This window comes from Rhizobium sp. Root482 (assembly GCF_001426565.1).
Taxonomy (GTDB): domain Bacteria; phylum Pseudomonadota; class Alphaproteobacteria; order Rhizobiales; family Rhizobiaceae; genus Pararhizobium.
Window position 1 is genome coordinate 1 of sequence record NZ_LMFA01000002.1, and the last position, 114,227, is coordinate 114,227.

The following is a 114,227-nucleotide window of genomic DNA, read 5'->3' on the forward strand; positions in this document are numbered from 1 at the left end:
CGGCCCAATATGGGCATCGGCGGCATAACACCCGCACAGAAACTGAAAATGGCCGCGTGAATTCTACTGCGGAGCCCCGTTAAAAACGGGGGGATTACCATTTCACCGAACCGTTCGTCAATAAGCATGAACACGCCTTTGACGTTGTCGAAATCATTTGACGCGTGCGCATACACCGCCGACAGAGCCTCGGCAGCGGTTTTGGCCTTTATCGCATAGACCTCAAACTGGCTGAAAATTCCAGGATGACTTTTCCGAAGGTCTTTGGGAAAGATTTCCGTTCGTTTTAAGCCGACATATCGAGCAACATCGTCAGATGAAGTGACGGCGATGAACTGGACCGTCATTTCGTCTTGGCGAGCTTTGCGAGGACAATCGCCGGAATGACCACATCCTTGAGATCATCATCGTCCAGGGTCGACAACGCTTCGAGAAAATTGATGAGTGCGTACTTGGTTGACCGTGTCGGAGCGCGGGCCTTCCTCTCGCTGCTTTCAGCAACGGTGGGCGATAACTTCGCAGGTTGGTCGAATGAATAATTCTTCGATGCAGGAATTACGCCGACCATCGCTTTTTTAGACGAATGCTGCACCACCGTCACGCGGTCGCTGAGTGTCGAGATGTACTGCTTCAGAGTCTGAGGGGTGATGATATCTCGATAGTCGCCAAGGCTGGGTGCCAGCTGGGATAGCAAGTACGGTGACTCTTCGTCATTCCAATACCTTTCGACCGCCTCGACGATCTTGTTGGCCAACGCTTTTTCCGCGCCTTCCGTGCCAGTCATGCTGCATCACCTACTATTTTCGCTTCAGGCTCAGAAATTGTTTGCGCTCGAACGTTTTCCAGGTCGTCAACGAGCTTTGCAGCCAGTAGCGTTCTGGTTGCAACAGTCCTATCGCAGAAACATTTGTTTTTCTAGCTTTTTCAACTGTGCGGTCCGGCGTTCTGACGGGTGGTAGGTCGAGGGAGCGCGCTGCTAATCAGGGACTGTCTGGGCCGAGGTCACACTTGCGCATGCTACAATCACACACCCGGCAGTGAGTATCGTTTTCATGCTGGCTCCGAATTCGACGACTAAGAAATCCTTCCCGAGCGTACTTAGCCGCCCAGCATCGGGCCGATCATAGCTCCGATACCTGCCGCTACAAGATTGCCTGTTGCGCCTTCAGCGATCACCTTCATCGACGTCAGGTGAAGCTGTCGTGTTGGACGAACAGGTAGGTCAGATTTCAATCAGCTTCAAAAAGACATTGGAGGCTTCAGGCCGTCGCAGCGGAAACCAGGCCTCCCCTGCTATGCTATATGCATTCGATTTTCTCTACCTTGATGGCCACGAACTCAGGTCGATGGAATATACATCGAGGTGGCACCTGCTCGAAGACGCACTCGATGGTATTCACATGCGGAAGATAATGGACAAGCTCGCGTGGAAACGGAAGTCGCCGCACCAAACCACGCCGCTGTCTCTTCTTAAGCCAGACATGACCCCGGAAGAGGTTCACGACGTGCTGTCCAGGTTCTACACCACAGAGGTTGATCTGGTTGAGCAGCATTTCACCGATAGCGTTGATCGCTACAATCTTGATGAGCAGGTTTGGACCACCTTCCATGAAGCGCTAAAATGCCATCGTGCCGGATTCTACCGAGCAACCGTTCGCCTTCTATTTCCGGAGATTGAACGTGGTGCCAGCGTCCAGCTTTACGGAGGAAAGCGAAAGCGAATTGCCAGCCTGCCGGAATTTGCGGACAAGGTGGGCCGACTTCCATTGGGCACGTTTCCACACGTCCAAACACCTTTGAACCTGTTCAAGACGCTTGAAGGCCACATGTACATGAGTGTGTGGGATGACGCGCCTCTTCTACAGGCTGCGGCTGATTCGGTGCCCAACCTTCATGCTGCCATCCACGGCTTCGTTGAATATAAAACCATGCCGCACAGTATGAACGCACTGATCATGGCTGATTTCATTTTCCGCTTTTTGGGTCGCTGAAATCTCTCCAGCGCCAAGTTGGAGAGGCCGAGTGACCCAGCGACATGCCGAACGCGTTATTTCTTCTAAGTTAAGTCGCGAAGCGAGGTGAAGCCTATCTGCAACATTTAGCTTGTTTGTCGAAGCATTCTCGCCATGATTGCAGTTGGCGATGGATGGAGGATTCTAGTGTTTTATCCAAAGGGAATGCACCCGGGCACAATTTGGCGAAAAGCCGATCTGCAATGTCACACGCCCCGTGATCGCTCATGGACAGGCAACGAAGCGTTGCCTGGCGGGTCAGACGCTACGGAACTCGCCAGAAAAGCCTGGGCTGGAAATTTCCTGACTGCCGCGAAAGGTAAAGGTCTCTCCATCGTGGCGATTACGGACCACCACGACATATGTCTGTCTAATTATGTGCAGGGACTGGCTGAAGCAGATGACGATTTCATTTTCTTTCCGGGCTTGGAGGTGACATGCAGCGACAATTCACAATGCCTCGTCATATTTGACCCGTTAAGCAAACCAGCTGTTCATTCCAAAGCTCTCGGACTGCTAACGAATGTCCTTCCTGCCGACCCTGCTGACGAGAAAACGTGTATTATCAGTCCGATATCGCAGACGATCTCAACCTTTTATGGGAACGTCGTCGCGGAAGAGCACCTTCGCGAAGCATGCTTGGTGTTTCCGCATTTCAGCAATCCCGAAGGTTCTCATAAAAGTTTGAATGAGGTTGGACACGCTCTACGCTTCGCTGCTCTGGGATGCGATGGAGTCTACATCGAGCGCCCGGTTGCCGAATTAGACGTTGTAACGTTGCAGAAGATCAAAGGGGAAATTCCCGATTGGGGCAGACGTCGAAAAGCTCTTTTGCCGACAGGAGACAACCGAAGCGCCGGATGGGAACGACTTGGTGTTCACGACTGTTGGATCAAGATTGGCGAGCCGACAATAGAAGGATTGCGGCAAGCCCTCCTGGCAGACGAGGCACGGATCGCACATGCAGCGCCGCATGAGCCCAGGGATCGAATATCTTCGATAGAAATCAAATCCACCCTCTGTGGCTCTGACTCGCTCAAGATTCGATTCAACCCAGGCTTTAACGCGCTGATCGGCGGACGAGGCTCAGGGAAAAGTGCAATACTGGAATACCTTCGCTTTGGTTTGGGCCGCACATCCACCGATCTTCCATCAACTGAGACTGCAAAGCCTAGAGAGCGAAGTGCAAATCTGATCGAGGATACCTTATCGGATGGAGGTTACGTCGAAATCAGTCTTGAGCGCGAAGGTATTGCCGAGAAATGGCGTCGCGAACTTACGAGCAGAGGCACGATTACCGTTACGGATGTGACGGGTAGCACGTCGCAGCTGACACTGTCGGACGCCCAACAGAAATTTCCCGCTCGCGCCTTCGAGCAAAAGGGCTTGTCCTCCACAATGAATGATCTAGCAAGTGCGGCGGATCAGATCACTGGGATCGCTGCAGCCGAAGAGGTTGAGCAACGAAGAGAGATCGAGAGAGACATTAACACGGCCCGACGATCCGTCACCTTAGCGCTTCAACAAATCGCAGCTTATTGGCAATTACAGCTTGATGTTCAGCGTAAGACGGCACTTCTTCAGGAAACGCAACTTCGAGCGAACAACGTCGCGGACCGCCTGAAAACGGAAGGCGTGAGCCAGGAAGCTCTCGATGTAATCGATAAGTCACCTCAATATTCCAGTGGCGCAGCCCTTTTGCAGTCAGTCGAGACTGCGATTGCCTCTGGTAAATCCATTGTTACCGACTTGTCGCAGAAATTGCTAGGTGAACTCCCCGAAGTCACGCTCGATGCGGAGCTACCGATTGTCGTTGATCTTCGAAAAAGCGTCGCTGACACGAAAGAAGCGATCCAGAAGCGTCTTCAGGATTGCCTAGCGGACCTAGAAAAACTTGCTGCGACAAAAGATGTAGCCAAGACAGAATTCGGTGAGCTTCAACGCGTTTTCAAGGAGAAATTTGATAGCGCAGTCACTGAGCAGGAAAAGCACAAGGCAATCATCGACGAAAACTCCCGCTTGGTAATAGCATTGGAGGCAGCGAGAAAAAGTGTGGCCGCTGCGGAAAAAGCTATGCGAGATGCTGCGGGGGCAGTCGAGGCGTTAACGAAAGCAAGGCAAACACTTCTGGATAACCTTGCCAGACGCCGACAAATTCTTGTTGCAGCGGCTGACAAGGTTGCCGGGCACTCCAGCAACGTTCTTAAGGCGCGGGTTAAGACCGACTCCACTCCGGAGGAATACGTCGCATCAATTTCGGCGCTCCTGGCGGGTAGCCGAATATCTGATAGCGCAGAGAAGTGCGGAACGTGGATTTCCGAGGTACTGAAGTCGAACGCCGGGGGGTGGACTTCCATTGGCGATCAGCTTCTTGAAATCTATCGTGAAAAGATCATGGCTGGCTCCCCTCAGGAACCCGGCACCGCATTATCGAATAAAATCGGCGACCTCATTCTTGGCCAAGAAAGGCTGACGTCATTTGCAGCGAGTAAGGTATACAACGCATTCAACGATGCATCCCTCGGCGCGATCCTCTCGGCTTGCCCCCGTGATTTCATCGTTCTCACTTACGTTGACGCAAACGGTAAGAACATTCCATTCGAAAGGGCTTCAGAAGGTCAGCAAGCGTCGGCACTTCTGGAATTGCTGCTAAGCCAATCGGCCGGAACACTCATCATTGATCAGCCGGAAGATGATCTCGACAACAATGTCGTTATGCGGATTGTCGAACTAATCAGGTCGTCCAAGAGCAACCGACAGCTGATATTCGCAACGCACAATCCGAATATGGTCGTCAACGGCGACGCAGACAAGATTGTTGTGCTGGCGAGTACCCCGATTGATCCACGCCCCGGTTCTGAAAGACCCCGTGTCTCCATCGAAGCGGACGGTGCGATAGAAACAGATGTCGTGAAATCTTCTATCACCCAGGTAATGGAAGGTGGCGAAACAGCGTTTGATCTGCGTCGACGCAAGTACCGGTTCGGCTCAGCATCCAATTAAGCACTGTAAGCGATGTGCCACGAGCACCTGTGAAAGACTAGAGATTCGTGGCACTTCACGTCACACCTCAGGATTTTTGACCAGTACAGTCTGGTTCGGCCCTGGCGACCGATAATGAATGTTATTGGACACCAGGGACTTGGGATGGCGAATATAAGGCGTTGGAAGCTAAGCCGAGTTGCCTTCACTTACCGCGCTGAACCGCTGGATAACACAGCCTCGCCATGAATTGATCGCGGAGAAGCGTCTCAATTCCGCGTCGGTGCAGTCTCTGCGATGAAATCAATCGTTCTATCCCAGGAACCCAAATGGAAACCAAAGGATAATCGCGCACCCCAGATCAACGAAATCAAATCTAAAGCAGCTCCGAGCGGACCAGAAATGCCGTCGACCATTTCGGTGACAAGAAAGGCATCGGGATAATGGTTTCCGGACAAATGGGCGATGTATCTATTTCGGTGTTGAGTTTTCAGAGTGCCGATTATCTTCCGGTAATCTTTCACTCCGTCGGCCAACTTCTTCTTCATGACAGATTCGACTCCTGAGAGTTGCCCCAACACCTTGTTCGCGGCGTGGAAGCTGAATCGCGATTTATCGTCATCGAGGTTGCAAAGCCGCAATACCACCTCGTTTGCCAATGCTCGAAGCGAGGTCAGCTCCTCCAACAGGAATTCTCGCGTCTCGGTTGCAAGGCGATGAGACAGGTTTTCAATTTTTCTTTTGAAGCACCAAGCCGCAACGTACGCTTGGTAAAGCTCATTTTTCATAGGCTGAAAATGTTCTTTCTGAATTACATCTAACATCGCTCTTTCTCCCTCATACGCACACCATCGCCTTATGACGCTGCAATCGATATTTACATTTAAGGAGCGGTCCTTTCAATTAGGACGCGAATGTTACAAATCCCGCGTTGCAGAAAGGAGCTTGAATGGCCGATACCGCTGTCAATAAGGCGCTTTTGATAATCGGGAAATGCGCCGATGCAAAAAAACTCCGCCAGATTGCTGCCAATGCCCGAGAACGCGGCCAGATATCGGTGGCTCACGCCGCCGCCCTTCGCCTCTACGAGGTTCTGCCTTCAGAAAAACCTGGCACGCTGGAGCATGACGTATGGAAGAGTATCCACGCCCTGGGGGATACGCTTACGAAGGAACGGGGCACAACAACGCGCCTAGGCCGCACTCGCCCGAAGATCGCTCGCGTCGGGGAGCTGGACATTAAAGATTTGATCATGCGCAAGGAACCGTCGGAAGGCTTCTTTATGCTATTGGAACGACAGATGCCCGAACTGACGTTTGAAGCCGTAGCACTCAGGCATCCTAATCTGAAGCAGCGGTCGTCGAAGCTGCTGAGGAGAGGCTCCCGGCTGCCGGTATTTCGCTTTGAACAAACTAGGGCTGGACAAAGCTGGGGGTTGTAGTGAGTAATTTTCGACGCTCCGGCCACTATCGGACAAATTCGTCCGGCACGACATTCTGGGTGAGCAGTCATGATGTAAGTCGCGAAGAATGGTCCCACGGAGGAGCATCCGGTCGCCCCAGGGAAATCCTGCTGTCGTACAAAGGTACAAGCTACGGCGTAACCTATCCCAACGCGCGATGCCCTGTCTGCAAGGAACATGTCTTCTTCTTCGCGGCTCACAATGGCGGCCGCGTCTTTTTCGACCCACCACTTGGTCCGCCTTGGCCCAAGCACCCATGCACGATCTCTGAGGCCGCGACTGTCTCCAAAACAACCGTCGCGGAGGATACCTACTCAGCGCTCTCCGAGGCGGAGAGCCTTACATACGAAATCTACCCTCAACTGACCGGTTCTGTGATCGTCCTCGAAGTAGACGGGCAGGAGAAAGCCTACTCGACGACCTACGAGTTCGACCAACCTCACATAGATCGCGTCTGGCCGATCAGGAATTCCCGGGGTACCGTCACCGCGCTCTCGCTTTTGACCTTCGAATTCGAGCCCGTAGAATTGCCGGTGCGCGCAAGGCGACTTCCAACACCGATGACCCAGTCGATCCGCCGAAAGCTCGCGTTGAAGGCGCTGGACAGAATTCCTGCGTTGATGAGGAACATCAACTCTGGATCATCCAACACATCGGATGACCATTTCTTTGCAGTAGGGGCTTATATTACAGTGGCCGGGGATGACACGGCGATTTTCATCCCCATTCCGGTAGATCACAAGGTCGAGTGGACGGAGGAAGAGCGGGGGTCGATCCGGGAATACATGTATGAGAGCGCCAGCGAAGCGTTAGCAGCTCTGGCTCAGCGAAGAACCGCGAGACCTCGGTTAGCGCCTCGACCCATAGTCGTGTTTTGTTTGGATGACTGCATCGGGATGTTGAGAAATAATAACACGTACGAGCTTGGTCTCGAATACGGAGATGATCTGGCCCTCAATGAATCTTGGCGTCATCCGAAACCTTGGCTCGGCTCGTTACAGGCTAGGATCGCGTGGATCGACGCCTTTTCCACCGAGAACTTCGCAATGCCAGATGGCAGGATCACCATCGCAGAGGCTTTCGAGTTGGAGGCCGAATTCTGCACCAGCATCTGGCCTGCTAACGAGCATGGTAGGTGGCGGAAAATTCAGGAGGTGACAACAAAGCTTGGAATAGGTGAGCAGTTTCAGGCGCTAGTAGGCAGTTTGCGCGGACGAGGTTGGTTGCTCGCTTCGCGTGATGAATTTGATTTGCCGCTCACGCACGAACTTGCATTTGCCCGAAAGACAGGGGACGCATCGCCTCGCTTTCGCTTGCTGCTGTCACTGTGTTCCACCGCAGGGCTTGCTATTATCGCTGGGTGGGCTGAGGAGAGCCAAGCGGCAGAGGAGTTCCTGGTACACCTCAAAACGGACGAGAAGTTGACTGCGCTACTTAAAAAGCTCGGACAAGATTAGCTTCTGTATCGAATCTCCTCACACTTCATTCTCACAACGGCCAACAGACCGGTGTTTAAGTGCAGCGGTCCAAGCAAGCAGCCCTTCGTCGGTCAATCTGATCTCGTCATCAGAGATTTTTCTGCCCGGCGGTCTAGCGATGATATAGCCCCTGGCAGCGAGTTTTTTAACTGTCTCCGGATCGCACCATCTGATTAAAGAAGAATAGGCTATTTGATCGACACCTATTTCAGTCAAAGTTCTGAGCGTAAAGGCTTCCCGATAGTTCAGTGGCGGCCAGATCGGCTCGAACGGATCAAGAGTTACGTTTGTACCGCCTCGGCTTGGTTGGAAGCCGTTGTAAGCGGAAGCAGGCTGAACGCGCGTGATCGTTCCCGAGCACTCATGCTCGATTATCACGTCGTATTCATTTGCAACTTGCGCCATCGCGGCAAGATCGGCCGGACTTTTTTGCAGGCTCTTCAATGGTTTTCGACGTCCAAGGAATTCAGTTATAGAACACGTCACGCTACGCGAACCGATGCCATATGTAGCAGCCGCCCTCTCCTCCGCCTACCCCTCTTCAACCAAAGCAGCCTGATCCGGTCGATAGTGATAGCGAGAAATCGAGCCATCCCGAATCCGTTCGACAGCTTCATCAATCACGAACAACGGAACCAGAAACCACTCGCGTGGTACGACGGGCTTCCCGAAGCGGTCCTTGATCTCCATATCGAGTCGAGCCGCCCCAAACACTCGATGGATCAAGTTTTCGAGCTTAGTGCGGCTAATGTTGAAAAGCTCGTATGTCGCGACGATTTCGACGTCTGCCAGGAGGAAGGTTGCGTCAAATTTCGCATTGGCGATCCTGCGCTCGACACTGCCTCCGGTAACTCCGATCTTATGGATGAGATCACGGTTCTTGGCGACAAGAGGATTCTCGGACTTACTGCGCAGGACATAGATTTTTCCGCTGGCCAGATCGCCATCATCGGTTTCGTCGGCAAACAACGGACCAGCAGTCGCCTCCGTGATCCTTCTGCCAGTATCATCCTTGTAGAGGGCACGTTGAAGGGACCGGAGCAGGATATTGCTCTCAGTGCCATTGGAGTAGATGGCACGTAGTCTGGCATCAGTTTCGCCATTTGGCGCTTTGATCAGCTCACCTACCTCCGCCACATAAACTGTCTGGCCGCCCAAGACGAAGAACTGCCCAGCGGTGATTTCAGCTTTGAGAAAGCCCGCGTCTTTGACGAAGGGTCTCGTAGTCCGCGCACCAGATTTGAGGTCGGCCTGCACCTGGTCAAAAAGAGGCTTGAAAGTGTCAAAATCTTCACAGCGCTCCCTGTTGGCAATTTCCTCCGCCGCGCGTTTTTCCGAGATCGAGCGAACGTGCGTAAGCGTGGTTATCTCGGAAACGGCTGCTTCAACCCCCAATTCCGCGAGAAGTGCGTCATCATCCAATTCTTCGAGTTCGGCATCGGTCATCACTTGCTGCATCTCCAGCAAGCCTTGGTAATCAATCGGCTCAACGATTGAGCGGGAGCTTTCGAACTGACGTATCCGGTCCAGCCGCACAGCGTAAAGCCGCTCGAAAATATCAGCGCTTTCTCCGTGATGTGGGAGACGCTTATTAATTTCGAAGAACCGCTGGATTTCCTCGAACCCGGCTACGATACGCTCCTCCTTGGGCGTGCGACTGCTGGTCCGTTTCGCTTCCACCTCGACGCCGAGTTCGGCGAGCAACGCATCATCGTCGTCGCTAAAATCAGCCATTTGCGGCCTCCGCCTTCATCCGAGCGAGAAACGCGACCCCTTCCGCCATTCGCCGCTCCCATGGGTCGGCCGACGTCAACGATGGAAGCCTATTACGCTCTGACTTGAATTTTACGGCCCGACGAGCCAGGTCACGAGCTTCTTCCGGTGTCATCTGGACTTTCTTGCCGGTGATGATCGCTTGGACCTGCTTTAAGCGTTCCTCGTTCATCTCCTTCGCAAGGATTTTGTAGGCCTCGCCGAAAGGATTGATAGTGTCAATTAGGTCGATGTCGAGTTCGAGAACACTCAATGCAATTTTTCGAATTCCGTCGATCAGAGCGGTATTTCCGGACTGAGGTTGCTCTTCATTAGGATTGAGGACGGCTTTCGCTTGCTGCGTGAGGTTGAGGGCAGCGATAGCGTGCTGGCGGACCGCCTCCTGGTCGTCTTCCGTGAGTGAGGGATACTTTTCTTTGATGATTTTACCAAGCCGGACCTGAGTGAGTTCCTGCGGGACTAGCTCATCATCGAACAATCCGCGTTCAATTGAAGACCGGTCTTGGACAAAGGCCGCGATTACCTCGTTGAGGTCCTCATGGCAGATACGCTCGGCTTCCTTGCTTTGAGGCTGCGCCAAACCCTTGATCTCGACTTGAAATTTCCCAGTGTCGTGGTTGAAGCCGACGTTGCATTTATCTTCTTGATATCCGCCCTCGCCGTAATCGAACCCATCTTCCGGACCAGACGCTTTCGCTTTCGGCGTGAAATTGAACCGAGGAGCTAGGACCTGCTCCATCAGCAAGCTCGCTGCGATTGCCTTCAACATGTCGTTGACTGCTTCTGCAACACTAGCTTCTGACGCGTCCGGTTCCGCTATGAGGTTGGTGAAGCGAGCTTGGGATTTCCCAGGCGCGTCTCGGGTCGCTCGACCAATGATCTGAACAATTTCAGTCAGGCTCGAACGGTAGCCAACGGTCAGTGCATGTTCGCACCAAATCCAGTCGAAACCTTCCTTCGCCATCCCGAGCGCGATGATAATGTCCACGTGGTCGCGATTGTTCTTCTGGGTGGCGTCCTTCAACGCCGCTGACACGCGGTCGCGCTTCGTCGCATCGTCGTCCACCAGGTCCGCAACCTTTAGAATTCGGCCACTAGCGGTCTTCACGAGCTGGAAGCCAGTCACCGGGTCCGCTCCCTGCCACTCACCCAACTCTTCGATTATATGTTCTACTTCCCTGATTTTATCCTTGGTGCTTTCGCGCGAATTGACAGAAGGGATATGGATGATCGTCTTCTCGTCGGGGTCGAGCACCTTCAGGATGTCATCCGAATAGGCATTGGCGTAAAAATAATAGCCAATGTTCAGCGTCTTCAGGTATTTATATCCGTTCAACTGCTCATAGTAGGTGTAGGTGACGCTTTTGAACTTTTCCTCATCGGTCGGCATCAGTACGGGCTCAGCATCACCTCTGAAATAAGAGCCGGTCATAGCGACGACATGAACCTTGTCGCGTGCCAGTAGTTCAGCCAGTTGTGCGCCCAAACGGTTATCCGGATTTGCGGAGACGTGATGAAACTCATCGATTGCGATCAGGCAGTTGTCGAAGCGCTCGATACCGAATTTCTCGACCGCATTGCGGAAAGTCGCGTGAGGGCAGACGAGGATAGGGTCGTCACTATTAAGAAAGACACCAACCGATTCAGCCTTCCCGCCATCAGAGCCGGGCGCATTGCAGAGGTTCCACCGGGGCTCGACCGTCCAATCCGTCCAAAAGCCGAACTTCGACAGAGGTTCATCCGCGAAGCTAGAACCAATTGATTTTTCCGGCACAGTTATAATCGCCTTGCGGACGCCCTGGTTGTGCAGCTTGTCGAGCGCGATAAACATCAGGGCTCGACTCTTTCCCGAGGCAGGTGGCGATTTGATCAGGAGGTACTGCTCACCCCTCTTCTCGTATGCGCGCTCCTGCATGACGCGCATGCCTAACTCATTCGGTTTGGTTGAGTTGCCATTCTGGGCGTAAGTGACCGAGACGGACGGAACAGACTTCTCGAAGCTCATACTTATGCCTTCATTCTTATGTTGCTGGACTTTGCGGATTTTCCAGAGATCATCTTTGTGTAAAGCTCAAAGAGCTTTTCCAGTCTTTCGGTGTCATTCCTGAAACGACGGCCGATGTAGACGCCTTCCAGTACGTCGTCGTTTCGTTCATGCGCTGCCTTCAGGTCGGGCGGCATGTTGTCGGGATCATAAAGGTCAGCGATGGTAGCGGGAAAATGGGCCTCGCGTGCCAATAGGATGTCTTCAGCGCAGCGAGTAAGATCAGCTTTGTTCTTATCTGTCAGGGTGGGAACTGGAAAAGTGTTCCAGCCCAGTGTGTTGGAGTACGAGAAACGCATCTCCAAACGAACGCAGACGGCTCCAATCCACACCCAGTGCAATCGCGAGGCGATAAGCGCCATGTTCCATAGGGGAGCGTCAAACATAGCGTAACATTTGTTTGACATGATTGTCCCAGGCGGAAGTAGTCCACATGGGAGATAGTCTCGATTTTCTGAGCTTATCGCAGGAATTGCAATAATTACCTCGTCACCTGTTTGACGAACCTCTCCGAAACGGTATGGGACCTCTGATAGCATCTTCGTGGTAGGCCGATCTGACTTCAAACGCTGAGTGCGTACGGCCTCAAATCGGTCATGCAACCAAGCATTTTTGTTTGCCTTCTGGTAGTCGCTTTCGGTCACCCAAATGCAACGGCGCTCTTGGCCTCTTATGAATTCCTGAGAGCCCACGAATTGCCTTATGAACCGAGGGGCAACGCCTTCAGTTGCGACAGCATCCTCTGCATCGGCCAAAGACAAGAGTAGATGTCCACCTTCGTTTGGCATGTTCCCGAAGCTCATATCGTTGCCCGAGGCAAGAGGCTTGGATGACGGCTGGACCACGACGTTTGGCCCACTGATAAGGTACGGATTGATGTTCTCTGCTGTTTTGAGAACGGTCCCGCCCTGACTATCAACCGAGTAGAGATACCTGACCACAGATGGTTTATTAGTCAGCCCTACAATAACAACGGTAACGCCAGCGTTATGGCTTGCAAGATTCGCCCATTTGAAACTTGTGTAGGCGAATTGGATTTCGTGGTCCGTGCCCAATATCAGCTTCCAAAGCGTCTCAACCTGTCGGCCTTGGCATATCGAGTTTGTCGAAACCAGCGCCGTTGCAGCACGAGTGGCAACCCCGTAATCTGCGGCTTTCATGAACCAACCAGCGACGTAGTCGAGGGACTTCCAATTGTTCGTCCGCCCCTCGAAAATGCGGCGTAAGTCGTCCTTCTGTTCGGCAGTTTGCCATTGGCTGCCGAGATAGGGAGGATTCCCGCAAATGTAGGTCTCACCGCCTTCATTCTCGAAGTCGATTTCTGCCTGATTAAGCGGCGTCCCGAATAAATCGTCGCTTCGGATTCTGACGCCGGTGCCCGTCGGAGCGCATAGCAGCAGCCAATCCAAGCGTAGGGCATTGCCGCAGGTGATCCAATTATTGGAGTCCAGCGGAAGAAACTCTGCGAGAGCTTCTTTTTGTCCCCTGTAGAGCACGTCACACTGGTATTCGGCGATTATCAGCGCGAGCCGCGCGATCTCAGCCGGAAAATCGCGTATCTCGATGCCTCGGAAGTTCGTAAGCGGAATTTCTGTTCGACGCTCTGGCTCCCCTCGCCTACTGTTAATTTCGGCCTCGATTTCGCGCACCTGTTTGTAGGCGATGACCAGGAAATTACCGGAACCACATGCCGGGTCGAAAACGCGAATCTTGGACATTCTGCTACGGAGATTGAGCAGTTTGCGCGGATTGTCACCCGCCTCCTCAAGCTTCTCGCGAAGATCGTCGAGAAAGAGAGGGTTGAGGACCTTCAGAATGTTGGGCACGCTGGTGTAGTGCATCCCAAGGGAGCCACGCTCATCGTCGTCCGCGACGGCTTGGATCATCGACCCGAAGATGTCTGGATTGATCTTCCGCCAGTCCAGGCCGCCGATATGCAGGAGGTAGCTCCGGGCGATCTTGCTGAAAACCGGGACCTCAGTCGACCCCGAAAACAACCCGCCGTTTACATATGGAAACACGCTCGCCCAGCGCGGCACATTGGTATCCGCCCGATCCTCCGGCCGAGTATTCATTGCCTTGAACACGCCCTCGATCACAACGTGGGTCTCAGTCGGGGCCTTGCTTGTCATCTGCTCAACCGTCGAGGTGAACAGGGTCTCTTTTGTGAAGATGTCTGTATCTTCGGCAAAGAAGCAGAAAATGAGCCTTGCCATGAAGTGATTCATTTCGGGGCGACGCGCAGATGTACTCCACTCAGGATTGTCCTTTAGCAGCTCAATATACAGACGATTCAGGCGACCCGTAGCTTTGATGTCAAAGCTGCTTTCGCGGATTTGCTTGACTGTCGATATGCCTGCAAGGGGAAGGAAAAAGCCAAAAAACTCGGGAAAAGTGGAAAAATCACAGACGATGACTTCGCCGGAGTTCAAGTCCTCGGCTTGGAACTCTGCGCCATCAGTCGAGAGAATGAACTTAGCTTTGGCTCGCGTCGTAGCGGGGCTGGCCTTCAGCAGGTTAAGGGTCTCCGAAACCGTGCCCGGCGGCGCAACCTTTAGATGAATGTTGGTGGTCTGCAGGACGCCCCCGACGTCGGATTTATTGGTGTCGCCGCTCCTCAGGCGGCGGATCGTTGTATCTTTCGCTCCGAAGGCTTGCAGGAACGAGAACGGAAACTCTGCGGCGTCGAAGGGTTCCTGAGCAAGTGCCGAGATAGCTTCTTCGATTTCAAAAGCGTTCAACCCACTCTCCCTAGGTACGCGATGCAGGACCAACGACGATGAATAAAGACTGGCCGCCCTTTAGTCATCTACTTCTATTACCTGGGATATGGGTTCTCCAACACTGAATGCCGCGATGCGTCCCCTGAGCGACCAGAACAATAATTGGTGCCGTCGGAAAACTGGATGCAACCCAGAGGCAATGATATACCCGGTGTCGAAGCAGGGGGAAATGATGAGCAAGTCCGTCTTTGTCAGCCACGCCACCAAGGACGCTGCCATTGCTGCCGAAATTGTTGAGCTTATAGAAGATGGCATCGGTGTCCCAGAAGTCGAAATATTCTGCTCATCGCTGGATGGCTATGGAATTCCCACCGGAAAAAACTTCGTCACGTTCATGAAGGAACAGATGCTTGAACCGAAGGTCGTCATCCTTCTGCTAACCCCAGCATATTTCGAGAGTAAGTTTTGCCTTAGCGAACTCGGCGCAGCATGGGTGAAATCACACTACATTTTTCCAATATTGGTCCCCCCTCTCGGGTATGACGACGTCAGAGATGTTCTGTTGGGGACGCAAGTGTCGCGGATCACAGACGACATCAAGTTCAATGAGCTGCGCGATCACCTTATGAAGGAGGTCCTGCTCGACGCAAAGTCATCCACGAAATGGGACGTCAAGCGCAGAGCGTTTCTGGCGAGCATCGATCCGCTTGTCGCTAGGATGTCGGGGCCGACAATGGTGCCGACAGAGAAACTTCAGGTTATGGAGGCGAAACTTGCTGAAGCTCACAGTGAGCTTGATGCGAGCGAGCAGGAGATCGCGAACCTCAAGACGCAGTTGTTAGATATGGAACAGTTGAAGGATCGAAAGGCTGTTGCTGAGCTGAAGGCGTCCTACCGAGGAACCTCCAGTGCAGATGTCACGGGCCAATTCGATGAAAAGGTGGAAGCGGTACGCACGGCGCTTAATGCTTTACGTGTCTATCATGAGGTCAAGGTTTTCCTCATGAGCGATCACTATGAGAAGCCATACAGGGCAATAGGTCGCGACCGAGATGAATTCGACGAAGCTTCGCGACGCGGTTTCCTTGAAAACGGCGAATTTCCGCAGCCGAATTGGGAATCGCAAAAGATGCGAAAGCTAAAGGACGCCCTGCGGGAAATTGACGAGTTCGCGGTTCGTGAAGCTAACGCCCTTCAAGATGCTGCTGACGCACACCCTGACCTTTTGATCGAACCGTTCACCCAAGACTTTTGGGAAGCATATTATTTTTAGAACGTGCAGCCGAAGGACGACGCCAAGCTGCGCGACAGCCTTAGTAGTCTCGATGCGGTAGCAGCGCGTGCGTTCTGTCGCACTGATTTTCCTTCTCAAGGGACTTCGGTACATTGGCCTCGCAATGTCGAGAGGCTATTTGGACCTCGCTCCCGTTTACAACCACGTTCGACCGCTGGCCTTCGCAAACCCAAGCACTATCGAACCTAGCGGTAGCATACTTACCTTGGATGTTGATCGTCGCGTCGCCTAGATACGCTCCACTAAAGTCGAGCCGAGATGCATAAAGCTCCGATTGCTCTTCATCCGACGAAGAAGCGTCGCCGTCGGACGTGGAAATGACGGTTGCGCCTTCAAGGTCAGCCCGCGTGAAATCGACGTCGCCATCAAAGCTAACGTTTCTCAGACGAGCACCGCTCAAACGGGCGTCTTCAAAGGACGTGTTCCGAAAAGATGCTCCGTCAAATGATGACTGCTGTAGGCCTGCGTTCTTGAAGCTTGCCTCTTCAAATGAGCTTGCATCAAATGAGGCTTCTTGCCCTGCTATATTGTCGAAGTTGCCGTCTAGGAAGGAAGAGCCCTTTGCCTGCACGCCCAGAAACGTGCCGCAGTCGAAGCGTGTTTTTTGGTTGGACATATGGCGTAGGGAGGCATACGCAAAATTTGAGGAGCTGAGATTGACGTTATAAAGGTAGGTACCATCCAATACCGAGTCACCGAGGTTGGTAAAAGCAAGTTCCGCCGCCGAAATCCGGCCCCGAACAAAGCGTAGATAGGGTAATTGGACACCTACCTGCCCGGGATCATCGGCAAGTTTCAGGCCGCTAAGGCCGATCTGTTCACCGGTACTGTTGGTAAGAAGCCCATCGCCGTCCCACCCCAACCAGCATCTGGGGGTGTAGTCATCTTCTGCGGTCTGGAACAGGAGGTCCGATATGGGGCCTGCCCCGCCGCCGAAGCAGTCTTGAGTGTTCAGAAATTCGATGGCCTCTCGCCTGCCAAACCCCCCTGCCTGCTTCATGGCGAGGAGCTGCCAAGCGTTGAACGTCCGAGATTCTCGCTGGCTGCTCAGATCGGTCCAGTACGCAAGCAGACCGATCACCAGACCCAGCACGGTAAGTGCGTTGAGCAATCCAACAGCGGGCGGATTCGAAAGTGAATTCAGCGCCCGCTTTATGATCCCCGAGCTTTCCCGTGGCTCCCATTCTTTGTTTCTTATGGCAGCAAGAATCCGCCGTAACTCTCGCTTATGATCCATACTCGCCCCTAGCAATCACTTGGCCTGGCTGATATTTCCCGCCCCCTGGCTGGGCCCGACCGCGCTGCGAAGCTGACATTGGTCAGCCGATTCGGAAAGGGTGGGGCAGCATCTCGCGAATTATCGACCTGCTGGCTGCCAGACAACGGAGCCAAAGGTGATCACCCAGGTCCAGGTCCACTGGATCGAGGTACATAAGAGCCTGCTGACGTGGTCGGCCGAGACCGTCTACGGAACGACATCCGTGACCGTGAAGGACCTGATGAAATTTGCTGACCAGTTGGCCCGGGCCGGTGCCGATTGCCGCAGCAGGCTGGATGCGGTCAAAAGGATTGTCGAAGGGCATTAAGGAGCCCGGCTTTCCAGGCTCCGCATGCCTATCTCGACTCGATCTTACAAAGCCTAAGTGTTCTGACTGGTTCAGGCGTCGGCTGATGTTTGAGCAACCAGTTCTGCATCCACTCCATGGTGGACGGATAAACATTGCTCGGCAGCTCGTAGATATCGAATTCGACGACCTGGTTATGATCGGATGCGTCGGTATTGATCCGGCAATTGTAACGATCCTCGTGCCAATCGATATCGGTGTAAGAGAACTTCTGCAGTGAGTAGAAGCAGTGGTCGTTGTCGCTCAGACAATAGATGACATCGTCGTCCGTCTGGCCCCATGTCTCGATCTTCAATCGGCCAGGACGCGTTGCGATAAACCAGCTTTGGGGTCTCGTCATCGTGTAACCCTCAGCAATTTTGATACATTCGGACGACGTCGATCAGGTAGTCGAGTGGGTCTTTGTCGAGCCACCTTTCGATTTTCCCAGCATCCAGAGCCGCAATCTCATCAGGAATTCTGAAGAATGCGATATCGATGATATGTGGCCATCTGGTCGTCTCATACGTCGCGCCGATTCCGGACTCCGGCTCGGTGCGATAGCCACGGGTTTCCATCAGCTCTCGAATGACTTCATACTGCGAGGGTGCTTTGCCGAGATACCCTTTTGCAGCCGAATAGCCGACGAGCGTTCCTTCGACCTTCCGACTGTAGCCTAGTGACCAGTGATATGGCCGTTCCGTTTCTGGGATGTCGGAGATCGTCTCTGGATCGAGAATCGTGACCCGATGGAAATCTGATTTTCTAAGCCTAGCCATGGTGCACCCTTTCACGCGGTACTTGAGGTGCAGCCCAATTAGTGAACGGGCGAGTCCATTACGAATCAGAAATTGGTTTTTTTTGCGCAACAGGAAAAAGGCCCCGTTTCCGGAGCCTCTTTTTCATTTCAGCGCAGACGGCCGTTTGAATGCGGGTCGAGGCGGTGGCGCGCGTCGCGGTGCTGGAGCCGTGGCTACTCGTGCGGATGCCGGAACGGCTGCAGGCTCCGGCTGTGTCGGTGCCGTCGGGCGATCACCATAAGGTCGGACTTTGATTTTGCCGGACGCCAGCATCTTTTCCATGGCCCTGTTGAGCGATGAAAGGAAACGCTGATGCTCAATTGATATGCCGCTGGATTGGGTGTTGGCTATAAGAGGGATTGGCTTTTCATGCTGCAAACTCCTCTACAGCCTGGGCGCGGATGTATGTTTCGAGCAGGCTGATCTTGAAGCTGTCCGGCTGAACTCCAAAATTGTGTCGGCCCACCTCGCTGATCATGTCAATCAATCGATACTCGTCACAGCCCATCACCGAACAAATCTGCTTCCTCGCGAGCTTGCCAGAATGGATAATCTTTCGGAGTTGAGAGCGGACACGCTGTTGCTCCGAGATCACGATATCGGTTGCGAACCGGTCATATTTAATCGGACGCCGCTGGATATATCCGCCTTGCATGTCGGCCAGGAACAGGGCTTCAGGCACACGGTTGGTTGCGCCCAGGAATTCTCCGGCCTCGTCGTAGATGTCGACGATTTTGGAATAGTTTAGGACGGACAGATCACGGAAGGTTACCTCAGTGATCAGCTCCAGCAGTTTCTGCGACGGGATCACGCGGGGATCGGCAGGCCCGCACCATCCATCGACCGTGCGGCGAGATACCTCCAGGTCCTGCGCCGCGCTGTCGCGACAGTCACCGTGCTCACTCAGCCGACCGATGTAGTATAAGGTGCGATCTTCGATTTCCTTCTTCGTCAATGTCAACATTTTCGCCATGTTTATCTCCCGTCAGGCGTTGGACATAGAGAAGTCTTTGGCGGGAATTTTATGGGCGCAGGTAGGCTGTGTGAGCGTAATCGGGGTGACACTTAGCGAGTGCTGGTGTCGTCAACTGAATATATTTTTCATGATGTGTGATTGCCGCGCTGTCATTTGTGAAATGCGCCGCCGGAGCCAACGATTTCTTCAGTTCCTCGAAGAATTGGGAAATGACGAAAATGAGATTTCTGATGGCACTGATAATGGCAATGGCCAACCTCGCGAAGGGTAGTGTGGCCGGGCTGTGGAGTTTCGCGGACTGGTGCTGGCAGACCGCGTGGTCGTGGCTGCCAGGTGGCGGCGGTGGTGGAACCGCAATGCCGCCTAAGACACTCGACCTACCGGATATCGACGAAGCCCACGACGCTAAGGAGGCAGCAGCAAATCAGCAGAAGGCAGCAGACTATATGCTGTCGTCGCCTGAACGCGTCGTGCTGGCCTGGGCACGTGCAACCAAGGATGAAAGGGACTCGATCCCTTTGACCAGGCTTTCCACCGATCAAATCGATTGGCTAGAGGTCCGCCTTACCGACGATCAGATCAAAATCCTGGCCGACGAAAAGTCGGAGTTCCGGGTAGCCGCAGCTCTTGCCGGTCAGGAAGACTCCATTCCTGGGCTGCCTAGCGTGCCCCTTAAGAGGAAAAAATCCGGACCTGATTTAACGGACCGGATTTCGGATTTTCGAATGCGCGGAATCGAACGGCCACCCGCCTACGTTCACTGAAGTGACTTACGACGGCGAACTGCATCACGAAAAGGCTTCGACCTGGCAGCGTCATTCAGCTGCCAGGTCGCGATAATCACAGGCAAGAGACGCTCGATCTCATCCGCATACTCTGCAGGCGGCACCATCTCACGCAGATAGTCGCCATACCGCTCCCACAGTGCCTCGACGTCTTCCTCGCGTTGGCGCTCCTCAGGCGACATCAGCATATCCTGCATCGCAATCTCCTGGTTTTCCAGAGCTTCCGCATGATCGGCCGCAAGATCGGACCAGCGCACGTAGCCAGTCTGCGACAGCACCTGCGCCATCGACATCCCGTTCAACCTCCAATGGTGCAGTGCCACAGCAGGCGACATCATCTGCTGCTTGATCATGCCGCCACCTGACGCATACGCTCGATGACGCCACGACGCTGAGCTGCTACCTCTTTCAGGCGGGCGTTTTCCGCCTTGAGGCGCTCATTTTCTACGATCAGACGCTTGGCATAATCCGCCCACTCGTGCGCGGCTTCAACCGCATCAGAAAGCTGGTGCGACAATACCTGCGAAGCATACTCCTCGCGGCGGGCGGCTACTGCTGCGACGCCATTCATATGCGCTGAGACGGCACCCGCAGCCAGCATCGAAAAGATTGCACCAGTCTGAGTCGCGACTGCTGTAGCTGGGCAAGGAACTGAGCGATGCTGGGCCATGGAACTCTCCTGTTCAAAACTCGCGAGGACAACTTCCGGTACCAGCCCTTAACAAGACTCCCGTGTCAACATTAAAACTTTATCGACCTGCGAAAAAAAGCGGTACCGAATCAATGACTTGTAACTTAAGGGACAAAAAAAGGAGTTTGCTCGCGAATTGTTACGTTTTCATCTCAGCGGAATGGCTTGCCTAAAATCCAACCATTGCCACCCTTGCTTCCGCATTTGCGGCAACGCAACTTAGGGGCCAAGTCGACGATCACAACATTGGGATACCAAGCCTCCAGCCAGTCTCGATCAATCCATCCCTCGCGCTCACACCTCGCGCACCGCCCGCCAATCAACGCCCAACCTGACAGGTCGTGGAATTTTCTTGCGATATCATATAGGTCGGCAACTTCCTGCGGCCTCTCCACATGCGGAGGGTCCGGAGTGCGTGTTAGGTCGATGCTTCGGCGACGTCGCATCCGTTCATGTTTCGTTCACGGATGCAGCGGAATCAAGACTGCTCTCGTACGTGCATCAAGGTCAGCTGGTTAGCCTGCTCGACTGTCAGGACACCCTCGCGCAATAGGTCCGCGATCATTCGAAGGGTGTCGTCCCCTTCGAATTCACATAAAGCGCTGATGTGATCGGCCAGAAGGTCCGTCGGATCGGTCGAGATCGCAAGGCCTCGTTTGTGAGCGAGGGATGCGACGATATCTGCTGCGGTGATCTTTGTGACGGTTGCGCTCATCTATACCGCTCAGGAGATCGAGCGACCTTGGCCTCAGTGATCGAGCCATCACGTTTTTCGAGCGGGTTTTCATAGAGAGCGCGAGCAGTCTCCAGCGATATCAGAAATTCCACCTCGTCGTTGTGGGCGGTTTCCAACCTGTGCGACCGCTCACCATTCGGTAGAGACAAAAAAGCTTCAGCCTGTTCGATCATCTCAGGCGTCGGATTAAACGGGACGTACTTAAGCCGCAGCTTTTCCTTCACCAGCGCCGACCGAGCCTGCCAATCTTCGATCAGCGTCGTGATCATCGCAAGTTTTTTTTGTCCGACATGTCAACACTCACTCCGGCTTCGTTGCGCCTAGTCCAGTCAACGTTTTGGGAGTCTACGGCAACGTAAAATAAATTAAAATGGGTTGCGGGCACAACGAGTTAGGTTGCGTTAATTTATGTCTCAGGAGTCATATTTGTTGCTGAATATGTCTCTGAACGCATACTTAGAGGGATTTCCCTGAGCTTGGAACCCTGCTACCTCAGATAGGCATTCTAGGGAGACTAAGGGGTAATGGTGAATTCCAAGCCGACACGACAAAGTGCAGAGCCCCTTAAAACCCGCCACGTCTTCTTCGATACAGAGGTCTACCGGAGAGCTGGCTTCAACGTTCGGAACTCGCAGTTTACAGCGTTGAAAGATTACGTGGAGGCGGGTCGCATCTCCGTCCACATGACGGACATAACGTCTGCAGAAGTTCACCGCCAAATTGGTGAGGAGGTTGCCGACAAAGCAGGTCGGCTAGAGAAAGTCAGTCACTCACTCAGGAGATTTTCGCAACTAACCACCGACTGCCCCGAGCTACCAGAGATCGATAAAGAAGCTCTGACTCAAGCCATATGGCGAGGCTTTCTCGACGTCGTTGTCAGTGAACTTTCAGCTGACAACATCCTGGCGATGCAGATTTCTCCACGCAAAATCTTCGAAAAGTATTTTGCTGGCGCACCACCGTTCAGCAAGCGCGGTAGCAAAGAGTTTCCTGATGCCTTCGTTACGGAGGCGCTCGCTGACTATTGCGCGAAACACCAGCTCAAAATGTACGTGGTGAGCGGAGACATAGCATTCCGCGAGGCTGCGGCTGCACACCCATCCTTGATACCCCTTGTCACGATCAACGAACTCTTGGCTTCCTGCGTCGCAGAGGCAGACATTGAACTTGAGCCGATAGTGGACGCAATCTTCTCGCATCCCGCTTTCGATGACCAGTTGATCAACGCGCTAAACGAAGATGTCCCGTACTTAGACGGCGTCTATTTTGGGACCCTCGATGATGGCGAGGTGAGAGATATAACGCTGGATGAAGTTATGGCAGTCGACGGCTACAGCCTGGCGGCAATAGACACCGATACGATATCCCTCATCGTCGACGTGCCGTGTGTGTTGGGAGCTACCGTCGACTACATGTATTTCGAGCGAGATTACACCGATAAGGGACCGGACTATGCAACGACAGCCGCTGAGCATGTGACGCAGCGCAACACGTTGAAACTCTACCTCCGCATCGACACTGACACGGGACATTTCAAGGAGACGGAACTCCTTACTAAGCGAGCTTATTTTGAGTGAAGGCTCACGCTAGCCCGGACGTAGCATCGATAATCGAGACTGGACGATTTGATCCAAGGGATCGACTTAGCCATCTGGTCAGTGTCCCAGCTCAACTGGCCGCCGGGCCAAATCACCGTTTGGAAGTTTCCGCCGACGGACTGATCATTATGTCACCACGCGGGTTCGTACCGGCACCCGCCTGGTCAAGGTCAGGCGGTCGCTTGAAAGCGAGGCGCTGGCATGGTCGTCCGCACACGACGCCCGTCACGGCATGCAGCTGCGGTCGAGGTAAGCAGCTTTATCATGGCAAACGGTGGAGCCGTCATAAACTTGGGAGGGGACGATGCGCTGGTTTCCGACAATGTCCACAACAAGCTTCTCGTCGATCATCGCTGACAGCGATCAGGCGTCGAGCGGCAAATGGATCATCGAACATCCCGGCCCGCTATGGGAGGAGATTGAGGACGCAGCAATTGAGGGACAGCTGCTTGCGGTTAAGAAAGCCCGAGATCATTCAATGGTCTGCGTCTACTGCATCTCATCAGATCAGGAAACCGCTGCCGCGACGCTGGCAATCCTACGAGATATCGGCGTAGAGGGCGAGCTGCGCTATAAAAGCGACCGTGCGACTGAGCAGCGTCAGGATGAATATCTGTACGATTCGGGTGACTTCGAGCCGCGATTGACGCCCATATAGCGTTGACGACCACTTCGAAGATTTTCGCAAGATCGGTATAGGATCGGTATAGATTTATTCTAAAATTTATACCGATATTTTCAGCTTACGAACTCTCAATGTTTTCAGAGAGTTGAATGGTACGGTTGGGGGGTCTCGAACCTCCGACCTCAGGTGCCACAAACCTGCGCTCTAACCAACTGAGCTACAACCGCACAATCAAAAGCGAACAGGACGGAGCAAGTCGCGCTTTCCGGGGTCAAATACGGGCAGTCCGCATTTTTTGCAAGTCATAACTTGCCATTTTCAGTGAAAAAACCGGGTGGCATGCACCCGGTTCATCAAGGTCGGACGGCGGCACGGCCGTTGCCGTTGGGCTTTGGCCGCGACCGATGCCGGATATCAGTTGGCCTTGAAGCCGGACATTGCCTTTTCGGCAGCGTCCTTGCCGGGCTTGGTGACATTCTCGGCGACCTTGCGGGTTGCTTCCTGCATCGTCTTTGCCTGTTCCATGGCAAGCTCGGCCTGCCTGCGGATAAAGGCGGTCTGCACTTCGAAAAGCTCGGAAACGGATTTCACGCCGATCAGGGCTTCCATATGCGACAGCGAATTTTCGGCATTGGTCCGCAGCGCGTCGATGGCCTTGAGGCCGAGCTCGACGGAACCGGACTGTGCGCTTTCAAGCGTTGCCTCGACGGTCTTGGTTGCATCTTCGGCGGCGGTCTTCATCTTGGAATAGGCTTCCTTCGACTGGGCCGCACCCTTTTCCGCGAAATCGCGGAAGCTCTCGGTGACCTTTGCGGGGTCGAAAGAGGCAAGCGAAAAAGCGTCTTCTGTTTTCCTGGTAGCCATGATCAGCGCTCCTTGTTGAGGGCCCTCTTCGAGGCGCCCTTTGTGCGATGCGGCTCATATAGGATATTTTATTGTGCAATGCAACATATTTGTGCGACGCACAATCGATATCCGGCGGCGCGACATTAACCTTTCGAGGCGAAAGGCCTGTGCTGCACCCCTCGCAAGCTGGACCCCCGCCGTCTTGGCGTCTATTAATAGACTGTTAACAATCCCCGTCCCCGTGACGTTCCCGCAACCAGGTCAGCCGATGCCCGCAAAACTGTACCCCTTTATCGACATCGCCGTTCATGAGCGGGTCCGGGCGCATTTTGCCAGGGGCGATGCGGCCGTCCTGTTTTCACCGGACATGGGCCAGGTTCTGTGGGCGAACGGTGAAGGTGCCCTGCTGTTCGGTTTGCCGTCCATCTATGATTTCATCGATGGCGGCGCCAATCGCAGCGATGCCGCCTATCGCCAGCTGGACGCCGCCGCCCGCCAATTGGAGCGCACCGGCGACCGGCGGTCGTTCCTGATGCGCGTCGCTGCAGGCTTCCAGCGCGTTCCGGTCAATGCGTCGGTGGAGATGATCGCCGTCAGGCCCGGCGAAACGGCGATCCTGTTCGCCGCCCCCCGGCCCGGCAAGCCGCTTGCCGTTAAAGATATCGCGGCCAGGATGATTTCCGGCTTCGATGATCCGGACACCCATATGGCCGTGCTCGACGGCGAAGGCAGCGTTCTTGCCGCCTCGCCCGACTTTTCCCATCTTGCCATGACGCCGCAGACCTGCCGGGCGCTGGTGGCGGCCGCCGGTCGCGACAGCGACTGGCTGGTCAAGCGGCCGGTCCCCACCGGCAAGGGCCATCTGCCGGCAGCCATCGGCAAATTGTCGGATGATCCCGCCCTCTATCTTCTGTTTGCGGTGGAAACCATTTTGGGCAATCTCGATCCCGGCGAAGATTTCCACGACGAGACGGAAACAGATCCAGGGAAGAACAGTGTCGCTGCCGGCGCGGATATCGCCTCGCCCGCGTCGTCATCGGCGCTGCCCGGCGCGATGATCGACGAGATCGCGCGGATCGAGGATATTGCAGCGGATGGCGACGATTTCGTCGCGCCTTCGCACGAGGCAGAGATAAAGGATGGCGGTCCGCCGGTTGAAGACATCGGTCCCGGTGCCGAGGCGGATGTAACTGCCCCGGATGCGGCCATGTCAGGCGAGATTCCCACAGGTTCGGCGGCATTTGAAGAGCCCTCGATCGAAGAGACAAGCGTCGCACCGGCTGAGGCGGATGAGGACGAAACACCGCCGGCCGCGCTGGTCGAAACCATCGGCGATGCCGCAGACGGCAATGGAGCTGCTATCGCACCGGCAGGCGAACCGGCCCTTGAAATATCCGGGGACGCGACGGACATCCGTCCTGTTGATACTCCGGCCGAAACGTCGGAGATGCCGCAGACCTCGGCGGATGATGAAACCGCGCCGACCGAAGCGGCTCCGGGCGGTACGAATGACGCAAGCCCGAGCAACGAAACAGGTGACGAAGGCAGCGAGATCGCGGCGCGTCTCGACGACGAGGCATCGCTGGACGCATCCGCGCGGGCGGATGATGGCAATGACAGACAGGCCTTCGTTTTCGATCCCGATAGCCGCGCCGTGCGCTTCGTCTGGAAGATCGATGCCGATGGCCGGTTCAGCGAGATTTCCGATGAATTCGCAACCGCCGTCGGCCCGCGCTCCGCCGATGTTACCGGCCATGGATTTGCAGAACTTGCCAGGCGCTACCGCCTCGATCCCGACAATACGATCGGCGACCTCCTGCAACGCCGCGACACCTGGTCGGGAAAGACGATCCTGTGGCCTGTGGAAGGCACCAGCCTGCGGGTTCCCGTCGATCTTGCGGCCCTTCCGACCTATTCGCGCAACCGCGAATTCGATGGTTTTCGCGGCTTCGGCATCGTGCGGGTCGCGGATGCGGTCGAAGACGCGCAGGCAACCGGGCTGACACTCGGCACGACGGCGGATGCAACGACGATAGGCGAATCGACGCGCGAATATGCGGATGCCTCATCCGGGCCCGCGGAGCCGGACGCTTCCCCAAGCGAGATCGCGACGGCCTCCGACCCGACGGAACAGAGATCGCCGACGGCGGCGGCAGATGACGAAACGGCCGGCGATATCGACGCCGAGACGGTGGACGGTGCCCCTTCCGAGAACACGCTTGCTTCCGGGCAGGAAGACGCCCGAGGCGACGAGGCCGATCTTTTCGCGGACCTCGAAGACGGGTCGGTGCAAGAGGACACTGAAGACGGGCAGACTCTCGCCGGCGACGAACCGGAGGATCCCTTCCGGGGCGAACGACCGGCCTTGAAAATTGTGGAGACAAAGGGACGGCGCGCCTCCGACAAGGTCATCCAGCTCGATAATCACCGGCCGCAAGGCGGAGAGACGCTGACACGCAGCGAACAGGCGGCATTCCGCGAGATCGCCCGGCAGCTCGGAGACACGTTCGGCAAGCGCCCTAACGAGGATCTTGCCGCGCCGGACGAACCGCCGGAGACTATTGCGGAAGACGAAGCACAGGCATTCGAAGCGGCGGACAAGGATCATTTCGAAGGGCTGGAAGAGGTTCTCGAGCCCGCGTCTGATATCGCCGCAGAACAGGTGGCACCGCAGGCGCCAGCCGCCCTCGTGCCGGCGCGCACCAGCGGCAACAGCAGCCTGACGCCGGAATTTCTCGACAATCTGCCGGTTGCCCTTCTGGTGCACAGCGGCGATGACCTGTTCCACGCCAATTCCGAATTTCTGGCGCTCACCGGCTATGGCGACCTTGAGGCGCTGCGGCAGGAAGGCGGCATAGACGCGCTTTTCGCCGGCGACGAGGACGGGCTTCCCGACCTACCGGACGGCACGATGATGGTGATCCGCAGCGACGGCCATCTCGTGTCGGTGTCGGCGCGGCTGCAATCGATCCGCTGGGAGGACAAGAACGCCCTGATGATGGCACTTACCGCGCTGCACGCGCCGGCAGAGGCCGAGGACCAACCGACCGATCCGGTGGAGGAAGACGATACCGCGTCGGCGGTCGAGGCCCTGCGGATGGAGACGGAGGAGCTTCATTCCATCCTCGAAACGGCGACCGACGGTGTCGTCGTCGTTGGAGCGGAAGGCGAGATCCGTTCCGTCAACCGCTCGGCAAGCGCCCTGTTCAACTATGACGACGGAGAAATTCGCGGCCGGCCCTTTGCCATGCTGTTTGCCCACGAAAGCCAGAAGGCGGTGCTCGATTATCTCGCCGGTCTTTCCGGCCATGGCGTTGCCAGCGTGCTGAACGATGGCCGCGAAGTGATCGGTCGCGAGGCCTCCGGCGGCTTCATTCCTCTGTTCATGACCATGGGCCGGCTTTCCTCCTCGAACGGCTATTGCGCCGTCATCCGCGATGTCACCCAGTGGAAGCGCACGGAAGAGGAACTGCGCAATGCCAAGCGGGCGGCGGAAACGGCAAATGCCCACAAGAGCGATTTCCTTGCCCGGGTGAGCCATGAAATCCGCACCCCCCTGAATGCCATCATCGGCTTTTCCGACATGATGGCGAGCGAGCATTTCGGCCCGATCGGCAATCCCCGTTATGTCGAATATGCGGGCGATATCGGCCGCTCCGGCCGCCATGTCCTCGACATCGTCAACGATTTGCTCGACATATCGAAGATCGAAGCCGGCGAAATGGACCTGGAATTCACCGCCGTCGAGATCAACGATGCCGTATCCGAGGCCGTGTCGCTGATCCAGCCGCAGGCCAACAGCCAGCGCGTCATCATCCGCACCTCGCTTTCCACTGCCGTGCCGAGCGTGGTTGCCGACAACCGGTCGATCAAGCAGATCGCTCTCAATATCCTCTCGAATGCCATCCGGTTTACCCCTTCCGGTGGCCAGATCGTCGTCTCCACGGCCTATGAAGCTAATGGCAGCGTCATCCTGCGCATTCGCGACACCGGCGTCGGCATGACCCGGACCGAGCTTGAGCAGGCGATGAAACCCTTCCGACAGGTAACCACGGGTGCGCGCAAGCGCGGCGACGGTACCGGCCTCGGCCTGCCCCTGACCAAGGCGATGGCGGAGGCGAACAGGGCGCAGTTCTCGATCAATTCGGCCCCCAACGAAGGCACGCTGGTGGAAATTTCCTTCCCGTCACAGCGAGTGCTGGCCAATTGAGCCGACGCACCATCTGCGAAAAGCGGACAAAAAAAGAGGCAGCCAAGGCTGCCTCGATAATTGAATGCTAAACAGATGCTCGAGAAGTAGTGACATCATGTCGGCGAAACGGCATCTCTGCCGCAGAACCACCCTACACATCGGCTGGCCTCAAGTTGAGATCAACATGCGCTGCCATTCGTAAACGAAACCTTACCGCAGACCCCTCAAATTTTAGGCATTGACGGTAATGGCGTGAGCTTTGGTTAATCCGGGCGGCCGGAAATCCTTAACGCCGGCCGCATCAGCTTCGCAGTTCGGCAAGGTCGGCGTAAAGATCGAGCGCCTCGGGATTGGCGAGCGCCTCCTTGTTTTTAACCGGCCGTCCATGAACCACCTCGCGCACGGCAAGCTCGACGATCTTGCCGGATTTCGTACGCGGGATATCGCTGACGGCGATGATCTTGGCCGGCACGTGACGCGGGGAAGCACCGCTGCGGATTTTGGTCCTGATCGCCCTGGAGAGATCGTCAGTGAGATCCCTGCCCTTTGCCAGGCGCACGAACAGGACGACCCGGACATCGTCGTCCCAGTCTTGGCCGATGCAGATGGCCTCGGCGATATCGTCCATCTGCTCCACCTGGTTGTAGATTTCCGCCGTGCCGATCCGCACTCCGCCCGGATTGAGCGTCGCGTCGGAGCGGCCGTGGATGACGATGCCGCCATGCTCCGTCCATTCGGCGAAATCACCATGGCACCAGACATTGTCGAAACGCTCGAAATAGGCGGCCTTGTATTTTGCGCCGTCGGGATCGTTCCAGAACATGATCGGCATGGAGGGAAAGGCTTTGGTGCAGACCAGTTCGCCCTTTTCCTGGCACACCGGTTCGCCGTCGTCGTTCCAGACATCCATGGCAAGGCCGAGCCCCGGCCCCTGGATTTCGCCACGCCAGACCGGTTTCAGCGGATTTCCGAGCACGAAGCAGGAGACGATGTCGGTGCCGCCGGAAATCGAGGCCAGTTGCACATCCGGCTTGATGCCTTCGTAAACAAAGGAAAAGCCTTCCGGCGAAAGCGGCGAGCCGGTCGATGTCATCAGCCGCAGCGCCGACAGGTCATGGGTCGAAACCGGCGTGAACCCGCCCTTGCGCACCGCATCGATATATTTCGCCGATGTGCCGAAAATGGCGAATTGTTCGTCGCGGGCATAATCGAACAGGACATTGCCGTCCGGATGGAAGGGCGATCCGTCATAGAGGCAGAGCGTCGCTCCCAGCGCGAGGCCCGAGACCAGCCAGTTCCACATCATCCAGCCGCAGGTGGTGAAGTAGAAGAGCTTCTCGCCGTCCCTGAGGCCGCAATGGAAGCGATGCTCCTTCAGATGTTGCAGGAGCGCGCCGCCGGCCGAATGGACGATGCATTTGGGAATGCCCGTGGTGCCCGAGGAAAACAGGATATAGAGCGGGTGGGAGAACGGCAGCGGCAGGAATTCCAGCGGCTTGTCGGCAAAGGGCGCGATGAAGGCGGCAAGCGTTCTTCCGTCGTCGAGCGACGCTGCAAGCTCCTGCGCATCGCCGGCATAGGGGATGATCAGGGTTGGCACGCCGAGCGCCTTGACGACGGTCTGGACCTTGGCGCCGACATCCTGGCGCTTGCCGGCATACCAATAGCCGTCGCAGGCGATGAACAGCTTGGGCTCGATCTGGCCGAAGCGGTCGAGCACGCCCTGCTCGCCGAAATCGGGCGAACAGGAGGACCAGATCGCGCCGATCGATGCTGCCGCCAGCATCAAGGCGATGGTTTCCGGCATGTTCGGCATCATTGCGGCGATCCGGTCGCCCTTGCCGATGCCGGCGGCCGTCATGGCCTGCTGCAGGCGGGAGACCAGCGCGCGCAATTCGTCGCGCGAGAGGCGTGACTGCACCTTGTCCTCGCCACGGAAGACCAGCGCGTCAGCGCTTCCTGTGTGGCGCAGGAGATTTTCAGCGAAGTTCAGCGTTGCATCGGGAAAAAACCGGGCGTCCAGCATGGCATCGCCGTTCACCAATGCACGATCGCCTCGCTTGCCGATGACGCCGCAATGATCCCAGACCGCCGTCCAGAAATCGGAGCGCTGCGTGATCGACCAGTCGTGGAAGGCGTCATAATCGGCAAAGTCCTTCGAAAAGCGCTCTGCGCACCAATCGATGAACGCCTTCATCGGCGTCTGATCGATGAATTCCTGCGACGGTACCCAAAGAGGCCGATCTGTCTGCATGTTTATCCTCCGCTCCCAATTCCGCTTCTATATCATGCTGCGACGCGAGATAAACAGCGCGGATCAGCGATCCTGCCGCATTGCAATTCCCGGCCGGCCACCGCCATCGTCAGGCAGGCCTGCCGACGATGATCGGTGACGGGCTGTTGATCAGTGGGCGAAGGCCGCCTGCTCGTCTTTCACGCGCTGGAGTTCGCGCCGGCGCGAGACGACCGACGCAATCAGCACGCCGAGGGCGACGATGCCGATCAGGATGGTGCAGACGGCATTGATTTCCGGGGTGACGCCAAGGCGCACCTGGCTGTAGATCCGCATCGGCAGGGTCGTTGCACCAGGCCCCGAGGTGAAGTTCGAGATCACCAGGTCATCCAGCGACAGCGTGAAGGCAAGCACCCAGCCAGAGAAAACGGCGGGCGCGATGACCGGCAGCGTGACCTGCAGGAAGGTGGCGACCGGGGTCGCGCCCAGATCCATCGCCGCCTCCTCAATCGAGCGATCAAAGCTCAGAAGGCGGGACTGGACGACGACGGCGACGAAACACATGGTGAAGGTGATATGGGCAAGCGTCAGCGTCCAGAAACCGCGGTCGAAACCGATGGCGACGAACAGCAGGAGCAGCGAGAGGCCGGTGATCACCTCCGGCATGACCAAGGGCGCGTAGATCATGCCGGAAAACAGCATGCGGCCGCGAAAGCGCGTGTAACGCGTCATGGCGAGCGCCGCCAAGGTGCCGAGCACGGTGGCGATCGTCGCCGAGATCAGGCCGACGCGCACCGTCACCCAGGCGGCATCGAGAAGCGCCTGGTTATGGAAAAGCTGGACATACCATTTGGTCGAGAACCCGGCCCAGACGGTGACGAGCTTGGATTCGTTGAACGAAAAGATGACCAACAGCACGATCGGCAGATAGAGAAAGGCGAAGCCGAAGACGATCGAGGCGATGTTGAAGCGGGACCATCTGACCATGATTATCGCCCCTCGCCGTCGGCCTTGGCCTGCGCATGCTGAAAGAACATGATCGGCACGACCAGGATAAGGAGGAGAATGGTCGCCACCGCCGCCGAGACCGGCCAGTCGCGATTGGCGTTGAATTCGTTCCACAGCGTCTTGCCGATCATCAGCGTTTCCGATCCGCCGAGCAGATCCGGAATGACGAATTCGCCGACGGCCGGAATGAAGACCAGCATGCAGCCGGCGATCACGCCGGGCATGGACAGCGGAAAGGTGATGCGCCAGAAGGCCCGGATCGGCGTGCAGCCGAGATCCTGGGCCGCCTCGGTCAGGCTGAGATCCATCTTTTCGAGCGAGGAATAGATCGGCAGCACCATGAAGGGAAGATAGGAATAGACGATGCCGATATAGATCGCCCAATTGGTATTAAGGATGATCAGCGGCTCGTCGATCAGGCCCAGCGTCATCAGCAACTGATTGAGGAGCCCTTCCGGTTTCAGGATGGCGATCCAGGCGTAGACGCGGATCAGGAAGCTCGTCCAGAACGGCAGGATGACGAGCATCAAAAGCGTCGGACGGATGGTGCTCGGTGCCTTTGCCATGCCGTAGGCGACGGGATAGGCGATCAACAGGCAGACGACTGTCGAGATGACGGCGATCTTCAGACTGGAGATATAGGCATTCATATAGAGCGCATCGCCTGCCAGAAAAACATAGTTGGCGAAGGAGAACTGGCCGATCTTCTCCCCTATGCCGGAGATCCCGTCGGCAAAGTTGAAGGCCGGCAGATAGGGCGGCATCGCGATGGCGGTTTCCGATAGCGATATCCGCAGAACGATGAAAAAAGGTGCCAGGAAGAAGATCGTTAGCCAGGCATAGGGGATGATGATCACCAGCCGGTTGAACAGAGCCGATCCGAGTTTCGTCATGGGCCTCAATCCTTCAGCACGACGCCGGCATTTTCATCGAAGGAGATCCAGACTTCCTGATCGTAGCCGATCGGGTCCTCGACGGCGCGCACGGCGTTCAGCGAAGACGCTTTTACTACCTTGCCGCTCTTCAGCTTGACATGGAAAACCGTCATATCGCCGAGATAGCCGATATCCCAGATTTCGCCCTGCGCGGCATTCAGCGGCACGCCGGCCGGCTGGTCGCGGCTGACGCGGATCTTTTCCGGCCTGACGGCGAACCCGGCCTTTGCCCCCGGTGCCGGCTGCTCGGCCGAAACGACGCGCACCGCAAATCCGGCTTCGGTTTCGATCTGCACCCTGCCATTGTCGGCTGAAGAGACGGTCCCGTCGAATATATTCACGTCACCGATGAAATCGGCGACGAAGCGCGAATTAGGCGCCTCGTAGATTTCCGCCGGCGTCGCCACCTGCACGACCTTGCCATGCGCCATGACGGCGATGCGGTCGGCCATGGTCATCGCCTCTTCCTGGTCATGGGTGACGACCACGAATGTCAGGCCCAGTTGCTGCTGCAGGTCCATCAGTTCGAACTGGGTTTCCTCGCGCAGCTTCTTGTCGAGCGCGCCGAGCGGCTCATCGAGCAGAAGCACCTTCGGCCGCTTGGCAAGCGAGCGGGCGAGCGCGACGCGCTGGCGCTGGCCGCCGGACAGCTGGTGCGGCTTGCGCTTGGCGAATTTGTCGAGTTTCACCAGTTTCAGCATCTGCTCGACGCGCGCGGCAATATCGGCCTTGGGCATGCCGTCCTGCTTGAGCCCGAATGCGATGTTCTTCTCCACCGTCATATGCGGAAACAGCGCATAGGACTGGAACATCATGTTGACCGGCCGCCGGTAGGGCGGGATGCCGGCAAGGCTTTGCCCGTCGAGGATGATCTCGCCCGAGGTCGGCTGTTCGAAGCCCGCCAGCATGCGCAGAAGCGTGGACTTGCCGCAGCCCGAGGCGCCGAGCAGGGCGAAGAATTCACGCGGATAGATATTCAGCGAGAGATCATCGACGGCGACGAAATCACCGAATCTCTTGGTGACGTTGCGAAAGACGATGAACGGTACGGATGTGGGATCTGCCCAGGGGGCAAAGGAACGCCGGATACTGCCAAGTGACTTCATCGTCTCACCCCGAATGACACGCAAACCGCCGGTCCTTTCCAGTGCCGGTGGTCAAAAGAGAATTGCCCGGATTTTCTTGATCTCCGGGCAATTCCTTTCACTTACTGGCCGGTCACGACCTTGGTCCACATGCGCGTCAGCACCCGTTGCGATTTCGCGTCAAAGGGCGTCACCGTAAAGAGCTTGGCCATCACCTCCGCCGGCGGATAGATCGCGGTGTCATCCATGACCTCCTTACTGACGAACTGCTGGGACGCCTTGTTACCGTTGGCATAGAAGACGTAGTCGCTTGCCTTGGCGATGACTTCCGGCTTCATCATATAGTTGATGAAGGCGTGGGCTTCCTCAAGATGCGGCGCGTCGGCCGGAACGGCCATGACGTCGAACCACATCTGGGCTCCTGTCGGCGGAATGGAATAATCGACGGAGACGCCGGCCTTCGCCTCGGCTGCACGGTCGCGCGCCTGGAACACGTCACCGGAATACCCGATGGCCAGGCAAATATCGCCATTGGCAAGCGCGTTGATATATTCGGAGGAATGGAACTTGCGGATGAAGGGGCGAACCTTCATCAGCGCTTCTTCAGCCTTGGCGAGATCCTCCGGCGCATGGCTGTCGGGGTTGAGGCCGAGATAGGCCAACACGGACGGTACGACGTCGGTCGGGGAATCGAGAAGGTGAATGCCGCAGTCCTTGAATTTGGCCGCGACCTCCGGATTGAACAGCACGTCCCAGGTCGGCTTCTCGTCGGTACCGAGAATTTCCTTCATCTTCTCGACATTGTAGCCGATGCCGGTCGTGCCCCACATATAGTCGACCGCGTATTCGTTGCCGGGATCGTAGGTCGCCACCCGCGTGGTGATCTCGTCCCACATATGGGTGATGTTCGGCAGCTTCGACTTGTCGAGCTTCTGGAAGACGCCGGCTGCGATCTGGCGCTGCAGGAAGGTCGCAGTGGGAACGACCACGTCATAGCCGGTGCCGCCGGCAAGCAGCTTGGTTTCCAGAATCTCGTTGGAATCGAAGACGTCATAGACGACCTTGATGCCGGTCTCCTTGGTGAAATCCTCAAGGATGCTGGCATCGATATAATCGGACCAGTTGTAAACGTTAACGACTTTCTCCTGCGCAACGGCAATCGTTGCAGACCCGCTGAGGATCAGCGCTGCAAAGGCGGTGGCAATCTTTCGCGACATGAAATTCCCCTTTTTATCAGGACGGCCAGGGTGCACCATCGCTGCGCGCCCATCAGCCAAAACCCGTATGCGTTTGGGAAGTTAGGCATGTTTTCCGTCAACCACAAGCGCTTTTACGCGATGAAGCGCCAGTGAGCGGGCCAGCACAAATTTACCGATTGCTGCAAAAAGCTGAATCATTTCAGCGCGGCACCTGATCTGCGTTTTAGCCGCATGGAAAAAAGCCGGCGACGGCGCGGCTCGACGCGCTTCGGTGGCTTTCATTTTTGCTTAACCATGCCGGCGAGGTGTTTTGTCCGTGTAGAGCCCGCTTCAAGTCGCGGCATCCGGCGGCCGAAACAGCTACTGGAAGTCGAAGACGCTTAGCCCGGTTACCATCTCGTCAAGCCCGAGCGGCCGGGTGACGGGCGGCTCGGCCCTCGCGGGACAGCCGCGCCGTTCGCAGAGCCGGCAGGCCGGTCCGCCCGCGACCGTTGCCAGCGGGACATCGCCATAGATGGTTTCGGCTGCATGGGCGGCATCGCAGCCGAGCAGCAGGGCCGTGCGGCGGACGCGCTCGCCAAAGCCGCCGCGAAGCCCCTCCACCGTGCGCGCGATGACCAGGTAATCGCCACCGCCGAAAATATCGACCCTGTCCGCCAGCACCTGTCCGGCCTGCAGAAACGCGGCATGGATATTGAGCTTGGGACAATGGCCGCCGAAACGCGCCTGTGGAAAACCCTGCGCGCCGACCCTGCGCAACCGATGCCCGGCATGGTCCACCTCCAGCAGGAAGAAAGGCACGCCCGTCGCCCCCGGGCGCTGCAATGACACCAGCCGGGTGGCCGCCTGCTCGAAGGACACCTGGAAGCGGGCGGCGAGAACCTCGACATCATAACGGGCGCGCTGGGCGGCACCAAGAAACGCGCCATAGGGCATCATCACGGCATGGGCCGCATAGCGAGCCAGTTCGAACCGGGCGATCCGCCGCGCCTCGCCGGTCGTGAGTCCCAGTTGATCCAGTTCGGCAGCCATCGCGTCCGGGAAAGCGATCTGGGCGGCCTCCATGGCGATCTCGCGCAACTGGTCCTGCGCCGACAGCCGTTCGGAGAGGAACAGCCGCATCGAATGCCGGTCGAAGCGGCGGCGCAGATCCGGCATCACATGGACGGGCAAGGCCCGTACCGACAGGCCATGTTCCCTGCGCAGCCAGGCCTTCAATGCAGCGGAAAGATCATCGCCCGGCGAAAGGCTGCCGTGAAAGGCCTCGGCCGCCTCGTCGATCCGGGCAAAATGATAGGGACGCGTTTCGAGCGTCTCGCGCACCTCGTCCATCGGCAGGCGGGCATCGGAAAGGGCCGCCATATGCCCCTGGTCCGACAGGAGCGCGCTCAGATCCTTGAGCCGCGAGGACTGTTCGCGATAGGCGCGATAGAGCTTCAGGACGCCCGTGGCGGCATTGGGCGCTGCTTCGGCGACCTCGATCAGTTCCTGGTCTCCCGGCAATTCGCCGGCCAGCAGCGGATCGGCAAACATTTCGCGCAGTTGCGACACGCTGCCGGTGGCTTCTCCCTGCAGTTCATCGAGATCGACCCGGTAGACCGAGGCAAGCTTCAGAAGCAGTTGCACGGTCAACGGACGCTGGTTGCGCTCGATCAGGTTGAGATAGGAGGGCGAGATGCCCAGCGCCTCGGCCATGGCCGTCTGCGTCAGCGCCAGGCCGTTGCGGATGCGCCGGACGCGAGCGCCGGCAAAGATCTTGTTTTCCGCCATTTGTCACGCCTTTTACAGTTCCACAGAAGCAGAGATTTTACAATATTTACAGAATTACAATTTTGCCTTGTCAAACACAAGACATGATAACCCGTTTCCTGCCGCTGAATTGCCTTTTGTTCTGGCGACCTTCGGCAGTGCATTGTAACAACTGTCATAGAAATTTCCACACCCAGCCGCTCGCAATCAAAACGAACAGCGGCGCCAGAAAACTGCAGGAGAGCATGCCATGACAGATTTTTACAAACTGGTCCCGGGAGCACCGGCGGGCCGTTTCGACGGGATCGAGCGCCCCTATACGGCGCAGGATGTCGCGCGGCTGCGGGGCTCGGTACAGATCCGGCATACGCTTGCCGAAATGGGTGCAAACCGGCTGTGGCAGCTGATCCATGAGGAGGACTTCGTCAATGCGCTCGGCGCCCTTTCCGGCAATCAGGCGATGCAGATGGTCCGCGCTGGGCTGAAGGCGATCTATCTCTCCGGCTGGCAGGTCGCGGCGGACGCCAATACCGCATCCTCGATGTATCCCGACCAGTCGCTCTACCCGGCCAATGCGGCGCCGGAGCTGGCAAAACGCATCAACAGGACGCTGCAGCGCGCCGACCAGATCGAGACATCGGAAGGCAAGGGCCTGTCGGTCGACACCTGGTTCGCGCCGATCGTCGCCGATGCGGAGGCCGGCTTCGGCGGACCGCTGAATGCCTTCGAAATCATGAAGGCCTTCATCGAGGCGGGCGTCGCCGGCGTTCACTACGAGGACCAGCTGGCCTCCGAAAAGAAATGCGGCCATCTCGGCGGCAAGGTTCTGATCCCGACGGCGGCGCATATCCGCAACCTCAACGCCGCCCGGCTTGCCGCCGACGTCATGGGGACATCGACGCTGGTCATTGCCCGCACCGATGCGGAAGCCGCCAAGCTGCTGACCTCCGATATCGACGAGCGCGACCAGCCCTTCGTGGATTATGATGCCGGCCGCACGGTCGAAGGTTTCTACCAGGTGAAGAACGGCATCGAGCCCTGCATTGCCCGTGCCATCGCCTATGCACCACATTGCGATCTGATCTGGATGGAAACCGGCAAGCCCGACCTCGAGCAGGCCCGCAAGTTCGCCGAGGCCGTGCACAAAGTGCATCCGGGCAAGAAGCTCGCCTATAATTGCTCGCCCTCGTTCAACTGGAAGAAGAACCTCGACGACGCCACGATCGCCAAGTTCCAGCGCGAACTCGGCGCCATGGGCTACAAGTTCCAGTTCATCACGCTCGCCGGCTTCCACCAGCTCAATTTCGGCATGTTCGAGCTGGCGCGCGGCTACAAGGACCGGCAGATGGCCGCCTATTCGGAGCTGCAGGAGGCGGAATTCGCCGCAGAGATCAACGGCTATACCGCGACCAAGCACCAGCGCGAAGTCGGCACCGGCTATTTCGATGCCGTGTCGATGGCCATTACCGGCGGCAAGTCTTCGACGACCGCGATGCACGAATCGACCGAACACGAGCAGTTCCGCCCGGCGGCGGAGTGAGTGACGCCCAATTCAACCGAGGAGCACGACAATGACAGTACAGACACGCGTCAAGGAACGGGCCGAGGAACAATCGTCGGCCATGACCCCGGAACAGCAGGCGATGATCCGCATGGTGGCCAATGATCTGCACCGCCTCAACCATGCCGTCATGAAGGCGGTGGAGGCCGGCGTTTCGGTCGAACTCGTCCGCTCGGCCCGTCACCATGGCGGCGAGGGAAACTGGGGCGACCTGCTCATTCCGGTGATCGTCACGCAGGGACGCAACTGATCGACCGATACAACCTGACAAGGCCCGGCGGGACAACCTCGCCGGACCTTGTCGTTCATGGGTCGATATCCGCTCCGGCCTAGACGGAAACAGCGGGACGCCTGCCGGCAAACAGGTCGCCATGGCTTTTGAGCAGCCTTGTCATGCGGTCGGCGACCATGCGGATCTCGCGGCGGTGGCGGTCGTCATTGTTCATGACGATCCACTGGTCATGCCGCAGTTCGGCGATTTCACCGCCGATCCGCTGCAGGCGCATATCCACATCGCCGACGAAACAGGGAAGGACGCCCGCCCCCGCGCCGGCAAGGATGAGATCGCGCAGGGACCGCGGCCGGTTGACGGTCACGGCAATGTCGGCGCCGGCATAACGGTGCGGCCATTGCAGATAGGCGGAAATCGCCTCCTCCTCGGCGACCGCGATAAAAGCCTTGGCTGTTCCGGCGCGCGCCGTGCGCGCCCGGTAGACGGCATAGGCGACAGGGCCGATCTTTAGCGACGCAAGATTGGCCTCCTCCGGCACAAAGGCGCGGATACCGATGTCGGATTCCCGGTGCGCCAGGCTTGCACGCCGCTCGACAATGAAGAAATCGAGACGAAAATCATCGCGGTCCGTTCGCAGATCGGAAAAATTGCGACCTAGGAACCACGAAACCCAGGTGCCGGCGGCGATGCGGACCAGGGCCGGCGCGCTGACATGCGCCTTCCATGTCTCGATGGCCCGGCTGGCCGCCTCCATATCGAGAAGCTGATCGAACAGAGCCTGGCCATCCCTCGTCAGGACATAGCCGGTCTGGCTGCGGATAAAGAGCGGACGGGCCACCTCCCGTTCCAGCTCCAGCATCCGCCGGCCGATCGTCGCGGGGCTGAGGCCAGAGACCAGCGCCGCTCCCGTCAGCCCACCGTGGCGGGCGACAGCAAGGAAAATCTGATAGGCATCCCATCCGGTGTTTTTCATCAGTGAAAAACTTAGCTCATTTACGGCGGTTTATAAAGACGATCTGCACGCCTAATTGAAGCGATGCCTCTTGGAAAGGAGCATTGCCATGCTGGAGATGACGGGATTTGCCCTGCTGATGAATATCGCCGAAAAGAATGAGCGAAGAGGGCGGACTGAGGACGAGTTCTATGCGCGCTTCGGTCGCCGATGGTCGCCGGTCGGAAGGATGGCCTCGGCCATCGGCTTCCTTGGAAGGATGTCAACCCCGCCTTCGACGAAAATGCCCGGCACGGGGCCGGGCAATCACGATGCGGATATCGGGAAGGATCAGGCGGCTCTTTCCATGGGCAGGCCGCGGCCGGCCGGTGCCAACCTGAACTGCTCGACCAGCATCATCAGCGTATCGGCCTGATTGGCCAGTTCGCGGCTGGCATTGGTTGCCTGATCGACCATGGCGGCGTTCTGCTGGGTCATCTGGTCCATCTGGTTGACCGAGCCATTGACCTCGTTCAAGGCGGCGGCCTGGTCGCGGCTTGCCGTGGCGATCATTTCGACATGGCCGCTGACCGAGACGATCTGCTGGCTGATCGAGGCCAGCACCGCGCCGGTTTCCTGGACGAGCTGCGCGCCTGAATTCACCTCGCCCGTCGATTTGTTGATCAGTCCCTTGATCTCGCGCGCCGCCTCGGCGGAGCGCTGGGCCAACTCGCGAACCTCCTGCGCAACCACGGCGAAACCGCGCCCCGCATCCCCCGCCCGTGCCGCCTCGATGCCGGCGTTCAATGCCAGGAGGTTGGTCTGGAAGGCGATTTCGTCGATCACCTCGATGATCTGCTCGATCTGGCGCGAGGCATCCTCGATCCGGCCCATCGCGGCAATCGCGCTTGAGACGACCACGGCCGAATTGTCGGCGCTTTTCTTGGTGTGCGACACGGCGACATTCGCCTCATGGGCACGCTCGGCGGAGGAGCGGACGGTAGCGGTGATCTGGTCGACCGCCGCTGCCGTTTCCTCCAGCGATGCCGCCTGGGCCTCGGTGCGCTTGGATAGGGAGGCTGCGGATGCGTGCATGTCGTTGCCGTTGCGCTGGATCGACAGGGCATTGTTCCTGATCTCCAGCAAGGTATCCTGCAGGCGGACGAGCGAGCCGTTGAAATCGAGGCGCAACTGTTCGAGCCGGCCCGTGAACGGCGTTTCGATCTGTTCGGAAAGATCGCCACGGGCAAGACGCCCGAGACCTGCTGCAAGCTGGTCGACGGCAAAATCGATCTGGTTGTCGAGCGCCCGTTTTTCGGCATCGTTGCGGCTGCGTTCGGCCTCCGCCTCGGTGCGCTGTTCTTCGCTTTCGGCCTCGATGCGGACCTTGGAAAGCGCATTTTCCTTGAAGACGCCGAGCGCCCTTGCCATGTCGCCGATCTCGTCGCGCCGGGCATCGCCGTCGATCGTGGTATCGAGCGCCCCATCGGCGAGACGGCGCATCGCTGCCGTGATCTGGCCGATCGGGCCTTTCAGCGTCAGCACCAGCGCGCCGCCGGCCAGAAGCGCAATGACGATACCGGTGACGGTGGCGAACATGGACACCTGGTTGGCCTTGTCGCGCTCCACCGAGGCTGTCGTCTTCTGGCCTTCGGCAAAGGTCGTCAACTGACCCCAGATATTGTCGATCTCGGCGGCGGCGGCGGCGAATTCAGCCTGTCGCTTCTGGCTGATCTCCACCAGCGCGACGCTGTCTTCGCCCATCGTTGCGATAATCGGTTTCAGGCCGATCAGGGCGTCGAAGAAATCGAGATCACCGGCCGTTCCGGCCAGGCTCTCGATATCCTGCGCCATGATCGAAAATTCGCGGGCAAGGCGAGCACGGCCTTCCTCATCGGATTTCTCGAGGAAGCTCGCCGCTGCGATGCGGATCGAATAGACGGAATTGACCAGTTTACGCGTATCGGCCAGCACATTGCCGGCCTTGACGAGCGGTGCATCGAGCTTGCCGAAGGTCGCGGTCGCCTCGCGCATCTTGACCGTGGCAGCCGTTTGCAACTGGATGCTGTTCTGGCGGAAACGGCCGACAAGCCGGCCGATCGCGGTCGCATTTTCCGCGCTCAGATCGCCGCTATCGGCCAGCGACTTGATTTCCTCGATCGTCCTCTTGAACGTCTCGGCGACAGCCTTCTGGTTCTTCGGCAAGCCGGAGGTGATCTTGCGCAGGACCTTGATCATCATGCCATGGGAAGACTGGACCAGCTTGATCTTTTCGTCCGGCGTGGCGGCCTTTGCGAAGGCGGTCATGAACTCGGTCAGCGTATCGCTCGAAGAGGTCAGCCGCTCGGCTTCGCGCAGGATCGACTTTGCCGATTCCTCGTCCTTGCGCACGACGCGTTCCATCTTCGTCGCTTCCTCGAGGATTTTCATCTGCTCTCCGAGCAGGTTGCCGAGGCTGGACGAAATGGATTTGCGCAGCCTTACCTCATCCTCGTACAGGGCCCAGAGCTGGCCGACGCGATCGCTGATCTTGGTGCTGCCATCGACCGCCTCCTGCAACTGCCGCCGGCCTTCCGCGTCGCTGACCTGCGCCAGCGTATCCGCCAGAACGCCCTGCTGGGCCTCGAGCTTGGTCAGTACCGCCTGACGGCTCTCCTCGGAGGTGTTCTGAAGGAAGCCGTTCATGCCGGCATAGACATCCTTGAAGCCGCTCAGCGACTGGAGGACGCTGTTGGATATCTCCATCCGCCCCTGCAGGAGGCCGGACGCATAAAGCCCGGTGATGCCGACGGCGCAGATGCTGGCCACGAAGGGCAGGACGAACAGGAGCACCTTGGTCTGGATCTTGAAGCGGGCGAGAATTTTGTCAATGAACATGAACGCACCTCGGGTCGCAGCCCTATCCGCCCTCCAAGCCAAAGGCTTCCCCGGCGCGCCGACAGGCTGATGATCTGATCGAAAGCATGCGGCTTTGCGCCGCCAGCCTGCCCGGCACTCATTGCGCGACCGCCACAGGCGATCACGGCAGACACTGTTGGCCGATATTCTTCCGCTGGAAGAATTAATATTTGAATAAGTACGATTAAATGGCGCCGGCCGTTATCGGCGCTCCAAGGCGTGCGGCAAACCACAGGGCAATGCCGACGGAAACGGTGCTTTCAGGCACCGGACTGGAGACGGGCTCAGATGGACAAAAGGGCAGGCAGGGCGGCGAGCGCGGCCAGTGCACAGAGCGCGACCAGCGTGGCGCGAACCAGAAGGGCTCTCTGCGTGCGGACTTCCTCGCTTTTCGCGATGGCGATGGCTTTGGGGCGGCTGCGTGTCTGGTTCATGGCATCATGTCCTTCTGACCAAATGCAACAATAGACCCGGATGATCCGGACCGCCAGCCCATATGATGTGCAATAGCGAATGAATGCAAAAGCACTTTAGAAAGGCTTTCTTTCACATCGCAAGGCCATGTGCCGGCGCGGGAAACAGGTTCCGCCAGATGTCTTAAGAATGGCTGAAGACAGGGCGGCTTAAGGCCGGTCAGGCCGCCTGTCCGGCGGAGAAACCGGATGCCCAGGCCCATTGGAAATTATAGCCGCCGAGCCAGCCGGTGACATCGACGCATTCGCCGATGAGATAGAGACCCGGCACATCGCGGGCCTGCATGGTGCGGGAATCGAGCGCCTTCGTATCGATGCCGCCCAGCGTCACCTCGGCGGTGCGGTAGCCTTCCGAACCGGCCGGCGTGATCGTCCAGGCCTTGATCCCAAGGCAGAATGCGTCGATGGCCTTGTCGGAGAGATCGGCAAGCGATCGATTGTGCAGCCCGGCCGCATCAGCGAAAAACTGCGCCAGTCTTTTCGGCAGATGATCGGCGAGCGCCGTCTGCAGAGCCTGGCGGCCGTTTTCGCGGCGCGCCGCCTTAAGCAATGCGGCGATATCGACGCCCGGCAGCAATTCCAGCCGAATGTCGCCCCCCTCGCGCCAATAGGAGGAAATCTGTAGGATCGCCGGGCCGCTCAAGCCGCGATGGGTGATCAGCACCGCTTCCTCGAACCGCGCCTTGCCGACGCTTGCCCCGGCATCGACGGCAACGCCGGCAAGCGCGCTCAGGCTTTCAAGCTGGCCCGGGTCGAGTGTCAGCGGCACGAGGCCCGGACGGGTCTCGACCAGGGGCAGGCCGAACTGCTCGGCGACTTTATAGGCAAAGCCGGTCGCGCCCATTTTCGGGATCGACTTGCCGCCGGTGGCAATGACGAGCGAGGCGCAGTCGATGACACCCTCCCCCGATGCAACGCGAAATCCGGTGGCCGACTTTTCGACCGAGAGGATTTGCGCGCCGAGCCGCAGGACGGCGCCCACCTCCCGCATCTCGGTCAGAAGCATGCGGATAATGTCCTTGGCGCTGTCATCGCAAAACAGCTGACCGAGGGTCTTTTCGTGCCAGGCAATGTTGTGGCGATCGACCAGGGACACGAAATCCTGTGGCGTATAGCGGGCCAGCGCGGATTTGCAGAAATGCGGGTTTGCCGACAGGAAGTTCTTCGGCCCCGCATGGATATTGGTGAAATTGCAGCGTCCGCCACCGGATATGCGGATCTTTTCGCCCGGCGCGCGGGCATGATCGAGCACGAGGACGCGACGGCCACGCCGACCCGCCTCGATGGCAGCCATCATGCCGGCGGCGCCCGCCCCGATTATCACGACATCGAATTTCTCGGCCAAACCATCCATTCCCATTCGGGCTTTCTTTCAAGGGGACGGCGGCAAAGTCAATCACTCTGCTTGGCGAGCAGGCTGACAAATACGCGTCGCGGCGCCCGGAAACTGCGGCTCTGCCCCCTAGCCAATTGCCAAACTCCGGTTATGATGCCGCATCCGAACCCAAAACCGGTGATTTATGCCTGCCAAGAGAAGCATTGCCCAACAAACAGCAAAGATCAGTAAAACTTCAAAAATTCCCCCAGCCCTGCAATCCGCCCGAGGCGTCAAGACCTGGAAAGAAGCCGCCGACTGGCTGAAGATCCGTGGCATCGAAGACATCGAGTGCATCACGCCCGATATTGCCGGGGTGCCGCGCGGCAAGATGATGCCCTCTTCGAAATTCACCTCCAATACCTCGCTGGCGCTGCCCTCGGCGATCTATCGCCATACGATTTCCGGCGAATATCCCGAAGAGACCGGCAATTTCCGCTATGATTCCCGCGACAGCGACATCAAGCTGGTTCCCGACCTGTCGACGCTTTCGGTCGTTCCCTGGGAGACCGATCCGACGGCGCAGGTGATCTGCGATATTGCGGGTTCACAGGGCGAGAAGGTTCCCTATACGCCGCGCAACGTCCTGAAGCATGTGCTCGACCTCTATCGCCAGAAGGGCTGGAAGCCGGTGGTGGCGCCGGAGATCGAATTCTACCTGGTCGCCAAAAACGAAGATCCCGACTATCCGCTGCATCCGCCAAAGGGGCGCTCCGGTCGCGCCATCCAGGGCGGACAGGGCTATTCCATTGCCGGCGTCAACGAATTCGACGAACTGATCGACGATATCTATCATTTCTCGGAAAAGCAGGGCCTGGAGATCGACACGCTGATCCATGAGGAAGGCCCGGCGCAGCTTGAAATCAACCTTCGCCACGGCGATCCGATCGAGCTTGCCGACCAGGTGTTCCTGTTCAAGCGGACCATTCGCGAGGCGGCGCTGAAACACGGCATCTATGCCACCTTCATGGCCAAGCCGATGCAGGCGCAGGCGGGATCGGCCATGCATATCCACCAGTCGGTTGTCGAGATCAACACCGGCCGCAACCTGTTTTCCAATGCCGACGGCACCGCCTCCAAGGAATTCTTCGCCTTCATCGGTGGCATGCAGAAATATGTGCCGAAGGCGCTGTCGATGATGGCGCCCTATGTGAATTCCTATCGCCGCCTGACGCCGGACATGTCGGCGCCGGTCAACAATGCCTGGGGCTACGACAACCGGACGACCGCCTTTCGCGTTCCGGTTTCGGAGCCTGCTGCGCGGCGGGTGGAAAACCGGCTGCCGAGTTCGGATGCCAATCCCTATCTGGCGCTGGCCGCCTCGCTCGGCTGCGGCTATCTCGGCATCGTCCGAGGGCTGGAACCCACCGCACCCGCCGAGGCTTCGGCCGATCGCGGCACGATCGACCTGCCGCGCGGCCTGCTGGAAGCCGTTTCGCTGTTGGAGGGAGAGCCGGATTTCGCCGAGATCTTCAGCCCGGAATTCATCGCCATCTATGGCGGCGTCAAGCGCGGCGAGTTCGAAACCTTCATGCAGGTGATCAGTCCCTGGGAACGCGAATATCTGCTTCTCAACGTCTGACAGGAAGGTGCGACCATGGCCTGGCAAAGCCCGATCTCGCCGGGGATTTCCTGGTATGAGGCTAATATTCCAGAGCGGCCGGACTATCCGGCCCTTTCCGGCTCGACGGAGACCGACGTCGCCATTGTCGGCGGCGGCTTCACCGGCCTGCAGGCGGCCTATAATCTCGCCCTGAAAGGCGTGCGGGTCACGCTGATCGACGCCTGGCGCTTCGGCGACGGTGCCTCGGGACGCAATGGCGGGCAACTCGGCACCGGCCAGCGCTGGTCGCCGGAAGAGATGGAAGACACGCTCGGCCTGGAGCGGTCCAAGGCGCTTTTCGATCTCGCCGAGAATGCCAAGGCCTATCTTCTCGACTTTGCTTCCGGCAAGGGCATCGATATCGAATATGTCCCCGGCCAGCTCAATGTCTGCCACAAGAAGGGCCTCGAGAAAGAGTATCGCGACAGCGTAGAGATTGCCGCTTCGCGCTACGGCTATCACCACCAGAGCTTCATGGGGCGGGACGAAACCGTGGCCCGGCTCGGCTCCGAGCGCTACCTGTTCGGCATCCGCGACACCGGCACCGGCCATATCCAGCCGATGAAGCTGCTGGTCGGGCTGGCAAGGCAGGCGGCGCTCGCCGGTGCCGTCTTGCATGAAAAGACCAAGGCGGTGAAGATTGCGCAAGGCGGCGGTCGCATTCTTGTGGAGACCGACCAGGGCACGATCCGCTGCGAGCGGGCGCTGATTGCCTGCAACGGCTATATCGGCGATCTCGAACCGGTGACGGCGCGCCATGTCATGCCGATCCGCTCCTTCATCGGTGCGACCCGGGTGCTTGCCGACTTCCCGGATGTCCTGCCGGGCGGTGAGGCGGTCGCCGATTCGCGCTTCGTCGTGCGTTATTTCCGCAAGTCGCAGGACGGGCGGCTGCTGTTCGGCGGACGTGAAGCCTATACGGCCGACAATCCCCGCGACATTTCCGATCACATCCGCCGGCAGATCACCGAGATCTATCCTGCTCTGCAGGACATCGAGATGACCCATGCCTGGGGCGGCTCCGTCGGCATTACCTTGCCGCGCCAGCCCTTCGTGCGCGAGGTCATGCCCGGCGTCACTTCGATCGGCGGATATTCCGGCCACGGCGTCATGCTGTCCAATTATTGCGGCAAGCTCTATGCCGATCTGGTCACCGGCAACCGGTCCGATCTCGATCTCTTCAGAGACCTGAACATTCCGGCCTTCCCCGGCGGCACGCGCTTCCGTTCCGTGCTATTGTTCCTGGCCCTCAGTTGGTATGCGCTGCGCGACAAGTTCTGAAATCCAGGCGTAACGCATTTTGTTGCGGCGCGGTCTAGCGTTTTTAAATCGATTAGATTATACACGCCCCCATTGGAACGAGATCGAGATTCCCATGAGCAGCCAGATTATTCCCGTGGAACCCTTCGACTATGTGGTGTTCGGAGGGACCGGCGATCTTGCCGAGCGCAAATTGCTTCCCGCCCTCTACCACCGGCAGTTGGACGGGCAGATCAGCGATCCGACGCGCATCATCGGCGCGTCGCGCAGTGTCCTCACCCATGAGGAATACCGCCAGTTCGCCACCGACGCATTGAAGGAACATCTGAAGCCTGCCGAATATGACGAGGCGGAGGTCAAGATTTTCACCGAGCGGCTGTTCTATGTGCCGGTGGATGCCAAGTCCGATCTCGGCTGGGACAAGCTGAAAGCGCTCCTCGACGACGGCAAGGACCGGGTCCGGGCCTTCTATCTCGCCGTAGCGCCGGCGATTTTCGGTGATATCTCGGAAAAGATCCGCGACCACAAGTTGATCACCAAGACGACGCGGATCGTCGTCGAAAAGCCGATCGGCCGCGATCTTGCCTCGGCGCTCGAACTCAACGACACGATCGGCAAGGTCTTCAAGGAAGACCAGATTTTCCGCATAGACCATTATCTCGGCAAGGAGACCGTGCAGAACCTGATGGCGCTGCGCTTTGCCAATGCGCTGTACGAGCCGCTGTGGAATTCCGCCTATATCGACCATGTCCAGATCACCGTTGCCGAATCCGTCGGGCTCGAGAGCCGGGCCGGTTATTACGACAAGGCCGGCGCGCTGCGCGACATGGTGCAGAACCACATCCTGCAGCTTCTCTGCCTCGTTGCCATGGAAGTGCCGCCCTCGATGAATGCGGAGGCCGTGCGCGACGAGAAGCTGAAAGTGCTGCGTGCGCTGAGGCCTATCAATCCCGGCAATGTCGAAAAACTGACGGTGCGCGGCCAGTACAAGGCCGGCGCGTCGGCCGGCGGCGCGGTCAAGGGTTATCTGGAAGAACTCGAAGGCGGGGTCTCCAATACCGAGACCTTTGTCGCTATCAAGGCGGAAATCTGCAACTGGCGCTGGGCGGGCGTTCCCTTCTACATCCGCACCGGCAAGCGCATGGCGGGTCGCATGTCGGAGATCGTCATCACATTCAAACCGATCCCGCATTCGATCTTCGATGAAGCGGCTGGCCGCATTGCCGCCAACCAGTTGATCATCCGGCTGCAGCCGGACGAAGGCGTCAAGCAGTCGCTGATGATCAAGGACCCGGGGCCGGGCGGCATGCGGCTGCGCAATGTCTCTCTTGACATGACCTTCGCGGAAGCCTTCAAAGCCCGCAGTGCCGATGCCTACGAGCGACTGCTGCTCGACGTGGTGCGCAACAACCAGACCCTGTTCATGCGCCGCGACGAGGTCGAGGCGGCGTGGCAGTGGATCGACCCGATCCTGAAATCCTGGGAAGCGGTCGGCCAGCAGGTCCAAGCCTATACGGCCGGCACCTGGGGTCCGAGCCAGGCGATCGCGCTGATCGAGCGCGACGGCCGCACCTGGCACGAAGTGATCTGAGGACGGCGCGATGACGGCGGCGATGCATATATTCGACGATGGCGACGCACTGGCGCAAGGCCTGGCAGACGCCGTAGCCTCCGCGCTGTCGGCGGCCATTGCCGAGCGCGGCCAGGCCTCGCTTGCCGTCTCCGGCGGCTCGACGCCGAAAGGATTTTTCAAGGCGCTTTCCGGCAAGGCAATCGATTGGTCCAAGGTGACCGTTACGCTGGTCGATGAACGCTTCGTGGAGCCGGACAACGAGCGATCGAACGAGAAACTGGTCAAGGACAATCTATTGACCGATAAGGCCGCCGCCGCGCAGTTCGAGCCGCTCTATTATCCCACGGCATCGGCGGAAGAGGCCGCCGCCGCCGCATCGAAACAGACCGCGTCGATCGGCTGTCCTTTCGATGTCGTCGTTCTCGGCATGGGCGGTGACGGCCACACGGCCTCGTTCTTTCCCGGCGGCTCGCGGCTTTCCGAAGCGCTCGATGCCGCCACGCCGCGCGGCGTGATGACCATGCAGGCCGAAGGCGCCGGCGAGCCGCGCCTGACATTCACATTCTCCAGCCTTCAGGATGCCCGGCTTCTGGTGCTCCATATCGAAGGCGACGGCAAGAAAGAGGTTCTTGCCAAGGCAGAAGCGCCCGGCGACGAGGCGGAGATGCCGGTCCGGGCAATCCTGCGCCGGGCCGCCTCCCCGCTCCAGATCTACTGGGCACCTTGACGTAAAGGCTCGGCTCCCAAGACCCGGGTCATCCGAAACCATTAAGACCAGGGAGTGCCCGGCACTCCGGAACAGGATTGCCATGTCCGCCGCCGCCCGCATCGCCGCGATAACCGCCCGCATCGTCGAACGTTCCAAACCCTACCGCGAGCCCTATCTTGCACGCATCCGCGCGGCCTCCTCTCGCCGCGCCACCCGCTCGGTGCTCGGCTGCGGCAATCTCGCCCATGGTTTCGCGGCCTGTTCCCCCTCCGAGAAAACGGCGCTTTCGGGCGACGAGGTTCCCAATCTCGGTATCATCACCTCCTATAACGACATGCTGTCGGCGCATCAGCCGTTCGAGACCTATCCGGCGCTGATCCGTGAGGCCGCCCATCAGGCGGGCGGCATCGCCCAGGTTGCCGGCGGCGTGCCGGCCATGTGTGACGGTGTCACCCAGGGACAGCCGGGCATGGAATTGTCGCTCTTCTCGCGCGACCTGATCGCCATGGCGGCCGGTGTCGGCCTGTCGCACAACATGTTCGACTCGACCGTCTATCTCGGCGTCTGCGACAAGATCGTTCCCGGGCTGATGATCGCCGCCATGACCTTCGGCCACCTGCCGGCCGTGTTCATTCCGGCCGGTCCGATGACCACCGGCCTGCCGAACGACGAGAAGACGCGCGTGCGCCAGCTTTTCGCCGAAGGCAAGGTTGGCCGCGACGAGCTGCTGGAGGCGGAATCGAAATCCTATCACGGCCCCGGCACCTGCACCTTCTACGGCACCGCCAATTCCAACCAGATGCTGATGGAGATCATGGGCTTCCACCTGCCCGGCGCCTCCTTCATCAATCCCGGCACGCCGCTGCGCGACGCCCTGACCCGAGAAGCAACCAGGCGTGCCCTGGCGATCACCGCGCTCGGCAACGAATTCACGCCGGCCGGCGAGATGATCGACGAGCGTTCGATCGTCAATGGGGTGGTCGGCCTGCATGCGACGGGCGGCTCGACCAACCACACGATGCATCTGGTCGCCATGGCCCGTTCCGCCGGTATAGCCCTGACCTGGCGGGATATTTCCGAGCTTTCCGACATCATCCCGCTCTTGGCCCGCGTCTACCCGAACGGCCTTGCCGATGTGAACCATTTCCATGCGGCCGGCGGCATGGGTTATCTCATCAGCCAGCTTCTGAAGCACGGCCTGCTGCATGACGATGTTCGCACCGTCTTCGGGCAGGGGCTCGACGCCTATGCGATCGACGTCCGGCTCGGCCCCAATGGCACGGTCGAGCGCCTGCCGGCACCCGCGCAGAGCCATGACCCGAAGGTGCTTTCCACCGTCGAGCAGCCCTTCCAGCCATCGGGTGGGCTGAAGATGCTGTCGGGCAATCTCGGCAAGGCCGTCATCAAGATCTCTGCCGTCAAGCCGGAGCGCCATGTCATCGAGGCACCGGCGAAAATATTCCACGACCAGTCGGAACTGCAGGATGCTTTCAAGGCAGGCAAGCTCGAGGGCGATTTCATCGCCGTCGTCCGCTTCCAGGGCCCGAAGGCCAACGGCATGCCGGAACTGCACAAGCTGACCACCGTGCTCGGCATCCTGCAGGATCGCGGCCAGACCGTGGCATTGGTGACCGACGGCCGCATGTCTGGCGCCTCCGGCAAGGTGCCGTCGGCAATCCACATGACGCCGGAGGCCAAGGATGGCGGCCCGATTTCACGCCTGCGCGAAGGTGACATGATCCGTCTCGACGCCATCAGCGGTACGATCGAGGTGCTGGTCGCGCCGGCCGAATTTTCCGCTCGCCCGCCGGCCGAAGCCGATCTTTCCGGCAATGAATTCGGCATGGGCCGCGAACTCTTCGCACCGTTCCGGGCGGCGACGGGCTCGGCCGACAATGGTGCAAGCGTGTTCTTCCACTGAGACGGAATCCAATTACGGCAGCGGCCCGGGATGCATGTCGCTGCGGCCGTCATAGCGCTCGATCTTCAGTTCGAAAAGGTCGATGCCCTCGATGCAGCGGGCATTGACCGAGACGCGCTCGCCGGGATAGCCGGTTCGCATCATGGCGACGCCGCATCTGGGGCAGAAATGATGGCCCTCGGTAAGGCACCGCCAGACATAGGTGGACAGTTGGCGTTTTTCGCTCAGAAGCCTGATCCTGCTTGCCGGAACTTTCCAGTGCAGGAAGCCCGAGCGCCGGCAGGTCGAACAATTGCATTCGACCAGTTCGGCAATCTCCTCATCGACCTCGATGCAGATGTCGCCGCAGTGACAGGAAAGCCGATAGGGTCGTTCCATTGGTCATCGTCCCGCTGCTGCCAAATCCAGCACCATCAATCCGCCTCCCGGAAGCGAAGTCAAGTGCGCGGGCACCGGCAGGCTGACGGCAGACAGTTCCCAAAATCGGGCGTGCCGGCTCAGCTATAGATATCGAGCACACGGTTACGGTGGTTGGGATGGGTGCTGTAGACGAAGATGCGGTTGAGATCGCGCTCCGACATCAGCCGCAGGAAGCGCGCCTCGATGATATTGTTGGCATGCACGCGTTTGACCAGGCAGCCGATCATGCCGATCCGGGCAGAGGGGATGTCGAGGTAGAAATTCTGCGGGAGCTTGAACTGCGTGGCGATGCCGATGATCGCGCCGCTCTTGGAGATCTGCAGCAATTCGCAGCGGCGCGACGAAAGATTGAGCATGCCCTTTTCTGTGTATTCGATTCGCGCGTCGTTCCGCGTTTCCTCCATCGGGAAGCGCGCTTCCCGGTCGTACATGAAGGATTCTTCCTTACTCAGATAGGTTGGTTTATCGGATGCCTGTCCCCGCATCGTTTTGCTCCCTGCCGTTTCAGGAATTATAGGCCAGGAGATTTTAACAGAGCGTGAGCGGGCGAACGAACAAGCCGGAAAAATCCGCCCGGAACCTCAAAGGACTGCGGGAAATCCCCACCGTCAGAGGCGATAGCTCTTGCCGTTGGCATCGAACAGATGCAGCTTTGCCCTGTCGGCGGTGAGACGAACCTTTTCGCCGCGCCTGACCTTCAGAATGCCGGGTATCTTGGCGATGATCGGCTCATTGGCGACAAGGCCATCGATATAGAGAAGCGTGACCTCGCCCAGCGCCTCGACGATCGAGACGGTGCCTTCGAACAGAAAGTCGTCGCCGGCCGCGATGCCCAAATCCTCCGGCCGCACACCGAAGCTGGCGGTCTTGCCGTTTTCGGAGGCCGGGGTGGCGATATCAAGGACGGTACGCCTGCCGCCGGTCAGTTCCACCGTCGTTTCCGTGCCGGCGCCGGCGATCGTCGCCGGGATGATGTTCATTGCCGGCGAGCCGATGAAGCGGGCAACGAAGAGATTGGCGGGGCGCTCGTAAAGTTCGAGGGGTGGGCCGACCTGCTCGATATGACCGGCCGAAAGCACGACGATGCGGTCGGCAAGCGTCATCGCCTCGACCTGATCGTGGGTCACGTAGACCATCGTCGTGTCCGGCATGGATTCGTTCAGCTTGGCGATCTCGATGCGGGTGGCGACACGCAGTGCTGCGTCGAGATTGGACAGGGGCTCGTCGAACAGGAAGACCTTCGGATCCCGGCAGATCGCCCGGCCAATCGCGACGCGCTGGCGCTGGCCGCCCGAAAGCGCCTTGGGCAGCCGGTCAAGATAGGCCGTGAGTTGCAGGATATCGGCGGCGGCACGCACCCGCCGGTCAATCTCCTCCTTGCTTTCCTTGGCGATGCGCATGCCGAAGGCCATGTTGTCGTAGACCGTCATATGCGGATAGAGCGCATAGGACTGGAAGACCATGGCGATGCCACGCTGCGAGGGCGGTACATCGTTGACCTGGCGTCCGGCAATATACATTTCGCCGCCGGAAATCTCCTCCAGCCCGGCGATCATGCGCAGCAATGTCGACTTGCCGCATCCCGAGGGACCGACGAAGACGACGAACTCGCCCTGCCGGATATCCAGATCGATGCCATGGATGACATCCACCGCGCCGTAGGACTTGCGGATATTCTTCAGTTGCAGGCCTGCCATGTCATCCTCCCCTTCATTCTCCATTGAACCCGGCCGTCTTGCGGGCGGCCTGCCCTGTCTGTCATTCGATGCGCGCGAAAAAGCCGCTCCAGGCCGGCAGCATGATCTTCTCTTCGCCCAGATGCGAGGCGAAGCCGTGGCCGGCCAGCACTTCCAGCCGCTCGGGCGGGCGCTCAGCAGTCACCGCCTCCGCGCTCATGTTGAACAGGCAGAGGATCGTCTCATTGCCGAATGTGCGCTCGAAGCCGAGCAGCGGCGCCGGATAGGGGCGAAAGACGATCTCGCCCTTGGCAAAGGCCGGATGCTGCCTGCGAAAGGCCAGGAACCGCCGATAGTGGTTGAGAACCGAGCGCTGGTCCAGTTGCTGCACCGAGACGGCGCGCTCCAGATGGTCCGCCGGCACCGGCAGCCAGGGCAGGCCCTCGCTGAAGCCGCCATTCACCGCATCCCTGTCCCAGACCATCGGCGTACGGCATCCGTCGCGCCCCTTGAAATCCGGCCAGAACTGGATGCCGTAGGGGTCCTTCAGGTCCGAGAAGGCAAGCTCCGCTTCGGTCAGGCCGAGTTCCTCGCCCTGATAGATGCAGACCGAACCGCGCAGTGTCATCAACAGGCTTGCGAGGAACTTCGCATAGGCCTCCCTGTTGGCGATATCGGTTCCCCAGCGGCTGACATGGCGCACGACATCATGATTGGAAAAGGCCCAGCAGGCCCAGCCCTCGGGCGCTGCACGCTCGAAATCATGCTGCACGTTGGCGACGCTTGCCGGCGTCAGCGGATCGGGCGCCAGGAACTCGAAGGCGTAGCACATGTGCATCTTGTCGTCGCCCGACGTATATTGCCCGGCGATCTCCAGGCCGATCTGGCTGTCACCGACCTCGCCAACGGCGGCGATCGCCGGAAACTCGTCCATCACGGCGCGAAAGCGCTTGAGGAATTCCAGGTTTTCCGGACGGTTCTTGTCGTAGAGATGTTCCTGGTAGTTGTAGGGGTTCACCGCCGGCGCCGTATTGGCATTGCGCCGTTCCGGGGCGAGCGCCGGATTGTCCCGCAGTTCCAGGTCATGGAAATAGAAATTGATCGTATCCAGCCGAAAGCCATCGACGCCGCGTTCCAGCCAGAAGCGCTCGACGGAGAGAAGCGCATCCTGGACGTCCGGATTGTGGAGGTTCAGGTCCGGCTGCGAGGTCAGGAAATTGTGCATGTAATATTGCAGCCGCGTCGGATCCCAGGCCCAGGCCGATCCGCCGAAAATCGACATCCAGTTGTTGGGCGGCGTGCCGTCGGGTTTGGAATCCGACCAGACATACCAGTCGGCCCTCGGATTGAAGCGGCTGGAGCGGCTCTCGGCGAACCAGGGATGCTGGTCGGAGGTATGCGACAGGACGAGGTCGATCATCACGCGGATACCGAGACGATGGGCTTCGGCGATCAATGCATCGAAATCGGCAAGCCCGCCGAAGATCGGATCGACGCCCCTGTAGTCGGAGACGTCATAGCCGAAATCCTTCATCGGTGAGGTGAAGAAGGGCGAAATCCAGATCGCATCGACCCCGAGCGATGCCACATGCGGCAGCCGGGCGGTGATGCCCTTGAGATCGCCGATGCCGTCGCCGTTGGAATCCTGGTAGGAACGCGGATAGATCTGGTAGATCACCGCGCCCCGCCACCAGTCACGGTCGGCCTCAAGGATGGAACCACGCGCCGGGGTCATGCTCATATTCATTCCGATGGACGTCCTTGTCTCAAGAAAGCTCAGCCGCCCTTGACCGAGCCGGCCAGAAGACCGCGAACCAGGTAGCGCTGCAGGGTGAAGAAAACGATCAGCGGCACGATGATGGTCACGAAGGCCGAGGCGGTAAGAATTTCCCAATTGCCGCCGCGCGACCCAAGGAGATTGACCAGTCGCCCTGTCAGGACCAGTTCGTTCTTGCCGGTTCCGAGGAACACCATGGCCACCAGCAGGTCGTTCCAGGTCCACAGGAACTGGAAGATCGAGAAGGAGGCGAGCGCCGGGAATGACAAAGGCAGGATGATCTTGACGAAGATGTCGAAATCGCTCGCGCCATCGACCCGTGCCGATTCCATGATCTCGCGCGGCAGGCCGGCCATGTAGTTGCGCAGCAGATAGATGGCAAGCGGCAGGCCGAAGCCCATATGCGCCAGCCAGATGCCGACATAGGTCTTGGCGGGAACGCCGAAAAAGGCGCCGACGCCGTTATAGAGCTTCAACAGCGGGATCAGCGACATCTGCAGCGGCACGACGAGAAGGCCGACGACCACCGCAACCAGGATTGCCCGGCCTGGGAATTTCATCCAGGCAAGCGCATAGGCAGCGAAGGCCGCCACCAGGATCGGAATGATCGTCGCGGGAATGGCAACCGTCAGCGAGTTGATGAAGGAGGCGCCAATGCCTTCGGCGCGCATGACCTCGCGGTAATTGTCGAAGGTGAAACGCGGCGGCACGGCGGCGGTATAGAAGATGCGCTGGCCCCTGCTGCCTTCCATCGCCTTATCGGAGGTGATCTCGAAGGCGCCATCGGCCTGAACCGTCAGCCTTTCGCCGTCGTTCATCTCCGCTGTTTCCCCCGGCGTGTAGGCGGTGGGTTCGCGGCTGTTGAACCCGAAGGCGGAGACTTCCCCGGACTGGCCTTCCAGCAAATTGCCGGAAATGACGAATTTCCCGTCCTTTTCGACTTGCGCATCGGCGCCCGGCGCGCGGAAGACAAGGTTCTGCGTCGAGGTGGAGAGCGCCGTCCACCAACCGGAAACCGCCAGTTGATCCTTGTCGCGAAGCGAGGAAATCAGCAGGCCCGCGGTCGGCAGGGTCCATAGGAGGACGAGCAGGATGACGGAGAGATGAACGAACCAGATCAGCGGAGAGCGGGAGGAAGCGATCATCTCAATGGCTCTCCATTTCCTTGGCGGCGTTGCGGATGTTCCAGATCATGATCGGGATCACCAGAAGCATGATGACGACCGCGATCGCCGCACCGCGCCCGAAATCGCCGCCGCCCCTAAACATCCAGTCGAACATGAGATTGGCGAGGACCTGGCTTTGCCATTGGCCATTGGTCATGGCGAGCACGATATCGAAGACCTTGAGCACCAGAATGGTGATGGTGGTCCAGACCACGGCGATCGTGCCCCAGATCTGCGGGATCATGATCTTGAAGAAAATCTGGAAGCCGTTGGCGCCGTCGATGACCGCGGCCTCGACGGTTTCTTCCGGAATACCGCGCAGGGCCGCCGACAGAATGACCATGGCAAAGCCGGTCTGGATCCAGATCAGGATGACCATCAGGAAGAAATTGTTCCAGAAAGGCAGCGTCACCCAGGCTTCCGGCGTGCCACCGAACGCCACGACGATGGCGTTGAGCAGGCCGATCTGCTCCGTACCCTCGGCCCGGTAGTCATAGATGAATTTCCAGATGACGGAGGCACCGACGAAGGAAATCGCCATCGGCATGAAAATCAGGGTCTTGGCGATATTTCCCCACCAGATACGGTCGGTCAGCGCCGCGATGACCAGGCCGAAAAAGGTGGCGGCGGCGGGCACGACGAGTAGCCAGAGGAAATTATTGTAGATCGACTGGCGGAATTCGCCGTCGTTGAACATCCATATGAAATTGCCCAGCCCGACGAAATTCTCTCCGGACTTGTCATGAAGGCTGAGCCAGACGGATTCGATGACCGGGTAGATAAGGTAGATGGTCAGCGAAAACAGCGCCGGCCCGAGAAAGAGCCACGGCCTCACCGCATTGGTGATGCGCAGGTTGCGCGAGGTAACAGGGCCGGTCAGGCCCTTGGAAGGGAACAGCTTGTCGAGAACCCAGTTCGTCCCGAAAAAATAGGCCGCGCAGGCAAGAACCCCGGCGGCCATCGTGGCGATCGCGAACAACAACTGCTGCATGGCATGTCCCCTCCCCGAGATTCTTTATTGCAGGAGAGTTTTACCCCCCTCTGTCAGCTTTGCTGACATCTCCCCCACAAGGGGGGAGATCGTTCTTTTTCCTTATGCGCCCCAAAGCCGATAATAATCTCCCCCCTTGGGGGGGAGATGTCCCGATAGGGACAGAGGGGGGTAGCCGCCTCGACATCTTACTTGATGGAATCCCAGGCTTTCTGGATATCGCCGGCGACATCAGCCGCAGACTTGCCACCGACATAATCGACCATGCCCGTCCAGAAGGCGCCAGCGCCGATCTTGCCGGGCATGAGGTCGGAACCATCGAAGCGGAAGGTCGTGGCGTTCAAGAGGATTTCGCCCTGCTTCTTCATCGGACCGTTGGCATAGGCGTCCTTGTTGGCGCTTTTCAGCGGCGTCAGGAAGCTCGACTGCGCCATCCAGACTTCATGGGCGATGGGGGTTTCGAGAAATTCGATGAAGGCGCGTGCCGCCGGCGTGTCCTTGGTGATCATGGCCAGCGTACCGGCGCCGAGCACCGGATTGCCGAGATCCGGCTTGTCCGCATAGGGCGGCATGTAGAAGAAATCCGCATCCTCGCCGACGACGGTGCCTTCCGGGAAGAAGGACGGAATGAACGACGCCTGGTGATGCAGGTAGCATTTCGGCGGCGAGGCGAAGAGGCCCTTGGGGCTATCGCGGAAATCGGCGGACGCGACGGCTGCCGCGCCACCATCGACATTCTTGTCGTTCTTGGCAAACCAGCCGAATTCGTCGATCGCGCCGATAACCGCCGGATCGTTGAACGGGATTTCGTTGGTGACCCATTTGTCATAGGTTTCGGCAGGCTGCGTGCGCAGCATCATGTCTTCTACCCAGTCGGTCGCCGGCCAGCCGGTGGCGCCGCCGGAGCCAAGGCCGATGCACCAGGGCGTGCCGCCATCGGCAACGATCTGCTCGGTCAGGGCCTTGAGGTCTTCCATGGTCTTGGGAACTTCATAGCCGGAATCCTCAAAATTTTCCGGCACGTACCAGACCAGTGATTTCACGTCGATCTTGTAGGGGAAGGCATAGAGGTCCTTCTTGCCATCCTTGCCAGCATAGGTCGAAAGATCGACCCAGGACTGGCCGGCGGCGTAGTTTTCGAGAAGCCATTTCTTGGTCTCCTCGCCGAGCGGGGTCAGATGCCCCTTGGAAGCCAGATCGGCGATCAGGCCGGGCTGCGGCAGGATGGCGACATCCGGCGGGCTTCCTGCCTGGGTGTCGATGACGATCTGCTGCTCGTAGTTCTCGGAGGACGAATATTTCACATCGATGCCGGTCGCCTCGCGGAAATAGTCGAGCATGCTTTGCGCCAGGGCTTCATCCTCGCCGCGCCAGGGGCCGAAGATGGTCAGGGTCTGGCCCTTCAGGTCATGCCCCTTCTTGAACTCCTCGAAGCTCGCCCAGTTGAATTTGGAATCCTCGCCGGGCTTGAATTTCAGCTCCGCGGCATTGGCAGCACCGGCGATCAGCGCAAGTGTTGCAACTCCCAGCAAAAATGTTCTTTTCACGTCATTTCCTCCCAAGAAAGACCCGGCTCTTCACGTGGAGCCGACACAGCAGACAGCACCAAAATCCAAAGCGCTTTCATTGCGTCAACAAATCATCTCGCCGGGCAGGGAGTCAAGTGCTTTTGGACGAGCGGTGAAAACAGCGACCCCATGCAATGCAGCAAAGGTTTGCACTGCAATGGAGCCGAATTTTCTGGTTGCCGCTGGTAGCCGATGCTACAAAAATCTCCGCGCCTTGAGAATAAAGGGAAAAATCCGACAGGAAATCAAAGCGCTTTGGGAGATCGCGCCGATCATGAACATGAATCTGAAGCAGTTGGCAGCGATGCTTGGCCTGTCGCAAACGACGGTCAGCCGGGCGCTCAACGGCTATCCCGAAGTCAATGCCGAAACGCGCGAGCGCGTGCTGGCCGCCGTGAAGGCAACCGGATACAGGCCCAACCGGGCCGCGCAGAGACTGGCGACGGGCCGAGCCGGGTCGATCGGCCTCGTCATGCCGGTGGCACCCGGAATCGATTCCGACGTGCATTTCGGCGAGTTCCTGGCCGGACTGGGAGAGGAAGCCGTCCGTCACGATTTCCATTTCGTCATCAATCCGAGCGCCCCGGACGAGGAGGAGGCAACCTTCAAGCGGCTGGCGGCAAGCGGCAATGTGGATGCCCTGTTCCTTGCCTATGTGCGCGCCGGTGACCCACGGATCACCATGCTGAAATCCCTCTCGATTCCCTTTGTTGTCCATGGCCGGGCAGTCGACCAGCCGGAGGACTATCCCTTCCTCGATATCGACAACACCGCCGCCTTCCATGGCGCGACGCGGTTGCTCATTCAGCTTGGACACCGGCGGATCGCGTTCATCAACGGGCCGCCCGACCTGACATTCGCCATGCGGCGGCTGAAGGGAATGCGGCGCGCGATGGAGGAACACGGCCTGCCGGTTGACCAGGATCTTATCCAGCACGCATTTATGACCGACGAACACGGCCACCGCGCCATGCAGCGCTTTCTGGCGCGGGACCGACCGCCGACAGCCGTGCTCTGCTCCTCGACGGTGATCGCGCTCGGCGCCGTCCGGGCGATCAACATGGCGGGGCTGCGGCTGGGGGTCGATATTTCACTGATCGCCCATGACGACGTGCTGCCGATGCTGAAACCGGAGAATTTCAGCGTGCCGCTGACGACGACGCGCTCGTCGTTGAGGGCCGCCGGCTCAAGGATCGCCGCCCGGTTGATTTCGCGCATCCTGAAGAACGGCGAGCAGCCGGACCAGGAATTATGGCAAACCGAACTGATCGTCCGTGCCTCCACGGGGCCAGCGCCGAAACCTTGAGGTCGTCCTTACTGCGATCAGAAAGACGGCGCCTGCCTGCCGGCCTTGCGATAGGCGGCAATGACCGTATTGGCCATCAGCATGGCAATGGTCATCGGGCCGACGCCGCCGGGAACAGGGGTGATGACGCCCGCCACGGCGGCGCATTCCTTGAAGGCGACATCGCCGACCAGGCGGGACTTGCCCTCCCCTTTCTCCGGCGCATCGATGCGGTTGATGCCGACATCGATCACCGTCGCGCCCGGCTTGACCCAATCGGCGTTCACCATTTCGGGGCGGCCGACGGCAGCCACCAGGATATCGGCGCCGCGGCAGACTTCGGCGAGGTTCCTCGTGCGCGAATGCGCGACGGTCACCGTGGCATTGGCAGCCAGCAGCAGGGCGGCCATCGGCTTGCCGAACAGATTGGAACGGCCGATGACGACGGCGTTCAGCCCCGACAGGTCCGCGCCATGGGTCTGCCGGACGAAGACCATGGCACCGGCCGGGGTGCAGGAAACCAGGCCGCCGTCGAGATCGCCGGTCGCCAGCTTGCCGGCATTGACCACATGCAGTCCATCGACGTCCTTTTCCGGCAGGATGGACTGGATGATCGGCTCGGAACGGAGCGGCTTCGGCAGAGGCAGTTGCACGAGGATGCCATGCAGGCTTTCATCTTCGTTGAGCGATTGAACGAGTGCAGCAAGGTCTTCCTGCGTCGTCTGTTCGGGCAGCGTGTGCTGCACGGAGGTGAAGCCGCATTCCTTTGCCATCCTGCTTTTCGAGGAGACATAGGCATGGCTTGCGGGATCATCACCGACGATAACGACCGCAAGGCCGGGCTTGACCCCGGTCTCATCCTTCAAAACCTGCGACGCCGTCTTTACGGCATCGATCACCGAAGACGCCACCTGCTTGCCATCAATCACCGTCGCCACGACATTCTCCCAGATTCTCTTTGGTTCGCTTCAGTTTAGTTCTGGCGAAAAATCTCGTTGGCCTCAATGCGTCCTCTGCTGTTCCGATCGAATTAATTCACATTCGTGGGCGGACGCAGCCGCCGGCCGCCGGTCAAGCCGGTTCCACGGGGAAACACATATTGAGGGGGAGTGATAGACGCTGACCGATGGATTAGCGTGACCGGGGGCCCGACCGACGGCTGACGGTCAGTTGTTCGTTTCCGCGCCCGGCCAGCTTGTACCGGAGAATATTATAGATGAACAGCGGATTCCCGAGCAGGTAGCGACGCCATAGGCGACGGGGCTCGAGGATCAGCCGATGCAGCCATTCCAGCCGCAGGCGCCGGACGGCTGCCGATGCGCGCGGCACTTCCTCCGCCATGAAATCGAACAGGGCGCCGACGCTGATCACCAGCCGGGCATGGCCGGGACCGACATGCCGGTCGATCCATTTTTCCTGCTTCGGGCTGCCCATCGCAACCAGCAGGATATCGGGCTTCAACGCGCGGACACGCGCCATTACCTCATCGGACCGCTCCATGTCGAAATAACCGTCGGCGACCGGGATGAATTCGTGCCAGGGTGCATGTTTGCGAAAATTCTCCGCCGCCCGCTCCAGTATCTTTGGATGAGAGCCGATCATCGCCACGCGCCTTGGCGTCGTCATGTAGGTCATCAGGGCCGGCACGAAATCGGTCCCGTTCAGGTTGGCCGGAAAGGCCTTTCCATGAAAAAGCCAGGAGGCGATATCGATGCCATGGCCATCGGGAAGAACGAGATGGCGATTGAGGACGTCGCGATAGTCGTCATCCTTCATCATCAGGTTGGCATTATTGGCGTTGAGGAACGAGATGACGGTCTGCCCGATCGGCAGCGAGGCGACTTCGTCAGCAAAAATGAAGGCATCCGCCCAGCCGAAATCACAGACCGGCAGGCCGAGGATCATCCGTTGCGATGCGCTGATCGGATTTCCGGGAGCGAAATTCATTGCTGCGCGCCTCCCCGCCGGACAGGATATCCGGGAGAGCGGGAGAGCACGGCGCAAGCGTCACCGGCAGAAACATGACAAGCAAGGGCACGACCCGGCAACGGGCCTGCCATCGGCAAGAATTGGAGAAGCAGAAACATGCCGCCACACAAGGATCGAGAACAGTTGGGCGGACTGTAGCAACATGACGTGAAATGGAGCTTAAACCATTCATTCAAAAGCAAATTCGGAAATTAAGATTTCGTTCGTAATGACCGTTTTTCAGTGTGCTTTACGGGAGTTGGCGATGGCCCGGACCCGTGACTGGAGCCAGGGGGAAGCATGGCCCGTGTCGTTTCGGCACATATCGGGATCGGCCAAACGCCCTGTCGCGGGCCATTGCGGCAGCAGGCCAGCCGTTGCGACGCATCGGGCGCCCGCGTCACTGCGTGGATTCGGCAATCGCCCCCGCCGGAATCCTGTCCTTGGCCGAGACGCCGTTCTTGTCCACGATCGGCACAGGTCTGCGCGGCTTCTCGTTTGCCGAATTGGCGATGCGGGCAACGTCGGCCTTGGTGAGATATTCCAGCTGTTCGACGAGCACTTCATAGATCACTTCGTCGTGAAGCTGCTTGTTCAGGCCTTCGCGGATGACCGTCTTGAAATGGGTGAGGTCGAAATTGGTGGTATCGGCGATATTGATGAGCTTCTGGCCGACGAGAATATCGAACAGCGCATTCGTCACCGCTTCCTTGAGCGGCACTTCGATGTGCTTCACTTTGGCCTTATCGACGGAGAAAGACAATTTGGTCAGGAAATAACCCTGCACCGCGCCATCGGTGATCACCGGTACCGTGACCGGTTCGCCCTGAACATATTCCCGCGAAGCGCGGCGCTGCGCCTCCGCGTCCGTTTCCACCGGTGCCGATGCGTGCTGGATCGAAAAATAGACGGATCCGAGCGATACTGCGCAGATCCACACACCGGTGAGAACGAGCTTCAGCATCAGAAGTCGCCGTAGCGGAACTGCTGCTCGGAATAGATGCCGTCGGCATCGGCGTCCTGCACGGCTGTCTTGAGAAGATCGACGACCGAGCGGCAGGCTTCCATATGTGCATGCACCTTCTGGGAATTCGTCATCAGCTTGGATTTGATATGCTGGGTCTGGGAGACGAATGACGAAGAAATCTCGTTCGGCGCGGCATCGCGATGCAACATGGTCAGTTCGTAGAGGCAACGGCTCTTGCGGGCGTTCGAGGTTTTAAGGTCGAACGCCGGATCATTGCCGATCCGGGCATTCTCGTTGTCGAGGATCATTTCGAGACGGCCCAGCACGTTCTGGATACGCACGTCGCTCGATGCAGCAGCTTCCATCATTTCGCTCCCTTTGGCGCACGCGGCACGAAGGTTCTCCTTAACGTGAGCCGGTGCGCGGAATAGTGTCTGTAAGGCTCGGGCTGTTTGCAGCTACAGCCTAGGCCTGATCCCTGTCGTCGTCGGTTTTAAAGAAACTATCGATGGCCTTGCGCTCATATTCCTGCACCATGCTCAGGGCGACATTGTTGTCGTTGCCGTCGAGCGAGGCGTTGACCCGGTCTGGACCGTCCGAGCCGACGATGCGGTCGGTGACCATGCTTTCGGCGATGCCGACGCCATTGCCCTTGGCCATGACATTGCCGATCTGCTCGGCCATCATGCTTTTCCAGATGTCGCCGGACGTGCCCTTGCCGTAGACTTCCTCGCTTTCGGTGGGCAGCATCGATTTCACGAAATTCTGCAGCACCATCGCTTCGAACTTGCGGTAGGTTTCCGGAATCTGCTTGGCTTCGGCGCGGTTGTTGATGTCGCCGAGGCTGTTGGTCGGGCTATCCTGGTTGAGGACCGCGACCGTATTGGCAAAGCCGCTGCCATTCTCGGCAAGGCTCGTGGCCTGGAAAGCGGCGCGATTGGCCTTCAACCGTGCCTGCGCTTCCTGTACCTCGGCCGGATCGGCGGCGCGCACGACATCCAGCACCAGGTCGCTTGGAGGGGAAATGGCCATTGCTGTATCCTCTCGTCACGAAGCAAAAGCGTGAAACGCCATGGATAACTTCGTGTTTTCAGTGTCTTGACAGGGAGGAGCGGACGCAGATGGCGACCATTCCGAAGCCGCACTATGACCCGCCAACCTTACCGGAAGCTGGTGACTTGCCCACCACATGCTGATCGACAAGGTCGTAAATGGCGTCATCGGCCTCGGCCCGGTCCTCCAGGACACGGGCATCCTTCATGTTTTCCTCCAGCCGGTCGCCCTTTGCCCTTTCTTTCAGGACGCGAGTTTCATGGACCTGCTGGATGCCGTGCAGCATCTGGTCCTTCTGCGCGAGCCGGCCGAGCTGCGAGGCATAGTGACCGGAAAACATCGCATGCAGCGGGCTCGCGGACCCCATCGCATCGGCCACCACGTCGATGGTTTCGGCCAGGTCGCGGCGCTGGCGCGCGGTTTCGGCCAGTTCGCTTTCCGCCATCTGCTCGAGATGCCGCTGGACGGCGACGAGACGTTTGAGTTTTTCGGATCGGCTTTTCATGGCGGATCAGCCTCCCTGCATGACCGTGCCGAAGCCATCGGCAAACAGCTTGAGCATCGCGGCAATGCCGAGATAGAGAAGAAACATGCCGCCCATGATGAGATAGGGCAAGGAGATGAAGTATAGCGGCATTTGCGGCGCCAGCTTGTTGACCATGCCGATGGCGAGGTTGAACAGGAGGCCGTAGATGAGGAAGGGGCTGGCCAGCCGCAGCATGATGTAGAAGGTCGTTTCCAGCGAATTCGTCAGGGTGATCAGCACGCCCTGCGGATCGAAGCCGACGCCGAGCGGCATGACCTTGTAGGAATCGACGAGGCTCGACAGGATCACATGGTGGAAGTCGAGCATGAAAAGGACCATCAGCCCGGCAAAGCTGATCAGGTTGGTCAGCTGATTCTCGGCCGTATCTTCCAGCACGTCGGCGGTTGGCGGAGCGTTGAAGCCCATCATCATGGTGATGATCGTTCCGGCGAACTGCAGGCCGAGCACATAATAGCGCGCGATCAGCCCGATCACCCCGCCGATGACCGTTTCCGTGGCGACGATATAGATATAGGTGTGGCCCTTGCCGGATATCTGCGGATAGATCTCGTTCCACATGATCGGCAGGATGGCCATGGAGACCGCCACGGCGACGAAGAGACGGATCTGCACGGACACGCGCGCCGTCGAAAATCCCGGCATGACCATGATGCAGGCACCGATCCGGCAGAATGCGGCAAACAATGCCAGCACCGTGCCTTCCGGATCGGTGATCATGAAATCGCGCCGATGATCTTTATCTCGAGGCCCTTGGCAAGCTCGACATGGCTGAGAACCGGCAATGTGGCAAACAGGCGCTCGATGATCATGCGCACATAAGAGCGGGATTCGGGCGAACTTACCAGCACGAACGGCATGCCGCGGTCGAGATGTTCACGGATAACCTTGGTCGCCTGCTCGCTGAATTCCTCCAGATGACGGGGATCGATGTCGAACTCGACGACTTCGCCCTTGGCGTCGCGCTTCAGCGCCTGGTGGAAAACCATGTCCCACTTGTTGCCGAGGCGAAGCACCCGCAGCGTGCCGTTGTCGGCAAGATCGCCGCAAAGCTGCTGCGACATGCGTACGCGCACATGCTCGACGATCTGCTCGGTCTTGCGGACATGCGGCGCGAGCTCCGCCACGGCTTCGAGGATCAGGTGCAGGTTGCGGATCGAGACGCGCTCGGCAAGGAGCAGCTTCAGCACGGCCTGCAGGCCCGAATAGGACATATGCGAGGTGCAGATTTCGTCCGCCAGCTTGCGGTATTCGGGATCGAGACGCTCGATCAGGATCTTCACATCCTTGTAGGACAGAAGCTGCGGCAGGTTGTTGCGGATCACCTCGGAAAGATGCGTCAGCACCACCGAGACATTGTCGATCGGATGGAAGCCTTCGCGCTTCAGGTCTTCGGTGAAGGTTTCGAGGATCGAGACGGCCGGCATGCCGAAGGCGGGTTCGCGGATATCGTCGCCCGGAACGCTCGGCTTGCGGCCGCCGCCGGTGACCACGATGACCTCGCCGACCCGCACCGTGTTGGACGCGATCGTCGTGCCGTGGACGCGGATATGATAGGCCTTGTCCGGAATGCCGATATCGTCCGTCACCTTGATCTCTGGCACGATCAGGCCGTACTGGCCGGCAAACTTGCGGCGCATCTTGCCGACGCGGAAGGCCAGTTCCTGATGGGCGCCGAGAAGGCGGGTGGAGACCTGCTTGCCGAGCAGCAGCTCGATTTCGGCCGTCTTCAAAACGGACTTGACCGAATCCTTCTCGCTGTCGGTCTTCTGTTGCGCCACATGCTGGTCCTGCTCGCGCTTCATCTTGTTGGCCGCTTCGAGCTTGCGCGGGATCACCCAGCCGAGAAAGGCCATGCCGCCGCCGAGAACGGCGAAGGGGAAGAATGGCAGGCCCGGCATCAGCGCCAGCATGAGAATCAGGCCGGCAGCCACCAGAAGCGCGCGCGGATAGGCGCCCAACTGGCTGACGACCGCTTGGTCCGTCGAGCCGGAAGTGCCGCCGCGCGACACGAGCAGGCCGGCACCGAGCGAAACGATCAGGGCCGGGATCTGCGACACGAGCCCGTCGCCGACCGACAGCTTGACGAAGACATCCGCTGCCTCGCCGATCGACATGCCATGACGGACATAACCGATGATGATGCCGCCGAAGATGTTGATCGCGGTGATCAGCAGGCCGGCAATGGCATCGCCGCGCACGAATTTCGAGGCACCGTCCATCGAGCCGAAGAAGGAGCTTTCCTCCTCGAGCTCCCGACGCCGATGCTGCGCTTCCTTCTCGTCGATCATGCCGGCCGAAAGGTCGGCGTCGATCGACATCTGCTTGCCGGGGATCGCGTCCAGGGTGAAGCGGGCGCCGACCTCGGCGATACGCGTCGCGCCCTTGGTGATGACGATGAAATTGACGGTGATCAGGATGAGAAAGACGATCAGGCCGATAACGAAATCGCCGCCCATGACCAGTTCGGCAAATCCGGCGATCACCCCACCCGCCGCATCATGGCCCTGGTGGCCGTGCGAAAGGATGACGCGCGTCGTGGCGATATTGAGCGCCAGGCGCGTCATCGTCGAGATCAGAAGAATGACGGGGAAGGACGAGAAATCGAGCGGCCGCTGGATCCACAGCGCCACCATCAGGATCAGCACGGAGAATGCGATGGAAAAGGCAAGGCCGATATCGATCAGAAAGGGAGGGATCGGCAGAAAGAGGATCGACAGGATCATCACGACGCCGAGCGCGAAGCCAATATCGCGGCCCTTGGGCGAGACTTTCGGAATGATCAATGCAGCAGTCTGTGCCATCGGAATGTCCGTCTCTTCATGAGAGGCGGGCAGCATTCATACCTGCTGCCCAAACTAGGGGCAGGCCTAGCGCACCAAGCTTGCGCGAAGGTGGCATCCTGGCGGAGAAGGGATGGCAGGACTTTTTGATACGACAGCCGCCGGCGCCTCCATGACGCACGCAGCCGTCAGAAGCCGCTCTGGATGCGGGAAAAGACGATGTCGGTAAAAATCGAAATCTGCGCGCCGACGAAGGAGGCCGAAAGGGCGATCGTCACCAGCACGGCAAGGATCTTCGGCACGAAGGTCAGGGTCATTTCCTGAACCTGGGTCAGCGCCTGGATCAGCGCAATGAGCACGCCGACGACCATAGCGGCGATAACGGCAGGCCCCGACGCGACGACAACCGTCCAGATCGCCGCCTGCACGATATCCAGGGCATCCGCCTCATTCATAAGCGATCACTTTATGGTGACACCCGGTCCCACGACAAGCTCCTTGCCGCTATCAAGCACCGCGATGATTCCATCCGAATATAGCTTCACTTCCTTGACCACGCCAGTCGTCTTGCCATCGGCGCTCGTTACGGTCTTGCCGATGACGGCATTGGCTTCGCTGAGCGACGTGCGCTGCAGGAGGCTTTCCAGGTTGGTGTTGGTCTTGATCGTCTGCTCGACCTGCGAGAAGGTCGCGAGCTGGGCGATCTGCTGGGTCGAATCCATCGGCTCGGTCGGATCCTGGTTCTTCATCTGAGCGACCAGCAGCTTCAGGAAGCTGTCATAGTTGAGATCGGCCGAAGCCTTGTCCGTGCCCGACTGGGCAGCGTTGGTCGTTGGAATGTATCCCGTCGAATTGACGCCACTTACCGCCATGGTGCGATCTCCTTGCGAATCTGCTCGATCGTTGCCGGGGTGATTTCCTGGCTGTTCAGGATGCGGTCCTCGATGGGATAGAGGCCGCGGATCGCCTTCAGGGCATCGAAGGCGCGGCCCTGGGTCACCATGCCGTCGATGCGGCGCAGTTCCGAGATGACCTCTTCGTTCTTGAAGCAATTGAGAAGCATGACAACCGACTTGCGGAACATGTTGGTCGATTGCTCGGCGCCTTCCGGGTTGATCAGGATCATCTGGGCGATGAAGTAGAGCTGCTTCAGCGGCGTCGTGGCTTCTTCGGGCTGCAGGACATGGTTTTCGAGCAGGAAGGTGACGTCGTTCAGGAACTCCACGGCCACTTTGCGATCGACACGCAGCACTGCCCCGTTGACAAAGATCCGTTCGCCCGACTTCAGCGAGATACGCAGTGTGCTTTTCATTTTAGTCCATCCCTGATGATGGTTGTGATGTCGATAATGCCCTGGAAGTTCGAGGATTCGCGTTTGCGAATCTTTTCCGTCTCGCCCAGAATCCAGATGGCTATGGAGATAAGGTTGGCGCGCAATTCGTCGTTCAGCTGGTTGTCCGATGCGCGCAGGTCCTCGATGAACCGGATCCAGACCCGTCGCGTATAGTAGATTGCCTCGATGGCCTCGCGGGAATAGCCCTTCTGCTGCTTTGCGGCTGCCAGGAGCGCAATGGAGCGGTCGAGCACCTGCCGCTCCCGATCCTTGGAGTCGGCAACACCGTCCTCCATGATCTCGGCGTATGAAAACTGATACATTCAGACATCCTTCATGTTTGTCCTGGTCCTCACCGCATCAGAGGAAATTTATCAAACTCAACTGCTGAAGCCGCGAGGTCAGCGTGTAGGAGGTTTCGAGCTGCGTCTGCAGGGTCTTCAGCTGAACCGAAGCGGCGAAGGCGTCGATCCCTTCGAGATCCAACTGATGCGCCTTCATGATCTTGGTCTGGGCCTCGATCGAGGTATTGGCCTTCTTGACGCGCTCCTGGGAAAGACCGAGCGAGCTTTGCGAGCCGATCAGCCCCGTCACCGCCTCGCCCATGTAGCCGACCGCCCTTTCCGTGACGACGGCACGCACGGAATCGCTGAGACTGACGCTCAGAAGCTCCGCGGAAATCACGCTTGCCAGGGCAAATTTCCGCATGCCTTCGGTATTGGCATTGGTCGAACTCTGGATGACCTCGTTGGCGCTGATGCGGCTCGTCATGTTCTGGCTCGAGGAGTTGGACCAGTCGGTCCAGCTGGAGCCGGGCGCCGAAGGATCCTCGAACATCGGTGCCAGCGTGTTCTCGATGAAATCCGTCATCTGCGCTTCGGTGAACTGGGCCACCGAGGTCAAGGGCGGCACCTGCGCCGGCTGTGCCGCGATGAACGTGCCAAGGGCAGCGTCATAGGAGGCCTTGGCCGGGGACGTCGGCGTGTAGGCGACAAAGGGCTCGACATCCGTGTTGATGCCGGAGAACAGATATTCGCCGTTCAGCGAGGTATTGGCAGCCGAGGTAAAGGCGGTGATCGAAGCCTTCGTCTGGTCTTGGGCGATCTTCAGGAGATCGCCGGTATTGTTGTCACGGAAGGCAAGCAAAGAGGTCAGCGACTTCTGGGCGGCCTCCTGCATCGCCTTCAGGGCTTCCTGGGATCCCGAAAGCCTCTGGTTGACGATGGAATTGGTGTCCTTCAGCGTCGCCAGCCGGTCAATCTGGGAAGTGATGTTGACGGAGCGGGAGGTCGAGGATCCGAGGGCCAAGCCATAATCGGCATGAACACCGGTCGCCACTTCGTCATTCAGTTTCATCATTTCGAGCTGACCACGCTGGATGGTCAGGCGCATGGCGTTCTGGATCGCCAGGTTGGAAACGAAGGACGTTTTCATGATTTACCTCACAGCTGCAAGAAGGGCGGCCATCATGGCGTCCACCGTACTGACAAGTTTGGCCGAAGCCTTGTAGGATTGTTCGAGGTCGAGCAGCTGCGACAATTCCTCGTCGAGACTGACGCCGGTGACATTGCCCAGGGCTTCCCCCGTGCGCGACAGCAAGGCAGTCTTGTTGTCGCTGGCGGTCGATGCCGTGCTTCTCTGCTCTTCCAGCCAGCCGATCGAGGACGAGGCAAAATCAAGGATGCTGCTTGTGCCGTCGAGCTCGGTGCCGGGATCGAAGGCGATCGGGTTGCCGAGCGCCGTCACGAAACCGTCGAGAAGGGCGGTATAGCCGGAGCTGTCGTCCGTGTTCGATTTATAGGCCGGGCCGTTGAAGCCGCCGTCGCGCACGAGCGTCGGATTGCCGGCCGCCAGCGGATTGACCGCGAGCGAGGCGGCCATGCCGGGAACGATGGTCCCTGCCGCCGGAACAGTGGTGCCCGACCAGACGAAGAGCCCGGGCCGTGCTCCGGTGGCCGGCGTGGTATCTTCTTGGAACAGGGTCACCAGGCCACGGGCGATTTCGTCGAGCTGCTCCTGGAATTTCGGCGCGGTGGTATCACGCAACTGAAGCAGGCTCGAAAGCTTGCCTTCGCCGGACGTGTTGGCGCCGGTGCCGGGCTTCAGCGGTACGCCATCGACATAGATCGCATTACCGGCAGTGGTGGCGCCGAAGCCGGGGGTCGCCGTAAACGTTACGCTGCGCGCGGTGTTTTCGAACAGGACCGTGCCATCAGACGTATAGATGACGGTGTCGTTGTTGGCGCGGGTCACCGTGGAAATGCCGACGATGTCGGAAATCTGGCGCAGAAGCTTGTCACGCTGGTCGAGCGTATCGCTTGCATCCGTGCCGCTGGCCGTGGCGCTCTGGACCGCGGCATTGGCATTTTCGAAATCGGCCAGGAGACTGTTCAGCGTCTTGACCGAGGCGTCGATTTCCTTGTCGGCCTGATAGCGCACGTCCTGGACAGAAGCCGATGTCTTGCTCAACGACTTTGCGAGATCCGCCGCGCTCGATACGGTCGTGGCCGCAATGGACGTATTGCCGGGCGTCGAGGCGAATGTCTGGAGGCTGTCGCGAAACAGCTTCAGGTAATTCGACGGCGACGTTTCATAGCCATTGCCGCCCAGCGCCGATTTTATGGTTTCCAGGCCGGTCAGAAGAGTCTGCTGGGCCGAGGACTGCGAAATACTGATGGTATGCTGGCGCATCAGCGCGTCGTTCTGGGCGCGCTGGATGGAGACGATCTGCGCCCCGTTGCCGCTCGTGCCCAGCATTGCCATGCGACGGGAATAATCCGCATTGCTGACATTGGAGATATTCTTCGAAATAAGGGCCGTCTGGGCCGCCGTATTGTTGAATATCGTCTGGGCAGTGTTGATGGCTGATGACAGCGACATGACGCAGACCGTACCTTTTCAATTACCGCTTCAGGTTTACCAATACGTCCAGCAGGTCGGCACCCGTCTGAAACACCTTGGAGTTGGCCGTGTAGCTACGCTGGGATTCGATCATCGCCGTCAGTTCGTTGGCGATATCGACATTGGAACCTTCGAGAGCGCCGGACTGAATGCTGCCGAAATCTCCCGATCCGGCAAAGCCGGTGATGATGACGCCGGAATCCACGCCCTGCGAATAGACATTGCCCGACTGGGGAACGAGATTGTCCGGGCTCTGGACGCTGGCGAGCGCCACGCGGTAACGCGGGTCGAGATCGCCGTTCTCGTACTTGACGTAGACGATGCCCGTATCGTCGATCTGGTAGCCGGCCACCTTGCTCGGTGCGTTGCCATCGATCTTGCCGCCATCGGGATTGAACTTGTAGCCGAGCTGCGTGGTTTTGGTAAGGTCGATTTCCAAGGACGCCAGCTCCGCGCCGGTACCAGCCAGAGGACTGATCGCCGCCCCGTCTACCGTCACCGACGTATCCGAGCTAGCCGCCAGACTTCCGTCAGCATTGAACTCAAGATTTGCCGTTCCCAGCGAGGTGGACGTCGCCCGGTCGACGACTTCCACCGTCCATGTGTTATCGGCGGTCTTCGTGTAGGTGAAATCAAGCAGCCTCGAATTGCCCTGGCTGTCGAACACGCTGAGCGATGTGGTCGAGGGAGGGGTCGTACCGACGACATCCGCAGAATTGAGATTCGCTCCCATGCTGCCGGCGGTCGAGCCCTTGGCAACAAGACCATCGGAGGCGAGATTGACCTTCGTCAAGCCGTCAAATCCGTTGACGACAACCGTCGGATCGACACCTTCCTGATATTCGTAGCCCATCAGGGTGTAGCCGGCCGAATTGACCAGGTCGCCATTGCCGTTCGGCGTGAAGGCGCCGGCGCGGGTGAGGACATTGTTGCCGTTGGCGCCGGAAACAATGAAGAAGCCCCCACCGTTGATGGCCAAGTCGGTGCCGGAGGTCGTGTAGGTGGTCGGACCCTGTTCGGAAATGCTGTAACGGATCTTCGTTTCGACGCCGCCCGAATTATAGGCTCCGTTGCTTGTCGGCAGGATCAGTGAGGAGAACTCCGTCGATGCCCGCTTGTAGCCGGTGGTGTTGGCGTTGGCGATGTTCTCGGCGACCGTACCCAGACGGTTCGCCTGGGCGTTCATGCCCGAACCGCCCGTTCTCATCATTCCGTATAGACTCATGTCCGATCCTCGTTTTCGTCGTTGAGCAAGACTATGAAATGGGCCTTGCGTGAACCTGTCTTGAAGCGGCGGATCGGATGCCTGATCAGGAATTCCAGTCGATGCAGTAACCGAGGAAACGCTTGGAATCGATCGGATCGAAGCCGAGCCGCTTGCGCAGCTTCTTGCGCAGCTTGCTGATATGGCTTTCGACGACATTCTCTTCGACGTCCTCGTCGAAAATGCCATAGATGGCGTTGAAGATCTGCGACTTGGAAACGCGGCGACCGCGGTTGGAGACCAAATATTCGAGAATGCGCCGCTCGCGCCGCGGCAGAGCGAAAACCTCGCCCTGAACCTCGGGATCGCGACCATCGGAAAAGACCCTGATCGGGCCGATATCGGTGAAATTGGTCAGGGCAGTCAGGCGCCGGCGGATCGCTGCCGCACGCGCCAGAATCTCCCTGGGATGGACGGGCTTGCGCACCACATCATCGACGCCGCAGTCGAAGAACGCCAGTGTCGTTTCAAGCGAGGGGCTGTCGCTGATGGCAATAACCGGCGCCCTGGAACGGTCCCGGATGGCACGCGGCAGGCTCATGGCCTTCTCGCCCTGGCCGATCAGGAACGCCTCGACAGCATCGATATCGCTGTCGGCGGCCGTTGAAACCCAGTCGCCAAACTCATTTGGATCGAACCCGGTAGAGGGCACGCCCTCCCGTCCGAACAGTGAAGTATATCCGTCTTTCACGAGCTCACGCTCATCAACCACTACGATCATTCGTCCGCCTCCGAATCAGTATGGTGCCTTAATGACCAACTGATACGAATCGGCAGATTCTGGGACAACTATGGGAACTTACTGGCTGAAATTAATAGTAGATTAAGAATTCCATGCCGATTTGATCTATATCTAGTGGGTACCTTGACGGCAGGCACAAAAAATCATGTGGAAACGTTAATAGACAATTAAGAATGTGCTTGAGTTCATTTTCTGGCCACACGAACCGGAAAGACAGCGCCGAGCGGAGGAATTTGCACATTAACGCCTAGGTTGTGCTACCGACAAAACTCCGTGGCGTTCGGCGTCCACTTTCCGTAGCCCGTGGCAACCAGGTTGGCGATCACCCTGCATACATATTTCTTCTGCGCGGGATCATTGTTGGGGCCAGCGTGATAGCGCGCGACGGCCATTGTCCAGGTTTCATGCCTGGCACGGAGATTGGAGAGGAAACGGGCGGCATATTCGACGTTCTTTTTCGGGTCGAGCATCTCGCCCGGCGAAGCGAAATTCTCGCCGTGGAAATGATAGTTGATCTGCATGCAGCCAAGGTCGATCAGCTTGGCGCCTTCGGCGCGGGCAGCTGCAAAGTGCTGCAGCACATCTTCGGCGCTGCTGGCGAAATAGGACTTGCCCTCGATATTCATGGCGAAGGGCTGAAGCGATCCCTTGCGGCCCGTTTCCGTCAAGCCGACGGAATAGAGGATGCCGGCCGGCACCTGATATTTCGCCGCCGCCGCCGTGATTTCGCTTTCGCAAACGCCGGTGCTTGCCTGCGCGCTACATATAGACGTCGCCAGCGCGATTATGCTCAGCGGCAGAAGATGCGTCCCCGATCGCCTCATTGCCCGTCCACCTTTCGCGGCCCTGTTGCTGGCTGCCATTGTCATTGCGTTGCCCCCTGCCCTGTCCCGGGCCATCGCCGGCCGCTTCACGGCCCTGCTGGCTGGCCTGCGGCTGCTGGCCGCTATTGCTGGCGGAGGAATCCGGAGCGTTGTAAATGACATTGACCTGATCGACGGCAAAGCCCTGAGCGCGCAGCGCCTTGATTATTTCGTTCTGGTCGTCGCTCAGTTGCCGGAATGCGTCGCCGGTCTCGACCTTGAGTTCGACATGCAGTTCGTCGCCCTTCAGGCGCATGGTGGCTGTCACCATGCCGAGGTCGATCGGGTGCATCTGGATTTTCAGCGTATTGAGAACCTTGCCGGTATGGGCTTCGCCTGGAGCGGTGGGCGCGGCAGCACCCGATTGCAATACGCCGTTCCATTCCGGATTGGCGGCAATCTGGCTGGTAATGGCCGATGCATTTCCGACCGGCGCGAGGCCGAGATAGCGGCGCGCCTCCAGCACGGTGACCGTTTCCGCCTTCGCATTGGAGGTGGACGCATCGTTCTTCACGTCCGCCCTGTCGCCTTTCGAAGCGAGGCTCATGGATACAGCCTGGCCCTTGCCGTCGGCCCGCGCAAAACGGAACAGCTGGGAAGAGCCGGCCTCAGTGGCGTTATCGATCGCCGTCGCATCACTTGCCGGCGTTGCCGCAGATTGCGTCTTTGCCTTGTCCTTCAAATCCGCAGCGGTTTTACCGACCTGTTCGGCAAGAGACTGGAAAGCGGATGCCGTCGGCGTGTCGGAGTGAGCAGGAGCGCGCGCGGCGGTCTTCTCGGAGGTCGAGGCGAGAAGGGAGAGAACCTGGCTGACATCCGTGGGGTCCGTGCCCGTACCGGCCGCCGGACCGGCTTGTGCGGCGGCATCGGCATCCTCTTCACCCTTACCCCTATCGCCGGTCCTTGAAGACTGCGTCTTGCCATCCTTCAGCAAAGCCGCCACCTTTTCGCCGTTCAACTCGGTCACGGCCTGCCCCGCATCCGCAAATGCTTCCGCCCCGATGCCACGAAGGCCGCTGGAAGGCACGGGCATCCGCCCGTCCCTGGACTTTGCTTCGGCAGCGAGCCGCATGCCGTTTTCATTCGGCAGATCGCTTGCCGCATGATGCCGGACCGGCGGCACATCCCGGTCGATGTTGGTCGCGCCGGCATCGCCCTCGTTCAAGGAGCGCATCTTCACGCCCGCCTGATCATCCTCGACGGCGGAAACGGTGACCAACGGGCCGAGATCAGTCTCGCGCGCACCCTTGGTTTCGGTTCCCATCGCATTCCCCGAGAGCCGTCCAGTTGCGTTCGAATAGGAGGCGGAATCCGCGTTCAATTTGGCGCTGATCGTATTGCCGTCCTGTTGGGTTTTCTTGCCCGCATCGGCGAAAGCGCTCTGGAATGCCGAGCGCTGGTCAGCGGCGGCACCCTTGTCGTTCATCTTGTGCGCGGAACCGGATTTGGCCGAGCGTATCGAGGCATTGCCGGGAAGAGTGTCGTCCACGAATGTCATTTGTCTTCCTCCTCCAGCAGCGAATCGATCTCGCCAAGCTTTGAACGACCCGCATCCAGAAATGCCTCCAGAGCCGGATCGGGGCTTGCTGCGGCAGGTGCCGCCGCCTCGCCTCCCGCCGCGACCTCAGATATCGCTTCCGGCGCCGGCATGGCGAAGGGGCTTTCGCCGCTTCCCGTCCCAGCGGCGACATCTTCCGCTACCGTCTCTGAAACGGGTTTAGAAACAGTCGCTTGCGCCAGGCTGTCCGGCTCGGGCCGCCGCAGCACCTCCTGCGCGACAACTTCCGCCGCCCGGCGCAGCGCCCGGTCTCGTGGCGAAAGAGCCTCCTCGGGAATGGCGCTGATCTCCTCTACGGCTTCGAGAATGCCCTTGGAAGGAATGTTGACCAGGCCGGAATAGAGGTTGGCCAGGGCCGGGCCGGCCTCCGTCCCGTCCGACAGGGCAGCCGCCCGTTCGGAAGCGAGCCTTGCAAGCGATTGCATGCCGCCGATCGCCGCGCGGCGGGCAATGCGCAGATAGACTTCGCGCTGCCGGGGGCTGTCCATGAAGCTCAGGATTTCCTGGATCCTGTCTTCGGTCGTTTCGCTATAATTGACAACCGCCAACTCGACAAAGGCGTCCGCGAACTGGCTTGCATAGGGAGACGCCAGAAACCGCCGGGCATAGGCGAGCGAATAATCGAAACCCTTTTCCGGAAGGCCGCCGCGCGTTGCCAGCGCAATCGACCGCCGCAGGGCGGCCTCTTCGATATTGGTGCCGGGGGCTACCAGGCGGGCCCAATCATAGTATTTCAGGGCAGCGGCTGGGCTTTGCATCGCAATGGCATTGCCGGCCGTGAGATGAAGATAGGGGCCGATCCTCGAATTGCGGTATTCCGGTATTGTCTTCTCCAGGCTTTCGACCATCAGGCCGCCCTTGCCGGCCAGGTAATGATTGAGCGCATCGACGACGCGGCTGTCGAAATTGCCCTCGATATCCCGGTTTGCCAGATAGACCAGCGTTTCGGGATTCCCGCCGCTCATCGCGTAGATGAAGGCGGCATCGGCATTTCGCGGATCGTTGAAGATGGACGGATCGGCGGTCCGCAGGCTCCTGTCGATCGCGGCCAGCATGAAGCGCTGCATCTCGGCGGCTGAATGATCGCCGAGGACGATCGAATCCTGGATATATTGCAGCGACCGCAGCATCTTGTAAGGCGGCAGGTTCTCCAGATCGTCGGCATGGGCGCCGGGCGCGAAAAACGGCGCAAGGGCGCCGGCGCAGAGGAGAAGGGTGCGGATCGCCTTCAGCATCGCTTTCAACCCCGGCCTGTCTGCAGGAGAATTTCGATGCGCCGGTTGGCCGGAGCCAGCGGGTCGTTGGGAACCTGCAGGCGCTTGTCGGCAAAGCCGCTGATCTGGCTGACCCGCGCTTCGGCGAGCCCGCCGCGAAGGAGCATGTAATAGGCGCTCTGGGCGCGGTCGGACGAGAGCCGCCAATTGTCGTAGGCACCGCGCTTGAAGGGTCGTCCGTCGGTGTGGCCGCGAATGGCGATCGCGCCCTTGCGGCTCGCCAGAAGCTTGCCGATCTTCTCCATGGCGACGACCATTTCCTTTTGCGGCACGGCCGAGCCGATGTTGAACATCGGTGCATCGCCCTGCTCGCTGATCGTCACCAGCAGGCCGCCCTCTGTGGGCGTGACGAGCAGTCCCTCGGCCAGCTTTCCAGCGGAACCGCCAATTTCCTTTTCGATCTCGGCCTTCAGCGCCTTGGCGGCATCCTCGTCCGCCTTTGCCGGAACCGGCGCTACGTCGTCCTTCTTGAGCGCGAGGCCGGAGGGATTTTCGGAGGTCTCAGGCTGCTTGCCGGAAGCCTCGCTCGGAGCGTCACCGGCCTTGGCCTCGAGTATCTCTTTCCCCTTCTCGGCATCCTGCAGTTCGACCTGCTTCGTCCAGAAATCCGGGTCGAAAGGGTCGCGATAGGCTTCGCCGCCCTCGGCTCCGGTCGCCGGACCGGATGTGGAGGCGCCACCGTCGCCCTTGGCGCTGATATTGGCCTGGCGACCGACCTCGTTGGCGATTTCCGACAGGACGGAATAGGGATTTTCGAAGAAGTCCGCGTCCGAATATTGCGTTTCCTCGCCGGACGTGGCCGACACGTCGTCGCCGCTCTTTGCGGAGCCGCCGGTCTTGGCCTGGGTGCCATCGACCTTCGACTTCATCTGGTCGTGTTCGCCCTTCGCATCCTTGGCCGGCTGCTTGACGCCCTTTTCCGAAGGTTTCTCGTCGGCAAGCTGGACCGGATTGAAATAGGAGGCGAGCGCCGCCTTGGTCTGCGGATTGGCCGCATTGATCAGCCACATCACAAGAAAGAACGCCATCATCGCCGTCATGAAATCGGCATAGGCGATCTTCCAGGCACCGCCGTGATGACCGTCATGGCGGCCGCCATGGCGTTTGATGATGATGATCTCGTTCTTGCCGTGGTGATGGCCGTCGTTCTCGTTCATGCCAGCACCTTGCCTACATTATCCGCCCAGGCGGCCAGTCGCGTCACCAGGATGCTGTCGCCGAATTCGACCGACAGGTCGATATCGTCGGTTTCCTGATGACGGAAAACCAGCGTTTCGTCGTCGAGGTGACGCTTCAGCGCCTCGAACAGCGCCAAGGGGCCCTTGACCGTGATCCGGCAGCCCTCGCCGGCACCGATGGAATGGGTGATCATCCGCGCCAAGTCGCTGAGCGCCTTCTCTCGCAGGGTCGCATCCATGACCGGCGCCAGAACGCGCGCGGTCTGGTCGGCAATCATCGCGGCAAGCTGCGAGCCGGTATCGCAGAAGCGATCATAGATCATTGCGGCAATCTCGTTTTCGCAGCGCGTCCGCATCGCTTCCAGCTCTGCGGCGTGGCGGACTTCCAGCGCGGCAATCTCATCCGCCTGCGCGGCCAGCAGTTCGGCTTGGGCTTCGCGACGCCCTTCCTCGAAAGCCTCGCGGCGCTCCGCCTCGATATCGATCTTCGGCTCGGACGGCTCTCTCATGGCAAATGCACCAATGCCCGGCTCGTCATCGTTGAGGTCCGGAAAATATTTCGGCGGAACGCGCGAGAGATCGATCCTCGGCGCACTGAAATCCTTGAGATAACGGGAGATGGAAGCGCTCATGAGAGGCCTCGCGGTGCACAGGTCATCGGTGCGACCGGCATCTTCGCCTGGGTCGAGCCCAATCGCCGGCTTTCGAGCCTGAAATCAAATGACTGTGACACTTCCGGAAGTCTCCTTCAGGACCCGTCGGCGCTGGAGTGCCGCATGGCCCGGACATTTTCAATCCGTATCGGCGCGCGCCGGGGTAACCGGCGGAAGCGGACCGCATACAACGGCAGCACGATATTCATATCGGCTGGCAGCCGTGACGAGAATGGCTGCGGTTGGAGACTATCGGGTCAAACTTGCGCGAAAATGTAGGGTGTTGGACCGCGCTCGGGCAATTAGCGCGGTCCAACCGTTTCCACCATGCCGATGACCGGCGGCATGGTGGAATGCCTGCGCGCCCCTCGAAAGGAGTTGGCGCGCCTGGAAGAGAGACGGGACCGGCTTCTTGCCCACCGGTCCGTCACGTGCCGGCCTATGGCTGGAACAGGCGCAGGATGTTTTCCGAATTGGTATTGGCGATCGACAGCGCCTGGATGCCGAGCTGCTGCTGCGTCTGCAGGGCCTTCAGGCGAGTCGATTCCTCGTTCATGTCGGCATCGACGAGGCGTCCGACGCCCTTGTCGATCACGTCCATGAGATTGGCGACGAAGTTTTCCTGCATGTCGATACGGCTGGTGATGGCGCCCAGCGTCGAGGCGGCGTCTGTCAGGTTGCTCAACAACGCATCGACTGCGCTGATCATGCCCTCGATATTGTCGTCGGTGGTGGTGGTGGTCAGCGTGATCAGAGTGGAACCACTCGGCGCGGTGCCGCCGGCGGCAAGAATGAGGTGGTAGGTGGCATTTGCAGTTGTTGTACCGCTCGGCTGAACGACCGCGATGCCCTTGGTCAGCTGTCCGAGCGACGCGTTCTTGGTGTCGATCAGGATCGAAGCTGCCGTGTTGTAGTCGAGCGTCGAAACGGAAACGGTGCCGTTGGTGGCGCGATTGAAGGAGGCGACGATGGACTTGGTTCCCGCCGGCGTGGTGCTCGAATTATAAAGCCAGTTCTCGCCGGAGAAGGACGCCGATTCAGCAGCCGATGCGAGCTGGTTCTTGAGCTCGGTCAGTTCCTTGTTGATCTTGGTCTTGTCGACGCCCGGCTCGCGCGCTGCGACAAGCTTGGCTTTGATTTCGGAAACGACGTCGATGGCCGAACTCATGCCGGCATAGGAGGTGTCGACCTTCGCCGCGCCCAGCCCGAGCGCGTCCTGAACGGTCGACAAGGCTGCATTGTCGGAGCGCATCGTCGTGGCGATCGACCAATAGGCGGCGTTGTCCGCCGCGGTCTCGACGCGGTAGCCGGAGGAAATGCGGTTCTGCACCTCTTCCATGTTGCTATTGATCGAACGCAATGTCTGGAGAGCGGCCATAGCGGCCGAATTGGTCAAAATGCTGGTCATGGTCATTGCCCCAGTTCGGAATTTAAACGGAACATTCCGGATCGATAACCGGCAGCGACGGGACCAGCGTCATGCAAACTGCCCCATGTTTAGCCCAAGGACAGCCTATCGCTCTTAACGAACACTTAACGACGATATGGTTAACAAACCATTAAGGGGCTTTACAAGTCGGTAATCAAAATGAACGAAAATAAATCTCGATTGCCAAAACATTAACGCGCGCCGCCGGGGCTGCGGTAAAACGCAAAACCGCGCCCCTTTCGAGGCGCGGTCTGGAAGGCTTCCGGCGGCTGACGATCGTCGCCACCGGCTTTTGGCTTGCCTGGTCCGATTAACGGAACAGCGACAGGATGTTTTCCGAGTTGGAGTTGGCAATCGACAGCGACTGGATGCCGAGCTGCTGCTGCGTCTGCAGAGCCTTCAGGCGGGTCGATTCCTCGTTCATGTCGGCATCGACGAGGCGGCCGACGCCCTTGTCGATCACATCCATCAGGTCGGCCATGAAGTCGTCCTGTCGCGGCGGCATCCGTCAGGCTGGTCAGCATTGCGTCAACGGCGCTGATCATGCCCTCGATGTTGTCGTCGGTGGTCGTTGCCGTCAGCGCGATCAGGGTCGAGCCGGTCGGTGCCGTACCGCCTGCAGCAAGGATCAGGTGGTAGGTGGCGTTTGCCGTGGTGGCGGCAGTTGCGCCGTTCGGCTGAGCGACGGCCACTGCCTTGGTCAGCTGACCATTGGCGGAGTTCTTGGTGTCGATCAGGACCGAGGTCGAAGCGTCGAAGGAGAGAACGCCGACGGAAACGCTACCGGAAGCCGAACGGGTGAACGAGCCGACCATTTCCTTGGTGCCGATCGCCGTCGCCGTGTCGTTGTAGAGCCAGTTTTCACCGGAGAACGAAGCCGACTGCGCCGTCGAAACCAGCTGGTTCTTGAGCTCGGTCAGTTCCTTGTTGATCTTGGTCTTGTCAACGCCCGGTTCGCGAGCGGCAACCAGCTTGGCCTTGATTTCGGAAATGACGTCGATGGCATTGTCGAGACCGGTATAGGCCGTGTCCGTCTTGGCAGCGCCGAGACCGAGAGCGTCCTGAACCGTCGAAAGGGCCTTGTTGTCGGACTTCATGGTCGTTGCGATCGACCAGTAAGCAGCGTTGTCGGCGGCGGTTTCGACGCGAAGGCCGGAGGAGACGCGACCCTGGGTCGTTTCCATGCCGTCATTGATCGAACGCAGCGTCGAAAGAGCTGCCATTGCAGCCGAATTGGTGAGAATGCTCGTCATAGTGAAACTGCCCCTTTTGAACAGGTGAAAATGGAAGGGACATTCCGGTCGTTACCGGGAAACAGCAGCCAGCCTCATGCCTGCTAACGCGTTAAATTTCTTGGTTAACCCGCTGTTTCGATGGGCATAGAAAACACCATCATGGTTAAGGAAAACCTAAAGGCCGGAAAGATTTTTTTGCGGACAAAGAAAAAACCGCAACTCTTGCGAGATGCGGTTTTTCGATAGATGCGGGCCTGGCGTTGGGCAGCCAGACCGCGCCGTTTTCGATTAACGGAACAGCGACAGAACGTTCTGCGAGTCCGAGTTGGCAATCGACAGTGCCTGGATGCCGAGCTGCTGCTGTGTCTGCAGGGCCTTCAGGCGGGTCGATTCCTCGTTCATGTCGGCATCGACGAGGCGGCCGACGCCCTTGTCGATCACATCCATCAGGTCGGCCATGAAGTCGTCCTGGTCCGTCAGGTTGGTCAGCATTGCGTCAACGGCGCTGATCATGCCTTCGATGTTGTCGTCGGTGGTCGTTGCCGTCAGCGCGATCAGGGTCGAGCCGGTCGGAGCCGTACCGCCTGCAGCAAGGATCAGGTGGTAGGTGGCGTTTGCCGTGGTGGCAGCGGTTGCGCCGTTCGGCTGAGCGACGGATACGGCCTTGGTCAGCTGACCGTTGGCGGCATTTTTGGTGTCGATCAGAACCGAGGTCGAAGCGTCGAAAGAAAGAACGCCGACGGAAACATTGCCAGCGGCCGAACGGGTGAACGAGCCAACCATTTCCTTGGTGCCGAGCGCCGTCGCCGTGTCGTTGTAGAGCCAGTTTTCACCGGAGAACGAAGCCGAAGTCGCCGTCGAAACCAGCTGGTTCTTGAGCTCGGTCAGTTCCTTGTTGATCTTGGTTTTGTCAACGCCCGGTTCGCGAGCGGCAACCAGCTTTGCCTTGATTTCGGAAACAACGTCGATAGCGGCGTTCAGGCCGGTATAGGCCGTGTCCGTCTTGGCAGCGCCGAGACCGAGAGCGTCCTGAACCGTCGAAAGAGCCTTGTTGTCCGAACGCATGGTCGTTGCGATCGACCAGTAGGCAGCGTTGTCGGAAGCGTCGCCAACGCGCAGGCCGGAAGAAATGCGGCCCTGGGTCGTTTCCATGTCGGAGCTGATGGAGCGCAGCGTCGAAAGAGCTGCCATTGCAGAAGCGTTTGTCAGGATGCTTGTCATTGGGGTTGTCCCTCTAGATACAAAATACAGATTGGGGACATACCGGACTGAATACTTACCGGTGATGGCGGTTCGGCATCATGCCACTCGGCCCCGGCTGCTGCTGAGACCAAACCCGTCATGTGAGGGTAATGTCGCAGGCAAACATTGCGATATGTTTAAATCGGCCCTTTATATCAGCATCTACTTAATTTCGGAATCGTCAGGGAACCGGAACAGCGTCCTGAAAAATAAACAATGAAATCAAATGGATGATATTTTCAGGCAAGCGTGATCACGGCCAAAAAATTGACCGGATGTTAACCACGAGGCAAGGATCAGCTGAAGGATCGCACCAGGCTGCCGACCAGCAGGTTCCAGCCGTCGATGAGCACGAAGAAGAGGATCTTGAAGGGCAGCGAGATCGAGGTCGGCGGCAGCATCATCATGCCCATCGCCATGGTGATCGTGGCGACCACAAGGTCGATGACCAGGAAGGGCAGCATGATCAGGAAGCCGATTTCGAAACCGCGCCGGATTTCCGAGATCATGAAGGCGGGCACCACGGCACGCAGATCGACGCGATCGCCGGCGACGACGGTCTGGCCCTTTTCCTGGGCGATATCGATGAACAGTTGCAGATCCTTGTCGCGCGTATTGGCCAGCATGAACTCGCGGAACGGTTCCGCGATGCGGGTCATCGCCTCGGTCTCGGTGATCTGGTTTTCCAGGAGCGGATTAATGCCGTTCTGCCAGGCCCGGTCGAAGGTCGGTGCCATGACATAGAAGGTCATGAACAGCGCGAGACTGACCATGATCATGTTGGACGGCGTGGTGGCCAGGCCCATGCCGGTGCGAAGGATCGCAAAGGCGATGACGAAGCGCGGAAAGCTCGTCACCATGATGAGGATTCCCGGCGCCACCGAAAGGACCGTCAGCAGGCCGAAGGTGCGGATGATCCAGGACGCCACAGAGCCATCGACAGGCGTGTTCAGGATATCTGCGGGAAAGCCCTGCGCCCCCGCGATACCCGACATCGCCATCATGGCGGCTATGAATGCGACTGTGCGGATCATGGGCGAATCATTGAACGACGAAGGTCCTGAAGATGACATTGGTTACGCGCCCTTCGGAGCGCAGGTCAACCCGTTCCTTGATGTCGTCCTTCAGATACTGGAACCCGCGCGGCCCCTGGATCTGCTGCAGGGACACAGTTTTCAGGTAGGCGGCGATGTCCTGGTGAATCTGCTCGGCCATCGTCACATCCGTCGCGCCGTTGAACTGGAGCGCCACTTCGAGCCGGATCCAGTTTTCGCTGGGATAGGCGAGGTTGGTGGTGATCGCCTCCAGCTGGACGATGCCATTGGCCTCGGTGGCGATTCGCGGCAAGCCCTCGTCCTTCTTCTTTTCGCCTTCCGGCGAGCCTGCCTTCGCATCGACGGCGGCCTTCGCCGCCGCGATGAGCTTCGCTTCCTCGACGCTGACCGGCTCCGGCGCCAGCATGCCGCCAATCAGCCAGCCGCCACCGCCGGCCATCAGCGTCAGCACGGCGATCGCCGCGACCAGGACGAGTGGCGACGATTTCTTCGGGGCGGCATTGGCAGTATCGAAGTCTTCCATCTACAGGTCCATCAAGAGTTGTGCCACGCGAAGGCAGCCTGCTGCTGCCGTCAAATCGGCGAAACGAGATCGACGACCTGCTGGCCCCATGGCGGCTGCTGCACTTCCGTCAGGCGGCCGCGGCCGCCGTATGAGATGCGCGCCTCTGCGATCTTGTCATAGGAGATCGTGTTCTCCGCATCGACGTCATAGGGCCTGACGATACCGGCGACGTTCAATATCCGGATTTCGTGGTTGACGCGCACTTCCTGCGAGCCGCTGATCAGGAGATTGCCGTTTTCCAGCACGCCGGTAACGACCGCGGCGACGAGCAGAACGAGCTTTTCGGAGCGTTCCGTCGTGCCCTCGCCCTTCGTCTTCGTGTTGGAACCGTAGTCGAGACCGCCCTTCCAGCCGAAATCGCTCGTCTGTGACTGTCCGTTGGCGCCAATGTTGAAGCCGCTATCATTGGTGCGGCTGCGGTCGGTCTTGTTGTCGAAGGATGCCTTGTCGTCGATACGGATATCGACGGTCAGGATATCGCCGACCTTGAGCGCACGGGCGTCCTTGAACAGGGCCGACTGGCTGTCACTCCAGATCGAATAGCCGTTGACCATCTGGCGCGGCTCCTTGGGATACATGGCCATCTGCGGGGTCTGCGCATATTGCAGGCCGCTGCCGATCGGGCTCATGGCTGGCGCCTTACCGATCTCGTTGAAAGCCTGGCTTTGGCAACCGGATATCAGGCTGGCGGCGAGAAGAACCGAAAGCGGATATTTCATGACGGTTCCTTCGATGTGGTTGAATCGCTGGCGCTGGAGATGATGTTGGTCAGCACGGCGGCCTTCTCGCTGTCCATCTCGGCAAGGATCAGGCTCGACTGGCGGGGCGGCAGCTTCATGACGATGGCCGCCGCGATGCCCGGATTGACCAGTTCGAGCTGGCCGGCCGCCGCATCCGCCTTCATGGTCTTGTAGATATCGACCAGACCGAGTTCGGCCTGCTTGAGAAAATCGTTGCGGCGCTTCAGCCAGTCTTCGTATTCGGCGCGGCGTTCCTCCAGCGTGGCTATGCGCGCATCGACCTGCGCCTGCAGCGTTTCCAGGTCCTTCTTCTGGAGAAGGTAGCGCTGATCGCGCGCCGCGTCGGCGATATTGGTGCAGAATTGCTGGATCTCGTCGCTATTGGCCGACATGGCGGCCGGCGCGCCGACTTCCTGCGCGAAGGCCGAGGGCATGGCCAGCATGGCGCAACCGGCAGCCGCCAGTATCAGGCGGCGGCCGAGAAATCCGGAAGGAAACAGTACCGTCATTGTAGTACGAGCTCCGCCTGGAGGGCACCGGCCGTCTTGATGCCCTGGAGAATGGATATGATGCCGTCCGGCTTCACGCCGATGCTGTTGAGCCCGGCGACCAGCGACCGCAGATTGGAACCGTTGAGAATGGCAACCGTGCCACCGTGCTGCGACGCCTGGATCGTGGTGTTCGGCTCGATGGCGGTTTCGCCGCGCGAGAAGGGTTCCGGCTGCACGACGGTCGGCGTTTCCGAGACTTCCACGGTCAGCGTACCGTAGCTGACGGCGACCTCGTTAATGCGCACGTCCTGACCGATGACGATCGTGCCGGTGCGTTCGTTGATGACGACGCGGGCCGGCACATCGGTCTCGATGACGAGATTTTCGATATCGGCCATCAGCCGGGAAAGATCGGCCATTTTCGGCTTGTCGATCACCACCGACTGGGAATCGCGCGCCTCGGCGATGGAGCCGCCGAACTGGGCCTTACCGTAGCGGTTGATAGCCGCGGCCATGCCGACGGCCGTCGAGAAGTCGGGATTGCGCAGTTGCAGGACGAGGTTGAAGGCATCCTTGAACTTGGCCGGCAGTTCGCGCTCGATGATGGCGCCGTTCGGAACCCGGCCGGACGTGGTGATGCCCTGCGTGACCGACGCGGCATCGCCCTGGGCGCTGAAGCCGGTGACGACCACCGACCCTTGCGCGACCGCATAGATCTGGCCGTCGGCGCCCGAAAGCGAGGTCATGACCAGCGTACCGCCGCGAAGCGAGGTGCTGTCGCCGAGCGAACCAACCGTCACATCGATGCGGCTCCCCGGGCTTGCGAAGGGCGGCAGGTTGGCGGTGACGAGCACGGCGGCAATGTTCTTCGAACGGGAATCACCGCCCTGTGTCGAAATGCCGAGATTCTGCAGCATGGCGCGCAGGGATTGCTCGGTGAAGGGCGAGGAGCGCAGGCTGTCGCCGGTTCCCTGGAGCCCGACGACCAGGCCATAGCCGATCAGCTGGTTCTCGCGACCCGCCTGCAGGGACGCGACATCCTTGATGCGCGACGCGGCCAAGGCGGGCGATGTCGCCAGAACGAGGGCAGTCAGGACCGCTAAGCAGCATTTGCCGAAACGAAGGATCATTTTGCCACCACGTGAACTGTTCCGTCGTCCATCACCGTGCCGGACACGATGATGCCGGAATCGGTATTGCGTACCCGGATGAGATCGCCGACGGCAGCGTTCTCCAGCGGGGCGCCGCCGGCGGTAATCTTCAGCGGTCCATTGGTGAAGACGATCCGCACCGCCTTGCCGCGCTCGACGGCATAGGGCTCGCGCAGGGAGGAAACGAAAATGACGCGCCCGGCCAGCAATGTCCGGCTGGTCACCTTGCCGGCGACCTCCTCGGTCGCGGTCGCATAATCGCCGGTGAGCGAGGGATTGGTAACCTCGACCTCTTCCAGGCGGCCGGCATCGACGATTTCGCCGGGATAGATGGTCTCGGTCGGGATGACCGCCATGGGTTTCTGCGCATGGGCAGTACCCGATACCAGGCAGCTGCACAGAAATCCGGCGACGGCCAGGAGCCGCGGGGACGGACCGGCGCGCGTGGCGGCGGCCGTCGATGTCGTTGCTTTGGCAGTCTGGCGAAACATCATGTTTCCCGATCCCTTTTATCTCAGGTTCTTGCTGACCGTCGCAGCCATTTCGTCGGCGGCCTGGATGATCTTCGAATTCATCTCATAGGCGCGCTGCGCGGAGATCAGGTCGGTGATTTCCTTGACCGGATCGACGTTCGAGGCCTCGAGATATTTCTGCTTGATCTGCGCATAGCCGGGGTCCGCCGGCGTGCCGATGACCGGCTCGCCGGACGCGGGCGTCTGCTTGAAAAGATTGTCGCCCTGCGGCTCCAGGCCGGCTTCGTTGACGAAATTGGCAATGGTCAGCTGGCCGATTTCCTGCGGGATCGTGTCGTTGCCGATGCGAACCATCACCTGGCCGGAGGAGGAAACGGTGATTTCGCTGGCATTTGCCGGAACCGTGATTTCCGGCACGACGGTATAGCCGTCGATCGTCACCAGCTGGCCGTCGGCATTGGTGTTGAAGGCGCCGGCGCGGGTATAGGCCGTCTCACCGTCCGGAGTCTCGATCTGGAACCAGCCGCGCCCGATGAGCGCCATGTCGAGATCGTTGCCGGTCGAGATCAGGCTGCCCTGCAGATGCAGGTTGCGCACGGCCGAGGTCTGGACGCCGAGGCCGATGATGGCGCCTTCCGGCACGATCGCCTGGTTGGCGCGGTTCGGCACACCCTGGGCCCGCTCGGTCTGGTAGAGAAGGTCGGAAAATTCCGCCCGCGCCCGCTTGTAGCCGGTCGTATTGATGTTGGCGATATTGTTGGCGATGACTTCCAGGTTCAACTGCTGGGCGTTCATGCCGGTGGCGGCGATCGAAAGAGCCTTCATTCTTTTTATCCTTTAGATCGGCATGCGTGCGATTTCGAGATAGGCGCTGACCACCTTGTCTCGAATGGCGATGGCGGTTTGCAGCGACTGTTCGGCCTGCATCACGGCATCGACGACTTCGCGCGTGTTGGCCTCGCCACGGATGCCCTGGAGGGAAGCCGCTTCCGACTGCTTCAGGCTACTTGTCATTTCGGCCGCCATATTGCCCATGACATCGGCAAAGCTTTGCGAGGCGCCGGCAGTGGCCGCACTGCCCAGCACGTTCCGCGCGGAGGAGGCGCCCGACGTGGTGGCCACGTCCTTGACGGTCGACAGAGCCGCGCTGATGGTTTGGATTGCGTCGATCATTGCGAAGCCCTCAAGAGGTCGATGGTTGCGGAAATCAGGTCGCGTGCCTGCCTGGTCGTCTGAAGATTGGCCTCATAGGCGCGATTTGCCTCGCGCATGTCGGCCATTTCGATCAGCACGTTGACATTCGGCAGCTTGACCATGCCCTTGTCGTCGGCGGCCGGATTGCCCGGATCGAACTCGATGTTGAAATCGGAATCGTCGGTTCCGAGACGCTGGACCTCGACAGTGGAGGCGCCGCTTGCGCGATCGACCTCGGCTGCAAAACTCACGGTCTTGCGGCGGTAGGGGTCGGTACCCGGCGCATCGCCGGTCGAACGGGCGTTGGCGATGTTTTCCGAAACGATGCGCAGTCGCGTCGATTCCGCTTCGAGACCGGAGGCCGAAACCCTGAGAGCTGAAACAAGTGGATCCATAATCGTTATTTCCGTACCGTCATGAGCATCATCCGGTGAAAGGCCTTCACGAGCCCGGCATTGAGCTCGTAGTCGCGCTTGATCTGGCCGGTCTTCATCATTTCCTCTTCCAGCTGGACGCTGTTGCCGGATTGCTTTACCTCCGCATTATCGATCAGGCCGGTTTCAGTGACCTGCGCGGCGTTCATTCCGTCGGTGAAATGTGCGGCATTGGTAGCCGCCATCTGAAAGCCGGTATCCTTCATGACGCTTTCGAACGGCTTGATGTCCTTGGCGGCGTAATGCGGGGTATTGGCATTGGCGATATTGCCCGCGACGACGTTCTGGCGGATCGCCAGCCATTGCGCCTGCCGCGACGCCAGATCAAAAAGCTGTATAGGTTGCATCATGCGACTCCATGCTTGTTGCCGCCGAACCTAGGCTGGCAAACTTGCGTGGAACTGAACCCAAAGGCATGAAAGGAAATGAGAGGCGCAACGGCCTCCGGAAGCCTGTACCCAAGCCCTGCGCGGAATCGCGAAGCGGACGGAGAACGGGAATTTGCGGCTTGAGGCGGTCGTGACCGGCGAATCACTCCGCCTGATAGATCTCGCCCTTGGAGGTGATCATCACCCAGCGCCCGTCGCGCTGTTCCAGTGTTGCAAGGCGGCTGTTGTCGGGCAGGACCGAACCGATGCGCACGATATAGATGCCGCTGGCATCCTCGATCAGCGCGCGGCCATTGGCGACATGCATCAGCCTGAAGCCCGCAGCAGACGGGAAAGGCTGTTCGAGACCGTCTTCGACGCCGGCCTTGCGCCCGTCTCCGGCATTGGGAACCGTCGCGGTGACCAACTGGTCGACGGCGGCCTGCATATCGGCGTCGCGTTCCCCAAGAGCGAGCGACGAGGCGCCGCCCGTGCCGGCACGCCCCGGGACGTCGCGCGCATCGTCCTGCCAGAGCGAGGGCAACGAGAACTCGTCCTGATGCAGGAACGCGTACCAGGGAAAGAAGGTCGCAAGGGCCGCGAGTGCGATCCCCGTCGCGCCGAGCGCCTTGTCGATCGTCGGCGTGCGCTGAGGGCGCTTGCGCTGGATCACGATTTCGTCGGCGTCTTCGTCCCTCATGCTAGGCTCTCCGCATGTTCGGCGCCTGACCGCCGACATTCGCCGCCGCCTTCAGTGCGTTGGCAAGGTCGGTAAAGGCATCGAAAGCCGGCCGTTCGCCCGGCGTCTGTTTCAGGATGTCGTAGATGACCGGGACCTGCTTGATCGCCATGTCCAGATCGGGATCACTGCCGGGGCGATAACCGCCGATCAGCCGGAGATCGCGGGTTTCCTCGAACCGGTGGATAAGAGACTTCAGCCGCGCCACCAGCTTTTCCTGATCCGGTGTCCAGGCCTTGCGCGCCAGGCGCGAAACGGATGCGAGCGGATTGACCGGCGGATAGCGGCCCTCCTCGGCAAGGCTTCGATCCATGACGATATGGCCATCGAGAATACCGCGCGTCGAATCTGCGATCGGGTCATTGTGGTTGTCGCCATCGACGAGGATCGAGATGATCGCGGTGATCGTCCCCGCCCCTTCGGCGCCCGGTCCGGCGCGCTCCAGCAGCCGCGGCAGTTCGGTGAAGACGGAGGCCGGATAGCCGCGCGCGATGGGCGGCTCGCCCGATGCCGTGGCGACTTCGCGGATGGCATGGGCAAAGCGGGTGACGCTGTCGATGATCAAGAGGACATTGTCGCCCTGGTCGCGATAGTGCTCGGCAATGGTGACCGCCGTCAGCGGCGCCATCTTGCGCAGCATCGGGCTCTCGTCGCTGGTAGCCACCACGGCAACCGACTTCGACAGGTTTTCACCGAGCGTATCCTCGATGAATTCGCGCACTTCACGGCCGCGTTCGCCAACCAGCGCGATCACCACCTTGTCGAAGGCATCGGCTCTTGCCAGCATCGACAGGAGCGTGGACTTGCCGACGCCGGAGCCGGCAAAGACGCCGAGACGCTGGCCAAGGCAGAGCGGCGAGAAAATGTCGATCGCCCGGACACCGGTACGAAATCCGTGTTCGACGCGCTTGCGGGTCATCGATGGCGGCGCGGTGTTGGAGATCGGCCGGCGGATATCGCCCTGAAGCAGGGGACCACGGCCGTCGATCGGCTCGCCCAGCGAATTGATCGTGCGGCCGCACCAGGATTCGGCCGGGGCGACGCGGAACGCGCCCTTGCGGATAACGGTATCATGGATGCCGATCGGATCGCCCGGCTCGATCGGGCAGACGACCACCGTTTCCTGCTCGACCTTGACGACCTCGCCGAGATGAACGCCAGTGGCGCTTTTATGGGCGACGAAATCACCAAGCCGGACATGGCGGGAAAGCCCGCTCACCGTATAATGTCCCGCCGAGATCATCTGCACATGGCCGCCCGGCGCGACGGAGAAATCCGGATTGGAAAATCGCTCGACGAGACCGCCAAGCGCTGCCAGCGACGTCGCCTCGTTGCGGATCTGGACTTTCTCGTTCTGCATTCCGTTTCCTGCCGTCGATCCCGAAGCGCTTCGGCAAGCCTGCCGGGCCGGGTTGCCGTCACCTGTTATTCAGTCGGGCTATTTGCCGCCGCCGAGCGTCTTGATCGCCTCGTCGAGAGACCCTTCGCTATCGCGCATCAGGGCAGTGATGTTCTCGAAGGCGCGCGACACCATGATCAGCTGCGACATTTCCTGAACGGCATTGACGTTGGATTCCTCGACATAGCCCTGCATGACGCCGACATCGAAGCGATCGATCACCGGTTCGGCTTGCGCATTGGGCATGACGGCGCTGTTGTCGTAGCGGGTGAAGCCGTTGCTGAAATTGGCCTGGTAGAGGCCGAGCGCCGCAATCTGGGTGCCGTTCTGCTGAATGGCGCCATCGGCGCCGACCTTGATGTCGCCGGCCTGCGAATTGAGCTGGATCGGCGCACCACCGGCGTCGAGAACCGGATAGCCTCGGAGCGTCACCAGATCGCCCGCTTCCGTCAGGGTAAAACGCCCGTCGCGCGTCAGGGCCGCGCCGCCGGGCGTATCGATCTGGAACCAGGCATCGCCCTTGATGGCAAAATCCAGCGTATTGCCGGTACGGTTCAGGCCGCCATTGTTGGTGTTGAGGAATTCCTGCCCTTCGGAAACAAAGGAGACCTTGGTCGGGCGGGTATCGCCGAGCAGCTGGTTGAACTTCACTTCCGTGGAGCGAAAGCCGACCGTGGCCGAATTGGCGACATTGTCGGCCAGCGTGTTCATGCGTTTTTCAAGTGCGATCTGCGAGGAGACGGCGACATAGAGACCGGTTTGCATATCAGCGTCCCCCGAGTTTCAGCGTATTGATGGAGAGAAGGAGATCGGAGGAGATGCCGTAACCGCTGGACGAGCCGAACAGGGCGAGCGGATCGTAGGGATCGGAGGAATGATCGATCTCCCAAAGGGCGGTGAACCTTTCGAGCATCTTGGAAAGCTTGGCCGGATCCTTGAAATCCTTGATGTCCAACGCCTTTTCGATCGTGTCGGCCTGCTTGTCGATATCGGAGGCGGCAAATTCGTCCGGCAACTGCAGGACGGTGCGCACGACCTTGGCGAGCGCTTCGTCAGCCAGGAGGCTATAGGCGCTGGTGACGGTGGGGGCCATGCGGGCGAAATAGAGTGCCAGGCGCACGCCGGAGTTTTCCTCGCCGGCATTCTGCTCCAGGGTCTGGCGCGCATATTTGTCAGCGACGCCCTTCTGGGCCTTGTCGAACGAGGTCGCGGCCGCGCCGGTACGGGCGAAATTGAGCGATTCAACCAGATCCGAATAGCGGCTGTCGGAGAGCTGCTTGGCAAAGGCGTCATCGCTGTCGATGCCCTCCGTCAGCACCTTGCGCATGAACGCCTTGGCGTAGCCCATGTCCTCCAGGCCGTGCGCCTTGATCGCGTAATTATAGAGCCGCGTATCGGCGAAGAAATCGTCGATGGTTTTGACGTTGCCGATATTGGCCAGATAATATTCGGTCTCGCGGGCGACATCCGGCTGTTCGGACACCCGTTCCAGCGATTTGGACAGGTTGCCTGCTATCATCTGGTAGCTGGTATAGGTCGTCGTCACGACGTTTCCCCGTTCATCGATGAGAAATGACGCAATAGGCGCCGATCGAGGGGAAACTGACCGCTCTTGCTTGCGCGAACCTGTTTGCCCGCGGCCTTGGAAAAAAGGCCGGCAACCAGCCTCACGCAAGGCTGGAGACCTATCGGTAAGGCTGAAAATCCATCAGTGCGGCAGGTATCGAAATGAACATCATCATCGGGCTCCTCTTGTCATTGGGCTGTATTCTCGGCGGCTTCATCGCCATGGGCGGCCATATGGAGATCCTGAACCAGCCTTTCGAGCTCGTCATCATCGGCGGTGCCGGCATTGGCGGCTATATCATGGCCAATTCGATGAAAGTGCTGAAGGATACCGGCAAGGCGCTAGGCGAAGCCTTCACTCACAAGGTGCCGAAGGAGCGCAACTATCTCGACACGCTGGGCGTTCTCTACAGCCTGATGCGCGATCTGCGGACCAAGTCGCGCAACGAGATCGAAAGCCATATCGACAATCCCGACGAATCCTCGATCTTCCAGTCGGCACCGACCGTCCTGAAGAACAAGGAACTGACCGCCTTCATCTGCGACTATGTCCGCCTCATCATCATCGGCAATGCCCGCAGCCACGAGATCGAGGCGCTGATGGACGAGGAAATCAACACCATCACCCATGACAAGATGAAGCCCTATCATGCCCTGACGACGATGAGCGACGCCTTCCCGGCCATCGGCATCGTCGCAGCCGTTCTCGGCGTCATCAAGGCCATGGGCGCCATTTCCGAAGCGCCGGAAGTGCTCGGCGGCAAGATCGCCGCCGCACTCGTCGGCACCATGCTCGGCATCTTCCTGTCCTATTGCATCACCAGCCCGGTGATCGCCAATATCAAAGCCGTGCGCGACAAGCAGAACCGCCTCTACGTCATCGTCAAGCAGACCCTGCTTGCCTATATGAACGGCTCCGTACCCCAGGTCGCCCTCGAATATGGCCGCAAGACCATTTCCGCCTATGAGCGCCCCTCGATCGATGCCGTCGAGCAGGAGATGATGAACCCCGGCGGCGGCAGCGAAAGCAAGGCGGCCTGATCCCATGACCCCAGCAACAGACACGAACATCTACAGCTTCGACCGCAGGCTGCTTGCCCGGATGACCGGCGCGCTCGGCGATTCAAAGACGATCGGCAAATTATGCGGCGAACTGGGCCAGGTGTTCACGGAATTCCTGCCCGATATCTTTCAGAGCGAAACTGGTTTCGACATCGACATCGCCTATTCCGGTTTCGACACCGGCCTGAAGACCGACCTGATCGCCAGGCTTGGAAACGGCGTTGCCCTGTGCGATGCGTCGCTGCGCAACTGGTGCTCCGACTTCACGATCAGCTGCGACAGCCCGGTGATCATCACCCTGATGGAGGCCCTGCTCGGCGCGCCGCCTACGGCGATCGAGGAACCGAAGCCGCGCACGCTCTCGAAGATCGAGCTCGACGTGGCGACCATGGTCTTCGACAAGATTGCGGAGGTCCTGAAGTCCGCGATCGGCGCCGCCGGCGGCTTCGAACTCCAGCTTGGCCGACCTTACAACGCCACCGAGCGGCCTGCCGCCGACCCGGATGTCGAGGATGTCCATGCCGCCTGCATCAATGTGACGATGGGTATCGGTCCGGTGCTCTCCACCTTCTCGGTCATCGTGCCGCAGCAACCCCTGCTGAAGACCAATGTCGTGCTGCCGAAGGGCGTGGGGCATGGGCGCAAGGCGAAGGGCGAATGGGGCGAACAGCTGGAACAGCAGATTCGCCGCTCCGCCATCACCCTTGAAGCGCGTATCAACCTGCAGAGCCTGACGCTCGACACGATCAGCCGCCTCCAGCCGGGCGACGTCATTCCTTTCCAGGACGCCAAGGACGTGCATGTCGAGGTCAACGCCAACGGCCGCGAGCTTTATGTCTGCGAATTCGGGCGGGCCGGCGCGAAATACACTGTTCGCATCAAGGACACCCATGGTTCGGAGAATGACATTCTCCACCATCTGATGAGTTAAAATCCCCCGCCTTACCCGGCAACATGGTTGGGGCAAGTTTCAACTGGAATAGTTTGCACATGGCTACCAAGAAAGCACCCATCGACGACCAGACGATTCTGAATGCTGGCGATGTCGAACTCGACAAGGCGATCGACGATCTGCGCGGCGTCCTGCAGGACGATGCCGGCGGCGCTGCTCCGCAAACGGATTTCGGCATGGACTTCGCAGCAACATCGACGATCGGCGAGACGTCGGACTTCGCCAGCACGTTCGAAACAGCTGAGACCGATCTCAGCAATTTCGGCGGCGATTTCGGCGGTTCGGGCTTCGGCGATCTCGACCAGACCGCCGCGACGTCCTTCGATGCTGGCTCCTTCGACGGTGGCCTGGGCGAAAGCACATTCGGCGGAAGCGCATTCGGCGAAAGCACTGGCAGCGACAGTATGAACAGCCTCGGCGAACAGGCATCGAGCGAGCCGGGCAGCGGCATGAACGCCAATCTCGACCTGATCATGGATATTCCCATCGATGTGCAGATCGTTCTGGGCACGAGCCGGATGCAGGTGGCGGGACTGATGAACCTGACGGAGGGCGCGACGATCGCGCTTGACCGCAAGATCGGCGAACCGGTCGAGATCGTCGTCAACGGCCGCGTAATCGGCCGGGGCGAAATTACCGTGCTCGACGAAGACGAAACGCGTTTCGGTGTAAAGCTCATCGAAATCAAGGGTACCAGTAAAGTTTGACCCCGGTTGAGGGTGACAAGGATTAATCCATGATGGATTTCGACAATTTCGAAGCTTCGGCGCCCACCCGGCCTCTCACCCAGATGGACAAGGCCGCAGCCGTTCTCCTTGCCATGGGCAAGCCCGTCGCAGGCAAGTTGTTGAAGTTCTTCACGCAGAGCGAATTGCAGGGCATCATCGCCTCGGCGCAGTCGCTCCGCTCTATCCCGCCGCATGAGCTGGAAATCCTGGTCAATGAATTCGAGGACCTGTTCACCGAAGGTGCGGGCCTGATGGACAATGCCAAGGCGATCGAGGGCATTCTCGAGGAAGGCCTGACGCCGGACGAAGTCGACGGCCTGCTTGGTCGCCGCACTGCGTTTGCGGCTTACGAAGCCAATATCTGGGACCGCCTGCAGGATTCCGATCCGGTCTATGTTGCCCAGCATCTCGGCAAGGAACATCCCCAGACGATCGCCTATGTGCTGTCGATGATGCCATCGACCTTTGGCGCCAAAGTGCTGCTGCAGCTTCCCGAAGCCAGCCGCGCCGATATCATCAACCGCGCCGTCAACATGAAGGATGTCAGCCCGAAAGCGGCTGCGATCATCGAGGCCCGGGTCATCGAAATGATGCGCGAACTCGATGCGGATCGGAACTCGGCCGGATCCATCAAGATCGCCGAGGTGATGAACGAGCTTGAAAAGACGCAGGTCGATACGCTGCTTGCCTCGCTCGAATCGATCAATACCGAATCGGCAAAGAAAGTGCGGCCGAAGATCTTCCTGTTCGACGATATCCTCCTCATGCCGCAGCGCAGCCGCGTGCAGCTGTTCAACGACGTCTCGGGCGACATCATCACCATGGCGCTTCGCGGCTCCAGCATGCCGCTGCGCGAGGCGGTCCTTGCCTCCATCGGCGCACGCCAGCGCCGCATGATCGAATCGGACCTTGCGGCCGGCGATACCGGCATTAATCCGCGCGATATCGCGATTGCCCGCCGCTCGATCACCCAGGAGGCCATTCGCCTGGCAGCCGGTGGCCAGATCGAGCTGAAGGAAAAGGAGGCGGCCGCTGCCTGAGCGGTCGGCGCTTTCGTCCCGGTTTCTGTGAAGTGACGCGCCCTTTCGCCTATTCCCCTTGCATGGCTTGACCTGTCGGCCCAAAACGGTTTGACGGCTGCGGCCGCGTCAACCGGGAAGAGGCCTTCATCCGATGTCGGACGATCAGGACAAGGACAGCAAAACAGAATCTCCGACCGAGAAAAAGCTGTCCGATGCCGTGGAGAAGGGCAATACGCCGTTTTCACGCGAAGTGACCATGTTTGCTTCGACCATCGCCATCTACATCTTCATCGTGTTCTTCCTGCCACAGGGCTTCGTCGCCATCGCCGAAACGCTGAAGGATATTTTCGAGCAGCCTGAAGCCTGGCGCCTCGAGACATCGACGGATGTGGTGGCGCTGATCATGCTTGTTTTCGCCAAGGCCGGCACGCTGCTCATACCGTTCTTCGTGCTTTTGATCGTCTTCGGGATAGGTTCGTCTGTCCTGCAGAACCTGCCGACGCCGGTGCTCGACCGCATCCAGCCGAAGATGAACCGCATTTCGCCCATCGCGGGCTTCAAACGGATCTACGGCGTGCAGGGCCTCGTCGAATTTTCCAAGGCATTGTTCAAGATCCTGATCGTTTCGGCCATCATCGTGCTCACCCTGTGGAACGACTACTACGCCTCGCTCGATTCGATGTTTTCCGATCCGCTGACGATTTTTTCCGTCATGTCGGGCGATCTCAACCAGATCATGATCGTCATCCTGATTTCCACCTGCATCATCGCGGTGGCGGATTTTTTCTGGACCCGGCACCACTGGTACACCGAGCTGAGAATGACGAAGCAGGAGGTCAAGGAGGAGTTGAAGCAATCGCAGGGCGACCCGATCGTGCGGGCCCGGCTGCGTTCCATCGCCCGCGACCGGGCGCGCCGGCGCATGATCACTTCGGTCCCCCGCGCCACGCTCGTCATCGCCAATCCGACCCATTTTGCCGTGGCGCTGCGCTATGTGCGCGAGGAGGGCGACGCTCCGACGGTGGTTGCCAAGGGCCAGGATCTGGTGGCGCTCAAAATCCGCGAGATCGCCGAGGAAAACGGCATCCCGGTTTTCGAGGATCCGCCCCTCGCCCGCTCAATGTTTGCGCAAGTCTCGGTGGATAGTGTCATTCCACCGGTGTTTTACAAGGCGGTCGCCGAACTCATCCACCGGATCTATGCAACGCAGCCGAACACGAAACGGATGACGTAATCCCGATGAAAAAATGCGAATATTCGGAACAACGCGAGAAAATAGTAGCCGATGCCATCCGTCCCGTTGCGACGGAATTGCGGCTGATCGATGCCGCCGACTTCATTGCCCTTTTACGTTTTGAATCGCATGGGAGCCTGTCCGACCTGGTCTCCTCCGCCGCGGAACTTTATTTTCTTCCCGGGACGGTCAATTTCGGTATCGGCGGCAATTATTCGCTGGACTGGGACACGCAGCCGGAGGTCGTTCTGGACCTGGAGCTGAAGCCGGATGGCGTTACCGTCTATGCGCAGTTGGCGCTCGGAAAAGACCAGGCCGGCCTGGAAATCAACCATATCGCCTTTCAAAGGCCTTCCGCCGACCCGGACGAAAACACGGCATTTCTTGCCCGCAGCCTCGATGCGGCGAAATTCGTCAAGTCCTACCCGGTCGCTCTTGCGAGTTGAGACCGGCACGAGTTGAGATCGGGGCGAGTTAGTCCGGGCAAGTTGGGACCGGCTGTCGGCCATGACGGCCGGAACGTCAGATCAGCTGATATATCCAAGACGGATGGCCTTGGCGATCGCCTGGATTCGGTTGACCGAATCCAACTTGGTCGTCGCGGCGCCCAGATAGGCGTTCACCGTATGCACCGACAGGCCCATCTTTTCAGCGATTTCCTCGCTGATATAGCCGTCGCCGGCCATTTGCAGGCAGCCGATCTCACGATCACTGAGCGATTCGGCCGGCAGCATGCGCCGCTCGTCGGCCGCGAGCAGATCCGTCATGATCTGGCAGCAGCGGCCATGCAGGTCGATGATGGTTTCGCTCGTCAGGTCCATATAGGTCCCGGTAAAAACGACATAGCCATTGCCTTGCGCGCCCAGCCGGACTGGAAAGGCGATGCCGGAGCAGGACAGCAGGCTTGCCGGGAGGCGATGGGTAAAGCGTCCGAAATCCGGCGTTTCGGCGATCTGCCGTTCGCCCATGCCGTTCCACAGGACCGGCAGCAACGACGTGTCCAGATGCGCGAGCATCTCCGCGCCATAGGCCGCCGTCAGCTCGCTTGCGGCGGTCTCGGTGGCAGCGCCCCAGCTGTCGAGAACGCAGATCAGCTTTCGCGAGGCGGGCAGGCCGGTGCCGCTCATCCGAAGGACCGCAAAATTCTTCGCGTTGACCTGCTTCTGCATGCTCTGCAGCCGGGCCACGAGCGTTGCGGCCCGCGACGCACGCGCTTGCAGCCTTGTGCCCTTGCCATCGTCGGCGGTGCGCGTATTCGGGATGAAATTCATATCCGGGTCCCTATACGAGATTGTTGCGCACCGCATAGGCAATTGCCTCGGAGCGGGTCTTTGTCGCCGTCTTGCGCATCACGCTGGTGATGTAATTGTTGATGGTGTTGCGGGAAATTCCCAGAATCACCGCGATCTCGTCGCTGGTCTTGCCCTCGGAAATCCAGAAGAGGCATTCAAGCTCGCGTTCGGTCAGATCGAAATCCCGGTCGGTGCGAACAGTGCGATCGCCGGTAAAGCTTGCGAAATAGCCGGTCAGCAGGCCGACGTCGCGCAGGCTGTCCTGCGAAAGAATGATGTCCTCGGGAAAAAGCAGCATCAGCGCCAGTCGTGCCCGCCCGACATTAAAGGTGATGGCGCAGTATTCGCGGCTCGTGCCCCGGGCGACGTCGATATCGTCCGGCAAGCTCAGGAATACCGGCTGCATCACGGAGAGGCATTTTTCCATCTCGTTGGTCTTGGCGTGGAGCTGCGACATCACCTTGCCGAGGCGCCTTACGACATCGAAAGGCCAGTTCGAACAGACGACGAAATCCAGGCCGTCATCCTGCGACAGGTCATAGCGCGCCAAGAGATGATGAGTGGCTCCGACATAATCGGTCAGCGCGGCAAGCCCCTTGGCAAGATTGCCTCGCTCGGCGAACTCTCCAAGCTTACGGATGAGCTGTTCCTTGACGAGTGCCCGTCCGGCGCCACGTGCAGTGGTAACCGGCGCCGGCCAGGCCGCAATCTCTGTTTGCAGAGCATCCATGACTTTACCCCCGTGACGGATTCGTCCGTGCCCACTCAAGCGCCTTGCCTGCCGCCTCCGGCAATTGTGTCGAGGCTTTTCCGCCTTGCCTCGCACAGCGCAAATGGGAACGCGAATCACTCCATAAAATGTACATCGCACCCTGCGAAAAACTACCGCCCTCTTCTCGGGATTTACTTTTGCGTCTTTCCGTGAGTCGATTCGACACGGCGGCGCGGATCATCGCGTTAAAGAGGCTGCCGGTCTGAGGCTCGAATTCTCAACCCTCTGAATAGTAATATAAATTTTTCAAAAGCCACGGCCGGGTTGTGCCTTTTTTGATGCAATTTCCGCCTTCGGCACGCTGAAAAGCCGCAAAAATCGGGCCGCAAATCACCAAATTTGGCCCAATATCGCGATTGTCAAGAATCCATTTTTTTATTTGTCTTTTCGGATGTTGCCAAATTGCAGCAGCATCATTTGCCCTGTTGCTTGATTGCGCTATGAAGGAATCGCCAGGAAGTCGCAACTATTGTTTCTGTATTACGCCATCAGACATGAATCACTGCGGATCAGGCGATTCAATACTCTTGCGCGGAACCGCAACAGGCGAGATGAACGGCCCTCGCCTCAGGAAAAGATTAACGATTTGTTAAATATAATGAATCCGTACGCCAGCGATTAGCCCCGTCACGGGATCATGATTCTTTCCGCCGTGCCGACAGGGACAGGCAATACAGGAAATCCGGCGATATCTATTTCAACCGCGGCAGATGCGAGCAGCTTCAGGCACACCCGCCGCCGCCTGCAAGCGATGCCGTCAATCGGCCCGCCAGTCTGTGCGGCGGCAATTTCAGGTTGACCTGCTTCTTCCGAGGAGCCGAAACGAAAAACCCGCCGGAAGGGCGGGTCTCGTCGGTGCGTTGTCGGTGGGGCGAGAACCTTTATGCGGCTTTTTCGACGGCCCATTTTCGCAGGATTTTGGCAGCGCGTTCCTCGCTGATCTCGACCATGCGGCCGAGCCTGCGCTCCGGGCCTTCCTTGACCCGGCGGTTGAAGGCACCATCGCCATCCTCTCCCAGGCTGAGCAGGTCGTCGGTGCTGTCGAAGCCGAAGTCGGAACCGAAGCCCTCCATGAGCGCGCCGCCTGCCCCGCCCGTGCCGGCCGGCGAGAAGTCCGGCAGTTCCAGGCCGGCCACCTCGTTTTCGGCCAGTGCCGCTCCGCCGCCCACGCCCATCGAGCGAGCCAGCGGACGAAGCCCCATCCACACCACCAGGAAAGCCACGGCAACGAAGGCAAGTGCGTTGATGATGCCGCCAAGATTGCGCGTCAAGGTTTCCATGACGCTGGGGCCGAGAACGGGCTCGTTGAGCAGTTCGGTATCGATGAAATCCATCGCCGTCAGCGTGATGATATCGCCGCGCGCCGGATCAAGGCCGACGGCCGAAGCGACGATCTTCTGCATGTCGGCGATATAGGCGTCGATCTTCGCCTGGTCGGCACCCTCGCCCACCATGGCGGCAACCCGGCCGCGATTGACGACGACGGCGACCGACAGTTTTTCGAGCGTATAGCCGTTCTTAACGGTCGCAACAGTCTTCGAGTTGATCTCGTAGTTGGTCTGCTCTTCCTTCTTCTCGGCCTGGTCGTTCGACTGGGGGCCGGTGGCGCCGCCCTGCGGGGCAGCCTGGGGAACGTTCTGCTGCACGGTGGCAGCATTGTCGGGCTGCTGCTGGCTGGACTTCTGCTCTTCCTTGATGACCCGCGTCGAACGCTCGACGCGCGATTCCGGATCGAACACCGTTTCCTGGATCTGCCGCGTGTCGGTGTTCAGCTTGGCGGTGACGCTGGAGCGGAAATTGTCCATGCCGAGGAAGGGCGCGAGCGCCTTGTCGATATTGCTTTCGATTTCCTTCTGGACGTTCTGGATGATCCCCAGCGACTGGTTCATCGCGCTGTTGGCGGGATCATCGCCGGTCGCCAGCAACTGGCCGGCCGAATCGAGAATTGTCACATCGTCGATGTTGAGGCCCGGAACGGACGAAGCCACCAGATGGCGGATGGATGCCGCGGCATTGCGGCCGATATTGGCGCTGGCCCGGATCATCACCGAAGCCGTCGGATTCTGTTCCGCTTTCCGGAAACTGCCGCGATCGGCCATGACGATATGGACGCGAGCGGCCGAGATGCCCGAAATCTGCTGGATGGTACGGGCAATTTCTCCTTCGAGCGCGCGCACTCTCGTCACTTCCTGCATGAACGAGGTCAGGCCAAGCGAACCGACATTGTCGAAGAGCTCGTAACCGGCATTGGCGCTGTTGGGCAGGCCGCGCTCGGCGAGATAAAGCCGGGACTTGCCGGTCATGCCCACGGGCACCTGAAGGCTCGTGCCATCGGCGCCGACTTGGAAATCCATATTGGCTTCGGCGAGCGCGACACTGACCTGGTTGAGGTCGCTGGCGTCCAGCCCGACGTAAAGCGTTTCATAGGAAGGTTTGTTGACATAGAGCCCGGCACCGAGAACGAGCGCGACCGCGACCACTCCCACCGAAATCAGCGCGATGAGCTTGCCTTGTCCGAGATTGGCCAGATTCTTCGTGACCGTCGAAAGTTGATCCAACAGATTCATTCTGTTTCCGCACCCAGTGGCGCATGTTCATTCAGGCAACATCGCCTGGAAGAACAAACATGCGCAGATCCAAACATCAGGTTTTCTGGATCGATCCGACGCATGTGGCTTCGTCAAAAATCACGCGCAAATCTACCAGTCCCGATTGACACCGTAGAGGCTGAAACTTGCGCGAACTTGTCTTGAAAGGCCGCCTCCATCGCAGGAACCGGCAGCGTCCGGTTCTGATCGGGTGCCAAAATGCATCCGCCGCCTCACGACATTGTCGAGGGCGGCGGCGAGATCGGGAGAATCGGATGGAACGTGACGGCTAGAAAGCCTCGAAATCTCCGGCCTCTTCGGTCAGCGGCTGCGAATGGCCATGACGCAGCATTCCGTTGCCGAGCGATGTCTTCATGTCGGCAAGCTTGACCAGATTGAGGGCGGTCGTGACATCCACCAGCCAGGATTGCGGAATGGTGGCGGTGACCGTATCGATGAATTCGGCGAGGCCGCGCGTTTTTTGCACGGCAAGATCGATCCCCTGCAGAACCTTGATGCGATCGGCCGATTCCAGAAGCGCTTCGCCATGCATGTCGTTCAGCATGGGTTCGATCCGTTCGATCAGATAGGCCACGTCATAGAGTTCCGAGACGATGCGCATCATCACGTCCGGCAGCGCTTCATCGATGTGAGGCATGTGGCTTTTCAGTTCGGTCAACATTACTCATCCTCACGCTGTCAATCATTGCCGTTCCCCGCCGAACGGCCAACTCTAAAAAATTCCGTCAGAGCGGCAACGGCCACAGGCCGGCAGCCGCTAGAAAAACTCGATCGCATTTTCCACTGGCTTGGGCACAGGCCGCGGGCGCTGTTCTTGGGCCACCGCCTTTTGCGCCTCGACGCCGGTCAGTGCATATTGCCGGGCGCGGCCGCTCAGGGGCCAGTATTCGAGCTTGCGGCCATGATCGCCGCCGGTGCTTTCACCCACGATCTGGATGCCCTCGTCCATGAGGAACTGCCGCGCGAACAGCGCATTCTGCTCGCCGACATTTGAAAATCGCGCGATCGTCTTCGCACCACCGAAAATCTTCGCCTCCAGCCGCTCGCGGCGCGCGCCCTTCTTGAGGAGCCCGTTGATCAGCAATTCCATCAGATGCACGCCATAACGCGTTGCGTCGCCACCCGAGGAAAGCGCATCCGCCGAACCCGGCAGCAGGAAATGGTTCATGCCACCTACGCCTGCGAGCGGATCACGCAGGCAGGCGGCGACGCAGGAGCCGAGAATGGTCGAGAGAACGACCTCCGGATCGCTGACGACCTTCCATTCCCCCTGAATGACATGCACGCGTTTGGACGCAGTCTCATTGATCATTTCAATGCCCCGAACACGGCCTCAATCGCAGCCTTCATTTTTTCGATGGTGAAGGGCTTGGCCAGCACATTGTTGGCGCCAAGGGCGGCCGCCTTCGTCACCAGCGCGCGATCGCCCTGCGCCGTCAGCATGATGAAGGCCGCCTTTTTCGTGGCCGGATTGCTGCGCACGGCCTGAAGCAGGCCAAGACCATCCATCTTCGGCATGTTGAAGTCGGAAATAACCAGATGATGCGGTTGCTGGGCCATGATCTTGGCACCCTGTTCGCCATCGCCGGCGACAGTGATCTGCTTGAAGCCGAGCTGTTGCAGCGCATCGCCCAGAAGCAAACGGCTGGTGACCTGATCATCGACGATCAAGACTTTGATTTTTTCCGCTAGGGACATTATTCGATTCCTTCTCTTCGGGCGGTGGTGCTTTTCAATACTTCTTCCCCGATTGAGCTGAGGGGCAGTTGGGTTTCGACGGCGCCCATTTCATGGGCAACCCTCGGCATTCCATACACGACGCAGGTTTTTTCATTCTGACCGAATGTGCGGGCACCCGCGCGGCGCATTTTCAAGAGCCCGGCGGCGCCGTCGCGGCCCATTCCGGTAAGGATCACGCCCACGGCGTTACGGCCGGCGAGTTCGGCCACCGAATCGAACAGCATGTCGACCGACGGGCGATGGCCATTGACCGGCTCGCGGTCGAGCAGCCGGCAACTGGGCGAGGAGGGATTGACGACCTGAAGGTGGCGGTCGCCACCGGGCGCCAGGTAAATCTTGCCCACTTCCAGCCTGGCACCGTCGGTCGCTTCGGCTACGGTCGGCGCGCACAAGCGGTTCAGTCGCTCGGCAAAGCTCTTCGTGAACGTATGCGGCATGTGCTGGGTAATCACCGTCGGCGGGCAATTGGCCGGAAATTTCTGCAGTACCGTGATCAACGCCTCGACGCCGCCGGTGGAAGAGCCGATCGCGATGATCTTCTTTCCCGCCCGGTAATCGGAGACCGTATTGACATTGGCGACAGGGGAAGCGGCCACCTTGTTGCCGGTGATGATGTATTTGCGCTGCGAGCGGGCAGCGGCCTTCACCTTTTCCGCGAGATCCGCGAACGGGCTCAGGTCGCCGGGGAGCGGCTTTCCAACGCAATCGAACGCACCGATTTCCAGAGCCGCGATCGTCGCTTCGGCGCCCTTGTGCGTCAAGGTCGAAACCATGATCACCGGCATCGGACGCAGCCGCATGATCTTTTCCAGGAATTCCAGCCCGTTCATATTGGGCATCTCGATGTCGAGCGTGATGACGTCGGGATCGAGATCCTTGATGGCCTGGCGCGCCTGCATCGCATCGGCCGCCTGGCCGATGACCTCGACGTCCGGATCGCTGCTGAGAACGGCCGTGATCAAGCCGCGCATGGTGGCGGAATCATCGACGACGAGAACGCGGGCGGCTGTCATGAACGCGCCCCCTGCGACCGGCCGGCATGGCGGTAGGTGGTGATGCCGATATTGTCGAAGACGGATTTCGCTTCGCCCGATACCCGCTCTGAATGGCCGATATAGAGATGTCCTTTCGGCGTGAGCATGCCGGCAAAGCGCGACCAGATCTTCATCTGCGTCTGCTCGTCGAAATAGATGACGACGTTGCGGCAGAAGATCACGTCGAACTGCCCCTTGAACGGCCATTGCGCCATCAGGTTCAATTCGTTGAAGGTGATCAGCCGCTTGACCCGATCGTCGATCTGCCACTTCTGGCGCCCGTTGACATCGACCTCGGAAAACCACTGCTTGCGCATGGCCGGGCTCACGGTTTCCAGCGCGGTGGCATCATAGGCGCCGGCACGGGCCAGAGCCAGAATCTTCGGATCGATATCGGTCGCCAGGATGCGGAAATCATAGTCGGCGACATTCGGCATCATCGAAAGAACCGTCAGCGCGATCGAATAGGGCTCCTGGCCATCCGAACAGGCCGCCGACCAGATGCGCACCCGCCCGCCATTCCTGGCGCGTGCCAAAAGTTCGGGCAGGACGTCGGACTTCAAATGTTCGAAATGATGGTTCTCACGGAAGAAGCGCGTGAAATTCGTGGTGAGATGGGAAAGCATGTCACGGCGCTCGGCGGCACCGGCCGGCGAGGACACCAGCTGGCAATATTCGCGAAAGCCGCTCAGGCCGAGATTGCGGATATGTTTGGAAAGCCGCGAATAGACCAGCGAAGCCTTCGTTTCATTGAGGTAGATGCCCGCATCGGCATAGATCATCGCAGCGATCTCGGTGAGGTCGCGGCGTTTCAACGGATATTCTCCGCTCGCCAGACACTCATCCGGGGACAGCTTGCTGTCAAAGGCGGCCGGCATGCTCATGCAGCTTCACTTTCGGAATGAGGAAAAACGGCGTCCAGCTCGATCAGGCAGATCATCCGCCCCTCGATCGCGAGGATGCCGCGGGCAAATGTCCGCTCGAATTCGGACGTCATGTCCGGTGTCGGTTGAATATCGTCATCGCTGATCGTCAGGATGTCGGAAACGGCCTCTACCAGAAGGCCGACGACCCGCTCCCCGACCTGGGTGACGATGATGACATGGCGTACCGTCGGCTCCGCGGCCCTCATGCCGAGGCGTGCCGACAGGTCGATGATCGGCAGGACGGCGCCGCGTAGATTGATGACGCCCAGCACATATTGCGGCGCGTGCGGCATCGGCGTGGCGGGCGTCCAGCCGCGAATTTCCCGCACGGACATGACGTTGACGCAGAACTCCTGGTTGCCAATCCGGAACGCGATGAGCTCGCGCGCGCCGTTCGGCAGATTTTTTGCGTGAACCGTCATGACGTCTTACCCTGCGGCGGCGAGCGATGCTTCGAGGTGCAGGGACTGGCCGCGCGATGCCGAAACCACGGCATCGACGTCCAGGATGAGAGCAACGCGACCATCACCGAGAATGGTGGCGGCGGCAATGCCGGGCACATGCGTGTAGTTGGCTTCCAGGCTCTTGATGACGACCTGGCGCTGGCCCTGGATGGCATCGACCATCAGCGCGCGCTGGCCCCCGCCTTCCGATTCCACCAGAAGGGCAACGCCTTCCACCGGATTGGCCTGGGTGGCGCGGAAATTGAGGATGCGTCCGACATCGACCAGCGGGCAGAAGGAGTTGCGGATCGAGATCAGCCGCTGGGTTGCGCCGAAGGAGTGGATCGCGGCTGCATCCGGCTGCAGGGTCTCGACGATGGCGGTCAACGGCACGACCAGCGTTTGCCCGGCAACCGTAACCACCATGCCGTCGAGAACGGCCAGCGTCAGTGGCAGGCTCATGGTGAAGACCGAGCCGTGGCCGGGCTTCGACGAGATGTTGATACGCCCGCCGAGCGCCTGAATAGAGCGCTTGACCACGTCCATGCCGACGCCGCGGCCGGAAAGGTCGGAGACCTTATCGGCGGTCGAGAAGCCGGCGTGGAAGATCATGTTGTCGATTTCCTCGTCCGACAGATTGGCATCGGCCGCGATCAGATCATTGTCGATCGCCTTCTGGCGCACCTTCTCGCGATTGATGCCGGCACCGTCGTCCGACAATTCGATGACGATGCGGCCCGAGCGGTGCTTGGCGGTGAGTTTGACCGTGCCTTCGGCACTCTTGCCGGCGGCCAGTCGCTTTTCGGGTGTTTCCAGACCATGATCGACGGCATTGCGGATCATGTGGGTCAGCGGCTCGGCCAGCTTGTCGATGACGGTCTTGTCGACCTCGGTGTTCTCACCCTCGGTGACGAGGCGCACCGACTTGCCGGTGATGTCGGCGATTTCACGGACCGTGCGGGCCATGCGCTGGAAGACCGGTTTCACCGGCTGGGCGCGGATCGCCATGACCGAATCCTGGATCTCACGCGTCAACTGCTGGAGCTCCTCAAGCCCCATATTGATCGAGGAAACGCCGTTGGAATCGTTCTCGATGACGCTCTGCGACAGCATGGCCTGGTTGATGACAAGCTCGCCGACAAGATTGATCAACCGATCGACGCGGTCGAGATCGACGCGGATCGTCGGGGCGGCAGCCGCCTGCTGGGCAGTGTTCTGGGCGGCCGCGGCGGCAGCCTTATCGCCAGCACCGGCGCGTGCCGCATTGCCGGCCATCTGCACGACATTGCTCGCCATCTGCGCAGCAGCGACTGTCGCGTCCCTTTCCTGCGCGGCTGCGGCCTGTTCTTCTTCCTCGATCACGCCGAGCGGTGCATCAGGCTCGTCATCGAGCGCGGAGAGATCGAAGGGCACCGGCTGCATCGCCTGGTCACTCTCCGCATCATCGACGCTTTCCCCGGCATCGACAGCGATCACGTCCAGATCGCAATCCCATTCGGCGAACTCGAACACCTGGCGCACCGCGTCTTCGCCCTTGTCCGTCTTCAGCGAGATCTTCCAGGAGAAATAGGCCGTTTCCGGCTCCATCTGATCGAGCGGCGGCAGGCTGTCCATGTTGCAATGGATGCTCATTTCACCAAGGCGCGAGAGGTCGCGCAAAAGCAGCGTTGCCTCATTGCCCTTAGTGTAGAGATCCGACTTCGGCTTGAAGGCGATCTCATAGGCCGGAAGTTCGCTGACCGCCTCGACATCGTCGCCACCGAAATCGTCGAAGGAGAAGGCGACGGGCATGAAGCCGTGCTCGTTTGCGGCGGGCTCGGCAGGGGCTGCGGCCGCGACGGGCGCGGACTTTGCAGCGGCCGCTTTTGGCGCTGCCGGTTCGCCGGCAGGAGCAGCCGGAGGAGCCTCGCCCTTGGCCAGGGCTTCCAGTTCGCGGATCAGCTGGGTGGAGCGAGCCTGATCGAAGCTGCCTCCGTCGCGGGCGACATTGGTGAGGTCGGCGAGTACATCCGCCGATTTCAGCATGACCTTGAGGACATCCTGGCTGGGCGCCAGCTTGTTGGAACGAACGCAATCAAGCGTGGTCTCGAACACATGCGCGAAGGAGACGAGATCATCCAGTCCGAAGGCCCCGGCGCCGCCCTTGATGGAATGCACCGCGCGGAAAACCGCGTTGACGGTTTCCGGGTCGCGGTCGCCGTCGTTCAGCCTCAGGAGACCGGATTCCAGTTCGGCGAGCTGCTCTTCGCATTCCTGGAAGAAGATCTCTTTGATTTCGTTCATATCCATGGGATCGGATCCTGATTTTAAGCGGTTACGCGCTCGATGGCATCAATCAGCTTGGTCGGGTCGAACGGCTTGACGATCCATCCGGTCGCGCCTGCCTGGCGAGCGCGGTTTTTCTTCTCCGCATCGCTTTCCGTCGTCAGGACGAGGATCGGAATGGCCCGGAATTTCTCGTTGCGGCGCACGCCCTCGATGAAGCCGAAGCCATCGAGACGCGGCATGTTGATGTCGGTGACGATCACGTCGGGATTGGCGTCCTCGAGAACCTCGAGACCTTCGATGCCGTCTTCGGCCTGGATCGTTTCGAACCCGGCATTGTTCAACGTGACGAGAAGCATGTTCCGGATGGTTCTGGAATCATCGACTGTCAGAACTTTCTTCTTCATTTCTCAAATCTCCTTTGCCATCAGGTGATCGATATTCACCCCGATGAGCTGTGTCGTTTTCGTAAAAGCGTCGGACACCTTGGCGAAGGTGAAAGACTGATTATCCTCTTCCCAGCTTTTCGCCCCGGCCATCAGCACCTGGACGCACAAAGCCCCGACACGCTCCACCGCCGAAGCATCGATGACGAGACCGGAGCCCCGCAGCCCCATGAGCTTGCCATGCAGCGCGCTCGCCTCGTTCAGATCGAGGATCGGCGCCAGGCTCAAACTTTTCTGGGCGGCCTTCTTGCTTGCCATCTTACTTTCCTTGCCTGGCTGGGAGTAATTCAACGGAACGGTTCAGACGATTGCCGGCGGACCTCCGACCGGTGGGTCGAAGGCAGGAATTGTCCAGGACCGGAATGCTGGGTTTGCGAAAGCCGTGCATCAGCGCCCCCATCCAGCGAGTTGGACCTGAAGACCGTCGGCGTCTTCGAAACCGTGATCTTGCCGGTTATTGGCATCGACAAGCGTTTCGATCGCCACCGCGGCCGCGAAAGGCCGGCTGGCGGCCATCTTCGGCGCCTCGCGCTGGACATGGAACTGACGGATGGTCTGGCCGAGTTCGAGAATGACCATATGCAGGTCGCCGCAGGTTTCCTTCGCCTCCGCGGCCTTGCCGGCGCCGGCGGCGATTTCGATGCCGATGCGCCCGAGATCGGATGTCGCTGACTGCAGGCCATCGACCTGGTCGGCGGTTTCGGCGGCGATGCCGGCAACGGCGTCGTTGATGCCGCGAACCTGCTCGACGATGCTGCTGATCGCATCCTGGGTGCGGCCGACCCGCTCCACCCCGGCCTCGACCTGCGATTTCGTGCTCGACACCAGCTGCTTGATTTCACGCGCCGCGTCGCCGGAGCGTTGCGCCAGCGCGCGGACTTCCTGGGCGACGACCGCAAAGCCGCGACCGCTTTCGCCTGCCCGCGCCGCCTCGATCCCGGCATTCAGTGCCAGCAGATTGGTCTGGAAGGCGATCTCGTCGATCACCCCGATGATCTGGCCGATCTTTTCGGCCGATGCTTCAATATCGGCCATGGCGGAAATCGCCTGGCCGGCAATCTCGCCGCTCTGCTCGGCCGATTGGCGGGCGGTCGCCACACTCTTTTCCGCCGCGCGCGTCGCAACAGCATTGTCTTTCACGCGTCCGACGATGGCGGTGAGCGCCGTGACGGTTTCACCCAGTGCCTCGGATTGCCGGGCGGCTCCATCGGCAAACAGGGCGGCCTGGCCTCTCAGTTCCCGTGATGTTCCTTCCATCGTACCGGCGCTGTCGCCAAGCCCGACCACCTGGCGCTCGATGGCGTCGAGGGCGGTGTTCAATTCCTGCGCCAGCGGCCGGTAGGCGGCAGCTTCGTCGGCAGCACGAACGGAGAGATCGCCGCGGCCGAGCGCCTGGACGACATCGCCGAAGGTCGCGAATGCCTCGGCTTCGCCGGCCTTACGCTGTTCGGCAAGCTGGCGCTGATGCGCGTGGCGCTGTTCGTTGAAGCGCAGGGATACGGAAATCTCGGTATCGACAAAGACGGTACGCACGAGCGCGGCGACAAGTTCGGCAAGCTCCTGCTTGCGCGTCTTGCCAAGCGGCAGGACGGATTTCGGCCAGAACTCCTCGATCATCGAGCAGATCAGGCGCTCCAGCACGACGGCATGGCCGGCAATCTGCCAGCGCGGGTCAAGGCCCATCTTGCTTTCGGCATCCGACAGCACCTTGACGCGCTCGGCATAGAGGCTGTCGAAACGGGCGTCTGTCAGGACGCTCCAATGGGAGGACTGAAGATCGTGCAGCCGGTCGATCTGGCGATCGCTGGTGAAATGGCGCGCTGCCTCCGGAAAGGTCTGGAGGCGATGGAAGAGATCGCGCAAGGCCAGTTCGACCTGGGCGCCCAGGGTCTCACGGTTTCGGCGCAGGACATCGGTCTGGCCTTCGTCCAGCCCGGCAAAACGCAGACGCTCGAGCAGGCTGCCTGCCTGAGCCTTCCTGGTCCGATCTGGCGACGTTTCCTGCCTCACGCTGCTTCCCCGATCCGGCATCTACTGAAGAACCACCGGCTTTCAGAGTTCCCAGACGTTCAACTGTTGTTCGCCGCCGTGCGCCCGATCGAACGCGCGGCTTCATCTGTTCGGATATGTCGAGAGCACGACCCGGCGTGCGTCCGGCGGATGGAGGCTAGGCACCACCGTCCGGCAACGGCGTTCCGGCCGTTTCGTCCCCAAGAATAATCCGGTGAAATGCATACCGGATCAAACCCGGTTCGTCGGTGCGGCGTCATGCCTTGCCGGGAGATAGACTTCCCAATCCGACGTGTCGCATCATGTTTATGGTTAATTCGTTGCTTGAAGGTTAACGGTTGATAGTCCGTATCGGGTTTCGCTAAAATTGGAGCCCTATCGCCGCCAAGCGATCCAATCCCCTGCGCAACAGGGTTTTGCCGCGGGCACGGACAACAGATTCTCAATGGTAAAACTTGATAATTGATCTTGCCGGCGACGCCGATTAACTATCGGCTATTCTGGCCGGTGCAAGCCATGCGAAAGCGTGGGCGGCCAATTTCAAGCGGCATCATGAGGATGACGTAGAAGGGACGAGCAATGATTGTTCTGGGACTGAGCGCCACGCTTATCGCCACCCTGACGCTGGCAGCGATTTCCATCGTCCTCAATCTCGAGGACGGCCGCAAATCTCAGCATTCGCGCGTTTTCTGACAAGCCCTCGCCGCCACATCTTTTCACACGAAACCTGATCCACCCCGCCCTCGGCGCGCTCTGCCGACCACCCTGTCAGCCGTGGTCGAAGGCGGCGATGATCGGGCATGGGCCGCTCGTGTTGGCGGCGCAATCATGCGCAAGGCGGCGAAGCGATTTGCGCGCCGCCTCCAGTTCAGCGATCTTCGCGTCCAGCGCCGCGATACGCTCCTTTGCCAGCGCCTGGGCGCGCTGCCGGTCCTCGCTCGCATCCAGCGCCAGCAGTTCGCCGATCTCGTCCAGCGTGAACCCCGCCGTCTGGGCCGAGCGGATGAAGCGCAGGCGGCGCAGGTCGTCCTCGCCGTAGCGCCTGATGCCGCCACCGAGACCGACGCCGCCGGAGCGTTCCGGCATGCCCAGAAGGCCGCGGCGCTGATAGTAACGCACCGTCTCCACGCCAACGCCGCCCGCCTTGGCCAGTCCTGCAATCGTCGTATTTTTCATCGCTTGACTCCGTACCATGGTACGGAAGCTATACTCTCGGCAATCGAACGAAACAAGTAAAACGGAAGATTGCGACATGCCCGCCACCCCCTCGAAGACAGCTACCCTCTATCGCATGGTCATGGAGAAGCATGTCTGTCCCTATGGCTTGAAGGCCAAACACCTCCTCCAGAAAGAGGGCTATACGGTGGATGACCGCTGGCTGACGACGCGCGCGGAAACCGATGCGTTCAAGGCCGAGCACCAGGTCAAGACGACGCCGCAGACCTTCATCGACGGGGAGCGGATCGGCGGCTATGACGACCTGCGCCGACATTTCGGCAAGACGGTTCGTGATCCCAAGGCCGTCACCTACCGCCCGGTAATCGCCGTCTTCGTCGTCACCGCGCTCATGGCGCTTGCCACCAGCTACGCCGCCTATGGCGATGTCCTCACGATCCGCGCTGCGGAATGGTTCATCGCCTTCAGCATGGCGGTGCTGGCGATCCTGAAACTGCAGAACATCGAGAGCTTCTCGACGATGTTCCTCAACTACGACCTGCTTGCCAAGCGATGGGTTCCCTATGGCTATGTCTATCCCTTCGCGGAGGCGGGCGCCGGTATCCTGATGATTGCCGGGGCACTCAACTGGATCTCCATACCCGTGGCTCTGTTCATCGGCACGATCGGCGCCGTCTCGGTGTTCAAGGCGGTCTATCTCGACAGGCGCGAACTGAAATGCGCCTGCGTCGGCGGCGACAGCAATGTGCCGCTCGGCTTCGTCTCGCTGACCGAGAATCTGATGATGATCGCCATGGCGGTCTGGATGCTCGCCATGACGCTCTCGGGCGGCGGCGCAGCCGGCCACGCCATGCCGGCAATGGATATGGGGGCCGCTCCCTCCTCCCAGGCCTATATGGTCGGCATGGAGAAGATGAACCGCGACATGAATACCGGCATGTCCGGCGATGCGGACCGGGATTTCGTCTCGATGATGATCCCGCACCATCAGGGCGCGATCGACATGGCGAAGGTCGAGCTCGAATTCGGCCGCGACCCCATGCTGCGGCGGATGTCGGAGGAGATCATCAAGGCCCAGGAGGCGGAAATTGCCGAAATGAAGGCG

Annotated in this window: 109 protein-coding genes, 1 tRNA gene and 4 pseudogenes (1 of these 114 running past the window's edge); 26 read left to right on the top strand and 88 right to left on the bottom strand. The window is 59.5% G+C overall.

The annotated features are described in order from the left end of the window. The coding region (locus ASD31_RS03320; protein WP_056329389.1) for a hypothetical protein at positions 1–347 on the bottom strand (347 nt) is incomplete at its 3' end. Continuing rightward, the gene (locus tag ASD31_RS03325; protein WP_056329392.1) at positions 344–784 is read right to left on the bottom strand and encodes a hypothetical protein; all 441 of its coding nucleotides are present in this window, start codon (positions 782–784) and stop codon (positions 344–346) included. The genes ASD31_RS03320 and ASD31_RS03325, both read right to left, overlap by 4 nt. A gap of 406 nt (positions 785–1,190) precedes the next feature. Between ASD31_RS03325 and ASD31_RS27045 the strand changes: the two are divergent. Together ASD31_RS27045 and ASD31_RS03335 are read left to right on the top strand one after the other, a co-directional pair. Beyond that, positions 1,191–1,394 (top strand): annotated as a pseudogene (locus ASD31_RS27045) (ATP-dependent DNA ligase); the annotation flags it as partial. Positions 1,395–2,159: 765 nt separating this feature from the next. Continuing rightward, positions 2,160–5,015 (top strand): TrlF family AAA-like ATPase, encoded by a 2,856-nt coding sequence (locus tag ASD31_RS03335; RefSeq protein WP_162251131.1) that lies wholly within the window; start codon positions 2,160–2,162, stop codon positions 5,013–5,015. Positions 5,016–5,263: 248 nt separating this feature from the next. Here the strand turns inward: ASD31_RS03335 and ASD31_RS03340 are convergent, their stop codons facing one another. Continuing rightward, positions 5,264–5,818, bottom strand: a complete 555-nt coding sequence (locus ASD31_RS03340) for a hypothetical protein (protein WP_056329399.1) — start codon at positions 5,816–5,818, stop codon at positions 5,264–5,266. Between the two features lie 125 nt (positions 5,819–5,943). On the opposite strand from ASD31_RS03340, the gene ASD31_RS03345 reads away from it, so the two are divergent. Next, entirely contained in the window at positions 5,944–6,435 is a 492-nt protein-coding gene (locus ASD31_RS03345; RefSeq protein ID WP_056329401.1) for a hypothetical protein, read from the top strand. Between the two features lie 59 nt (positions 6,436–6,494). Further along, on the top strand, positions 6,495–7,913 hold the full coding sequence (locus tag ASD31_RS03350) for a hypothetical protein (RefSeq protein ID WP_156392493.1): 1,419 nt from the start codon (positions 6,495–6,497) through the stop codon (positions 7,911–7,913). A gap of 18 nt (positions 7,914–7,931) precedes the next feature. On the opposite strand, the gene ASD31_RS25735 is transcribed toward ASD31_RS03350, so the two are convergent. The 4 genes from ASD31_RS25735 to ASD31_RS03365 form a co-directional block, all read right to left on the bottom strand. Further along, entirely contained in the window at positions 7,932–8,378 is a 447-nt protein-coding gene (locus tag ASD31_RS25735) for a hypothetical protein (protein ID WP_156392494.1), read from the bottom strand. Between the two features lie 87 nt (positions 8,379–8,465). After that, a complete protein-coding gene (locus tag ASD31_RS03355; RefSeq protein WP_056329406.1) occupies positions 8,466–9,668 on the bottom strand; it encodes a GIY-YIG nuclease family protein in 1,203 nt (400 codons plus the stop codon). After that, on the bottom strand, positions 9,661–11,712 hold the full coding sequence (locus tag ASD31_RS03360; RefSeq protein ID WP_056329409.1) for a DEAD/DEAH box helicase: 2,052 nt from the start codon (positions 11,710–11,712) through the stop codon (positions 9,661–9,663). Before ASD31_RS03360 ends, ASD31_RS03355 begins: the two co-directional genes overlap by 8 nt. Positions 11,713–11,714: 2 nt before the next feature. Then, positions 11,715–14,492 (bottom strand): class I SAM-dependent DNA methyltransferase, encoded by a 2,778-nt coding sequence (locus ASD31_RS03365; RefSeq protein WP_056329412.1) that lies wholly within the window; start codon positions 14,490–14,492, stop codon positions 11,715–11,717. A 214-nt stretch (positions 14,493–14,706) separates the two neighbouring features. Here ASD31_RS03365 and ASD31_RS03370 point away from each other — a divergent pair, with 214 nt between their 5' ends. Then, complete coding sequence (locus ASD31_RS03370) at positions 14,707–15,747, top strand: toll/interleukin-1 receptor domain-containing protein (RefSeq protein WP_162251132.1); 1,041 nt, start codon at positions 14,707–14,709, stop codon at positions 15,745–15,747. A gap of 40 nt (positions 15,748–15,787) precedes the next feature. On the opposite strand, the gene ASD31_RS03375 is transcribed toward ASD31_RS03370, so the two are convergent. Then, entirely contained in the window at positions 15,788–17,005 is a 1,218-nt protein-coding gene (locus ASD31_RS03375) for a pentapeptide repeat-containing protein (RefSeq protein WP_056329416.1), read from the bottom strand. Between the two features lie 157 nt (positions 17,006–17,162). On the opposite strand from ASD31_RS03375, the gene ASD31_RS03380 reads away from it, so the two are divergent. Further along, the gene (locus ASD31_RS03380; protein ID WP_056329419.1) at positions 17,163–17,354 is read left to right on the top strand and encodes a hypothetical protein; all 192 of its coding nucleotides are present in this window, start codon (positions 17,163–17,165) and stop codon (positions 17,352–17,354) included. Positions 17,355–17,382: 28 nt separating this feature from the next. Here the strand turns inward: ASD31_RS03380 and ASD31_RS03385 are convergent, their stop codons facing one another. The 3 genes from ASD31_RS03385 to ASD31_RS03395 form a co-directional block, all read right to left on the bottom strand. Beyond that, positions 17,383–17,733: a hypothetical protein gene (locus ASD31_RS03385; RefSeq protein WP_056329421.1), complete on the bottom strand. Its 351-nt coding sequence runs from the start codon at positions 17,731–17,733 to the stop codon at positions 17,383–17,385. 10 nt (positions 17,734–17,743) lie between these two features. Beyond that, positions 17,744–18,151 (bottom strand): hypothetical protein, encoded by a 408-nt coding sequence (locus ASD31_RS03390; protein WP_056329424.1) that lies wholly within the window; start codon positions 18,149–18,151, stop codon positions 17,744–17,746. A gap of 388 nt (positions 18,152–18,539) precedes the next feature. Next, the gene (locus tag ASD31_RS03395) at positions 18,540–19,145 is read right to left on the bottom strand and encodes a hypothetical protein (RefSeq protein WP_056329426.1); all 606 of its coding nucleotides are present in this window, start codon (positions 19,143–19,145) and stop codon (positions 18,540–18,542) included. 233 nt (positions 19,146–19,378) lie between these two features. On the opposite strand from ASD31_RS03395, the gene ASD31_RS03400 reads away from it, so the two are divergent. Continuing rightward, positions 19,379–19,912: a hypothetical protein gene (locus ASD31_RS03400; protein WP_156392495.1), complete on the top strand. Its 534-nt coding sequence runs from the start codon at positions 19,379–19,381 to the stop codon at positions 19,910–19,912. Here ASD31_RS03400 and ASD31_RS03405 read toward each other — a convergent pair. The 4 genes from ASD31_RS03405 to ASD31_RS03420 all read right to left on the bottom strand — a co-directional run bounded on the left by ASD31_RS03405 (position 19,906) and on the right by ASD31_RS03420 (position 21,629). Next, complete coding sequence (locus ASD31_RS03405) at positions 19,906–20,286, bottom strand: hypothetical protein (protein WP_056329432.1); 381 nt, start codon at positions 20,284–20,286, stop codon at positions 19,906–19,908. The two genes, ASD31_RS03400 and ASD31_RS03405, sit on opposite strands and share 7 nt — an antisense overlap. Continuing rightward, the gene (locus ASD31_RS03410; protein WP_056329434.1) at positions 20,283–20,603 is read right to left on the bottom strand and encodes a hypothetical protein; all 321 of its coding nucleotides are present in this window, start codon (positions 20,601–20,603) and stop codon (positions 20,283–20,285) included. Before ASD31_RS03410 ends, ASD31_RS03405 begins: the two co-directional genes overlap by 4 nt. A 499-nt stretch (positions 20,604–21,102) precedes the next feature. Next, positions 21,103–21,339, bottom strand: a complete 237-nt coding sequence (locus ASD31_RS03415; RefSeq protein WP_056329437.1) for a hypothetical protein — start codon at positions 21,337–21,339, stop codon at positions 21,103–21,105. Further along, positions 21,336–21,629, bottom strand: coding sequence for a hypothetical protein (locus ASD31_RS03420; RefSeq protein WP_056329440.1), 294 nt, complete (start codon positions 21,627–21,629; stop codon positions 21,336–21,338). Before ASD31_RS03420 ends, ASD31_RS03415 begins: the two co-directional genes overlap by 4 nt. A gap of 255 nt (positions 21,630–21,884) precedes the next feature. Between ASD31_RS03420 and ASD31_RS03425 the strand changes: the two genes are divergently transcribed. Next, entirely contained in the window at positions 21,885–22,937 is a 1,053-nt protein-coding gene (locus tag ASD31_RS03425; protein ID WP_056329442.1) for a PIN domain-containing protein, read from the top strand. A 325-nt stretch (positions 22,938–23,262) separates the two neighbouring features. Next, positions 23,263–23,616 carry a hypothetical protein gene (locus ASD31_RS03430; protein ID WP_056329445.1) on the top strand — a complete coding sequence of 118 codons (354 nt, stop codon included), beginning with the start codon at positions 23,263–23,265 and terminating at the stop codon, positions 23,614–23,616. Between the two features lie 117 nt (positions 23,617–23,733). Here the strand turns inward: ASD31_RS03430 and ASD31_RS03435 are convergent. Next, positions 23,734–23,810, bottom strand: a tRNA-His gene (locus ASD31_RS03435). A 187-nt stretch (positions 23,811–23,997) separates the two neighbouring features. Next, positions 23,998–24,447, bottom strand: coding sequence for a phasin (locus ASD31_RS03440; RefSeq protein ID WP_056329447.1), 450 nt, complete (start codon positions 24,445–24,447; stop codon positions 23,998–24,000). A 250-nt stretch (positions 24,448–24,697) separates the two neighbouring features. On the opposite strand from ASD31_RS03440, the gene ASD31_RS03445 reads away from it, so the two are divergent. Then, positions 24,698–28,639, top strand: coding sequence for an ATP-binding protein (locus ASD31_RS03445; RefSeq protein ID WP_056329450.1), 3,942 nt, complete (start codon positions 24,698–24,700; stop codon positions 28,637–28,639). A gap of 283 nt (positions 28,640–28,922) precedes the next feature. Here ASD31_RS03445 and ASD31_RS03450 read toward each other — a convergent pair whose 3' ends face one another. The 7 genes from ASD31_RS03450 to ASD31_RS03475 all read right to left on the bottom strand — a co-directional run bounded on the left by ASD31_RS03450 (position 28,923) and on the right by ASD31_RS03475 (position 36,851). Continuing rightward, positions 28,923–30,875 carry an acetoacetate--CoA ligase gene (locus ASD31_RS03450; protein ID WP_056329453.1) on the bottom strand — a complete coding sequence of 651 codons (1,953 nt, stop codon included), beginning with the start codon at positions 30,873–30,875 and terminating at the stop codon, positions 28,923–28,925. A 150-nt stretch (positions 30,876–31,025) separates the two neighbouring features. After that, positions 31,026–31,844, bottom strand: a complete 819-nt coding sequence (locus ASD31_RS03455; RefSeq protein ID WP_200952123.1) for an ABC transporter permease — start codon at positions 31,842–31,844, stop codon at positions 31,026–31,028. Next, the gene (locus ASD31_RS03460; protein ID WP_056329459.1) at positions 31,844–32,755 is read right to left on the bottom strand and encodes an ABC transporter permease subunit; all 912 of its coding nucleotides are present in this window, start codon (positions 32,753–32,755) and stop codon (positions 31,844–31,846) included. Before ASD31_RS03460 ends, ASD31_RS03455 begins: the two co-directional genes overlap by 1 nt. 5 nt (positions 32,756–32,760) lie before the next feature. Next, positions 32,761–33,903, bottom strand: coding sequence for an ABC transporter ATP-binding protein (locus ASD31_RS03465; protein ID WP_056329462.1), 1,143 nt, complete (start codon positions 33,901–33,903; stop codon positions 32,761–32,763). A 101-nt stretch (positions 33,904–34,004) separates the two neighbouring features. After that, complete coding sequence (locus ASD31_RS03470; RefSeq protein ID WP_056329464.1) at positions 34,005–35,099, bottom strand: polyamine ABC transporter substrate-binding protein; 1,095 nt, start codon at positions 35,097–35,099, stop codon at positions 34,005–34,007. Positions 35,100–35,180: 81 nt separating this feature from the next. After that, entirely contained in the window at positions 35,181–35,363 is a 183-nt protein-coding gene (locus ASD31_RS25740; RefSeq protein ID WP_156392496.1) for a hypothetical protein, read from the bottom strand. A gap of 78 nt (positions 35,364–35,441) precedes the next feature. Beyond that, positions 35,442–36,851: a helix-turn-helix domain-containing protein gene (locus ASD31_RS03475; protein WP_056329467.1), complete on the bottom strand. Its 1,410-nt coding sequence runs from the start codon at positions 36,849–36,851 to the stop codon at positions 35,442–35,444. A 229-nt stretch (positions 36,852–37,080) separates the two neighbouring features. On the opposite strand from ASD31_RS03475, the gene aceA reads away from it, so the two are divergent. Then, entirely contained in the window at positions 37,081–38,370 is a 1,290-nt protein-coding gene (aceA, locus tag ASD31_RS03480; RefSeq protein ID WP_056329470.1) for an isocitrate lyase, read from the top strand. A 31-nt stretch (positions 38,371–38,401) separates the two neighbouring features. Next, a complete protein-coding gene (locus ASD31_RS03485; protein WP_056329474.1) occupies positions 38,402–38,641 on the top strand; it encodes a hypothetical protein in 240 nt (79 codons plus the stop codon). A gap of 79 nt (positions 38,642–38,720) precedes the next feature. On the opposite strand, the gene ASD31_RS03490 is transcribed toward ASD31_RS03485, so the two are convergent. The 4 genes from ASD31_RS03490 to ASD31_RS03505 all read right to left on the bottom strand — a co-directional run bounded on the left by ASD31_RS03490 (position 38,721) and on the right by ASD31_RS03505 (position 44,270). Then, entirely contained in the window at positions 38,721–39,596 is an 876-nt protein-coding gene (locus tag ASD31_RS03490; protein WP_056329477.1) for a LysR family transcriptional regulator, read from the bottom strand. 309 nt (positions 39,597–39,905) lie between these two features. Next, on the bottom strand, positions 39,906–42,431 hold the full coding sequence (locus ASD31_RS03500; protein WP_056329481.1) for a methyl-accepting chemotaxis protein: 2,526 nt from the start codon (positions 42,429–42,431) through the stop codon (positions 39,906–39,908). A 305-nt stretch (positions 42,432–42,736) separates the two neighbouring features. Next, entirely contained in the window at positions 42,737–42,886 is a 150-nt protein-coding gene (locus ASD31_RS25745) for a hypothetical protein (protein ID WP_156392497.1), read from the bottom strand. Between the two features lie 199 nt (positions 42,887–43,085). Continuing rightward, positions 43,086–44,270, bottom strand: a complete 1,185-nt coding sequence (locus ASD31_RS03505; RefSeq protein WP_056329723.1) for an NAD(P)/FAD-dependent oxidoreductase — start codon at positions 44,268–44,270, stop codon at positions 43,086–43,088. 175 nt (positions 44,271–44,445) lie between these two features. Between ASD31_RS03505 and ASD31_RS03510 the strand changes: the two genes are divergently transcribed. The 5 genes from ASD31_RS03510 to edd all read left to right on the top strand — a co-directional run bounded on the left by ASD31_RS03510 (position 44,446) and on the right by edd (position 51,366). Next, entirely contained in the window at positions 44,446–45,882 is a 1,437-nt protein-coding gene (locus ASD31_RS03510; RefSeq protein WP_056329484.1) for a glutamine synthetase family protein, read from the top strand. Positions 45,883–45,897: 15 nt separating this feature from the next. Continuing rightward, positions 45,898–47,184 carry an NAD(P)/FAD-dependent oxidoreductase gene (locus tag ASD31_RS03515; protein ID WP_056329487.1) on the top strand — a complete coding sequence of 429 codons (1,287 nt, stop codon included), beginning with the start codon at positions 45,898–45,900 and terminating at the stop codon, positions 47,182–47,184. Between the two features lie 94 nt (positions 47,185–47,278). Further along, positions 47,279–48,754, top strand: a complete 1,476-nt coding sequence (gene zwf / locus ASD31_RS03520) for a glucose-6-phosphate dehydrogenase (protein WP_056329489.1) — start codon at positions 47,279–47,281, stop codon at positions 48,752–48,754. Positions 48,755–48,764: 10 nt separating this feature from the next. Beyond that, positions 48,765–49,463, top strand: a complete 699-nt coding sequence (gene pgl / locus ASD31_RS03525; RefSeq protein WP_056329492.1) for a 6-phosphogluconolactonase — start codon at positions 48,765–48,767, stop codon at positions 49,461–49,463. A gap of 82 nt (positions 49,464–49,545) precedes the next feature. Then, positions 49,546–51,366: a phosphogluconate dehydratase gene (edd, locus tag ASD31_RS03530; RefSeq protein WP_056329493.1), complete on the top strand. Its 1,821-nt coding sequence runs from the start codon at positions 49,546–49,548 to the stop codon at positions 51,364–51,366. Positions 51,367–51,378: 12 nt separating this feature from the next. Here the strand turns inward: edd and ASD31_RS03535 are convergent, their stop codons facing one another. The 7 genes from ASD31_RS03535 to ASD31_RS03565 form a co-directional block, all read right to left on the bottom strand. Further along, on the bottom strand, positions 51,379–51,744 hold the full coding sequence (locus ASD31_RS03535) for a GFA family protein (RefSeq protein ID WP_056329495.1): 366 nt from the start codon (positions 51,742–51,744) through the stop codon (positions 51,379–51,381). Between the two features lie 119 nt (positions 51,745–51,863). Continuing rightward, entirely contained in the window at positions 51,864–52,271 is a 408-nt protein-coding gene (locus tag ASD31_RS03540; RefSeq protein ID WP_082520393.1) for a hypothetical protein, read from the bottom strand. Between the two features lie 123 nt (positions 52,272–52,394). Beyond that, complete coding sequence (locus ASD31_RS03545; RefSeq protein WP_056329500.1) at positions 52,395–53,483, bottom strand: ABC transporter ATP-binding protein; 1,089 nt, start codon at positions 53,481–53,483, stop codon at positions 52,395–52,397. 61 nt (positions 53,484–53,544) lie between these two features. Continuing rightward, the gene (locus ASD31_RS03550) at positions 53,545–55,197 is read right to left on the bottom strand and encodes an alpha-glucosidase (protein WP_056329725.1); all 1,653 of its coding nucleotides are present in this window, start codon (positions 55,195–55,197) and stop codon (positions 53,545–53,547) included. 41 nt (positions 55,198–55,238) lie between these two features. Continuing rightward, positions 55,239–56,384 carry a carbohydrate ABC transporter permease gene (locus tag ASD31_RS03555; protein ID WP_056329503.1) on the bottom strand — a complete coding sequence of 382 codons (1,146 nt, stop codon included), beginning with the start codon at positions 56,382–56,384 and terminating at the stop codon, positions 55,239–55,241. A gap of 1 nt (position 56,385) precedes the next feature. Beyond that, positions 56,386–57,396, bottom strand: a complete 1,011-nt coding sequence (locus ASD31_RS03560; RefSeq protein WP_056329504.1) for a carbohydrate ABC transporter permease — start codon at positions 57,394–57,396, stop codon at positions 56,386–56,388. A 188-nt stretch (positions 57,397–57,584) separates the two neighbouring features. Further along, on the bottom strand, positions 57,585–58,943 hold the full coding sequence (locus ASD31_RS03565; protein WP_056329508.1) for an ABC transporter substrate-binding protein: 1,359 nt from the start codon (positions 58,941–58,943) through the stop codon (positions 57,585–57,587). A gap of 295 nt (positions 58,944–59,238) precedes the next feature. Here ASD31_RS03565 and ASD31_RS03570 point away from each other — a divergent pair, with 295 nt between their 5' ends. After that, positions 59,239–60,270 carry a LacI family DNA-binding transcriptional regulator gene (locus tag ASD31_RS03570; RefSeq protein ID WP_056329728.1) on the top strand — a complete coding sequence of 344 codons (1,032 nt, stop codon included), beginning with the start codon at positions 59,239–59,241 and terminating at the stop codon, positions 60,268–60,270. A 17-nt stretch (positions 60,271–60,287) separates the two neighbouring features. On the opposite strand, the gene folD is transcribed toward ASD31_RS03570, so the two are convergent. The 38 genes and pseudogenes from folD to ASD31_RS03760 form a co-directional block, all read right to left on the bottom strand. Then, a complete protein-coding gene (gene folD, locus ASD31_RS03575; RefSeq protein ID WP_056329510.1) occupies positions 60,288–61,187 on the bottom strand; it encodes a bifunctional methylenetetrahydrofolate dehydrogenase/methenyltetrahydrofolate cyclohydrolase FolD in 900 nt (299 codons plus the stop codon). A 193-nt stretch (positions 61,188–61,380) separates the two neighbouring features. After that, positions 61,381–62,196, bottom strand: a complete 816-nt coding sequence (locus tag ASD31_RS03580; RefSeq protein ID WP_056329513.1) for a WecB/TagA/CpsF family glycosyltransferase — start codon at positions 62,194–62,196, stop codon at positions 61,381–61,383. Between the two features lie 421 nt (positions 62,197–62,617). Further along, entirely contained in the window at positions 62,618–63,181 is a 564-nt protein-coding gene (locus ASD31_RS03585; RefSeq protein WP_056329515.1) for a hypothetical protein, read from the bottom strand. Next, positions 63,181–63,549 carry a hypothetical protein gene (locus tag ASD31_RS03590; protein WP_056329730.1) on the bottom strand — a complete coding sequence of 123 codons (369 nt, stop codon included), beginning with the start codon at positions 63,547–63,549 and terminating at the stop codon, positions 63,181–63,183. Before ASD31_RS03590 ends, ASD31_RS03585 begins: the two co-directional genes overlap by 1 nt. Before the next feature lie 100 nt (positions 63,550–63,649). Then, positions 63,650–64,216: a rod-binding protein gene (locus ASD31_RS03595; protein ID WP_056329518.1), complete on the bottom strand. Its 567-nt coding sequence runs from the start codon at positions 64,214–64,216 to the stop codon at positions 63,650–63,652. Positions 64,217–64,328: 112 nt separating this feature from the next. Further along, positions 64,329–64,742 (bottom strand): hypothetical protein, encoded by a 414-nt coding sequence (locus ASD31_RS03600; RefSeq protein ID WP_056329521.1) that lies wholly within the window; start codon positions 64,740–64,742, stop codon positions 64,329–64,331. Between the two features lie 6 nt (positions 64,743–64,748). After that, the gene (gene fliR / locus ASD31_RS03605) at positions 64,749–65,501 is read right to left on the bottom strand and encodes a flagellar biosynthetic protein FliR (protein WP_056329523.1); all 753 of its coding nucleotides are present in this window, start codon (positions 65,499–65,501) and stop codon (positions 64,749–64,751) included. Continuing rightward, complete coding sequence (flhA, locus tag ASD31_RS03610; RefSeq protein ID WP_056329733.1) at positions 65,498–67,585, bottom strand: flagellar biosynthesis protein FlhA; 2,088 nt, start codon at positions 67,583–67,585, stop codon at positions 65,498–65,500. The genes fliR and flhA overlap by 4 nt, the downstream gene beginning before the upstream one ends. Before the next feature lie 167 nt (positions 67,586–67,752). Then, positions 67,753–68,019 carry a flagellar biosynthesis protein FliQ gene (gene fliQ / locus ASD31_RS03615; protein WP_056329526.1) on the bottom strand — a complete coding sequence of 89 codons (267 nt, stop codon included), beginning with the start codon at positions 68,017–68,019 and terminating at the stop codon, positions 67,753–67,755. 6 nt (positions 68,020–68,025) lie between these two features. After that, a complete protein-coding gene (gene flgD, locus ASD31_RS03620; RefSeq protein ID WP_056329528.1) occupies positions 68,026–68,436 on the bottom strand; it encodes a flagellar hook assembly protein FlgD in 411 nt (136 codons plus the stop codon). After that, positions 68,427–68,876 (bottom strand): flagellar biosynthesis repressor FlbT, encoded by a 450-nt coding sequence (gene flbT / locus ASD31_RS03625; RefSeq protein ID WP_056329531.1) that lies wholly within the window; start codon positions 68,874–68,876, stop codon positions 68,427–68,429. The genes flgD and flbT overlap by 10 nt, the downstream gene beginning before the upstream one ends. After that, positions 68,873–69,220, bottom strand: a complete 348-nt coding sequence (gene flaF / locus ASD31_RS03630; protein WP_018324193.1) for a flagellar biosynthesis regulator FlaF — start codon at positions 69,218–69,220, stop codon at positions 68,873–68,875. Before flaF ends, flbT begins: the two co-directional genes overlap by 4 nt. Positions 69,221–69,257: 37 nt before the next feature. Further along, on the bottom strand, positions 69,258–70,331 hold the full coding sequence (locus ASD31_RS03635) for a flagellar hook-associated family protein (protein WP_056329535.1): 1,074 nt from the start codon (positions 70,329–70,331) through the stop codon (positions 69,258–69,260). Positions 70,332–70,334: 3 nt separating this feature from the next. Beyond that, positions 70,335–71,777, bottom strand: a complete 1,443-nt coding sequence (flgK, locus tag ASD31_RS03640; protein WP_056329537.1) for a flagellar hook-associated protein FlgK — start codon at positions 71,775–71,777, stop codon at positions 70,335–70,337. 22 nt (positions 71,778–71,799) lie between these two features. Next, on the bottom strand, positions 71,800–73,023 hold the full coding sequence (locus tag ASD31_RS03645) for a flagellar hook protein FlgE (protein WP_056329540.1): 1,224 nt from the start codon (positions 73,021–73,023) through the stop codon (positions 71,800–71,802). Positions 73,024–73,108: 85 nt separating this feature from the next. Then, on the bottom strand, positions 73,109–73,783 hold the full coding sequence (gene rem / locus ASD31_RS03650) for a transcriptional activator Rem (RefSeq protein WP_056329543.1): 675 nt from the start codon (positions 73,781–73,783) through the stop codon (positions 73,109–73,111). 278 nt (positions 73,784–74,061) lie between these two features. Continuing rightward, on the bottom strand, positions 74,062–74,628 hold the full coding sequence (locus tag ASD31_RS03655) for a transglycosylase SLT domain-containing protein (protein WP_056329545.1): 567 nt from the start codon (positions 74,626–74,628) through the stop codon (positions 74,062–74,064). Further along, a complete protein-coding gene (locus tag ASD31_RS03660) occupies positions 74,564–76,165 on the bottom strand; it encodes a flagellar hook-length control protein FliK (protein WP_056329548.1) in 1,602 nt (533 codons plus the stop codon). Before ASD31_RS03660 ends, ASD31_RS03655 begins: the two co-directional genes overlap by 65 nt. Next, positions 76,162–77,460, bottom strand: coding sequence for a chemotaxis protein MotC (motC, locus tag ASD31_RS03665; RefSeq protein ID WP_056329549.1), 1,299 nt, complete (start codon positions 77,458–77,460; stop codon positions 76,162–76,164). The genes ASD31_RS03660 and motC overlap by 4 nt, the downstream gene beginning before the upstream one ends. A gap of 5 nt (positions 77,461–77,465) precedes the next feature. Beyond that, entirely contained in the window at positions 77,466–78,656 is a 1,191-nt protein-coding gene (locus ASD31_RS03670; protein ID WP_056329553.1) for a flagellar motor protein MotB, read from the bottom strand. Beyond that, entirely contained in the window at positions 78,653–79,309 is a 657-nt protein-coding gene (locus ASD31_RS03675; RefSeq protein WP_056329556.1) for a hypothetical protein, read from the bottom strand. Before ASD31_RS03675 ends, ASD31_RS03670 begins: the two co-directional genes overlap by 4 nt. 460 nt (positions 79,310–79,769) lie before the next feature. Further along, positions 79,770–80,738, bottom strand: coding sequence for a flagellin (locus ASD31_RS03680; RefSeq protein ID WP_056329736.1), 969 nt, complete (start codon positions 80,736–80,738; stop codon positions 79,770–79,772). A 331-nt stretch (positions 80,739–81,069) separates the two neighbouring features. Continuing rightward, positions 81,070–82,012, bottom strand: a pseudogene (locus ASD31_RS03685) (flagellin). Positions 82,013–82,282: 270 nt separating this feature from the next. After that, positions 82,283–83,215: a flagellin gene (locus ASD31_RS03690; RefSeq protein WP_056329559.1), complete on the bottom strand. Its 933-nt coding sequence runs from the start codon at positions 83,213–83,215 to the stop codon at positions 82,283–82,285. Between the two features lie 317 nt (positions 83,216–83,532). Beyond that, positions 83,533–84,270 carry a flagellar type III secretion system pore protein FliP gene (gene fliP, locus ASD31_RS03695; protein WP_056329561.1) on the bottom strand — a complete coding sequence of 246 codons (738 nt, stop codon included), beginning with the start codon at positions 84,268–84,270 and terminating at the stop codon, positions 83,533–83,535. A gap of 7 nt (positions 84,271–84,277) precedes the next feature. Continuing rightward, entirely contained in the window at positions 84,278–84,814 is a 537-nt protein-coding gene (locus ASD31_RS03700; protein WP_056329564.1) for a flagellar basal body-associated FliL family protein, read from the bottom strand. Between the two features lie 50 nt (positions 84,815–84,864). Then, on the bottom strand, positions 84,865–85,575 hold the full coding sequence (gene flgH / locus ASD31_RS03705) for a flagellar basal body L-ring protein FlgH (protein ID WP_056329566.1): 711 nt from the start codon (positions 85,573–85,575) through the stop codon (positions 84,865–84,867). Further along, entirely contained in the window at positions 85,572–86,105 is a 534-nt protein-coding gene (locus ASD31_RS03710; protein WP_056329569.1) for a MotE family protein, read from the bottom strand. The genes flgH and ASD31_RS03710 overlap by 4 nt, the downstream gene beginning before the upstream one ends. Next, on the bottom strand, positions 86,102–87,217 hold the full coding sequence (locus ASD31_RS03715; RefSeq protein ID WP_056329571.1) for a flagellar basal body P-ring protein FlgI: 1,116 nt from the start codon (positions 87,215–87,217) through the stop codon (positions 86,102–86,104). The genes ASD31_RS03710 and ASD31_RS03715 overlap by 4 nt, the downstream gene beginning before the upstream one ends. Then, complete coding sequence (flgA, locus tag ASD31_RS03720; RefSeq protein WP_056329573.1) at positions 87,214–87,732, bottom strand: flagellar basal body P-ring formation chaperone FlgA; 519 nt, start codon at positions 87,730–87,732, stop codon at positions 87,214–87,216. The genes ASD31_RS03715 and flgA overlap by 4 nt, the downstream gene beginning before the upstream one ends. 15 nt (positions 87,733–87,747) lie before the next feature. Continuing rightward, positions 87,748–88,536 (bottom strand): flagellar basal-body rod protein FlgG, encoded by a 789-nt coding sequence (gene flgG, locus ASD31_RS03725; protein WP_056329576.1) that lies wholly within the window; start codon positions 88,534–88,536, stop codon positions 87,748–87,750. 12 nt (positions 88,537–88,548) lie between these two features. Next, complete coding sequence (locus tag ASD31_RS03730) at positions 88,549–88,884, bottom strand: flagellar hook-basal body complex protein FliE (protein ID WP_056329578.1); 336 nt, start codon at positions 88,882–88,884, stop codon at positions 88,549–88,551. Next, positions 88,881–89,300, bottom strand: coding sequence for a flagellar basal body rod protein FlgC (gene flgC / locus ASD31_RS03735; RefSeq protein ID WP_056329581.1), 420 nt, complete (start codon positions 89,298–89,300; stop codon positions 88,881–88,883). The genes ASD31_RS03730 and flgC overlap by 4 nt, the downstream gene beginning before the upstream one ends. Positions 89,301–89,305: 5 nt before the next feature. After that, positions 89,306–89,686: a flagellar basal body rod protein FlgB gene (flgB, locus tag ASD31_RS03740; RefSeq protein ID WP_056329584.1), complete on the bottom strand. Its 381-nt coding sequence runs from the start codon at positions 89,684–89,686 to the stop codon at positions 89,306–89,308. 184 nt (positions 89,687–89,870) lie between these two features. Then, positions 89,871–90,407, bottom strand: a complete 537-nt coding sequence (locus tag ASD31_RS03745) for a hypothetical protein (protein WP_056329586.1) — start codon at positions 90,405–90,407, stop codon at positions 89,871–89,873. 1 nt (position 90,408) lies between these two features. Further along, the gene (gene fliI, locus ASD31_RS03750; protein ID WP_056329589.1) at positions 90,409–91,806 is read right to left on the bottom strand and encodes a flagellar protein export ATPase FliI; all 1,398 of its coding nucleotides are present in this window, start codon (positions 91,804–91,806) and stop codon (positions 90,409–90,411) included. A gap of 78 nt (positions 91,807–91,884) precedes the next feature. Further along, positions 91,885–92,610, bottom strand: a complete 726-nt coding sequence (gene flgF, locus ASD31_RS03755) for a flagellar basal-body rod protein FlgF (RefSeq protein WP_056329590.1) — start codon at positions 92,608–92,610, stop codon at positions 91,885–91,887. A gap of 1 nt (position 92,611) precedes the next feature. Further along, positions 92,612–93,391 (bottom strand): DUF1217 domain-containing protein, encoded by a 780-nt coding sequence (locus ASD31_RS03760; protein ID WP_056329593.1) that lies wholly within the window; start codon positions 93,389–93,391, stop codon positions 92,612–92,614. Between the two features lie 182 nt (positions 93,392–93,573). On the opposite strand from ASD31_RS03760, the gene motA reads away from it, so the two are divergent. From motA to ASD31_RS03790, 6 genes are all read left to right on the top strand, one after another. Beyond that, positions 93,574–94,452 (top strand): flagellar motor stator protein MotA, encoded by an 879-nt coding sequence (gene motA, locus ASD31_RS03765; RefSeq protein ID WP_056329595.1) that lies wholly within the window; start codon positions 93,574–93,576, stop codon positions 94,450–94,452. Between the two features lie 4 nt (positions 94,453–94,456). Next, complete coding sequence (locus tag ASD31_RS03770) at positions 94,457–95,404, top strand: FliM/FliN family flagellar motor switch protein (protein ID WP_056329598.1); 948 nt, start codon at positions 94,457–94,459, stop codon at positions 95,402–95,404. A 59-nt stretch (positions 95,405–95,463) separates the two neighbouring features. Continuing rightward, positions 95,464–96,132: a flagellar motor switch protein FliN gene (gene fliN / locus ASD31_RS03775; protein ID WP_082520394.1), complete on the top strand. Its 669-nt coding sequence runs from the start codon at positions 95,464–95,466 to the stop codon at positions 96,130–96,132. A 29-nt stretch (positions 96,133–96,161) separates the two neighbouring features. Beyond that, on the top strand, positions 96,162–97,193 hold the full coding sequence (gene fliG / locus ASD31_RS03780) for a flagellar motor switch protein FliG (protein ID WP_056329603.1): 1,032 nt from the start codon (positions 96,162–96,164) through the stop codon (positions 97,191–97,193). Between the two features lie 133 nt (positions 97,194–97,326). Then, positions 97,327–98,409: a flagellar biosynthesis protein FlhB gene (gene flhB, locus ASD31_RS03785; RefSeq protein WP_056329606.1), complete on the top strand. Its 1,083-nt coding sequence runs from the start codon at positions 97,327–97,329 to the stop codon at positions 98,407–98,409. Positions 98,410–98,414: 5 nt separating this feature from the next. Then, a complete protein-coding gene (locus ASD31_RS03790) occupies positions 98,415–98,855 on the top strand; it encodes a hypothetical protein (RefSeq protein WP_056329610.1) in 441 nt (146 codons plus the stop codon). A gap of 81 nt (positions 98,856–98,936) precedes the next feature. Here ASD31_RS03790 and visR read toward each other — a convergent pair whose 3' ends face one another. The 15 genes from visR to ASD31_RS03860 all read right to left on the bottom strand — a co-directional run bounded on the left by visR (position 98,937) and on the right by ASD31_RS03860 (position 113,140). Further along, the gene (visR, locus tag ASD31_RS03795) at positions 98,937–99,680 is read right to left on the bottom strand and encodes a transcriptional regulator VisR (protein ID WP_056329613.1); all 744 of its coding nucleotides are present in this window, start codon (positions 99,678–99,680) and stop codon (positions 98,937–98,939) included. A gap of 10 nt (positions 99,681–99,690) precedes the next feature. After that, the gene (gene visN / locus ASD31_RS03800; RefSeq protein WP_056329616.1) at positions 99,691–100,431 is read right to left on the bottom strand and encodes a transcriptional regulator VisN; all 741 of its coding nucleotides are present in this window, start codon (positions 100,429–100,431) and stop codon (positions 99,691–99,693) included. A 259-nt stretch (positions 100,432–100,690) separates the two neighbouring features. After that, the gene (locus ASD31_RS25750; protein WP_156392498.1) at positions 100,691–100,939 is read right to left on the bottom strand and encodes a hypothetical protein; all 249 of its coding nucleotides are present in this window, start codon (positions 100,937–100,939) and stop codon (positions 100,691–100,693) included. Positions 100,940–101,354: 415 nt separating this feature from the next. Further along, on the bottom strand, positions 101,355–103,040 hold the full coding sequence (fliF, locus tag ASD31_RS03805) for a flagellar basal-body MS-ring/collar protein FliF (protein WP_056329618.1): 1,686 nt from the start codon (positions 103,038–103,040) through the stop codon (positions 101,355–101,357). 310 nt (positions 103,041–103,350) lie between these two features. Continuing rightward, a complete protein-coding gene (gene cheT / locus ASD31_RS03810) occupies positions 103,351–103,743 on the bottom strand; it encodes a chemotaxis protein CheT (RefSeq protein ID WP_056329621.1) in 393 nt (130 codons plus the stop codon). A gap of 96 nt (positions 103,744–103,839) precedes the next feature. Beyond that, entirely contained in the window at positions 103,840–104,394 is a 555-nt protein-coding gene (gene cheD / locus ASD31_RS03815) for a chemoreceptor glutamine deamidase CheD (protein ID WP_056329624.1), read from the bottom strand. Then, positions 104,391–104,780 carry a response regulator gene (locus ASD31_RS03820; RefSeq protein ID WP_056329627.1) on the bottom strand — a complete coding sequence of 130 codons (390 nt, stop codon included), beginning with the start codon at positions 104,778–104,780 and terminating at the stop codon, positions 104,391–104,393. Before ASD31_RS03820 ends, cheD begins: the two co-directional genes overlap by 4 nt. Next, on the bottom strand, positions 104,780–105,835 hold the full coding sequence (locus ASD31_RS03825) for a protein-glutamate methylesterase/protein-glutamine glutaminase (RefSeq protein WP_056329631.1): 1,056 nt from the start codon (positions 105,833–105,835) through the stop codon (positions 104,780–104,782). Before ASD31_RS03825 ends, ASD31_RS03820 begins: the two co-directional genes overlap by 1 nt. Beyond that, positions 105,832–106,740, bottom strand: coding sequence for a protein-glutamate O-methyltransferase CheR (gene cheR / locus ASD31_RS03830; RefSeq protein WP_056329634.1), 909 nt, complete (start codon positions 106,738–106,740; stop codon positions 105,832–105,834). Before cheR ends, ASD31_RS03825 begins: the two co-directional genes overlap by 4 nt. Then, a complete protein-coding gene (locus ASD31_RS03835) occupies positions 106,737–107,204 on the bottom strand; it encodes a chemotaxis protein CheW (protein WP_056329637.1) in 468 nt (155 codons plus the stop codon). Before ASD31_RS03835 ends, cheR begins: the two co-directional genes overlap by 4 nt. A 6-nt stretch (positions 107,205–107,210) precedes the next feature. Then, on the bottom strand, positions 107,211–109,514 hold the full coding sequence (locus tag ASD31_RS03840) for a chemotaxis protein CheA (protein ID WP_056329639.1): 2,304 nt from the start codon (positions 109,512–109,514) through the stop codon (positions 107,211–107,213). Positions 109,515–109,531: 17 nt separating this feature from the next. Further along, the gene (gene cheY1 / locus ASD31_RS03845; protein ID WP_056329642.1) at positions 109,532–109,897 is read right to left on the bottom strand and encodes a chemotaxis response regulator CheY1; all 366 of its coding nucleotides are present in this window, start codon (positions 109,895–109,897) and stop codon (positions 109,532–109,534) included. Positions 109,898–109,900: 3 nt separating this feature from the next. Continuing rightward, positions 109,901–110,194 (bottom strand): STAS domain-containing protein, encoded by a 294-nt coding sequence (locus tag ASD31_RS03850; RefSeq protein WP_056329645.1) that lies wholly within the window; start codon positions 110,192–110,194, stop codon positions 109,901–109,903. A 129-nt stretch (positions 110,195–110,323) separates the two neighbouring features. After that, positions 110,324–111,946, bottom strand: coding sequence for a globin-coupled sensor protein (locus ASD31_RS03855; protein WP_082520398.1), 1,623 nt, complete (start codon positions 111,944–111,946; stop codon positions 110,324–110,326). Between the two features lie 768 nt (positions 111,947–112,714). Beyond that, on the bottom strand, positions 112,715–113,140 hold the full coding sequence (locus ASD31_RS03860; protein ID WP_200952121.1) for a MerR family transcriptional regulator: 426 nt from the start codon (positions 113,138–113,140) through the stop codon (positions 112,715–112,717). Positions 113,141–113,198: 58 nt separating this feature from the next. Between ASD31_RS03860 and ASD31_RS03865 the strand changes: the two are divergent. Both ASD31_RS03865 and ASD31_RS27050 read left to right on the top strand, forming a co-directional pair. Next, a pseudogene (locus tag ASD31_RS03865) lies at positions 113,199–113,975 on the top strand (MauE/DoxX family redox-associated membrane protein); the annotation flags it as partial. 9 nt (positions 113,976–113,984) lie between these two features. Continuing rightward, positions 113,985–114,227 (top strand): annotated as a pseudogene (locus ASD31_RS27050) (DUF305 domain-containing protein) (its annotated part continues 24 nt past the right edge of the window); the annotation flags it as partial.

Bases quoted from the DNA above. Each gene is read 5' to 3' on its own strand.
- ASD31_RS03515 (WP_056329487.1), top strand. From the start codon at position 45,898: ATGGCCTGGCAAAGCCCGATCTCGCCGGGGATTTCCTGGTATGAGGCT.
- ASD31_RS03700 (WP_056329564.1), bottom strand. From the start codon at position 84,814: ATGGAAGACTTCGATACTGCCAATGCCGCCCCGAAGAAATCGTCGCCA.
- ASD31_RS03345 (WP_056329401.1), top strand. From the start codon at position 5,944: ATGGCCGATACCGCTGTCAATAAGGCGCTTTTGATAATCGGGAAATGC.
- ASD31_RS03860 (WP_200952121.1), bottom strand. From the start codon at position 113,140: ATGGTACGGAGTCAAGCGATGAAAAATACGACGATTGCAGGACTGGCC.
- ASD31_RS03660 (WP_056329548.1), bottom strand. From the start codon at position 76,165: ATGACATTCGTGGACGACACTCTTCCCGGCAATGCCTCGATACGCTCG.
- edd (WP_056329493.1), top strand. From the start codon at position 49,546: ATGTCCGCCGCCGCCCGCATCGCCGCGATAACCGCCCGCATCGTCGAA.
- ASD31_RS03655 (WP_056329545.1), bottom strand. From the start codon at position 74,628: ATGAGGCGATCGGGGACGCATCTTCTGCCGCTGAGCATAATCGCGCTG.
- ASD31_RS03730 (WP_056329578.1), bottom strand. From the start codon at position 88,884: ATGATCGACGCAATCCAAACCATCAGCGCGGCTCTGTCGACCGTCAAG.
- ASD31_RS03770 (WP_056329598.1), top strand. From the start codon at position 94,457: ATGACCCCAGCAACAGACACGAACATCTACAGCTTCGACCGCAGGCTG.
- ASD31_RS03405 (WP_056329432.1), bottom strand. From the start codon at position 20,286: ATGATCAAGCAGCAGATGATGTCGCCTGCTGTGGCACTGCACCATTGG.
- flgK (WP_056329537.1), bottom strand. From the start codon at position 71,777: ATGTCGCTGTCATCAGCCATCAACACTGCCCAGACGATATTCAACAAT.
- ASD31_RS03580 (WP_056329513.1), bottom strand. From the start codon at position 62,196: ATGAATTTCGCTCCCGGAAATCCGATCAGCGCATCGCAACGGATGATC.
- rem (WP_056329543.1), bottom strand. From the start codon at position 73,783: ATGATCGTAGTGGTTGATGAGCGTGAGCTCGTGAAAGACGGATATACT.
- ASD31_RS03635 (WP_056329535.1), bottom strand. From the start codon at position 70,331: ATGAAAACGTCCTTCGTTTCCAACCTGGCGATCCAGAACGCCATGCGC.
- ASD31_RS03585 (WP_056329515.1), bottom strand. From the start codon at position 63,181: ATGCTGAAGCTCGTTCTCACCGGTGTGTGGATCTGCGCAGTATCGCTC.
- ASD31_RS03550 (WP_056329725.1), bottom strand. From the start codon at position 55,197: ATGACCCCGGCGCGTGGTTCCATCCTTGAGGCCGACCGTGACTGGTGG.
- ASD31_RS03425 (WP_056329442.1), top strand. From the start codon at position 21,885: ATGGTGAATTCCAAGCCGACACGACAAAGTGCAGAGCCCCTTAAAACC.
- ASD31_RS03675 (WP_056329556.1), bottom strand. From the start codon at position 79,309: ATGAGCGCTTCCATCTCCCGTTATCTCAAGGATTTCAGTGCGCCGAGG.
- visR (WP_056329613.1), bottom strand. From the start codon at position 99,680: ATGAATTTCATCCCGAATACGCGCACCGCCGACGATGGCAAGGGCACA.
- ASD31_RS03670 (WP_056329553.1), bottom strand. From the start codon at position 78,656: ATGAACGAGAACGACGGCCATCACCACGGCAAGAACGAGATCATCATC.
- ASD31_RS03400 (WP_156392495.1), top strand. From the start codon at position 19,379: ATGGCACTGATAATGGCAATGGCCAACCTCGCGAAGGGTAGTGTGGCC.
- ASD31_RS03540 (WP_082520393.1), bottom strand. From the start codon at position 52,271: ATGCGGGGACAGGCATCCGATAAACCAACCTATCTGAGTAAGGAAGAA.
- fliP (WP_056329561.1), bottom strand. From the start codon at position 84,270: ATGATCCGCACAGTCGCATTCATAGCCGCCATGATGGCGATGTCGGGT.
- ASD31_RS03465 (WP_056329462.1), bottom strand. From the start codon at position 33,903: ATGAAGTCACTTGGCAGTATCCGGCGTTCCTTTGCCCCCTGGGCAGAT.
- ASD31_RS03820 (WP_056329627.1), bottom strand. From the start codon at position 104,780: ATGTCCCTAGCGGAAAAAATCAAAGTCTTGATCGTCGATGATCAGGTC.
- ASD31_RS03500 (WP_056329481.1), bottom strand. From the start codon at position 42,431: ATGTTCATTGACAAAATTCTCGCCCGCTTCAAGATCCAGACCAAGGTG.
- pgl (WP_056329492.1), top strand. From the start codon at position 48,765: ATGACGGCGGCGATGCATATATTCGACGATGGCGACGCACTGGCGCAA.
- flgB (WP_056329584.1), bottom strand. From the start codon at position 89,686: ATGCAACCTATACAGCTTTTTGATCTGGCGTCGCGGCAGGCGCAATGG.
- ASD31_RS03485 (WP_056329474.1), top strand. From the start codon at position 38,402: ATGACAGTACAGACACGCGTCAAGGAACGGGCCGAGGAACAATCGTCG.
- flgF (WP_056329590.1), bottom strand. From the start codon at position 92,610: ATGCAAACCGGTCTCTATGTCGCCGTCTCCTCGCAGATCGCACTTGAA.
- cheY1 (WP_056329642.1), bottom strand. From the start codon at position 109,897: ATGAAGAAGAAAGTTCTGACAGTCGATGATTCCAGAACCATCCGGAAC.
- ASD31_RS03535 (WP_056329495.1), bottom strand. From the start codon at position 51,744: ATGGAACGACCCTATCGGCTTTCCTGTCACTGCGGCGACATCTGCATC.
- ASD31_RS03430 (WP_056329445.1), top strand. From the start codon at position 23,263: ATGCGCTGGTTTCCGACAATGTCCACAACAAGCTTCTCGTCGATCATC.
- ASD31_RS03825 (WP_056329631.1), bottom strand. From the start codon at position 105,835: ATGACAGCCGCCCGCGTTCTCGTCGTCGATGATTCCGCCACCATGCGC.
- ASD31_RS03710 (WP_056329569.1), bottom strand. From the start codon at position 86,105: ATGACGGTACTGTTTCCTTCCGGATTTCTCGGCCGCCGCCTGATACTG.
- flbT (WP_056329531.1), bottom strand. From the start codon at position 68,876: ATGAAAAGCACACTGCGTATCTCGCTGAAGTCGGGCGAACGGATCTTT.
- ASD31_RS03385 (WP_056329421.1), bottom strand. From the start codon at position 17,733: ATGACGAGACCCCAAAGCTGGTTTATCGCAACGCGTCCTGGCCGATTG.
- ASD31_RS03835 (WP_056329637.1), bottom strand. From the start codon at position 107,204: ATGACGGTTCACGCAAAAAATCTGCCGAACGGCGCGCGCGAGCTCATC.
- fliR (WP_056329523.1), bottom strand. From the start codon at position 65,501: ATGATCACCGATCCGGAAGGCACGGTGCTGGCATTGTTTGCCGCATTC.
- ASD31_RS03555 (WP_056329503.1), bottom strand. From the start codon at position 56,384: ATGATCGCTTCCTCCCGCTCTCCGCTGATCTGGTTCGTTCATCTCTCC.
- ASD31_RS03440 (WP_056329447.1), bottom strand. From the start codon at position 24,447: ATGGCTACCAGGAAAACAGAAGACGCTTTTTCGCTTGCCTCTTTCGAC.
- ASD31_RS03560 (WP_056329504.1), bottom strand. From the start codon at position 57,396: ATGCAGCAGTTGTTGTTCGCGATCGCCACGATGGCCGCCGGGGTTCTT.
- ASD31_RS03840 (WP_056329639.1), bottom strand. From the start codon at position 109,514: ATGGATATGAACGAAATCAAAGAGATCTTCTTCCAGGAATGCGAAGAG.
- ASD31_RS03590 (WP_056329730.1), bottom strand. From the start codon at position 63,549: ATGGAAGCTGCTGCATCGAGCGACGTGCGTATCCAGAACGTGCTGGGC.
- ASD31_RS03445 (WP_056329450.1), top strand. From the start codon at position 24,698: ATGCCCGCAAAACTGTACCCCTTTATCGACATCGCCGTTCATGAGCGG.
- fliI (WP_056329589.1), bottom strand. From the start codon at position 91,806: ATGCAGAACGAGAAAGTCCAGATCCGCAACGAGGCGACGTCGCTGGCA.
- fliN (WP_082520394.1), top strand. From the start codon at position 95,464: ATGGCTACCAAGAAAGCACCCATCGACGACCAGACGATTCTGAATGCT.
- ASD31_RS03325 (WP_056329392.1), bottom strand. From the start codon at position 784: ATGACTGGCACGGAAGGCGCGGAAAAAGCGTTGGCCAACAAGATCGTC.
- ASD31_RS03475 (WP_056329467.1), bottom strand. From the start codon at position 36,851: ATGGCGGAAAACAAGATCTTTGCCGGCGCTCGCGTCCGGCGCATCCGC.
- ASD31_RS03790 (WP_056329610.1), top strand. From the start codon at position 98,415: ATGAAAAAATGCGAATATTCGGAACAACGCGAGAAAATAGTAGCCGAT.
- ASD31_RS03745 (WP_056329586.1), bottom strand. From the start codon at position 90,407: ATGAGGGACGAAGACGCCGACGAAATCGTGATCCAGCGCAAGCGCCCT.
- ASD31_RS03510 (WP_056329484.1), top strand. From the start codon at position 44,446: ATGCCTGCCAAGAGAAGCATTGCCCAACAAACAGCAAAGATCAGTAAA.
- cheD (WP_056329624.1), bottom strand. From the start codon at position 104,394: ATGATCAATGAGACTGCGTCCAAACGCGTGCATGTCATTCAGGGGGAA.
- ASD31_RS03355 (WP_056329406.1), bottom strand. From the start codon at position 9,668: ATGGCTGATTTTAGCGACGACGATGATGCGTTGCTCGCCGAACTCGGC.
- ASD31_RS03375 (WP_056329416.1), bottom strand. From the start codon at position 17,005: ATGGATCATAAGCGAGAGTTACGGCGGATTCTTGCTGCCATAAGAAAC.
- fliQ (WP_056329526.1), bottom strand. From the start codon at position 68,019: ATGAATGAGGCGGATGCCCTGGATATCGTGCAGGCGGCGATCTGGACG.
- ASD31_RS03340 (WP_056329399.1), bottom strand. From the start codon at position 5,818: ATGTTAGATGTAATTCAGAAAGAACATTTTCAGCCTATGAAAAATGAG.
- ASD31_RS25745 (WP_156392497.1), bottom strand. From the start codon at position 42,886: ATGAACCAGACACGCAGCCGCCCCAAAGCCATCGCCATCGCGAAAAGC.
- ASD31_RS03395 (WP_056329426.1), bottom strand. From the start codon at position 19,145: ATGGCGAAAATGTTGACATTGACGAAGAAGGAAATCGAAGATCGCACC.
- cheT (WP_056329621.1), bottom strand. From the start codon at position 103,743: ATGTTGACCGAACTGAAAAGCCACATGCCTCACATCGATGAAGCGCTG.
- ASD31_RS03460 (WP_056329459.1), bottom strand. From the start codon at position 32,755: ATGACGAAACTCGGATCGGCTCTGTTCAACCGGCTGGTGATCATCATC.
- ASD31_RS03450 (WP_056329453.1), bottom strand. From the start codon at position 30,875: ATGCAGACAGATCGGCCTCTTTGGGTACCGTCGCAGGAATTCATCGAT.
- fliF (WP_056329618.1), bottom strand. From the start codon at position 103,040: ATGAATCTGTTGGATCAACTTTCGACGGTCACGAAGAATCTGGCCAAT.
- ASD31_RS03420 (WP_056329440.1), bottom strand. From the start codon at position 21,629: ATGATCACGACGCTGATCGAAGATTGGCAGGCTCGGTCGGCGCTGGTG.
- ASD31_RS03570 (WP_056329728.1), top strand. From the start codon at position 59,239: ATGAACATGAATCTGAAGCAGTTGGCAGCGATGCTTGGCCTGTCGCAA.
- ASD31_RS03850 (WP_056329645.1), bottom strand. From the start codon at position 110,194: ATGGCAAGCAAGAAGGCCGCCCAGAAAAGTTTGAGCCTGGCGCCGATC.
- aceA (WP_056329470.1), top strand. From the start codon at position 37,081: ATGACAGATTTTTACAAACTGGTCCCGGGAGCACCGGCGGGCCGTTTC.
- ASD31_RS03390 (WP_056329424.1), bottom strand. From the start codon at position 18,151: ATGGCTAGGCTTAGAAAATCAGATTTCCATCGGGTCACGATTCTCGAT.
- ASD31_RS03600 (WP_056329521.1), bottom strand. From the start codon at position 64,742: ATGAAAAGCCGATCCGAAAAACTCAAACGTCTCGTCGCCGTCCAGCGG.
- flhB (WP_056329606.1), top strand. From the start codon at position 97,327: ATGTCGGACGATCAGGACAAGGACAGCAAAACAGAATCTCCGACCGAG.
- ASD31_RS03680 (WP_056329736.1), bottom strand. From the start codon at position 80,738: ATGACCAGCATTTTGACCAATTCGGCCGCTATGGCCGCTCTCCAGACA.
- flgC (WP_056329581.1), bottom strand. From the start codon at position 89,300: ATGGATCCACTTGTTTCAGCTCTCAGGGTTTCGGCCTCCGGTCTCGAA.
- ASD31_RS03470 (WP_056329464.1), bottom strand. From the start codon at position 35,099: ATGTCGCGAAAGATTGCCACCGCCTTTGCAGCGCTGATCCTCAGCGGG.
- flgA (WP_056329573.1), bottom strand. From the start codon at position 87,732: ATGATGTTTCGCCAGACTGCCAAAGCAACGACATCGACGGCCGCCGCC.
- ASD31_RS03360 (WP_056329409.1), bottom strand. From the start codon at position 11,712: ATGAGCTTCGAGAAGTCTGTTCCGTCCGTCTCGGTCACTTACGCCCAG.
- ASD31_RS03370 (WP_162251132.1), top strand. From the start codon at position 14,707: ATGAGCAAGTCCGTCTTTGTCAGCCACGCCACCAAGGACGCTGCCATT.
- ASD31_RS03595 (WP_056329518.1), bottom strand. From the start codon at position 64,216: ATGGCCATTTCCCCTCCAAGCGACCTGGTGCTGGATGTCGTGCGCGCC.
- zwf (WP_056329489.1), top strand. From the start codon at position 47,279: ATGAGCAGCCAGATTATTCCCGTGGAACCCTTCGACTATGTGGTGTTC.
- visN (WP_056329616.1), bottom strand. From the start codon at position 100,431: ATGGATGCTCTGCAAACAGAGATTGCGGCCTGGCCGGCGCCGGTTACC.
- ASD31_RS03410 (WP_056329434.1), bottom strand. From the start codon at position 20,603: ATGGCCCAGCATCGCTCAGTTCCTTGCCCAGCTACAGCAGTCGCGACT.
- ASD31_RS03415 (WP_056329437.1), bottom strand. From the start codon at position 21,339: ATGAGCGCAACCGTCACAAAGATCACCGCAGCAGATATCGTCGCATCC.
- ASD31_RS25740 (WP_156392496.1), bottom strand. From the start codon at position 35,363: ATGAAAGCCACCGAAGCGCGTCGAGCCGCGCCGTCGCCGGCTTTTTTC.
- flaF (WP_018324193.1), bottom strand. From the start codon at position 69,220: ATGTATCAGTTTTCATACGCCGAGATCATGGAGGACGGTGTTGCCGAC.
- ASD31_RS03490 (WP_056329477.1), bottom strand. From the start codon at position 39,596: ATGAAAAACACCGGATGGGATGCCTATCAGATTTTCCTTGCTGTCGCC.
- flgD (WP_056329528.1), bottom strand. From the start codon at position 68,436: ATGGCGGTAAGTGGCGTCAATTCGACGGGATACATTCCAACGACCAAC.
- cheR (WP_056329634.1), bottom strand. From the start codon at position 106,740: ATGAGCATGCCGGCCGCCTTTGACAGCAAGCTGTCCCCGGATGAGTGT.
- ASD31_RS03690 (WP_056329559.1), bottom strand. From the start codon at position 83,215: ATGACAAGCATCCTGACAAACGCTTCTGCAATGGCAGCTCTTTCGACG.
- ASD31_RS03645 (WP_056329540.1), bottom strand. From the start codon at position 73,023: ATGAGTCTATACGGAATGATGAGAACGGGCGGTTCGGGCATGAACGCC.
- ASD31_RS03545 (WP_056329500.1), bottom strand. From the start codon at position 53,483: ATGGCAGGCCTGCAACTGAAGAATATCCGCAAGTCCTACGGCGCGGTG.
- motC (WP_056329549.1), bottom strand. From the start codon at position 77,460: ATGCTGAAGGCGATCCGCACCCTTCTCCTCTGCGCCGGCGCCCTTGCG.
- fliG (WP_056329603.1), top strand. From the start codon at position 96,162: ATGATGGATTTCGACAATTTCGAAGCTTCGGCGCCCACCCGGCCTCTC.
- flhA (WP_056329733.1), bottom strand. From the start codon at position 67,585: ATGGCACAGACTGCTGCATTGATCATTCCGAAAGTCTCGCCCAAGGGC.
- ASD31_RS03715 (WP_056329571.1), bottom strand. From the start codon at position 87,217: ATGATCCTTCGTTTCGGCAAATGCTGCTTAGCGGTCCTGACTGCCCTC.
- flgH (WP_056329566.1), bottom strand. From the start codon at position 85,575: ATGAAATATCCGCTTTCGGTTCTTCTCGCCGCCAGCCTGATATCCGGT.
- flgG (WP_056329576.1), bottom strand. From the start codon at position 88,536: ATGAAGGCTCTTTCGATCGCCGCCACCGGCATGAACGCCCAGCAGTTG.
- motA (WP_056329595.1), top strand. From the start codon at position 93,574: ATGAACATCATCATCGGGCTCCTCTTGTCATTGGGCTGTATTCTCGGC.